Source organism: Hymenobacter rigui (assembly GCF_003944715.1).
GTDB classification, from domain to species: Bacteria; Bacteroidota; Bacteroidia; order Cytophagales; family Hymenobacteraceae; genus Hymenobacter; species Hymenobacter rigui.
In genome coordinates this window covers 114,565-229,386 of the sequence record NZ_RWIT01000005.1, presented here as the reverse complement: position 1 = coordinate 229,386, position 114,822 = coordinate 114,565, and the positions used below count along the sequence as shown (strand labels likewise).

The window sequence follows — 114,822 nt, the reverse complement described above, 5'->3', positions numbered from 1 at the left end:
CAAAATCGAGCAGGGTACTGCCGGCGGGCTGGTCGGTACGGATGAGTTGGTTGTTGAGGTAAAACTGAGACATGGCAGGGCAGAAATTCTGGGAGCGGAAGGGAAAGTTACAGGATTTTCGGCTCTCGGCGTAACAATTCGGTAATGTGAGGTCAAGGGGGTGTTTAGGGAGGTGGTTGGGCCTGCACGCTGCTGGCCGTGCGGGGTGTTGCGCCGGATTCCCTACTTTCGGCCCGGTTTTGGCCCTGGTCGGCCGTCGCATTTTGCCTTCTATTTCTGTATATGAACAAGTTCTTCTCTCTGCGCCCGATGGCAAGCCTGCTGGTCGGGGCCGGCCTGTTGTTTTCGGCTTCCTGCACGGCCCCCCGCGCCATTGTGAGCACCGGTAAGGTTACGCCCCGCGGCGAGTTTAAAGTGGGCGGCAATATGGCCTTCAACGTACCCACTGAAACCCTGAGCAAAACCGGCTCGGCACTGCTGGATGCGGCTAAATCAGCGGCCAACAAGGACACGATTCGCTACAACCAGACCATTGAAAAGCTGCAGATTGGGGCCCTGGCCTACGTGCTGGACCCCGTGCGGCCTACTTCCGACCTGTACGTCCGCTACGGCGTCATCGACCGGCTTGATGTGGGCTATAAGTACGGCTTCGGCTCCCACGTATTCGATGCCATGTACCAGTTTCTGGGGCCAGTGGGCACGCCCGAAAACCCGGGCAGCCGGGCGGCGGGAGCTACGTACGGCAGCATTGGGCTGCAGTTTGCTACCCAGCGCAGCAAGTTGCCCAGCATTCCATTCCTGGAAGATGCCACTACTTTCCTGGGTTTTGAGGCCAGCCGCCACGACCTGATTATCCCATTGGTATTCAGCAAGTCGTTGGGGCTAGAGGAGGAAATCGGAGCTATTTCCTACGGCGTGGTGTATGCGCACAGCTTCTTCAAATACGGTTTTCAGCCCCGCAATATCTTTAACACGGCCGGTACGCTGGCATTGCCGGCTTTGCCCTCGGCTCACCGTAACTTCGGTTCCTACGGGGCTTTCTTCAATGCCAAGCTGGGCTACCGCTACGCCTACTTTATTCCGGCCCTGTCGGTGTATTACCAGGACTACGGCGAGTATCAGCTGCTGAACAACAAAACGGCCAAGCTCAGCGGCCTCACGTTCATCCCGAGCCTGGGTGTGCAGTTCCGAATTCCTACTACCCGCCGGTAATTCAGCCTGTAATGAACATACTATACGGAGTGCCCGGCGAGGGGCTGGGCCACGCCACGCGCAGCAAGGTGGTTATCGGCTATCTGCTCGACCAGGGGCATAACGTGTGCGTGGTGAGCAGCTCCCGCGCCTACCAGATGCTGGCGGCCAACTTTCCCGGGCGGGTGCACGAAATCCGGGGTTTTCACCTGGCATACAAGCACCTCACAGTATCCAAATCGCGCACGGCAGCACTTACGTTGCGCACGGCCCCGGAAAACCTGCTCATCAACTTCCGCAAGTACCGGGAACTGCTCTGCGACTTTGAGCCGGATGTCGTCATTTCTGATTTCGAGTCGTTTAGCTTTTTGTTTGCCAAGTGGAAAGGCCTGCCCGTTATCAGCATTGATAATATGCAGATTATCAGCCGGGCGGCGCTGGATATTGCGGTGCCGCACCAGGAGCGGGGCAACCTCACGCTAGCCCGGCAAATAGTGCGGGCCAAGCTGCCGGGCAGTCAGCAGTACCTGATTTCTACGTTCTTTCCGCTGCCTGTCATCAAGGAGCGCACCACGCTGGTGCCGCCCATTCTGCGGCCCGAGGTGCTGGCGCTGCGGCCTACTAAAGGCGCGCACGTGCTGGTGTATCAGTCGGCTACCACTCAGAAGGATTTGGTAGCGCAGCTCCAGCAGCTGCCGGGGCAGGAGTTCCGGGTGTACGGCTTCAACAAGGAAGAAACCCACGGCAACGTACAGCTGCGGGCTTTCAGCGAAGCCGGTTTCCTGGACGACCTGGCCAGCGCCCGGGCCGTGGTAACCAATGGTGGCTTCTCGCTCATCAGCGAGGCCGTGTACCTGCACAAGCCGGTGTGCGCCGTGCCCATTCCGGCGCAGTTTGAGCAGTTTCTGAACGCCGCCGAAATAGAGAAGCTGGGCTACGGCCGCCATTTCTCCACCATCACCCCCGATAACCTGAAAGCATTCCTCTACGACCTTTCTGGGTTTGAGCAGGCCCTGCAAACCTACAACCAGCAGGGAAATGAGGTGCTGTTTGCTGCGCTGGACAAGGCGTTGGCGGTGATTTAGTTACGAACCGGCGCGGCTGGTGCGCTAAAATTGCGCCAGCTGCTGGCGTACTTCCGCTAAGCGGGCTAGTTTCTGCGTTTCCCGGCGGGCCGTGGCAGTGGACGTCCAGTAGCGGTGGCTGCTCAGGAAATCAACCTGGAGCTGCAGCCAGGCGGTTTCGTCGGTCATCAGGCCGCGCAAGGTAAGCTCATCGTAGAGGGTCTGGCTGATGGGCCAGAAATCGGGCCGGCCGAGGTAGTCCAGGTCGGCGTCGCAGAGGATGCGGGCCAGGTGCCGGGTGCCCGGGTTCTGGGGCATGCGCGTGGCCAGAACCAACTCCGCAATCAGCTCAATCTGGGGCGGCGTGTAGCCAAAACGGGGCAGCACCTGCCGGGCCAGTTCGCAACCGGCTACCTCGTGACCCTGGTACGTGGTCAGGAAGCCGGCATCGTGGTACAGGGCCGCCGTGCGCAGCAGCGTCAGTTCCGCGGCATCGGTTATGCCCTCAGCTTCGGCCAGGGAAAGGGCCTGTTCTACCACATCGAGGGTGTGGTGCAGGCCGTGGTAAAACAGGGTAGAGGAAAGATGCTGGCGGAGCTGAGGCAGAATGTAAGCCTCGGCGCGGAGACAGTCCATGAGGTGGTAGGCAGAGCGTAGAGGGCGTAAATAGCGCAAAAATCCGTTACCAACCCGCCCGAAGGCTACTATCTTGCGGGGAGAATGAGGAGCTGGGAGCCGGGAGCCAGGAGTTGAAATTCCATTATCCTTTGACTGCCGGCACCTGTCTTCCGTCACTTTTTACCTGTTACCACTTACCTATTCATGACCTTACGCGCACGTTGGCAGCAGCTGTTGGGCATTCGCCCCGAGGAAGGCCGCACGGTAGGTCTGTTCTTTCTGCACAACTTCCTGCTGGGCATCGGCACTATTCTGGTGTACGTGGCGGCCAACGTCATTCTGCTCGAAAACCAGCCCGAGCGGAACCTGCCACTGGCCTACGGAGCCGCCGCGCTGGCCATGATAGTGGCCGGCCGGGTGTATAACCACTACGAGCACCACCTGGGCCTGCAGCGGGTAGCCGTGCGGGTGCTGCTGGCCGTGGTAATCCTGATGGCGGTGATTGGGGTGTTGGTGGCGGTGGGCCATTCGGTGTGGGCCGCCATTGCTATCATGACGGGCTACCGGGTCATCTACCTGCTCACTAACCTGGAGTTCTGGGGCGTATCGGCGGTGGTGTTTGATGTGCGGCAGGGGCGGCGGCTGTTCAGCGTTATCAGCTCCGGCGACATGCCCGCCAAAGCCCTCGGGGCAGTGCTGGCGTTGCTGATTCATCATCATACCGAGCTGCTGTGGCTGCTGCTGCTGGCTTTCGGGGCCTACGTGGGGGCGTTGCTGGTGCTGCAGGCCACTGGCCGGGAGCACGTGGTAGAGGCTCATTCCCGCGCCCGGGCCGAGCGTACCGAGGCCGTATCGGCTTCGCTGCAGCGGTGGTTTGGCAATAGCCGGCTGGTGCTCACCATGTGCCTGAGCATGCTGGCCATTGCGGCCGTGACTACCGGCATCGAGTACACGTTTTTCGTGAACGTGAAGCACCGCTTCCACGACCAATCAGTGGTGATGCGCTACGTGAGTACGGTGCTGGCCATTACCTATCTGGTGGCATTGGTGGTGAAGCTGGTGGTAACCGGCAAAGTGCTGGACCGGGCCGGGGTGCGGCCGGTGCTGCTGGCCCTGCCGGGGCTGGTGGTGGCCGGGCTGGGCATTTACGGCCTGCACGACACCTGGAGTTCCGGCGGGCTGATGCTGTATTTCTGTGCCTTGTTCCTGACGCTGGAAGTGCTGCGCCGCGCCTTCTTCGACCCCGTTTTTCTGGTCCTGTTTCAACCCCTGCCGGCCCACGAGCGGCTGCAGGCCCACACGCTGGCCAAGGGCCTCTATGAACCACTGGGTATGGGGCTGGCCGGACTGCTGCTGCTGTTGCCGCACGTGGCCCCCGGCATCGGTACCGGCTTCGCGTTTGGCTGGATGGGCCTGCTCATGACCGGGGCGCTGCTGCTGCTGTACCGCACCTACGGACAGTACCTGGGGGAGCTGCAGCACGCCGTAAGCCGCCGTTTTGCCGCGCCCGATGAGCTGCCGGCCGTTGCTGCCCCACGGGGGTGCGACACCGCTTCCAGCGAGGAAATAGCCAGTCTGGTGCAAAGCCTCACTGACAAAGCCACCCGCCCCGAAGCCACGACCCGGCTGCGGCAGCAAGGCCTGGCCGCCGTGCCTGCCTTTGCGGAAGCCGCCCTTGCAACTCCCGATGATGCCCAGCTGCGCCGTCTGGCTCAGTTGCTGGGTCATGTGGAGCACCCGCAAAGCCGCGCCGCGCTGGTGCAGCTGGCCCGGCGCCCCAATCTGCTCCACCGGGAAGCGGCGTTGCGTGCCCTGCGCAGTTTTGCGCCCGAGCCCGCCGATGCACCCGTATTCCAGAGCCTGGTGCAGCAGGAGCTACTGCTGGCCCGGCAGCTGCTGCACGGCAAGGCCGCTTCCGACGACCAGCCCCTGCGCGACGCCCTGGCCTACGAGCTGCACCGCCTGGAGCAGCGGCTGTTCGGCCTGCTGTTGCAGCTCTACCCACCCCAGGCCATTGCCGATGCCCAGCGCAGCGTGACGCACGCGGCCCGGGAGCGGCAGGCCAATGCCCTCGAAATCCTCGATAACCTCATTGCCCGCCCGGTGTACCAGGCCCTGCAAACCCTGCTGGAGCTGCGCCCCGCCGCTGAAAAGGCTCGGGTTTTCGACCGGCTGCTGCCCGCTGCTACCGGCCCAGTGCCCATCGGGTATTTTATTGCCGAGCAGGGCGAAACCTTGTTTTCTGACTGGACGATTAGCTTGGCGCTGCGGCAGGCGCAACCGGCCGTTGGCGGGTTTCAGGGGCTGTGGCCGCACGTGCAAAGCCCCAGCCAGCTGGTGCGCGAAAGTGCCTTTGCGGCCCTGGCCCGTTGGGCTGAAACGTACCCAGCGGCTTACCAACAAGCCCTTCTTCAACATCCTTCCCTGCCCGCGCTACTGATGAGCCATTCTGCTACCGCCTCGCACCTGTCCGCCGCCGACCGAGTAGCGGTGCTGCAGCAAACGGCATTGTTTGCCGCTACGCCCGCCAACGTACTCAGCAGCATTGTGCCCATCATGAAGGAAGTGTCCTTCGCGGCCCAGGAGCACATTTTCGCCAAAGGCGACCTGGGCGCTTCCCTGTTCATTGTGTATGAGGGCGAGGTGGGCATCTTCAACGGGGCGCAGCAGCTGGCCACCTTCCGGGAGGGCGACTTCTTTGGGGAGCTGGCCCTGCTGGATGCGGAGCCCCGCTCGGCTACGGCCATGGCCCAACAGCCCGTGCTGGCCTTCCGCCTCGATCAGGACGATTTCTACGACGTGATGGAAGAGCGCCCCGAGGTGCTGCGCAACATTCTGCGGGTACTGTGCCAGCGCCTGCGCAAGCAGAATGAAATGGTGAAATAAGCCCGTCATTGCGAGCCGGAGGCGCAGCAATCCTTCCTTATCAGAGCACAAAATCAGACAAACAGAAAGCCCCTGACGCCAGTGCGGACGTCAGGGGCTTTCTGTATTTCAGGGCTTGGTACTGCGAAAAGGAAAGATTGCTGCGCCTCCGGCTCGCAAGGATGGCCCCGTTGACGCGTTGTTACGCTACCACCTCATAAATCATGACCGGCTGCGACTTGTTCTTGAGCGTCACCTCGCGCAACGGCCGGCACTGGAACGACTCTTTCACGCGCTGGTAGGTAGCTTCGGTGATGATGATCTGGCCGGGCTGGGCCACGGATTGCAGGCGCTGGCTCACGTTCACATTGTCGCCGATGACGGTGTAATCCAGGCGCTTGAGCGAGGCCGAACCGATGTTGCCCGATACCATTTCGCCGGTATTGATACCGATGCTGACTTCCGGCTGGTAGGGGCGGCCATCGGGCAGCACGTCCTGGTTGGCCTGCACCACCTGGCGCACGGCCAGGGCGGCGTCCATGGCCCGGTCGAGGTGGTATTCACCCCGGAACACGGCCATGACGGCGTCGCCCATAAACTTATCAATGTAGCCGCCCTGCGCAATGATTTCCTGCACCATCTGGTCGAAGTAGCGGTTCAGCATGGTCACAATATCGGCCGGGGGCATCACCTCAGAAAGCGAGGTGAAGCCGCAGATATCAATGAATACCACCGTGGCTTCCACCGTTTCGGAGGCCATCAGGGTGTTTTTGAACTCCGGCCGGCCCACGAAATTCAGCACCGTTTCATCCACGTACATGCGCAGGATGTTGTTTTCCTGGATGGCCCGCAGCGTTTCGCGCAGCTGCTGCACGTGCTGCGCCGTTTTGTCCATGGTGGTTTCCAGATCCTGAAAATCCACGGGCTTGGTCACGAAGTCGAAGGCTCCGCGGTTCATGGCCGTGCGGATGTTCTGCATATCCCCGTAGGCCGACACCATCACCGTTTTCAGCACCGGATTGGCCTCCTGCAGCTTGCTGAGCAGCGTAAGCCCGTCCATCACCGGCATGTTGATGTCGGAGAGGATGATGTCGAGGTCGGGGTGCTGCTGCAGGGTGTTCAGGGCTTCCTGACCGTTGCTGGCAAACACAAACTCGTACACACTCTCCCGGATTTTGCGCCGGAATTTCTGTTTGATGAGCAGCTCCAGGTCGGCCTCATCATCGACTACCAGAATTTTAGTTTTCATGGGCAGTGAGGTGCAACAGTTTTTCCTTGAGAGCCGCAAAATCGACGGGCTTGGCCAGGAAGTCGTTGGCCCCCAGCTCCAGGGCCTGCTGGCGGCTGGCCTCGTCGCCGTAGGCCGTAATCATCATTACCTGGGGCGGGGTAGGTGGTGGGGAGTTGTACTGGTGTCGGATGTGGCGCAGCAGCTCCAGCCCGCTCATGCCGGGCATGTTAATGTCGGACAGGATGAGTACCACCTCCGAGCTGTGGTCGTGCAGATAATCCAAGGCTTCCTCCCCGGAGTAGGCAAATGAAAACGTGAAAGCGCCACTGCGGATTTCGCGCCGGAACCGCTGCTCGAACAGCGTCCGTACGTCTTGTTCGTCATCAACAACTAATATCTTCATCAACAGCAAAACTAAGAGAAAGCGCCAGCCGAACAGCCGTATCAGGCCGGTAAAGTAATAATGAACTCCGTGCCCTGCCCCTCTTCCGACTCCACCTCCAAGGTGCCGCCGTGCGCCTTCGTTACGATGTCGTAGCTGAGCGAAAGGCCCAGGCCGGTACCCTCGCCGGTGGGTTTGGTAGTGAAGAAGGGCTGGAATATTTTCTGACGTACGCTGGCCGGAATGCCGGTGCCGTTGTCGCGCACCCGCACTTCCACGCTGCCGTTGGGCAGCTGGCGGGTGGCCACGCTCACCGTGGGCGCGAAATCGGGGGGGCTGGCCTCCTTACGTTTCTGCACGGCGTAAAACGCGTTGGTAAACAGGTTCAGCAGCACCCGGCCCAGGTCCTGGGCCACGGCGTTAATCTTCACTAAGCTGGGGTCGAAGTGGGTGTTGAGGGTGGCGTTGAATGTTTTATCCTTGGCGCGCAGGCCGTGGTAAGCCAGGCGCAGGTACTCGTCGGCCAGCACGTTCAGGTCGGTGGGCTGCCGCTCACCGGTGCTGGCGCGGCTGTGCTCCAACATGCCCCGCACAATGCTGGCCGCCCGCTGGCCATGGTGGGTAATTTTCTGCAGGTTCTGGCGCAGGTCGGCCAGTAGCTCTGCTTCCAGTTCATGGTCCCGGTCAGGGCGCTGCTGTTCTTCTTCCAGCTCCTGCACCAGCTCGGCCGATACGTCGGAGAAGTTGGTGACGAAGTTGAGCGGGTTTTGAATTTCGTGGGCAATGCCGGCCGTCAGTTCCCCCAGGCTGGCCATTTTTTCGGCCTGAATCAGTTGGGCCTGGGTGGTTTTTAGTTCTTCTAAAGCGTGCTGCAGCTCCTCGGTTTGCTGAGTCAGGGAAGAAGTTCGTTCGGCCACCAACCGCTCCAGCTGGGCATTTTGGGCGGCTATTTCGCGCCGTTCTTTCTCCTCGGCTTCGCGCACTACCCGCTCGGCTTCCAGCTGCTTTTTCTGCTTGCGGGCAATGAGTACGAATGTCACCAGCCAGATGGTGGCAAACCCCTGGCTGTTGCTGAACAGGCTCCGGTATTCGTGCAGAAAACCGGTACTTAGCGCCCCGGAAAGCAGCTCAATAAGGGCGTAGAGTGCGTAGGGTACTACGGCCAGCAGCAGCGTCCGGGCCGGGCGGTAGTGCTGCACGCGCACCAGCACCCCTACCACCATGGCCAGCAGAAACAGCGTGTAGATTTCGTCCAGCCGGTCGGTTTTCCAGTGAATCAGCAGGGAAAACAGGTACAGTATCAGGCCGGGTACCCAGAAGTAGCCAAGCAGGCGGCTGAGGTGGGGCGTGCGGATGGGTAAGTCCAGAAACTTCCGCATGCTCCGGACCACTATTGCCGCCAGACCTACCGAAATCAGAATAGACGCGTTTACTTCCATGCAGTGGGAGAGAGGGGAGAAAAACGAAACAGGGCGCTACGGTTTGCGGGCTGAATCCGGCTTATCAGCCGAGCCGCTCAGGAAACGGGGTAGCGGCAGGGTCAGCGTTACCACCGGGTTGTCGGTTGATGTCTGATTTTTGTCTTTGCGGGGGCTGGGCAGCAGGCCGGCTACTTCGCCCAGCTTGCCCAGCACCGTGGGCAGCGTTACGCGTACCTGCACCACCTTCTGGGGGGGCGGGGTGGCTGGCTTGGTTTGCGCATAGCCGGGGCTGGCGCTCAGAAGCAGGAGCAGCAGTAACCAATAAAAAGAAGCGCGGAACATGGCAGGAAGGATGCTACCGTAAAGATGCACGGATAAATAAGTTTCCTGCTATTGAAAAGCCTAAACCGCAGGAATGGCTTTGCGTGGGTTTCTACTGAGTACAGATGGCTTTTCGAACCGAAGCGTTGCCTTCCCTCTCAGAGTATTTACCTTAGGGCATCCATGATGTACTCTACCCTGTACCGTTTTACAGCTGCCGCAGTGGCTGCCGGTGGTGCGTTACTCTCCGCCTGCGCGCCGCACCCGGCTACTTCCGTTTCTGCCAGCCCTGCTGCCAATCATTTCACCACCGACAGCACCCTGCGGCGTATTGCCACGCTGCAGGATGAGCGCCTGACGGCGGGCCTGCTGCCTTTCCTGAGCCACCCAACGGCGCGTTACCGCCAGGCTGCCGCCGAGGCCCTGGCTTCGGTGCAGGACAAAGCGGCTACGGCCCAGCTGTTGACTGCGCTGGAAGACGCGGAATGGACCGTGCGCCAACAGGCCGCCTATGCGCTGGGCCAAACGGCCGACTCTACCGCCGAAACCGAGTTGTGGCGGCAGGTAGCCGAGGAAAAACACCCCACGGTGCGCCGCTACGAGCTGGAGGCACTGGGCCGCTGTACGTCCCGTAAGTCGTTGGTGCTGCTGACCCGGCTGCCGGCCAACATTCCCGCCGATACAGCCACGCTGAGCGGGCAGGCCTGGGGCTTGTACCGTGCCGGACTGCGCGGGCTTACTTCCGAGGCCGCCGTGGCGCGCCTGGTGCAGCTGCTGGGCCGCAGCAACCCTACCAGTGCCCGGGTGGCGGCGGCCAATGCGTTGGCCCGTACCCGGGGGCTCAATCTGGTGCCGTACGCTGCGGCTATCAGCGCCGCCGCGCAGCAGGACGAATCCTACGCAGTGCGCAGCGGGGCGGCGGCGGCCCTGGGCAAAGCCGCTGCTGCGTCGGGAGTGCCGGCTACGCTGGCCGGTCTGGCCTGCCGGGATGCCGATTATCGGGTGCGGGTGAGTGCGCTGCGGGCCATGAATAAGGCAATGTATGCGCCCGTAAAGGAAGCCACCTGGGCCGCTCTTACCGACGCCAACGACCAGGTGGCCCTTACGGCCGCAGAATATTTCCTGGCCAACGCCGCCGATGAGCCCGGTACCCTGTTTCTGGAAAAAGCCAACCGCCTGCCGCAGTGGCGGGTACGCGCCACCTTGCTCGCCGCCGCTCTGCGCCAGCCTGGCCCGGAGCGCGCCGCCATTCGTCGGGCCATCGAGGAGCGGTACACGGCCGCTACGGATGTTTACGAGAAGGGCTACCTGCTGAAAGCGTTGAGCGAAGACCCCGCCGCGTTTGAGTTTGTGCGGCAGGCCACGTTTGCCCCCGGTCATCCGGTGGTAATTGGAACCTATGGTATGGAAGCCCTGGTAGCCCTGCGCCGCCAGGCCGATTTCCCTTCGGCCCGTTACCCCGAGGTGGCGCTGGCCCTGCGCCAGGGCGTGCTCAGCGGTGATGTGGCCATGATGGGGACGGCCGCTGAGGCCATTCGGGACCCCAAGCTGGATATGCGCCGGCTACTGCCCAACCCCGATTTCCTGGTGCAGGCCCGCGACAAACTCACGCTGCCCCGCGACCTGGAAGCCTGGCAATCTTTACAGCAAACCATCGATTATGTGCAGCAGCGGCCGGCTACGCCCACGCCCGTCGCGCAAGCTGCCACGCACCCCATCGACTGGGGACTGGTAACTACCATTCCGGCAGGTCAGCGGGCCGTGGTACACACCAGCAAGGGTGATGTGGTGATGCGGCTGCTGGTGGAGCAGGCGCCCGGCTCGGTAGCCAGCTTCGTAGCCCTCACCCGCCAGGGCTTCTACAATGGAAAGAACTTCCACCGGGTAGTGCCCAACTTTGTAGCCCAGGGCGGTTGCCCCCGCGGCGACGGCTGGGGCAGTTCCGACTACAACTTGCGCTCCGAGTTTGCCGACCTGCATTATGGCGAAGGAGCCGTAGGTCTGGCCTCGGCCGGCAAGGATACCGAAAGCTGCCAGTGGTTCATCACCCACGCTCCCACACCCCACCTCGACGGCCGCTACACCATCTTCGCGCAGGTTGTGCAGGGCATGGACGTGGTCAGTCGGTTGGAAATCGGGGACCGGATAGACAAAGTGGAGCTAATGAAATAAGTGGCTGATTTTCCGATTTCGGCTTGCCGGCGCGTTGCAGGTACAGATTAAGCGCCTCAGACGAATCGTGAAATACCAAGCCCCGGCAGCTTGCATACTCCCGTCAGGGAATAAGCAAGCTGCCGGGGCTTTCAACTGGAAATCAGGAACTGACGACCAGAAACCCGGTTACGCGTCGTCGCGGCCGTGTACCTGGGCGGGCGGCGTGGTGGCTTCTACCGCTGAAAAAGCTTCCAGTACTTTATAGGTATGTGAGGCTCCTTTCGGGACAACCCACGAATTACCGGGTTCCAGAACTACCACCTGGCCTTCCAGGTGCAGCTCGGCCCGGCCTTTCAGCACGTAGCCCACGGTTTCATAAGGTCTGGCAGAAGGTTCTTTGGCCTCGCCGGGCTGCTCATTCTCCCACATGCGCATGGAAATGTGCGTGCCGGAAGCCAGGTATTTCTCGCCATCGGGGCCGGTAGGAGAATGACGGGAATCAACTTTCGTGATGGTGGTATCAGCCATATTGCCGGTAAGTAAGAAGCGTAAAAATAAGGATGCGTTCCTGTGGCTAACGGCCCGGCCGCTGGGCAGGTTGCGCCCAAATGCCCGACAAACCTTCCTTACCGGCCGCGGTTAACCAAAGTCACGGCGGTATTATCTTCCGCCGTTCGGCTATCATGCCGCCTTCTTTGAGCATATGTCCGTTTACGAGTCCGATTTTCTGCACGCCCTGGCCCAGGCGCATCAACACACCGCTGCGCCGCTGCCCGCTGCCGCGTTCTGCCAGTTAGCCGATCAGCTCCTGGAGCTGCTGTTTCCGGAGCGCGCCGCCCGTCCCCTCCGCGACGCCGATGCCATTGCCGCCACGCTGCGCCTGCTGCAGGATGACCTGGCCGATCTGCTTCGGGCCGTGCCTGTCGCTCAACCGGCCCCGGAGTTAGCGGCGGCTCTTGTAGCGTCGTTACCTTTTCTGCGCGATACGCTGCTGCTGGATGCCGCCGCCATTGTGGCCGCCGACCCGGCTGCGCAGGGTATGGCCGAGGTAATCAGTACGTATCCGGGGTTTTATGCCATTGCCATGCACCGCTTCGCCCACGGCCTGCATCTGCGAGGCGTGCCCCGCGTGCCGCGCCTGCTCAGCGAGTATGCGCACCAGCGTACCGGCATCGATATTCACCCAGGGGCGCAAATCGGTCCGTCATTCTGCATCGACCACGGTACAGGGCTGGTTATCGGCGAAACCTGCGTAATTGGGGCCGGGGTCAAGATTTTTCAGGGCGTTACGCTGGGCGCACTGAGTGTGGCCAAGCAGCTGCAGGGCATCAAGCGCCACCCCACCATTGAGGACCATGTGGTGATTTACGCCGGGGCTACTATTTTGGGCGGCAGTACTACCGTGGGCAGCCACAGTATTATTGGGGGCAACGTGTGGCTCACGGAAAGTGTGCCCTCGCATTCCCGGGTGTATCATCAGGCGCACATTCACGTAACCCGCTCCCAGGACCCTACGGAAGACATTCTGTTTTCCATTTGAACAGGTGGATAGCTGCATGGCCGAACGGTGGAATAGCTGAAGCATACACGCTGCCCCCTGTTCAATTTGCCAGAATGCCCACACTCCATCCGGTAGTCCTCCCATTCGGTATTTCAACAATTTAACACTTCAACCATCCATCAGATGAAAGCTACTTCCATTCTGGATACAATCGGCAATACGCCGCTGCTGCGCCTCAACAAGCTGTTTGCCCACCGCCCCGATGTGGAGGTGTGGGTGAAGCTGGAACGGGCCAACCCCGGCGGCAGCATCAAAGACCGGATTGCCCTGAGCATGATTGAGCAGGCCGAACAGGACGGCACCCTCACGCCCGACAGCACCATCGTGGAGCCTACTTCCGGCAACACCGGCGTAGGCTTGGCTATGGTGGCCGCCGTGAAAGGCTATAAGCTCACGCTGGTGATGCCCGAGAGCATGAGCATTGAGCGCCGCCGCCTGATGGCTGCCTACGGGGCCAACCTGGAACTGACGCCTCGCGAAAAAGGCATGAAAGGTGCCATTGAAAAGGCCCACGAGCTGGTGCAGAACACGCCCGGTGCCTGGATGCCTATGCAGTTTGAAAACCCAGCTAATATTAAAGTACACCAAGAAACTACCGCGCAGGAGATTCTGCAGGATGTCCCGGAAGGCTTCGATTTCTATATTACCGGCGTGGGTACCGGCGGCCACCTGACCGGGGTTGCCGAAGTACTAAAGCCCAAATTTCCGAATATGAAGGTGTTTGCCGTTGAGCCGGAACTGTCGCCGGTTATCAGCGGCGGGGCTCCCGGCCCGCACCCCATCCAGGGCATTGGGGCCGGCTTTATTCCCGCCAACCTGCACCAGAATATCCTCGATGGTACCATTCAGATCAGCCAGCAGGAAGCCTTCGACATGGCTCGCCGCGCCGCGCGCGAGGAGGGTATCTTCATGGGCGTTTCCTCGGGTGCTTCTCTGGCGGCCGTTGCCAAAAAGCTGGACGAAGTGCCCCAAGGCGGCCGCGTCCTCACTTTCTGCTACGATACCGGTGAGCGGTACCTCTCGGTGGAAGGCCTGTTCGTGTAAGCAGAGCTGCAAAACGGACTGATCAGGCGTGTGTCGGCTACCTATTGCTGCCAACACGGTACGAAAACGAAAAGGCCTTCCAAGCGGAAGGCCTTTTTTGCTGGGAGCCGGATTCAACTGGGTAATCCGACCGAATCCGTGATAAAACAAAAAGCCCAACCGGTGAGGTTGGGCTTTTGCAACGGGAGTGGAGAATATCGGAGTCGAACCGATGACCTCTTGCATGCCATGCAAGCGCTCTAGCCAGCTGAGCTAATCCCCCGTTTGTTGTGTTTAGATCCTCACCGGTTTGGTTGTGAGTAGGAGTGGAGAATATCGGAGTCGAACCGATGACCTCTTGCATGCCATGCAAGCGCTCTAGCCAGCTGAGCTAATCCCCCGGGATGGTTGAACCCAAACCGCCGGTTGCGTTTTGGTTTGGCAAAAGTACGCCGCCTTTTCGATTCTGCAAGCAGTACGGTAAAAAAAAAGTGGGCTGACGATATCGTCAGCCCACTTTCAGGTAGCTAAGTGGTTGAGGCTTAGTTGAAGATGTAGCGCAGGCCCACCTGGCCCTGCCAACGCGAACCGATACCGCCGGTATCGTCGCGGAAAGTGCGCGACAGCGGAACACCAGGAGTTACGGTGGTTGTACCGTTCACCGTCGTCGAGGCGGGGTTGGTCAGGTAGGGGAAGGTGAATACAGGCTGACCTTGGGCGTTGTAACCGGCAAAGGTGAGCGGGTTCACCTTGTTGGCAGTCCGGAACGTACCCCAGTCGCTGTTGATCAGGTTACCTACGTTGAAGATGTCAATGCTCAGCTGCAGGGTGTTGCGGTTCTCACCGATGTTGGTGAAGATGTCCTGCAGAATGCGCAGATCGACGCGGTGCTGCCACGGACGGGCGGCGCCGTTACGCTCCGCGTATTCGCCGCGGTGCTTGCTCAGGTATTTGTCCTGGTTGATGAAGGCATCCAGGTCAGCCCACTGCTGAGTAGCCGAGTACGTACCACCACCCTGAGCAGCCGTCAGCGTGATGTCACGCAGGTTGATTTCGCTCTGGTTGCGGGGGATGTACATCAGGTCGTTCGAGGTCTGGTTGTCACCGTTCATGTCACCCGAGTATACGTACGAGTAGCGGCCGGCCGGCGCACCTTCGTAGAACATCGACAGGGTGGTACCCAGGTGGCCCAGGTACTCCTTGCGGTACGACAGCGAACCGATTACGCGGTGCTGCTGCAGGAACTGCGAGTAGCTCAGAGCTTCAGCGTTCGGGTCACCCGACACGGAACGGTCACGCCAGATGGACTGGGCAATCGAGCCACCGTCGTTTACCGAGCGGGAATCCGAGTAGGTGTAAGCAGCCATCAGGAACAGACCGTTGTTGAACGATTTCTGCAGCTGACCGGTAACAGCATAGGAATAACCCTTGCTGGTGTTTTTCATCAGGATGGCGTCGCTGATGTTGGGGTTGGTAGCCGTAGCTCCACCACGACCAGCATAGATCTGGTAGTTGCGGGTAGCGGTAACCAGACCGGCATTGTTGCCGGTTTGGGCAGCGCCAAAGGTGTAGAAGATCGGACGGTTGTCAGCACCATTGGCGCGGGCGAAGGGTGCTTCTTCCGAGCCGGGCAGGTTCACGTTCTGATGATACACGGCATTCAGGTCTCTGGTGTAGAAACCTTCGAGGGTACCAATGATACCACCGGGCAGCTGCTGGTCAACGGCCAGGTTGGTACGCCATACCTGCGGGAACTTGAAGTCCTTATCGGTAACGGCTAGGTTGTACGACGTGTTAGCTGTTGCGTTCTGTGGAACATAAGCGTCTACGTTGGGCGAGAAGGGGTAGATGGAGGCGTTGGGGTTCACCACACCATTGCTACCCGTAGTAGCTACTGAGCCCGAAGTGCTGAACGAGCCGAACTGTACGCCGTTGTTGCTGGCCTGGTTCGACAGCCATACGAACGGAACGCGGCCAGTGAAGATACCGGTACCACCACGTACCTGGGTTTTCTTGTCGTCGTTCACATCCCAGTTGAAGCCAACGCGGGGCGAGAACAGGACACGCTTCTTGGGCAGGTCGCCGGTGTTGATTTTCACCCCGTCGCGGAAGGTCAGGGCAGCGGCATTGGTGTTCTGCTGCAGGTCCGACGTTACGAAGGGCAGGTCAGCACGTACACCGTAGGTCACGCGCAGGTTGTTCTTGGCCGACCATTCATCCTGCACGTACAGGCCCAGCTGTGCTGCTTTGATATCGGCGTAGGGGAACTCACCACCCGGCAGAGCCGAGTATTGCAGGTTGTAGCGGGCCGGACCCGGACGCGTGCCAGTCAGAGCCGTAATGGTCGGGTTGGCGGGGTTGGTAGTACGGTCGTAGCTGAAGCCGGCGGAAGCGTAGAAGTCTTCCAGCGAGTTGAACGAGTAGTTACCGTAGTAGTTCGGCGCAAAGCCGTTACGGAACTTGTAGAATTCGTTGTAGGTACCAACCGTTACATTGTGCTTGCCGAGGTAAGCCGTGAAGTTGTCACCCACCTGAGCAACGTCCGTATTCAGGATGTTGAAAGCCGAGAAAGGCTCGTAACCAAACGAAGTAAGTGAGTTAGGTGCTACGATACCTGACAGCTGTGCTGTGGTAGTGCTACGGCCTGCCTGCGTACCAATGTCAACCAGCGGGAAGATACCGCCACTGCTCTCGCGGAAGTCGCGGAAAGCCGAATAACCGGCCGTCAGGTTGTTGGAGAAACGGCCACCACCGAAGCTGCTGTTCAATTCGGCAATGAACGAGTTCAGGTTGTTGTTGATGGTGTAGTACGACGACGAGAACGGCAAGCCGAACTGCGACTGGGAGCGTTGGCCGGCAATAGCGCCCGAAGTGCTTGGCGGAATATCGGCGTACGACTTTAGGTAGTTGTACTTGATATTGAAGCGGTGGTTCTGGCTGATGTTCCAGTCCAGTTTCACCGTTGCCTTGTCGCTGTTTTGGCGCAGCTGATAGCTCTCGTAGTCGCCGGCGTTAAAGCCGTACTGCGTCTGCAGGAAGTTTTTCAGGAAGTCGAGGTCGGCAGAGCGGGCCTGTGAGGTCTGAGCACCGGCTGGTACACCGTCGCGGGTAGCCGTGAAGTTGCCGTTTGGCGGATCGTTCCGACGCTCCCGCTCCCCGTTCACGAAGAAGAACAGCTTGTCCTTAATGATGGGGCCACCGAAGCGGAAACCTTCATTGTGCAGGTTGAATTTGGGGTAGTCCTGTTTGAAGTCACCCACCTTGCTGCCCACCAGATCCTGGTTACGCAGGAAACCGTATACCGAGCCCGAGAATTTGTTGGTGCCCGAGCGAGTTACTACGTTGATACCAGCACCCGTAAACGAGCCCTGACGAACGTCGAAGGGCGCAATGCTCACCTGAATCTGGTCAATAGCGTCCAGCGAAATGGGCTGGGCGCTGGCCTGACCGCCTACCGTCGAGTTCAGACCGAAGGCGTTGTTGAAAATGGCACCGTCAACGGTTACGTTGTTGAAGCCCCCGCTACGGCCGCCGAAGCTGTTGTTCGAGCCGGCCTGCGGCGTCAGACGCGTAAAGTCGCTCAAGGAGCGGCTGATGGTGGGCAGGCGCTCAATCTGCTCGCGCTGCACCGTGGTAGCAGCCCCCGTACGACCCGCGTTGATAACCGGATCCTGACGGCCGCTTACCACTACTTCGCCCAGCGTCTGCTCGGCTTCGCTCAGGTTGATGTCGAGGCGCAGGTTCTGGCCCAGCGTCAGGAAGATACCTTCCCGAACAGCCTCTTTGTAGCCTACAAACGAAATGCGGATGGTGTATGGACCACCTACGCGCATGTTCTGCAGGTTGAAGCGGCCTTCCGAGTTGGTTGGCGCAACATACTGCGTGTTAGTGGGGGTGTGTACGGCAATAACCGTGGCACCGGGCAAGCCCTCACCAGCCTTGTCGGTAATGATACCGTTCATCGCCGATGTGGTACTACCCTGCGCCCAGCTCAACTGCGCTGCGAGAACCGCTATGGGCACCAGCGCGACTGAAGCGTAATGGTTGCGTTTCATAAAAGAGGGGGGATTGGTGAAAAAAAGCGGGGCTTGTTAGGGGTGAAAAAGCGCCGCAAAAGTACTCGATGAATCTAGCTGCTGCGTTACCGCAGTGTTATGATTACAGCGAATCCTTGTGCGTAGTGGTGGAACAAATGTAAGAGGGAAATTCACAATCTAGGGCGTACAGCCTTTATGAATCTGCTCAGGTAGTAATCGGTTTCCAGAGCGTTTTCCACAACTCCTAATGAGCTGGAAGAGTGGATGAACTGAACGCTTTCCGGCGAGGCTTCTGTCACCATTCCCACGTGCGTGATGGTGCTGCTGCCGGGCGAGGCTCCAAAAAATACCAAATCACCTGGGCGTAAATCCTGTGGTTTTACCGGCTCACCCCAGGCAGCCTGCTCATTGCTGGAGCGCGGAATGGCCACGTTGATGGCCGCAAACGACTCGTGCAGCAGTCCGGAGCAGTCCATGCCCAGGCGCGTAGTACCACCGTATTTATAGGGAGTGCCCTGGTAAGAGCGGGCCGTTTCGATAACGGCCGCCAGCTGCACCGGCACATTGGCCGGCAAAGGGCGGCTGGGCCGCCGTACCACCGTTTTCGACTTGCCAACGGCCGCGCCGGACTTGGTTTTGGCCTTTACCGTAGAACCCGAGACGCCCCGGCGTCGCTCGGCCGCCTTCATGCGGGCCATATCCCGGGCGGAATAATAGCGGCCATTACGGTAGTTTACCCTGCCGGTGCTGCCGCATGCGGCCAGCCAGCCAGCCAGCAGCAGAATCAGGGCTGTGGAGAGTGGACGCTGCCACTGCGTTGAATGCCGTACCTTCGTAGCGTGTTCCCGCATCGGGGCAAAGATACGTGACGCCGTCATTTTACTCCTCATCTTTCTATGGACTTTCAACTCCTGACTCCCGCGCTGGTGGCCGAATTTGAGGCCATTGTGGGTACTGCCCACGTGCTCACGGCCCAGCACACCGAGGCCGACGTGTACGCCGACTATGGCCGCGACCATACCGAGGACCTGCAGTTTACTCCGGATGTGGTAGTGCGCCCCGGCAACGCTGAAGAAATCAGTCGTATTGTACGCCTATGTCATGAGCACCGAATTCCCATCACCGCCCGCGGTGCGGGTACGGGCCTGTCGGGTGGGGCGCTGCCGGTGCACCAGGGTGTAGTGCTCAGCACGGAGCGGCTCAACCGGATCCTGGAAATTGATGAGCGCAACCTGCAGGCTACCGTGGAGCCGGGCGTGGTAAACGAGGCGTTTCAGAATGCGGTGAAGGAAGTGGGCCTGTTCTATCCACCCGACCCCGCCAGCAAAGGTAGCTGCTCTCTGGGCGGCAACCTGGCGCACAGCAGCGGCGGCCCCAAAGCCGTGAAATACGGCACCACCAAGGATTATGTGCTGAACCTGCAGGTGGTACTGCCCACCGGTGAGCTTATCTGGACGGCGGCCAATACACTCAAAAACTCCACTGGCTACAACCTCACCCAGCTCATGATTGGCTCGGAGGGTACGCTGGGCATCATCACCAAAGTGGTATTCCGGCTGCTGCCCTACCCGAAGCAGAACATCCTGATGCTGGTGCCATTCCGGCAGGAGGCCCAGGCGGCGGAGGCCGTTTCGGCGGTATTCCGTGCCGGTATTATTCCATCCGGCATGGAGTTTATGGAGCGGGAGGCCATTGTCTGGTCTTCTGATTACCTGAAAATCCCACTCACCCTGCCCGAAGATATCCGCGCCCACCTGCTCATCGAACTGGATGGTCAGGACCTCGACCAGCTGTATAAGGAAGCCGAGGCCGTGTACGGGGTGCTGGAAGGTTACGACATCGGGGAGATTCTGCTGGCCGATACCGCTGCCCAGAAGGACGACCTGTGGAAGATCCGGCGCAACATCGGCAATTCGGTGCGCTATAACTCCGTCTATAAAGAAGAAGACACCGTGGTGCCCCGTGCTGAGCTACCCACCCTCTTGCGCGGCGTGAAGGAAATCGGGAGCCGCTATGGGTTTACCTCCGTCTGCTACGGTCACGCCGGCGACGGGAATCTGCACGTAAACATCATCCGGGGCGACCTGGACGATGAAATGTGGAATGTGGGCCTGCGTCAGCCGATTACCGAAATATTTGAGCTGTGCGTAAAGCTGGGTGGTACCATCTCGGGCGAACATGGCATTGGGCTGGTCCAGAAAGGCTACATCGGCATTGCCCTGCCCGATACGAACCTGGAGTTGATGCGAGGCATCAAACGGGTATTCGACCCCCACGGTATCATGAACCCCGGTAAGATTTTCTAATCCGACGGTGCATCCACGAGTAGATTAAAACAGCACTGGCCCCGGCTGAACGTATCAGTCGGGGCCAGTGCTGTTTTATGAACAGAAGTTACTGCGCGTTTTTAAGTGCGTCTTCACCGCCATAAGGGGTGCCGCCTTTTAGGTCGCCGCGCAGGCCTCCGAAACCGGATTCCCCGGCTTGTTGCTGGGCCTGGGCCACAGGGCTGGCTGTGCTGGTACCCGGTGCGCCTTCGCCATTCACTGCCGAGCCGGTAGCAGGGTGGCCGTTGCCCGTAATTACATTGGCTTTTTCTTCAACGGGGCCCGCCAGTTCGTTTACTTTCGCCACGTACTGACGGCGGGCATCATCCTGATCGAGGCCTTTGTACTTGCTCCAGGCATCCCACTGGGCCTGCGACAAGCCCTTAGGACCATTCGGATTGTCGGGGGTGTCGTCGCCCACTTCATCCCGTTTGGTGTCATGGTCGCCCTCAGTGGCTTGTTTGTACAGGCCGTACAAATCGGTCATGTGGGCGGCGGCCTGGTCGCCGGGCAATGCATCCACGCGCGACACGGCGGCTTCGAAATCTTGCTGTAGGCTCATTTTATCTTGCAGGTTCATGGGGTAGTGAAGGAGGTGGAAGGGAGAGCGTAGGGGTTGTACTAGGGTGGCACGGCTTTGGTTGCAGGCGCGCGCAGTAGTTTTTTTGAGAACCCAAGTCCTGATAGTTCGTACTTTTGCCCGCCTTATGTGTGGAATCTCCGGAGTATTCGCTTTTACCGACGCTGGCCGCAACTCGCTGGCTTCGCTGCACGCCTCAACCGATGCCATTGTCAGCCGCGGCCCTGATTCACAGGGACATTTCGTGTTCGACCGGTGCGGACTGGGGTTCCGTCGTCTTGCTATCCTGGATTTGTCCGCCGATGGCAACCAGCCCATGACAGATGAGTCGGGACGCTATACGATTGTGTTCAATGGCGAAATATTCAATTTCAAAGAGTTACGCCAGAAATTGGTCGCCAGAGGTCACCGTTTCCACTCCCAGACCGATACGGAGGTAGTATTACACCTGTACATAGCTGAGGGCCGGAGCTTCCTGAAAAAGCTAAACGGCTTCTTCGATTTCGCTATTTATGACAAAGAGGAAGATTCCATTTTCCTGGCGCGTGACCGGATGGGGGAGAAGCCCCTGCTGATTTACCGCGACGAGGATAAGTTGCTCTTCGCCTCCGAAATGAAATCGTTGCTGGCGCTGGGTATTCCGCGTAAGCTCGACTATGTGTCGCTGAGTCATTATCTGCAGCTGAACTACATTCCGGGGCCGGCTACCATTTTCAAAGGCGTTAAGAAATTGCTACCCGGCCATTACATGTATGTGAAGGGCAAAAAGGTAGTCCGGAAGCGTTGGTACAAAGTGCCTTATGACGCCAAAAAAGTCGAAAAGAACAAAACCAGCTACGAGCAGCAGCAAGCCAAGCTGGTAGAACTGCTGGATGAGGCCACGGCCCGCCGCCTAGTAGCCGATGTGCCCGTAGGCGCATTCCTGAGTGGGGGTATCGATTCGTCGGTGGTGGTGGCGTTGGCCTCCCGCCACACTCAGCACCTGAATACCTTCAGCATTGGCTTTGCCGACGAGCCATTCTTCGACGAAACCAAGTACGCCAAGCTGGTTGCCGACCGATACAAGACTAATCATACGGTCTTCTCGCTCAAAAATCAGGACCTGTACGACCATATCTTCGATGTGCTGAACTACATCGATGAGCCCTTCGCCGATTCTTCGGCCCTAGCCGTGTACATTCTTAGCAAGCGCACCCGCGAAAAAGCTACTGTGGCCCTGAGCGGCGACGGGGCCGACGAGCTGTTTGCCGGCTACAACAAGCACATGGGCGAGTTTCAGGTGCGGCAGGGCGGCTTCAAGGCCGAAGCCGTAACCGGTCTGAACCTGCTGTGGGACGTACTACCCAAGTCGCGCAACTCTTACTTTGGCAATAAAATCCGGCAGTTTCAGCGCTTCTCGCGCGGCATGCTCAGCGGCCCCAAAGACCGGTATTGGGACTGGGCGTCGTTTGCTTCGGAGAAGGATGCCCGCGGGCTGCTCAGCGCCGCATCCCGCCGCAAAGTGGGCAAAAAGCTGGCGGAGAAGCGCCGTCGCGACCTGCTGGAGGATCTGCACGCCGACGGCGACCTGAACGAGGTGCTGCTGACCGACACAAAGCTGGTGCTGCCCTACGATATGCTGACCAAGGTGGATATGATGAGCATGGCCAACTCCCTGGAAGTACGCCCGCCCTTCCTGGACCCCAACGTGGTGCGCTTTGCCTTTTCGTTGCCCGTGTCAAGTAAGATTGACGCGAAGATGAAGAAGAAAATAGTGCAGGATGCCTTCCGGCCCATGCTGCCCGAAGAGCTGTACAAGCGCCCCAAGCATGGCTTTGAGGTGCCGCTGCTCAAGTGGTTCCGCGGCGAGCTGCGCCCGTTGATTGAAGATGATCTGCTGTCCGACGGCTTTATTGAGGCCCAAGGCGTGTTTGATGTAGGCAGCATCCGCAGCCTGAAAAAACAGCTCTTCTCCAGCAGCCCCGGCGACGTGCACGCCCGCATCTGGGCCCTCATTGTATTCCAGTGGTGGTGGAAAAAGTGGATGATGGCTTAAAATCTGGATTTCCTCCGCAGTTTTACACCCTGATTTTAACCCTCTGCTTTTTCTCTCTGTATGTCGGCACCCGTTCCCCCACGTAAGCTTTCCATCATCATTCCGGCTTACAATGAAGGAGCAACCATTCACCTGATCCTAGACCAGGTAAAGGCTGTGGAGCTGATAGGCGGCTTTACAAAAGAAGTAATCATTGTGAATGACTGCTCCCGCGATAATACCGAGGAAGCTATTCAGCGGTACATAGCGGCTAATCCGGAGTTAGCTATTCAGTACCGGAAGCATGAGGTAAACCAGGGCAAGGGCGCAGCGCTGCACACCGGCATCCGCGAGGCTACCGGCGACTACCTAATCATTCAGGATGCCGACTTGGAATATGACCCCGAAGAATACAACGTGCTGCTCCGACCCATTGTGCGCGGAATGGCGGACGTGGTATACGGCTCCCGGTTTATGGGTGGGAAGCCGCACCGCATTCTGTTCTTCTGGCACAGCATCGGCAACAAGTGGCTCACCTCACTTTGCAATGCCTTTTCCAACCTGAACCTCACGGATATGGAAACCTGCTACAAGCTGTTCCGGCGCGATATTGTGCAGGGCCTGACGCTGGAGGAAAAGCGCTTCGGCTTTGAGCCGGAAGTGACGCTCAAAATGGCCCGTGTGCCCAACGTACGGATCTACGAAGTGGGCATCAGCTACTACGGCCGCACGTACGCGGAAGGCAAAAAAATCGGGTGGCGCGACGGATTCCGGGCCATCTATTGCATCATCAAGTACGGACTGTTCCGTTAAGCGCATCGTACCTCATTCATCTGACAATTACCAACTGACTTAAACATGAAAATTGCTGTAGTAGGCACAGGCTATGTAGGGCTCGTAACGGGTACCTGCTTCGCCGAAGTAGGTATTGACGTGACCTGCATCGACATTGATCAGCGCAAAATCGACAACCTGCACAAGGGCATCCTGCCGATTTATGAGCCAGGTCTGGAGGAAATGGTAACGCGCAATGTAACCGCTGGCCGGCTGCATTTCTCCACTAAGCTGGCGGAGGCCATCAAAGGCTGCGACGTAGCCTTTATTGCGGTGGGCACTCCTCCCGGCGAGGATGGCTCGGCCGATTTGAAATACGTACTGGGCGTAGCGCGTGAAATTGGCGAAAACATGACCAGCTACGGCGTTATCGTAACCAAAAGTACCGTGCCGGTAGGTACTGCCGCCAAGGTGCGTGCCGAAATAGAGCAGGCGCTGACCAAGCGGGGCGAAGCAATTGAGTTTGATGTGGCTTCCAACCCCGAATTCCTGAAGGAAGGTGCCGCCATCGACGACTTCCTGAAGCCCGACCGGATTGTGGTAGGGGTGGCCTCAGAGCGGGCCGAGGACGTTATGCGCCGCCTTTACAAGCCCTTCCTGCTCAACGGACATCCGATCATCTTCATGGATATTCCGTCGGCCGAAATGACGAAGTACGCCGCCAACTCTATGCTGGCTACCAAGATTTCGTTCATGAACGATATTGCCAACCTGTGCGAAATCATGGGGGCCGATGTGAACATGGTGCGCAAAGGCATTGGTTCGGATGCCCGTATCGGTACCAAATTTATTTACCCTGGCATCGGTTACGGCGGCTCCTGCTTCCCCAAGGACGTAAAGGCCCTCATCAAAACCGCCGAGGAAAATGGCTACAAGATGCAGGTGCTGCAGGCCGTGGAAAGCGTAAATGAGGCGCAGAAGGAAGTGCTCTATAACAAAGTAAAAAAGCACTTTGGCGGTGAGCTGAGCGGTAAGAAAATCGCCGTGTGGGGCCTGTCGTTCAAGCCCAAAACCGATGACATGCGTGAGGCACCTTCCTTGGTTATCATCGAGAAGCTGCTGGCGGAAGGCTGTACCGTAACTGCCTACGACCCCGTGGCCATGGAAGAAGCTAAGCACTCCCTGGGCGACACCATCACCTATGCCAAGGACCAGATGGAGGCGCTCATTGATGCCGATGCCCTACTGATTGTGACGGAATGGCCGGAATTCCGCGTGCCTAATTTCGAAGTAATGAGCCGTCTGCTCAAACAGAAGGTTATCTTCGATGGCCGCAACATCTACGATACGGCTGAACTGCATGCCGCTGGCTATGCATACCACTGCATCGGTATCAAAACCGCTCACCACGAGCCGGCTTAGGCAGCTATTAGCTGTTAGCTCATGGCTGATGGCTCTTTCACTTATCTATGAACAAGCTATCAGCTAACAGCTAATAGCTCCAGCTCAGAAATACAATGGCTGATAAAAAACGAGTTCTGATTACGGGTGGTGCGGGCTTCTTGGGTTCCCACCTCTGCGACCGGTTTCTGGCGGAAGGATACCATGTAATTGCCATGGATAACCTGATTACTGGCGACCTGAAAAACATCGAGCATCTGTTCGGTAACGAGGATTTTGAATTTCATCATGCTGATGTGTCGAAGTTCGTTTTCGTGCCCGGTAAGCTGGACTACATCCTGCACTTTGCCTCGCCCGCTTCGCCCATCGACTATCTGAAAATTCCGATTCAGACACTGAAGGTTGGTTCGCTGGGTACCCACAACCTGCTGGGACTAGCCCGTGTAAAAGGTGCCCGCATGCTGATTGCCAGCACCTCGGAGGTATACGGCGACCCGGAAATTCACCCGCAGGTAGAGGAGTATTTTGGCAACGTGAACCCCGTGGGCCCGCGCGGCTGCTACGACGAGGCCAAGCGCTTCCAGGAGGCTATTACCATGGCTTACCATACGCACCATGGTCTGGAAACGCGCATCGTCCGCATCTTCAATACCTACGGCCCACGTATGCGTCTCAACGACGGCCGCGTGCTGCCCGCATTCCTAAGCCAGGCTCTGCGCGGCGAGAACCTGACGGTATTCGGCGACGGTTCCCAAACCCGGGCGTTCTGCTACGTAGATGATCTGGTGGAAGGAATCTACCGCCTGCTGTTGTCTGACTATGCTCTGCCCGTGAACATCGGCAACCCCGATGAAATCACCATCAAGGAGTTTGGTGAAGAAATTGCCCGCCTCACCGGCGTAGAGTTCAAGCCCGATTACCGCCCCCTGCCCACCAACGACCCCATGAAGCGCCGGCCTGATATAAGCAAGGCCAAGGAAATTCTGGGCTGGGAGCCCAAGGTAGACCGCGCCGAAGGTCTGCGCCGCACGCTGGAATACTTCAAGGAGAACGTGCCGGGTGTAGTAAGCGGTGACGTTGACAATACGCCCCGCACGTTTTAATGCCAAGCCTTCCCCGACGTATATGCAAAAGCCGTATTTAATTGAGTTTCCAAAGCTGGGCGCCACGAATATCGGCTACATTTCCGTCGGGGAAGCTAACGGGCTAATTCCGTTTCCAATTGAGCGCATGTTCTGGACATACTTTACGCCGGAAAGTGTCGTGCGGGGGCGCCATGCTCACCACGCTACCGAACAGGTGCTGGTGGCTGTAGCTGGCCGCATCATCGTGACGACGGAAATGCCTGATGGCGAAGTGCAAACCTTCGTGCTGGAGTCGCCGCACGTGGGAGTGTATGTGCCCCCGAATGTCTGGCACACCATGCAGTACTCGCGTACGGCCGTACAATTGGTATTTGCCTCGACGCGCTACAGCGAACAGGACTATATTCGGCAGTACGAAAATTTCCGCCGCGTATGGGGGCAAGTAAACCCAAATATGGTAGCCGCCCGGACGGATAAACTGTTCTTTTATTCGCCCTAAAATTTTCTGCGCAAGCTTGATGTAGAAACGCAGCTGGTGCCGGCCGAGGCAAACTTACCCGTAGATTCCTTTTTAGCCATCAGCGACCTGCGGGCCCACGCCGCCGAGCTGGGCACTGGCTTTTCCCGCGTGGTGCTCACGGCTGTGGGCCCCGGCAACGGGGGCTGGCACCTGAAACTGGTGTCGGAAACGGTGCAGCGGGCCCGGTAGCAGGGCGTTGAATATGTATTAATGGCCACGCAGGCGACCAACCGGGCCGCGTTCCGGACCTGCGAGAAGCTAAGCTTTAAGCTCGGCGGCTCCAGCCACATATTGGCCTGGTCTGTTTGATATGGTGTAGATTCGCCATGTTGTATAACCCAAGTCCGGGTTCCTGCTGCCCTGAACGGTGTCCGGAAGGTGTTGGCGGGTCGCCGAAGCGTTGGTTGTCAGGCAGGCTGGGTTCCTCAAAACCGACCGGCTGGCTAAAGGGTTTGGTTCAATCTGAATGGTTGTCACGCACTGGTCCGGTATAAAAAAGTATTATCGTGCCCTGCTACCGACAGAAATAGTATTTCTGCCGCTTCATGTGCCTCTGCTAGGTATTTCTCTTCTATTGACCCCATTTGCATAGCATCTATGGCCTTTGATGATACTGTACCTTCGGTAAATGGAGTCGAAACAGATGAACAAGTGCAGCCTGGCCTGCGAAGCAGTTTGCGTGGCGTATGGCCTAAGGTGTGGCCACTACTGCTAGTAGGCCTGCTAATACGGCTTGTTTTTCTAGTAGTAGGAGCCACAATTTACTATGCGGGCCGACAGAGTGATATTTACACCAACGGCGACTCTTACTCCTACATTCTGAGTTTCCATAACCTGCTCCGCTACGGTAGCTACTCCTTCGATCTGACGGAGCCGGAGGCGTCTTTGGGACGTATGCCAGGTTATCCGTTCTTTTACGGCCTACATTACTTGGTGTTTGGTCGTTATGCGCTACTTGCCGTTGCCGTCACGCAGGCACTCCTCGACATGATAGGCATCTGGTTGCTGTACAGCATTACCGCGCGCTTAGCTCCCGCGGGTTCCCGGGCCCCGGCACTAGCCGCCCTGCTCCTGGCATTTTACCCGTTCAGCATTATCTGGATCACAATCATTGGCACCGAGTCGTTGGGTTTGTTCCTGGTGCTGCTCTGGTGGGCCACTTTCTTACTGGCCCGCCGCCATACTCTGAACTGGGTGCTGCTGGGAGCCTTGCTGGCCGTAATTCTATATGTGCGGGAGTTTCTGGGCGTCTGTTTGGCCGTAACCGGGCTGTATCTGGCCTTTTACGCGGCCCGACAACGGTTCAGCGGGGCCGGATTGCGGCCATTAACGCTGGTAACAGTCGGCTTCCTGGCACTATATATCTGGTGGCCCGTGCGGAATTACCTGACCGTGGGCCGCTTCGTGCCGCTCAAACCGGCCGCCGCCGGCTACGCCAACCTGCGGGAAGACATGCAGGAGGCTCTAGCCTGGGTGCTTACTTGGACCAATGACGTATCGATGGGCATCGAGGAAATCATGTTTGCCAAGCAGCCTGCTTTTCCGGCGCACGTTATCAGCACACCGGCGGAAAAGCAGCTTATCGACTCCTTAATTGTTCTGAGCCGAACCTGTGCCTCCAGCTTCCACATTGGCCTCGCGTTGCAGATCGACGATGCCGGTGTGCCCGATACGTCGGCTGACGGCATGGGGCAATACCGCAAGTCCCAGTACGCAAATACGCTACGTCACCGCAACTGTAATCAGCGGGTGGCGGCGGGGTTTCAACGGTTGCGGGCCAGCTACGAACATCGTCATCCACTTCGTGCCTGCGTAGAGGTACCGCTGCAAAACATGCAGAAGATACTGTTCAAAAATCAGTTTAAGACGAAAAACGGGTCAGCTTTTACCATGGCTCAGCGGATTTCTTCCCTGTTATTCACTTGGCGCACTATCTTGCTGGCTATTGGTCTGGTAGGGGCTTGGCGCTACCGCAAGCTGTCCGGCCTCGGACCGGCTCTGCTGTTCAGTACCATTATCTACGGTTACATGGCCATTGTTTTCCGCTCCGTGGAAATGCGGTATCTATTGCAGGCCGATGCGCTTATGTTGGTGCCAGCCGCGCTTCTGCTGGCTAGCTGGATACCCCGCCGCTGGTCATGGCCAGGCCAGACAGAGTAGGCCATTTAACCCGGAAGGTGAATAACCGTTTAAAACAACGCGCTCGTCTGCCGGCTTAACAGATGTCCTTTATTGTTGCCGTATGAAAGTTCCTTTTCTCTCCTTCACACCCCAAAATCAGGCTATTCGTTCGCAAGTGCTCGAGGCCATGAGCCGGGTATTCGATTCCCAGTGGTACGTATTGGGCGAGGCCGTTAAGCAGTTCGAAGCTGAGTATGCTCAATTCTCCACGACAACTGAGTGCATCGGTGTTGCTAACGGCTTGGACGCGCTGCACCTAGCCCTCAAGGCCCTCGATATTAAAGAAGGAGACGATGTAATTGTGCCTTCTAACACGTACATCGCCACTTGGCTGGCTATTTCTTTCGTAGGCGCGACGCCCGTGCCGGTCGAGCCCAACCCCGCAACATACAATATAGATCCGGCCCGACTCGAAGCCGCAATTACGCCCCGCACCCGCGCAATTATGCCGGTGCATCTTTACGGGCAGGCTTGTGAAATGCAGGCCATTATGGATGTAGCCAACCGCCACAATCTGTACGTGGTAGAAGACAATGCTCAGTCGCAGGGCGCTGCCTACCGCGGCCGCATCACCGGCAGCTTCGGCGATGTGAATGCCACAAGCTTCTATCCCGGCAAAAACCTAGGCGCCCTCGGCGACGCTGGGGCCGTGACAACCAACGACGCGGCGCTGGCCAAAAAGATTCGGACGCTGCGCAACTACGGTTCGCAGCAGAAATACTATAACGAAGTAATCGGTCATAACTCCCGACTCGACGAGCTGCAGGCCGCCGTGCTGAGTGCCAAGCTACCCATACTGATGGAGTGGACGAGCCAGCGCAGGGAAGTAGCTGCGCTCTACGATCAGCACCTAGCCGGCATTGCCGATCTGGTGTTGCCCGCTACGGCTGAAGGTGCTACCCACGTGTATCACTTGTACGTGGTGCGCACCAGCCGTCGCGACGAGTTGCAGAAGTACCTGGGCGAGCAGGGCATCGGCACGCTGATTCACTACCCTATTCCGCCCCACCTGCAGGAAGCCTACCGCTTCATGAACTTCGCAGCCGGCGACTTCTCCATTGCCGAGGTGCTGGCAACCAGCTGCCTGAGTTTGCCGATGTGGCCCGGCATGAGGGAAGCGGAAGTGGAAGCGGTCAGCAACGCGATTCGCACATTCTTCAAGTCGTAATTTCTGCCTTTATTTCCCCTCAATGCCCACGTTATCGGTTATTATTCCCTGTTACTTCAACGAAGGTAATATTCCGGTCACCACCCGGGAACTGATTGCCAATGAGGCCCTTTTTCCTTCTGAGCTGACTTTCGAGTACGTCTTGGTAAATGATGGCTCCCATGACGGAACGCTACGGGAACTGCTGAAATTTCAGGCTGCTTACCCAGATAAGGTGCGGGTAGTGGAGCTGGCCGGCAACGTGGGTTCCTATAACGCCATTGTCGCCGGCATCGAGCAGGCAACCGGCGACTGTATGGCCATTATCACGGCCGACATGCAGGACCCGCCCGAGTTGATGGTGCAGATGTATGACTATTGGAAAAAGGGGCTGAAACTGATTATTGGCAACCGCCAAGACCGAGAGGAAACGGGCTTGCAGCAGTTGTTTGCCAAAACATTTCATACCCTGATGAAGAAGATTGCCCTACCCAACATTCCTGATGGCGGCTTCGATTTCGTCTTTTTTGACCGGCAGGTGGGCGAGCATATCCTGAAGCTGAAGGAGCGCAACAGCAACCTGTTCTACCTGATGGTGTGGCTGGGCTACCCATACGTGAACATTCCGTACGTGCGGCGCAAGCGCGAAATTGGGAAGTCACACTGGACTATCCAGAAGAAGATCAAGCTGTTCATCGACTCCATTCTGTCCTTTTCCTTTTTCCCTATCCGGGCCATTTCGGTGCTGGGCGTATGCATGGGGTTGGTGGCCCTGCTCTACGGCCTCTACATTCTGGGCGTGAAAGTATTCAGCGGTATTGAAGTAGAAGGGTGGACCACTCTGATGCTGGTGCTCCTATTTGTCTCCGCTTTCCAGATGATTGCTATAGGTATCATCGGCGAATACGTGTGGCGGGGCCTAGATGCCGCCCGCAACCGGCCCCTCTACGTTGTCAAGAACCTTTACGGCAAGCAGGCCAGCGACGCTACCCTATAATGCTCCGGCTGTTGCAGACTGCCGGTAGTTCGTAGCAACTACATTTTCAACCAGCTTTTCGCGCGGCCTTCGATGTATTGTACCTGTACTAGTAGTGGCACTGCATGGTTCTTCTCGTCCGGGGTCTACTCACTTTTTCCGTGTAGTGGCCTTACGCGCCATCCATCCTCCTCAAACAAATAGTGGCTCAACGGGGGCAGAGTTTACCGTAACCATGTGCACTTCCCGGGGTAGACAGTTGCGGGAACAGTCTGGGGGATGTGAGCCATTGCCGGAGTGGTCTAGCTAGTTGGTTTGCGCCTTGGCTCAGGAGCTACCAGATGATATAGTAGGCGTGTTGATAGTTGCTACTCGCTGGTTTTGCAACCTCACTGCGCAACGGCCGTTTGCAGCACCAAGCAGCCATTTAGTGAACTCTGCCTGACGCTTCCGAATCATAAAATGGTGTAGTACCGCTAGGCACCCTACCCCCTTATGTGTAGGCAGCGAAGGTAGTATCTAACACAAAATACGTAACTTTGCCCCACCCTGAGACTTGAGAACTGCTGACTCTGCCTGGAGTACCTAGCCTCCTGCCTTTCAGTTTCTAAGCGGGCCCTTTCCTTATGAACACCGGAATCATCAGCTATTCACTTAATAGCATTCGTTGCTATTTGACGTCGACTCAGAAGTACAAAGCCATCTGGATGTTCTGTTTGGTGTTGTTTTCTTCCTTCCTCGATGTCTTCGGCTTGGCCGCTTTGGTACCGGTTATGATGGTGGCGGCAGAGCCCGGCGCTGTGCAGAAAAGCAAATATTTTTCTCCAATATACCAGCTTCTGGAATTTGAATCGGAAAAAATGTTTCTGCTTTTTCTGATGGGTGTCATCTTCTTGTTCTTCTTGTTCAAGAACTTGTTCACGACCTGGGTCAACTACCTGCAGACGCGCTTTACTGCGGATATCGGTTTGAAAATCATTGCTAGCCAGCTCTCCAAATACCTGAATCTTTCCTACTGGAAATTCAGTGACTCGGGCTCGGCCTCCCTGATGAATGCTGCGCTGCAGGTGCCAGGCGTCTACGTCAGCGGTATTTTGCGTCCCCTGTTTGTCTTCTTCTCGGAAGTAGCGGTCATTGCCGTCATTGTCGTCAGCATCATCCTCTACAAGCCGTTGCTGCTTGCTATTCTGGGCATCGTGTTGGTGCCTACCACCTGGCTTATGTACCGGCTGCTCAGAACCCGTACTCAGGAAATAGGCCACCGGGTAAATGCACTGCGGCCCGTGTCGTTTAGCATTCTGAATGATTTGTTTGTTGGCTTCGTCGAGCTTAAGCTGGCCAACAAACAGCATGATTTTCGCCGTAACTTGCTGGACAACCAGGAAGAGCTGCAAAAGCTGGACGCCGAGGGCTACCTCTACAGCCTGCTGCCAATCAAGATGATTGAAATGGTCGCCATCTTGGGTGTGCTGACCATTTTCATTTACGCGCTGTTTTTTTCGGAGAATGCTACTGATCTGATTGCGCTGGTTGGCTTGTTTGCCGCTGCTGCCTACCGACTGATGCCTTCCGTGAACCGGATGCTGCAGTCGCTATTTCAACTTAAGCAGGCGCAGTACACCATTGAGATTATCAACTCCGATGGCGAAGCGCAGTATCTCATGCCGCAGCACCCCGAGCAGCTGCCGCTCACCTTTACTCGTTCGCTCTCATTCGACGATATTTCCTACAGCTTTCCCGGTGCTACCCAACGCACGCTCAAGAACATTCGCCTCGATATCAAGAAAGGGGAGAAAATAGGATTTATCGGTAGTTCCGGCTCTGGCAAAACAACGCTGATGAACATCCTGCTCCGGTTTTATATCGAGCAGGAGGGGCGCATTCTCGTGGATGGCAAGCCCCTTACCCCTCAGCACTTGCTGGCCTGGTACAAGATTGTTGGCTACGTGAAGCAAGATACTTTCCTGATGGAGGCTTCTATTCAGGATAACATCACGCTTGGCGACCAGGAAGTGGATCAGGTACGGATGCAGTATGCTATTGAGCAGGCATCCCTCACGGATTTTGTCAAAAGCCTGCCCGACGGGCTGAACACGCAGATCGGGGAGCGGGGCTCGAAGCTGTCCGGGGGGCAGCGGCAGCGCATTGGCATTGCCCGGGCACTGTATAAGCGTACGGAAGTGCTGGTGCTCGACGAAGCCACCAGCGCCCTCGACAACGAAACTGAGCGGGAAGTAAACGAGGCTATCAACAAGCTTTCCCATACCGACATTACCATCCTCATCATTGCTCACCGCATCACGACGCTCCGCGAGTGTGACCGGATTTATGAGCTGAATCAGGGGGAAGTAGTTGCCACACACCAGTACCAGGATCTGGTACGCCAGATTGTACAGCACTAAGCAAGTTGTACATACCAGGTAAAAAGAATTCACTCGAGAACCCTATTTTTCGCTTTTATGAGCATTAATGTAACCAAGTCGTACCTGCCCCCGATGGAGGAATATGTGGGCTATCTGGCTGGCATCTGGGAACGGGTGTATCTGACCAATGCCGGCCCATTGGTAGTAGAGCTGGAAAAGAGCCTGAAAGACTACTTGGGCGTTAAGCACCTATTCTTCGTTAACAACGGTACTATTGCCCTGCAGATAGCTCTGAAGGCACTGGAGCTGAAAGGCGAAATTCTGACAACTCCTTTTTCGTACGTGGCCACTACCTCCAGTATCGTGTGGGAGGGTAGCACGCCGATATTTGTCGATATTGACCCGCAGACGCTGTGCCTCGACCCGACGCTGCTCGAAGCGGCCATTACGCCCCGAACGGTGGCTATTATGGCTACGCACGTGTACGGCAACCCTTGTAACGTGGAAGCCATTGAGGCCGTGGCCAAGCGCCACAATCTGCGCGTAATTTATGACGCGGCGCACGCCTTCGGCGTAACCTATAAGGATACGTCGGTGCTCAACTACGGCGACATATCGACTTTGAGCTTCCATGCTACCAAGCTGTTTCACACGGTGGAAGGCGGTGCCATCGTCACCAACGACGACGAACTGGCTCACCGCATCAGCTACATGCGCAATTTCGGGCACAACGGTCCGGAGGCCTTCTGGGGCGTGGGCGTGAACGGCAAAAGCTCGGAGTTTCACGCCGCCATGGGCCTGTGCGTGCTGCCCAAAGTCGATGAGCTGATTCGCCGCCGCCGCGAAATCAGCGAGCTGTACGACACGCTGCTGGCTGATACGCCCGTGCGCCGTCCGCTGCTGCAGGAACATACCACGCGCTACAACTATTCGTACTACCCCACTGTGATGCCCTCCGAAGAGGTGCTCCTGGCCGTACGCGACGCCCTGAATGCTGCCAACGTAACTCCCCGCCGCTACTTCTACCCCTCGCTCAACACCTTGGAATATACCGGGATGCAGTCGGCGCCGGTTTCTGAGGACATTTCTACCCGCGCCCTGTGCCTGCCGCTGTATTACGAGCTGACGGACGAAGAAGTGCGGGAAATCTGCCGCGTCATCAAGTCGGCCCTGTAAGCTTATTTAGCCGAGAAAAAGCCTGTTGCACCGGAAGCGGGTTGCTCCAGGCAGCCGTTTCTTAGTCTAATTTCTAACGTTTGACTGCATGCTGATAGTAGGAGCCCGTGGCCATGCAATAGAAATTCTGCAGTGCCTGCCGCACGTCGCCGAAGCTGATTCCCTGTATTTCTTCGACGACGTGACGCCGGATCTGGAGCCATTGGTGTTTGGAAAGTACCCCGTGCTGCGCAGCCTCGAGCAGGTCCCGGCGCTGTTCGAGCTGGACCCGGCGTTTGTGCTGGGTCTGGGCGGCGGGCACCTGCGGCAGCGGCTGGCCGACAAGTTTCGTGGGCTGGGTGGGCAGCTACAGTCAGTAGTGGCCTCTTCCGCCCAGATTGGCCAGCATGAGGTGGAACTGGGCGCGGGGCTCAACGTGATGCACCATACGTTTGTGGCCAACGCTACCCGCCTCGGGGAAGGCACGCTGTTGAACGCCGGCGCGGCCGTACACCACAATGTGGTGGTAGGCAAGTATTGCGAAATATCGCCGGGGGTGCGCCTGCTCGGCGGCTGCCAGCTCGACGACCTAGTGATGGTGGGGGCTAACGCCACGGTACTGCCCCGCCTGAAGATAGGGGCGGGGGCCAAAATAGGCGCCGGTGCTGTGGTCATTCAGGATGTGCCGGCGGGAGCTACGGTGGTTGGCGTGCCGGGCCGCATTGTGCGCCGACCGGTATCGGCCGACTAGCGGCCCCTTCGCATAAGCATTCAAGCTCCTCTTAACATTTTCTAGTATGCCCACCGTAAGCGTCTGCTGCATTACATATAACCACGAACGATTTCTGGCTCAGGCCATTGAGTCGGTGTTGATGCAGAAAACGGACTTCGACGTAGAGCTTATACTGGGCGAGGACTGCTCCACGGACAGCACCCGGCAGATTGCCCTCGACTACCAGCGGCGCTACCCCGACCGGATCCGGCTTCTGCTGCCCGAGAAGAACATCGGCGTAATGGCCAACTTTCTGGGGACGATGCAGGCCAGCACCGGCACTTACATTGCCTTGCTGGAGGGCGACGACTACTGGACCAGCCCCGACAAGCTGCAGCGGCAGGTGGATATTCTGGAGGCCCACCCCGGCTGCACCACCTGCATCCACGATGCGGAGGAGTTCATGGACGACAACTCGATACCGCCGCGCCTGTTCAGCGACAAGTTTTCGACGGTGCTGCCCAAGCACGAAAAGGAGTTCACCCAGGGCGACATTGCGCAGCACGGCTGGTTTATTCCTACCGCTTCGATGCTATTTCGCCGCTCGGCCCTGTTTCCGATTCCGGAGTGGGTGCACAGCGCCTTCAGCGGTGATTATTCCCTGCATCTGCTGCTGACGCGCACCGGCAATATCTATTACCTGCCCGAAGTAATGTCGCATTACCGGCTGCACCCCGGCGGTATTATGTCGGCCACGCAGAACGCGCGCATCATTGCCCGCAACAGCAAGCAGATTTTCGAAACCGGTTACTACAAGCAGATGGTCGACCCCCGGTACCACGGCCGCTTCAACGAGTTTCTGGAGGGCCTGCACTTCGACCAAAGCGCCCGGCTCCGGCAGGATGGCAACCGCCTCGCCAGCTATTACAACTACTGGAAGGCTATTTCGGTCGTTGGCCGGGGGCGCACCGTCAGCCATTTGAAGCAGCTGGCCTACTGGTGGTACCAACAGCTAACCGGAAAATAACCGGTTGCCTGCGCCCATTCGTTGCTTCCCGAATCCTGCTTCCAGCCTAGTTTTGCCATGAACCCTGTCCGACCTGAGCGCGGTATTACCGCCCTGATCTGTACGTATAACAGCGCCACCCGCATTCCGGAAACCTTGCAGGCTCTGGCCCGGCAGCAAGTGAATGCCGCCGAGTTTGCCGTGGAAGTAATTCTGGTGGATAATGCCTCAACCGACGCCACCTCGCAAGTGGCGGCCGACACGTTTGAGAAACTGCAGTTCCCCTTTCCCTACCAGATTCTCTACGAGGGCAAAAGTGGTAAGAGCAATGCGTTGGAACTGGGCTTCGCTACCGCCCGCTACGAGTACGTGTGCATCGTCGACGACGACAATTGGCTGCAGCCCGACTACCTGGCTTTGGCTTGGGAGGTGATGGAAAAAGATCCCAAAATCGGGGCGTTGGGCGGCATTGGGCGGCCTCAGTGTGAGATAACGCCGCCCTTCTGGTTTAAGGATTTTACCGCCATTTACGCGGCCGATACCCAGGCCCCGCACCAGGGCGACATTACCGCCGGCCCCAGCTACGTGTATGGCGCGGGCTGCGTGGTGCGTAAAGAGGCCTGGGAAAAAATCTATCGGGCGGGCTTTACATCCATGCTCACCGGCCGCCACGGCGACAAGCTGACCTCGGGCGAGGACAATGAAATGTGTTACGCTTTTGTACTGGCCGGCTACAAAATATGGTACGACGAGCGGCTGCGCTTCCAGCATTTTATTCCGGCCAAGCGCCTGACTTGGAACTACGTGGAGCGCATCTTCGAGGGCAACGCGGAGTCGGAAGCGGCGCTGCGGCCATACATCGACTACATTGCGGCCCTGCACCGGCCTACGGTGGCCCATAAGCCGCTGGTATGGCTGCGCAACGCTAAATACTCGCTGCAGTACACGGTTTCCTGTTTGGGCAAAACGCTTAAAAGCGGGGAGCGTTTCCGGGAAGGCGACATATCGTCGATTCGGGCGCGCTACTACTGGCAGCAGTTTAAAGTCCTGGTGAAAAAAGAGCTGAGCCAGGACAAAAGCTACGAGCAGGTGCAGGCTTTTATTGGCCGGCTGCAGGCGTTGCGTAACTAAAGGCCCGGCGTCCAACCGCCGTTTTTGGGCTTGCTCCGCTTGCCTGCTCCCTCATTTAATTCCTGAAAAAAGTGAACGGAATAACTGTTCTGATCTGCACGCACAACGGCGCCAATCGGCTGGCCGATACGCTGAAGTACGTAGCTGCTCAGCAGGTAAGCAGTGCCGTAGCCTGGGAGGTTTTGCTCATCAGCAATGCTTCCTCCGATAATACCGTGGAGGTTGCCAAAAGCCTGCAGCACACGCTGGGGTTTCAGGTGCCTTTTCGGGTGCTGGAAGAGCCCGTGGCCGGCAAGGAAAATGCCCTGATTCGGGGCTTCAACGACGCGGCCTACGAAAACATAGTCATCATTGATGACGACAACTGGATTGCGCCCAACTACCTCACGCTGGTCAACGAAATCATGAGTGCCCATCCCGAAATCGGGGTACTGGGCGGCCACGCCGAAGGCATGTTCGAAGTGCCGCCGCCAGCCTGGTTCAAAACGTTCCAGGCCGTGTACGCCGTCGGGCCCCAGAACGGGGGCAAGAGCGGTCCGCTGCCCGACCACGAGGGCTACCTCTACGGGGCCGGCTCGGTGGTGCGCAAGTCGGCGTGGCTGAAGCTGGTGGCGCACGGCTTCAAATTCACTACTTCCACCAAGCGCGGCAAAATCATCGTGAGCGGGGAAGACGTGGAGCTGGGCGACGCCCTGCAGCTGGCCGGCTACAAGCTCTGGTACGACGACCGGCTGCGCTTCAAGCACTTCATGTTCAAGGAGCGCCTCACCTGGAGCTACCTGCTACGCATCGGGCAGGGCACGGCTTCTTCCCAGCTCACCAGCATCGTCTACTACTTCATTTTCCGCCACCCGGACCTAACGGAAAGTAAGTTTCGGCATCTTTACAACAAGCGCCTGGTTTGGCTGGCTATGCAGATGGCCAAGCAGCCCGGCAACTTATGGAAGGCTGCGTTTCGCCAGCAGCAGGAAGGGATAATCAGCAATTTTGAAACGCTTCGGCTGTTCTATAACTTCCAGACTTCGGTGAAGCAGCGCGAAGAAGCAGTGCGCGTATTTCACCAGATCAGTGCGCTGCGCAACCGACTTGCCAACAAATAATCCGAGCCGTGTCAGGGAAAGCCGTAGTGAACCAGCCGTCGTCAAGCATACACGTAGCCATAGCTTTCGATGAAAACTACGTAACGCCGGTGTATGTGCTGCTTACATCGATATTCCGTAATAATACGAGTACCAATATTGTAATCCATGCCATTGAAACGGGCTTAACTGCTTTGCAGCGGGAAGAGCTACAACTCTATTGCGCGGGGTATGCCAGCAGTATCTGCTTCTATACTCTGGAAAACAGTTTCGCTAAGGACTTCGTGCTGCCGCCCACCCTGTGGTGGACTGCTTCCATTTATTATCGACTGATGTTTCCGGTATTGTTACCGGCCGAGGTAGAGAAGTTTATCTATCTCGACACCGATATCATCGTGCTGGGCCCGCTACAAACGCTGTTCAATACTCCGATGCAGGGCTTGCCGGTAGCAGCCGTGCGCGACTTTGTCGATAGCCGACCGGAGCTGGGCATTCATACGCCTGACTCCTATTTCAATTCGGGCGTGCTGCTGATCGAGCGGGTTGAGTGGCAGAAGCGGGAAATCACCGCGAAGGTGCTGGATTTTATTCGCACCAACGCCGATAAATTGGTTTATCCCGACCAGGACGCCCTGAACGCAGTATTGGTAGATAGTTGGGTGAAACTAGATACCCGATTCAATACTATGTTCCGCGACATTCCGCATGAGCAGTCGCGGAAGCAGCTGCAGCAGTTTCTGCAAAAAATAGTGATTCTGCATTTCACGACGCAGCATAAACCTTGGGCTATGCTCGGCGAGAACAAGCTACGGAACATCTATTTCGACTATCTCCGGAAAGTGCCCAAGAAATATCGCCGCCGGTACGATAATTTCGTCTGGAACAGGCACAAGATTCGGAAAATGATTGAAATAAGACTGAGTGAATGGGCAGTTGACTATCCCGCGCTGGCCATAGGATGGCGCAGGAAATAAGCTATTGAAAGCATCGTGACTATCGAATAACGCTTACGATAATAAACGTTATTCGAACTAAAGGCTTGTTATTGCTGATAGTGGAACAGAATAAATTAAGATAATTTATATATGGCTATTATTTTCAGGTAAAAAGGTGATGGAATACTTGTTGCGCAGTAGTGCTGGATGGAGTATATGTTTGCTGTGCTAAGCAGTCAGATCTGAACAGGAATTGCCACTAAGCCTGTCATATGTGTGCTAATGGCAGCGTTCTTGTAGTCTACGGCTTAATCAATCTACTTTATTTCTAGAGCTTTTCATAGCTTGATTAATTATTTCAATTCGTGGTGCCATCTGCGCCTCAGTGCTGTAGAGGCTTTCTATTTTATTCAGTCCTTCTTCAGCTAACTGCTCCAATTGATCGGGGTTGTGGTAGTAATATTCTACGTGGTCGTAGATATTATTCACCTCGTTTTCAATTATGACAATGTCTTTTTTATGCTCAAAGTACAAATTCTGGCCCAAGGAATCTGAGCAGAACAAGGCAACACCCATGATGCCGGCTTCAATACAGCCACCGGTAGGGAAACCATCAAAAGCGCCGTCAGCTAGTTTGAAGGGTACGTTGGGAGAAACGATTATATCCATTTCAGAATAGAATTGCGCGAAAAAGCTGGTTTCACGCGGGCCATAAAACGTGATGTTATTATACCCAGTGACGTCAATGTCGTTCTCGTCGAATGTGCCTACGACGTGAAAGTGTATGTCGCTATAGTTTAAGCTGATCTTTTTTGCTAGGGCAATAAATGTATCGTATCCTTTATCAATGCCCAATGGCATATATTTATTAGCAACAAAGCAGATATTTAGGTTTTTATTCTCACGGTTCGCTCTGTGTTTTTTTGTTTTGCCTAAGCTGAAATTATCATTAGGCATTACTACGCCATAAATGAGCTCTATAGCAGCAGGTGAGCAAAAATTATTTTCAACTAAATAGTCCAGGGTTATCTTCTGGGTGACAATAACCTTTCTGAAAAAAGGAGAGCTGAAAATATTTCGTAACTGATTTTCTACCTCCTTGTTGTTCATCATAAACCCCCCGCCAGGGTATAATGTGAAAACAAATGGAATAGAATTTGCTTCAATCGTAGGAAGGAAATGGTGGGTATTATGTAAAAATGTTAGGTAAATCAAGTCGGCATTAATTTTACGATATTCGCTAAACTCGAAAACTCTCACAGAGTGTTCAGGGTAGCCTTTGACGTGATTAGCTAAAACATTATCAACAGTATCAAATACTTTCAGATACTGAAAGGAAGAGCCCGTGGTATAAACAGCCGCTGTGGGATACGCGGACAAGTAATAGTTAAATTCGACAAACCTGAATGCGGATAAGGGCAGTGGATAAATGTCGTCTAGTATAACCAGGCTATGCTTGCGTTTGAAAATATAGTTAGAAGGGAAATGTTGCCAAAAGTTCTTTTGCTTAAAGAGAAGGCTCTTTACTTTTCTCTTGAATATTCCAGTCATAATGGCAAAAACTTTGAGTTTATTTCGCTGCAAGATAGCGAAACACAGCTGTTTCTTAAGAAATACAGCGGGTTAAGGGATGGTGTAGCTGCTGACCGGTTACGCTGAATGGTGGGCCAATAGTCTAACCAACCGGGCTATTGCTTTTGTTTACAGCAGCTCGGAGCGGCCGATATATCCCAACCAGAATGTAGTCCACGCCGGCTTGGCCGAAAGCTGGGCGAAGCTTAACAGGCGTTTCAACCAACTGTTTCGGGAGATTTCACGGGGGGCGCTATACAAAAAGGGCAAGAGCAATCTGGAAAAATCGTTGTCCTGCATCAGACCATCCATGACTCGCCTTGACTGATGCAGCATGGAATAAGCTGCAGGATCTGTATATTTGACATATGTAATATATTTTATTTTACATGTTTTAATTGTAAAATACACATAGCCAGATGGATGCTTGTAATTTGACTGGGTTGCGCTGGTAGATTTTCAAGCCGCAAGCATCCTTATGTTGAGCACTCGTTTCACTATCTAAGCCTCCTGCCCGATGTCGCTATTGAATAAAGTTGCCCACCGGATTGCCGGCAAACGACGCTTCGAAGCCAAGCGCCGCCAGCGCCGCCTAGTAACCAATACGGATTTCACGATTTTCTCCAATGACTGCTGGGGCGCCGAGGTGTACAAGTACCTGGACCGGCCTTTCAACACGCCCTTCATCGGGCTGTTTTTGATGGGGCCCTGCTTTATCGAGTTTCTGCGCGACCCGAAATTCTACGTGGCGCAGGAGCTGGTTTTTCAGGACGTCTCCCATTACGAGGCCATCAACCAGATCCGGGCGAAAACCCCGTACCCGCTGGCTACGCTGGGCGGCAAGGTCGAAATCAGCTTTCTGCACTACCATTCGCCGGAGGAAGCCCGCGAGAAATGGACCCGGCGCGTGGCCCGCATCAACTGGAACAACCTGCTGGTCAAGTTCGACGGTAGCAAGGACGGGGCCACGCCGGAGCTGGTGCGCGAGTTTGAGCAGATGCCCTACCGCCGCCTGCTGCTGGTGAAAGAGCCCGTGCCCGGCGCCGCCACGGCCGTAGTCGTGCCGCAGTACACCACCAACGGGGCGCACATGTTCCTCAGCTCCCTGCCCGATTACGATTTCGTGAACTGGGTGAACACCGGCAACCCCAAATTCACGCTGGCCAACTGGGTGATGCACAAACTGCTGGGCAGCGGCGGCTAAGGCGGATTTCGAGCGTGGGCCGGGCCGAAGCGGACTGACGCTGCCGGGCTGGCAACTTACGGGCGGGTAGGGGTTATTGCGATGGACGCCGTACCTTTGCGATATTATGCCTACCACAAAGCTGCCGCTCGTTTCCGTAATTATTCCCGTCTACAATGCCGGGGAATATTTGCGGCCCGCCATTGATAGTATCCTGCACCAGACCTTTCAGGACTTCGAGCTGATCATCGTCGACGACTATTCCCGGGATGAAAGCCTGGCGGTGGCCCGCAGCTACGAAACCGATCCGCGCGTGACGGTGCTGGCCAACGAGCAGAACCGGGGGCGCTCCTTTACCGACAACTATGGCGCCGAGTACGCCCGCGGCAAGTACATTGCCAAGATGGACGCCGACGACGTTGCCCTGCCGCACCGGCTGCAAACCCAGGTCGATTTTCTGGAGCAAAACCCCACGGTGGGCCTCACCAGCAGCTTCATGCAGTGCTTCGGCGAGTCGGACATCGTGTATGAGTACCCGCTGTCGGCCGACGCGGTGCGCAGCTTTATGCTGTTCAACATGCCGGTGGCCAACCCCACGGCCTTTTTCCGCCGCTCCCTGCTGCAAGAGCACGGCCTGCGCTACGACGACACGATTCAGGACACGTTTGGCGAAGACTACGAGTTTATTGCCCGCCTCACGCAGGTAACCGACATCGTGAATCAACCCGATATTCTGCTGCACTACCGCACCCTGCCCCAGACGCTGAAGGCCGACGTGCACGCCCGGCGCAACGCCAAATCCAACCAGATTCGGGAGCGGCAGCTGCGCGTGTTCGGCATTCCCTTCACGGAGCGGGAGCTGCACGTGCACAACACCATATCGTATTTTCCTTTCACCCTCGGCGACATTACCCTGGCTGAAGTACACGCCTGGCTCTGGAAGATTCACACCTTCAACCAGACGCGCCGCTACGCCGACCCCGCTGCCATGCTGCGCTGCGTGGCCGAGCGGTGGTTTCTGACCTGCTACCTCAACCCCGACAAGCGCGTCAACTCCCTGCGCGAATACCGGCGTCAGCCCCTGGCCCAGCACCACCGGGTGCCGGCCAAGCTTCAGGGTAAATTTCTGCTGAAAAGCTACGTGCTGCGGCATTTGTAAGACGCCAGAAGTATGACGAACTCTTCGACGCCCGCGCGTAAAAACATCCTGCTGCTCATTCCTCAGCTCACCTACGGCGGGGCCGAGCGGGTTTTTCATGACCACGGCCAGCAGCTGGCCCGCCACCACCACGTGGTTGAGTGCGTGTTCGACAGCAGCACGGAAGTCGCCTTTCCTACCTCCAATACCCTGGTGGCCCTGGATGTGCCCGCCGGCACGGGGCTGGTGGGCAAGCTGCGCAGCTTCGTGGGCCGTATTCGGCGGGTGAAGCAGCTCAAGCGCGAGCACCGCATCGACGTGTGCATCAGTCACCTGGAAGGTGCCGACTACCTGAATCTGCTCAGCAAAGGCCCCGAGCAGGTGCTGTTGTGCATTCATAACTCCAAGCGTCATGACCCCAACATCCGGGGCGCGCTGGGATGGGTGCGCCGCCGCCTGCTGATGCCCTTCCTTTACCGCTCCGCCGACCGCATCGTGCCCGTGAGCCGCGACCTGCGTCAGGAGTTGATTGATGTGTTTGGCCTAGCGCCGCAGAAAGTGCAGACAATCAACAACTTCTTCGACGTGGACGGTATCCGGCGCCGTAGTCAGGAGCCGCTGCTGCCCGTCGAGCAAAAGCTGTTTGATGCGCACCCCGTGCTGATTACGGCTGGCCGGCTGGCCCGCGAAAAAAATCAGACGGCCCTGCTAGAAGTGCTCAGCACCATGCGCGCCGGCGGGCAGCACACGGCCAAGCTGGTGCTGCTGGGCGACGGGCCGCTGCGCGCCGAGCTGCTGCAGCGCTGCCAGGATCTGGGGCTGCGCGCCTGGCAGGTGTGGAACGAGGCGCCCATGACGGCCGACTACGACGTGTATTTCCTGGGCTTTCAGAGCAACCCGTTCCAGTACATTGCCCGGGCGTCGGTGTCGCTGCTTTCGTCGTCTACCGAGGGATTCCCGATGGCGCTCTGCGAGGCCATGGCCTGCGGCGTGCCCGTCGCCTCGACCGACTGCCCCACGGGCCCGCGCGAGATTCTGGCGCCCCAAACCCCGGCCAGCGACTACGCCCGCGCGCCGGAGTGGGCCGAGTTTGGCCTGCTGCTGCCCCTGCTGGGCGCGGGGCCGGCCCTGGCCCACAGCGCGCCCGTGTGGGCCGCGACCCTGACGGGGCTGTTGGCCGATCCGCAGAAACGTACGTACTATGCCGCGCAAGCGCACCGCCGGGTGCAGGATTTTGCTCCCGGCAAGATTATGCAGCAGTGGGAAGCTCTGCTCAACCAACCAAGCACATAATGAAACTGCGCCACGTCATTATCTACGTCTACAATAGCTTTAACGACCCGCTGTTCAAGGGCAATCTGCTGTTGTTTCTGCAGCACGTCGGCCGGCAGCAACCCGACCTGCGGCTGCACCTTATCACCTACGAGCAGCAAGAGTACGCCCTGAGCGAAGAGCAGGCCGCCCGCGTGCGGGCCGATCTGGCGACCTACAATATTGAGTGGCATCCGCTTCAATGGCACTCGGGCAGTTTTAAGCTGCTCAAGAAAGCCTACGATCTGCTGGTGGGGTTCCTGCTGGTACTCAAGCTGCGAATCGGGGTAGGCGCGCGTAGCATCGGGGGGCTGGGTACGGTGGCAGGCTCGTTTGCCTTCATGATGGCCAAGGTGCTGGGGCTGCGCTACTACGGCTACCAGTACGAGCCCCACAGCGAGTTTATGCTCGACTGCAACGTATGGCCCGAATCGAGCCTGGCGTACCGGGGGTTGCACTACATGGAGCGCCTCAGCGGGATGCACGCCGACATTCTATCGACCGGCACGGTGCATATGGTGCGGCGGATGCAGGAATGGGGTACGCCGGCCAAGGTGTATAAGCTGCCCAGCTGCATCGATGAAAACAAGATTTTCTTCCGACCCGAAGGCCGAACCCGGATTCGGGCCAAGTACAGCATTCCGGCCAGCAAGCAGGTCATTCTGTACCTGGGCAAGTTTGGCGGCATTTACTACGACCGGGAAATAGCGGTGCTGTTCCGGGAGTTTTACCGGCAGAATCCAGACCTGTTTTTCCTGATTGTGTCGCCCGATACCCCGGCCCACATTGCCGGGCTGATGCAGGCTGAGGGCTTGCCCGAAACCAGCTACACCATCACGCGCAGCCCCTACGAGCAGGTGCAGGACTACATTTCCGCCGCCGACTTCGGAGTGGTGGCCGTCCCGTCGCAGCCGTCCCAGAAATTCCGCTCACCCATTAAAGTAGGGGAGTACCTGTGCTGCGGCCTGCCGTATCTGGTGTGCGCCGGCGTGTCGGAAGATGATCTGGTGGCTGAAAAGTACGGCGTGGGCGTGGTCGTGAGCGGCTTCACGCAGGCGGAGGCAGCCCGGGTATATCCGCAGGTAGAGCAGCTGCTGGCGGCCGACAAAGAGGCGCTGCACCAAAAATGCCGCCAGGCCGGCATCGAGTACCGGGGCCTGAGCCAGTACCTGCCCACCGTCGATACAATTTTCGCGCAGCTGTAACGGGCTTCTGCTTGCCAGCGGGCCGTTTTCCCGGTGCTCTACCGCGCAGGAGTTCCCAGGTAAAAGCGCTGTACCGCCGCAATAACCTGTTGCTGATCAGTTAGATTCAGCTCGTAATAGAGTGGTAACCGGATGAGGCGCTCGGCGTGGGCCGTGGCGTGGGGTAGAGGCCGACCATCGTGCCGCGCGCGGTAAAATGGGCTGGCATGCAGGGGCTGGTAGTGCGACACGGCCAGAATCCGGTGCTGGCCCAGGTGTCGAATCAACGCGTCCCGCTCCTCGAGGCTGGTGCAGAGCAGGTAGAAAATATGGGCGTTGTGGCGGGCGTAATCGGGTACGAAGGGCAGCGCGAAGCAGCCCTGGCGGGCCAGCGGCTGCAGGGCCTCGTAGTAACGCTGCCACTGCGTAGTGCGCCGCTCCTGAATAGCCCCCAATTGCTGCAACTGCCCCCAGAGGTAGGCCGCAGTCAGCTCCGAGGGTAAGAACGACGAGCCCACGTCCACCCATTGGTAGCGGGCCACTTCGCCCCGGAAAAACGCGGCCCGGTTGGTGCCCTTCTCCCAAATGATTTCTGCCCGCGCCGCAAACTCCGGGTCGTTGATGACCAGCATGCCGCCTTCGCCGCAGATGATGTTTTTGGTTTCGTGGAAGGAAAACGCGGCCAGATGCCCCACGGCCCCCAGTGGCTGCTCGTGGTAGCGGCTTTCAATGGCCTGAGCCGCGTCCTCTACGATAAACAGCTGATCGTGGGCACGGCTCAGGGCCAGCAGCGGGGCCATGTCGCAGGCCACGCCGGCGTAGTGCACCGGCACGATAGCGCGGGTGCGGGGCGTTATCAGGCCCGCTACCTGGTCGGTGTCCAGGTTGGGGTGGTGGGGCAGGCTGTCGGCAAAGACAATGGTGGCCCCGCGCAGTACAAAGGCGTTGGCCGTGGAGGTAAACGTGAACGAAGGCACAATCACCTCGTCGCCGGGCTGGATACCGAGCAGCAGGGCCGCCATTTCCAGGGCGGCTGTGCCGCTGGTGGTGAGCAGGGCGTGCGCCAGGCCGTAGCGAGCTTTGAGAAACTGCTGGCTGTGCTGGGTGAAGTAGCCGTTGCCCGACAGCTTGCCGTTGGCCAGGGCCTGCTGGATGTGCACCAGCTCCTGGCCGGCTGTGAAGGGTTTGTTAAACGGAATAAACGGCTGCTCCATAGCTTAGGTGGTAGCCTCCACGACGTAGAGCGGCCGGTGGCGGACACTCTCGAATATCTTGCCCACGTACAAGCCCACCGTGCCCAGTGCCAGCAGGATCAGGCCCGAGAAAAAGCTGATGGCCAGCAGCAGGCTGGTGTAGCCCGGCACCGTAATCTGCCCCACGGCGTAGCGAAGCAGCGTAATCAAGCCCAGCAGAAAAGCGCCGCCCGACAGCAGCAGCCCCAGGTAGGCCAGCAGCCGCAGGGGCTTGTCGGAAGAAGCCAAGATGACGTCGGTGGCCAGCTGCAGCCGGCGCCCGAAGCTGTAGGTGCCGGGCCGGCCTTCGAGCGCATGCTGCACGTTCAGGGTCGTTTGCTGGAAGCCCACCCAGCGGATCATGATCGGGAAGTAACGGATACTTTCCCGCAGCTGACTCACGGCGGCAATAGCACGATGGTGATAGAGGCCGAAATTTGCCACCTGCGCATCTTGGTAGGTGCCGGTAAGGTAGGAAAGCAGGGCGTAAAACGCCCCGGAAATTTTGGTTTTGAGCCAGCCATCCTGGCGCACGGTACGGCTGGCTAGGACCACATCGTAGCCCTGCTGGGCCCGCTGATATAAGGCCGGTATTTCCTCGGGACGGTCCTGCAAGTCGCAGTCCATCACCACCACCCACTCCCCCTGCACGGCATCGAGGCCAGCCGTAATGGCGTGGTGTTGCCCGAAGTTGCGGCTCAGCCGCAGGCCCCGAATACGCGCATCCTGCGCGGCCAGCTCCTGAATCTGACTCCAGCTGCCGTCCGGGCTGCTGTCGTCGACTAGGATAATTTCGTAGGACTCGGTGAGGGGAGCCAAGGCAGTATGCAGCCGTTGCACCAGTTCTGCCAATAGATGTTCAGCCCGGTACACGGGGCTGACAACTGAGAAAAAAGGCCGGACGGGGGCAGTGGACATACTGGGGTAGGAGGGAAGCAGGAAGAACAGGCAAAGAAAGCCGGGCGGCAGCCGAAAACAAGCCGCTACTTTGCCAAAGGTAATACGAGCCACTCTTTGCCCGGCGAATATACTCGGCCCGCTTCCGGCGGCTTCCCGCCGCCACCTCGCGCGCTGCTGTTTCCTACACCCGCAACGATTCATGACTGCCAGCAATTCTATCGTGCCCCTGGAGTGGGACAGTGCCTTTTTCGGTTTTCCTGTCGGCCGGCTGGTTGGTGCGGGTCTATCGGCTGAGGCCCTGCGGGAGCGGCTGGTTCAGGCCGGTGGCCAAGGCTGGCGGCTGCTGTACTGGTTTGTAAGCCCCGAGGATGTGGTTTCCAGGCAAGCGGCCCAGGCTCTGGGGGTGCAGCCCACCGACGATAAGTGCATCTACGTCCGCACCTTGCCGGCCCAACTCCCGCCGGTGCCCGAAGCCGTGCAGCTGGTGGCCCGGTCGCCCCACCCGACCTGACGGCCCTGGCGTTGCAAAGCGGCGCGTATTCGCGCTTTCGCACCGACTCCACCTTTGCGCCCGGCAAGTTAGAGCAGCTCTACACTCAGTGGCTGGCAAAGGCCCTGGCCGACGGGCAGGTGCTGGTGTATCAGCCGTCTGCCAGCCAGGTTGTGCAGGGGCTGCTTACCCTCGAGAAGCAAGGGGAAGAACTGACCATTGGCCTAGTGGCAGTAGATGCGCAATGGCGTCGGCAGGGCATTTGGCAGGCGCTGCTGGCCGGCGCGTACCGAGAGGCGCAGGCGGCAGGCTTTTGGGCATTGCGCGTTACTACGCAGGGGGCAAAACAAGCGGCCTGCCGGTTTTATGAGCAGGGTGCTTTGCCTTGGTAGAGCGGTAGCTGGGGTTTCACCTGTGGCTGCTGGCGCAGCAGTAGGCTCTTGCACGGAGTTAGCGTACTTTTGCAGCTCGCTTCTTATACGACTGCCTACGGGCTACTTCTCTGTTTATGCATATCTTGTTTTTGGTGCCGTATCCTCCCGGCAAAGCTCCGTCTCAGCGTTTCCGGTTCGAGCAGTACCTGCATTTCTTGGCCGGCGCGGGCCACACCTACCAGTTGGAGTCGTTTATTTCCGAGGACACCTGGGGTATTCTCTACAAGCCGGGCCACACGCTGCATAAGGCCCTGGGCATCATCGGCGGATTTTTGCGGCGCTTTCTGCTGCTGTTTTCCGTGCCCAAAGCCGATTTCGTCTTCATTCACCGCGAAGCCTCGCCCATTGGGCCGCCCATCTTCGAGTGGATTATTGCCAAGGTCTTCGGCAAGCGCATCGTATACGACTTCGACGACGCCATCTGGATACCGAATACGTCGGCGGCTAACAGCATCGTGGCCGGGGTGAAGTGGCACCACAAGGTAGGCAGCATCTGCCGCTGGGCATACAAAGTAAGTTGCGGTAACGCCTACTTGCGCGATTATGCAAGTCAATTTAGTGCCCGAGCCATTGTAAATCCTACCACTATTGACACTGAGCACTTGCATAACCGGGTGCGTAATCAGCAGCAGCAGGAAAAATTCGTAATTGGTTGGACAGGTACACATTCAACACTAAAGTACTTGGATCAGGTGGTACCGGTATTGTCTCGGTTAGAGCAGGAGTTTGACTTTGAATTCCGAGTTATTTCCAATCAGCCACCGTCCTTGCCACTGCGTAGCCTAGTATACCAGCCTTGGCATAAAGAAACGGAAATAGAAGACCTACTCAGCTTTCATGTAGGCCTCATGCCTTTGGAAGATGATATGTGGGCAAAGGGTAAATGCGCATTTAAGGCTTTGCAGTATATGGCTCTTGGCGAGCCGGCGTTAGTGTCGCCAGTGGGTATGAATACAGAAGTAGTACAAAATGATGTAAACGGGTATGTGTGTGTGTCGCCAACGGATTGGGAAACTAGCTTGCGAAAGCTACTGCTCGACCCTGAATTGCGACAGACATTGGGGGCAAAGGCTCGGCAAACTATTGTTGAGCGTTACTCAGTTGCTGCTAACTGGCCCAATTTCCTAGCCCTATTCAGTTGAGGAGTTCAGTTAGTCAATTTTCGTTTGGACGAATGTTGGCTGGCTTTTGCTTGAAGTACATATAGGCCAGCTAGATAAAACGGCATGAGCGGAATTTTATAGCGCACCAGCGTGCCAAAATTTCCGCTGTTAATTCCTACACCAATAGCAAATACAATTGAAAATAGAAAGCTGAATAGAATAATAGGTGTGCCAATAATAATGCCTAATCCTTTTCCAAGACCTGTTTTGTATAATAAGGAAATTGTTAACCAGATAAACAGAGTTGCCTCAAGCGCTGATAATAGCATAACCGGATTGCGAACCTCAAAAAGAAAAGGTCGAAAAATAGAAACAACGATGGCCTGAGGCGCTGTTTTTAATAGGGAACTTGCGCTACCATCAAACTCACCAATAGAATATGCTGAGCCGTTAGCAACATAATTGGTCAAATATTCCTGGTTGATCTTTGTTCGTTCGCCTATTTTTTCTACATCGTATTTTTCATCCCCTGCTGTTAGACCAGTAGCACCAAAATATCCGGCACCTAAACCGAGTAGCAAAAAAAGAGGTTTAAGAACCAAGCGTAATGCTGTAGACTTGATTCGTTGATTATTTTCGTTAAATATCCATAATAGCCCAGGTGGCATAAATGAGAGTAAAATGTATATTTTGATTGATATAAGCATGTATACACCCAAGCTACCAAGAATGGCAGCTTGTATAATATTCTTTTTGGCAATGAATACGTGATAAAACCCGTAAAATACCCATCCTAATGCTCCAATACATAAGGAGTCTTTCATCAAACCGGAGCCCCAAAAAAACACAGAAGGTAGAAAAAATACAGCCAAAGCAAGTTTCTTGTATGCTTGGGGGTAAATACGAAGGAATGTTACGTACATAGCCCACATACCAGCAAAACTTATACTGGCAAACCCAAGCGCAATAATAGTATATGTGTTAAAACAAAATAAAGAAATAATCGAGCCTATTCTAACCACAAAATACTCAGTGGGTGCTTGGTACCAGTACATCTGGCTAGTATAGCGTAACATATCGGCGTCAGGAATTTCAGGTGCTTCCAGCAGACGTATGCCTAAGCCAATGGAATCAGAAAACGCGTTGTGTAAGACTTTTATATGAAAGAAATAATTGAACGTGTCACCGCCACCGTAATAAAACTGATAAATCAGGCCCAGTGAAATAGCACCCAGAAATTTTACGGACAAAGCCGGAATAAAATACTTTCTGGTTAGGGGGTTGGTAAACCGCTTGCGCAGCGCAAAGGCCAGCCCGTAAAACAGGCCGAGATAAAGCGGGGTCAGGAAAAGGTCTTTGAGCTCCATGCGCGGCTGGGTGCAGAGTTACTTCTGCTTTTTCTTCAGGTACGCTTTGGCTTCCTGATACTGTTCGGATTTCTTGTCGGATTTATCTAGTACTACGGCGTAATACCGGCGTGCTGTCTGCGGGTCTTTTGCTTTGTCGGCAATCCGGGCCAACTCAAGGTTCGAAAACACATAGAAACCATAGTTGGTTTCCCCGTTCTGCTCGGCAAACACAATGCTGCGCTGATAATACTCTTTGGCCTTAGCGTTGTCTTTATAGCGGTTCTGCATCAGATACCCCATAAAGAAAGTTGCGTACCGGCCACTGTTGGCTTCGTACCCCGGCAGGCCCCGGTTCAGCTTATCTAGAATATCCCGGCTGACCCGTTCACATTCCCGAAGCTCGCCCTGCCGGAAGCAAATATTGGCGTAGATGCGTTGGAAATAGCCGTTATCGGGGTAGGTAGTGGCCAGATAGCGGGCCAGCGGCATTGCCTGCTCGGGCTTATCTTCCTCGTTGAGCAGAATCCGCATCAGAAATACCCGCGCCTCCGGACCTACGTAAAATCCGTTGTCAGCCACATTGCGCAATTGCTGCAGGCCCAACTGCTTGTTGCCTTTTGGGAAGAACAGCAGCACCGGTTTCAGCAGCGGGTAGTTGTCCGGAATCCAGACGGCGTAATAGTTGAACAACGCTTGCCCGAACAAAAACTCCGGGCTGAGGCCATTAGCTTCTTTGCTTTTATCGAGGTAATCCAGTGCCCGCTTGGCACTGACAGTAGCCTTGCGCCAGTCGTGCCGCTCGGCGTGCAGGCGGCCGTCGAAGCCGTAGCCGGCTGCCAGGAAAAAGCAGGCTTCGTAGTTTTTGTCATCGGCCTTGTACATGGCTTCCCCCTTGGTAATGGTGGTATCCATGTAGGCAAAAAACTGCTTATCGTACTGCTTGTTGGTGATGTTGCTGGGCATGATTTTCCACCACGTGCTCAGGCCCAGCAGGAAATAGGGCATGGGGTGGTTGGGGTAGCGGCGGCGCAGACTCCGAAACTGCCGCTCGGCCTTATCGTACTTGAAGTTGTACAAATTGTACACCGCCCCTTCCAGCTCGGTCTGAATATCCTTATCCAGCAGCAGCCAGCCTTTGGTGTCAATAGCGGCCGGAGCTACATCCACGTTTTCCAGCCGTACCTGCTTCACGGTGTCGGGTGAAGCCGCAGACTGCTGGGGAGTGTTCGGCTTCTGTGCCCGGCTGACCAGTGGCAGCAGAAGCAGCAGAAGCAGAACATAGTGAAATCGTGGGAGCATAAGTATACTTCAGTTGCGGTTTCACACACGAACAAGCTATGCCCTACACCGCCATTCCAAGCGGCTAAAGTAGAACATTTGTCCTAATTTTGGACAAATAAGATACGTCGTATGCAGCTTTTACAAGCCCTCTGTCAGATTCCTGCGCCTTCCGGTAACGAATCAGCTTTAACGGAATACCTGCTTCGCTACATACAGCACAACCAAGCGGCCTGGCACACTCAGCCAACCGTGCTGGCCGGGGCAGAGTTCCAGGATTGCATTATTCTAGTATTTGGAAGGCCTCGTACGGCCGTTTTTGCGCACTTGGACAGTATCGGGTTTACTGTGCGCTACGGCCGGCAGTTGGTGCGCATCGGTGGACCGGTTGTCGAAAACGGCTACCGACTGGTGGGAGAGGACTCGCTGGGAAAAATAGACTGCACTCTGGTAGTGCATGAAGAAACCGGTGCACTCAGCTACGATTATCACCGGGAAATTGAGCGGGGCACGGAATTGACCTTTTACTGCGACTTCCGGGAAACTGATACCACGGTGCAGAGCTGCTACCTGGATAACCGCCTGGGCGTCTGGAATGCCCTGCGCCTGTGTGAAACGCTGAAGGATGGCATCGTGGCCTTTAGCTGCTGGGAAGAGCACGGCGGCGGCTCGGTGGCCTACCTGGCCAAATATATCTACGAAACCTATGGCGTGCGGCAGGCGCTGATTTCCGACATCACCTGGGTAACGGAAGGCGTACAGCCGGGCCAGGGCGTTGCCATTTCTCTGCGCGACTCCCTGATTCCGCGCCGTAGCTACGTGGACCGCATCCGACGTATTGCAGAGGCTTCGGGTGTGCCGTTTCAATTGGAAGTGGAAGGCAGCGGCGGGTCTGATGCCAAAGAGCTGCAGCACGGCGCGCAGCCCTGGGACTGGTGCTTTATCGGTGCCCCCGAAGATAACGTACACACCCCCCACGAAATCGTGGATAAGCGCGACATCGACAGTATGCTGGCTTTGTATCAGGTATTGATGCGGGAGCTGTAAAACTGGCTGAATCGTAGTGCAATAACTGATATGGCGGCTGGTTCCGGAGACTTTTCTCCGGAACCAGCCGCTTTTCTATGGCGTCGAGGCTATAACGGCTGATTATTAGGGAATAACTTCTATTTTACCCGCCCATTCGTTCTTTCAGTTCTCTCCCAACCATAACTCCCTGTTCCCACCGTTTATGATGAATTTTCTTTACGTAGTGCCGGCCCTGGGTGTGCTGGCGTTGCTCTACACGTGGCTGCGCGCCGGCTGGGTGAGCCGGCAGGATGCGGGTGATGAGCGAATGCGCACCATTGCCGGCTACATTGCCGATGGGGCTATTGCCTTCCTGCGCGCCGAGTACAGAGTATTGGCCCTGTTTGGGCTGATTGCCGGGGTGTGTCTGTTCTACCTGGGCAGCACCGGCGAAAAGTCCAGCCCCGTCATTGTTATTGCCTTCCTGATTGGATCCGTATTCTCGGCGCTGGCGGGCTTCATTGGGATGAAGATTGCTACAAAAGCCAACGTGCGCACGGCCCAGGCCGCCCGCACTTCGCTGAGCAAAGCACTGAATGTGTCGTTTTCAGGCGGCTCGGTAATGGGAATGGGCGTAGCCGGTCTGGCGGTGCTGGGACTGGGCTCCCTGTTCTTGGTATTCTACCAGATGTTTGTGATCAGCAAGAACGGCTCGGCCAACGGCATTGAGATGGAAACGGCCCTGGAAGTGCTGACGGGCTTCTCACTGGGGGCCGAAAGCATTGCCTTGTTTGCCCGCGTGGGCGGCGGCATCTACACCAAAGCGGCCGACGTGGGCGCTGACCTGGTAGGTAAAGTGGAAGCCGGTATTCCCGAAGACGACCCCCGCAACCCCGCCACCATTGCCGACAACGTGGGCGACAACGTGGGCGACGTGGCCGGCATGGGCGCTGACCTGTTCGGTTCCTACGTAGCCACTATTCTGGCTACCATGGTGCTAGGCCGGGAGGTAGTCGCCCGCGGCGACCAGTTTCAGGGTTTGTCGCCTATTCTGCTGCCGATGGCTATTGCCGGCATGGGTATTGTTGCCTCGCTGATCGGGATTCTGTGCGTGCGGGTGAAGGAGGGCGGCAGCGTGCAGGCCGCGCTGAACCTGGGCAACTACGTGTCGGTACTGGTATCGGCCGTGGCTTCGTTCTTCATTATCCGCTGGATGCTGCCGGCGGAAGACCTGACCATTCGGGGTATCACCTTCAACTCCATGAACGTGTTTTATGCCGTGCTGGTGGGGTTGGTAGTAGGTACGCTCATGAGCATCATCACGGAATACTACACGGCTATGGGCAAGCGGCCGGTGCTCAGCATTGTGCGCCAGAGCAGTACGGGGCACGCTACCACCGTAATTGGTGGCTTGGCTGTGGGTATGGAAAGCACGGTGCTGCCCATTCTGGTGCTGGCGGCCGGCATTATCCTCAGTTACGAGTGCGCCGGCCTCTACGGCGTAGCCATTGCTGCCGCCGGCATGATGGCCACCACCGCCATGCAGCTGGCCATTGATGCCTTCGGGCCCATTGCCGATAACGCCGGCGGTATTGCCGAAATGAGCGAGCTACCCAAGGAAGTGCGCGAACGGACCGACATTCTGGACGCCGTGGGCAACACTACGGCCGCAACCGGCAAGGGCTTCGCTATTGCCTCGGCGGCCCTTACCTCACTGGCGCTGTTTGCTGCGTTTATGGGCACGGCCAACATCAACGCCATTGATATCAGCAACGCCCGGGTGCTGGCCGGGCTTTTTGTGGGGGCTATGATTCCGTTCATCTTCTCGGCGCTGGCAATTGCGGCCGTGGGGCGGGCGGCCATGGCCATGGTGCAGGAAGTACGCCGGCAGTTCCGCGAAATTCCGGGCATTATGGAAGGCACCGGCCGGCCCGAGTACGAAAAGTGCGTGGCCATATCTACCCAGGCGGCCATCCGAGAAATGATGCTGCCCGGTGCTATTGCCCTCATTGTGCCGGTACTGGTGGGTTTCACCTTCGGGCCCGAGGTGTTGGGCGGTACGTTGGCCGGCGTTACGGTGTCGGGGGTGTTGATGGCCATGTTCCAGAGCAACGCCGGCGGGGCCTGGGACAACGCCAAGAAGTCGTTTGAGAAAGGGGTGGTGATTGACGGAGAAACCCACTATAAAGGTTCCGAAGCCCATAAAGCCTCCGTCACCGGCGATACGGTAGGGGACCCCTTCAAGGATACCTCGGGCCCCAGCATGAACATTCTCATCAAGCTCATGAGCATCGTGTCCCTGGTAATTGCCCCGCACATTGCTGCTCCTGAGCGGGGTATGGCTCGGCAGCAGGAGCCGCAATGGCAGCGCAAAACCGAAGAGGCAGTGCGCCCCAAAGTGCAATACGCCGATGTGACAGACTGTGCCCTGGAGGCAGTACAAGTAATGCTGGGGAAATGAGTTCGTAGTTGTTCGTTGCTGGTTGTCAGTTGGTAGACGGAAACCAGTAGGAATTCAGAACAAATAACGAGCAACGGACAACGAGTAACGAACAACTGCCAATTAGCAACGAGCAACCGACAAAGCCGCCTCCTGCCAAGGGGGCGGCTTTTTCTGTTACCTTTGCCCGCCCGCTCACCCACGGCCCAACCCCAAACGGATGACACCGGACCATATTTCGCTGCACAACAAGCAGTTTGAACCCTATCTGTCGGCTGCGGAGTTGCAGGCGGCCATCAAACAGGTTGCTACCCAGCTCAACCAGGACTACGCCGGCCAGCCGGTGATGTTCGTGGTCGTCCTGAACGGCTCGTTCATGTTCGCCGCCGATTTGCTGAAGGAAGTAAGCCTGCCTTGTGAAGTCTGCTTTATTCGGGTGGCCTCTTACCAGGGCACCAACAGCACCGGTGAGGTGAAGGAAGTGCTGGGCCTCACCGAGGATCTGAAAGGCCGCCACGTCATCATTGTGGAGGATATTGTGGACACCGGCCACACCATGCGCATGCTGCTGGAAACCCTGGGTAAGCAGCAGCCGGCTTCTCTGGAAGTGGCCACGCTGTTTCTCAAGCCCGAGTGCCTGCAGCACGAGCTGGCCCTGCGCTACGTGGGCCTGAGCATTCCCAATGATTTTATTGTCGGCTACGGTCTTGATTTCGATGGTCTGGGCCGTAACTACCCCGATGTATACAAGGCGGTGTAGGGCCTGAGGCGGCGGCTGGTACAGCTAAAATTCGCCGGCGCACGTAGAGGCTTTCCCATTCCTTGTGTATCTTACCAAACCCCTCCCGTTTTCTCCTTCCCGCGTAAACCCCTAGCTACTCATGCTGAATCTCGTGCTCTTCGGCCCGCCCGGCGCCGGTAAAGGAACGCAAAGCCAGAAGCTTATTGCCCGCTATAATCTGGTGCATCTTTCCACCGGTGACCTCCTCCGTGCCCAAATCAGCCAGGGTACTGAACTGGGCCTGCGGGCCAAGAAACTCATGGACGAAGGTCTGCTGGTGCCCGATGAAGTGGTGATTGGCATGATTGACTCGGCCCTGAAAGACAACAAGCAGGCCTCGGGTTTTATCTTCGACGGTTTCCCGCGCACCGTACCGCAGGCCGAAAGCCTCGACCGGCTACTGGCCGAGCACGAAACCTCGGTATCGTGCATGGTGGCGTTGGAAGTAGCCGAGGAAGAGCTGGTGAAGCGCCTGTTGGAGCGCGGCAAAACCTCCGGCCGCCCCGATGACCAGGACGAAACCAAAATCCGTAAGCGCGTAACGGTGTACAACACCGAAACTGCCCAGGTAGCCGGCTACTACGCGAACCAGCAGAAATTCCACGCCCTGAACGGCATTGGTGCCATCGAAGACATCTTCGGGCAGATCTGCACCATCCTGGACGAGCACCAGCCGGCCGCTACGGAAGGCAGCCGCCAAGCAACCGATGAAGTAAAAGCGTAACTTTGCCGCTGCTACCCGCCTGGGTAGTGGCAGAATCATCTGTCATCCTGAGCGAAGCAAAGGATCTTATCCCATCTGAGCGAGTCGTCACAACGATTACAGTTCAACCGGCATAAGGTCCTTCGCTTCGCTCAGGATGACAGCTGTTTTTCAGACAACTCACTTTGCAGGCTGAACAATGGAGCACACCGGCTTCTGATTTCTGGCTTCTAAATTCTAACTTCTCAGAAGTGGCTTCCAACAACTTCATCGACTACGTCAAAATCAACTGCCGCTCGGGCAAGGGTGGGGCGGGTTCGCACCACTTTTTCCGGGCCAAGGGCCTGCCCAACGGCGGCCCCGACGGGGGCGACGGGGGCCGGGGCGGCCACATCATCTTGGAGGGTAGCTCCCAACTCTGGACGCTGCTGCACCTGCAGTACCAAAAGCACCTGATTGCCCAGGCCGGCGAAAACGGCGGTGAAAACCTGCGCTCCGGCAAGCAGGGGGAAGACATCATCATCCAGGTACCCCTCGGTACCGTGGCGCGTGATGCGGAAACCGGCGAGAAAAAGCTGGAAATTACCGAGGACGGGCAGCGCCTCATTCTCACGCCCGGCGGGCGCGGCGGCCTTGGCAACGACCACTTCAAATCGGCCACCAACCAGGCCCCGCAGTACGCCCAGCCCGGCGAGCCGGGTATTGATGAGTGGGTAGTACTGGAGCTGAAGCTGCTGGCCGATGTGGGCCTGGTGGGCTTCCCCAACGCTGGCAAAAGCACATTGCTGTCGGTGGTTTCGGCGGCTAAACCCAAAATTGCCGACTACGCCTTCACCACGCTCACGCCCAACCTGGGCGTAGTAGCCTACCGCGACTATAAGTCGTTTGTTATGGCCGATATTCCGGGTATCATTGAAGGCGCCGCCGAGGGTCGGGGGCTGGGGCACCGTTTCCTGCGCCACATTGAACGTAACTCTATCCTGCTGTTCATGATCAGCTGCGACTCGCCTGACATCAATGCCGAATACGAGGTATTGCTCAGCGAGTTGGAGCAGTTCAATCCCGAGTTATTGGATAAAAAGCGCCTGTTGGCCATTACCAAAGCGGATATGCTGGATGAGGAGCTGGAAGCGGAAATTCGTACGTCTTTGCCCACGGATCTGCCCACCATCTTCATCTCCAGCCTCACCAACAAGAACATTCAGCCGCTGAAGGACATGATCTGGCAGGCGCTGCATGAGGCGTAAGGTTAATAGATGAGTATGGTCAGGGTTTTGACAAGGACAACAGATGCAACGGCCAGCCACCGGTAGGGGCGGGTTCCTTGTTTGACTGCCAATGCAAAGGTGACAATCAGCGGAAGCAACCAGCATGCGCCATGCAGTGCCGAAGTGGCGTAGGTTTCCGCTGAAGCATAGTGTTCTCCTCCCTCTCCACGCATTGCCTCTGACCCAAACATATAGGCTTCAATCTTTTCTTGGTTGGCAATAACCCCGATTGTAAACCATTCTCATAAGAGGTAGAAAAAAGTAAAGACAGTGAGAAAGAGGCCGAGTTTGGTTAACCAGTCTGGGTAGGGGTTAGCAGTCATAGTCAGTTGTAGTGCTTTTGTGTTAGTCGTATCTGACCTGATTGTTCGGGCCAATGAAGAATAAACGCTTCAATGCGGGTACCCACTGCAGGATAGCCATCCGGATACGTCAGGCGCTGCAGCGGTTCCAACTCACGTTGTGGCATCTGGAATATCTCCAGCAGCACGTTATCCGCAGGAAACTCATCAAGCTCTACAAACACTCCAAAGCGTGCTACATGTACAACACGGCCGTGCACCTTACTCCCGATAGGAAATTGTTGCTGAAGTGTAGCCCACTGGTCAGGAGTAAATTGGTGCTGCATCCTATGAAAGGTACAGGATATGCAAGTAAGCTGTCATTGGTTTGCCACCTCGTCTGAACCAATCCCAGCAAACCAACGGTTTCTGTGTCAAACTGACAGTTGACGGCCTTTGGCGCGCTCCTTGTGTCCGGTTTCTACTCTATGTCCCCAAGCTTCAACCCATTCCGACGATTTAAAGCGAAAATGGCTGACGATACCAACCTGAACCCCGAAGAAACCCAAGAGCCTACAGCTGCTGACCACACAGCGGGCGAAATGACCGACGATACCACTGGCAACGGCGAAGTAGCCGGTGCCGAGGGTGCGCCCCACGCCACGGCTTCCAAAACCGATGCGGAGCTGGCTGATCTGAAAGATAAGTACCTGCGCCTGGCCGCCGAGTTTGAGAACTACAAGCGCCGCACCACTAAGGAGCGTGCCGACCTGTTCAAAACCGCCAACCAGGAGTTGATGGTGTCCCTGCTGCCGGTGCTTGATGATTTCGACCGGGCCCGCCACCACACCAAAGACACGGAAGACGCCAACGCCGTGCGCGAGAGTGTGGACATCATCTATAACAAGCTCAGCAAGACCCTCACGCAAAAGGGCCTCACCACCATGGAAACCAAAGGTGGTGCCTTCGACCCCGAACTGCACGAAGCCATTACCCAGATTCCGGCCCCTACGGAAGACCTGAAGGGCAAAATTGTGGATGAGGTAGAGAAAGGCTACTACCTCGGCGACAAGGTAATTCGCCACGCCAAAGTGGTACTGGGCCAGTAACGAGAAAGAACGTCATGCAGAGGCGCAGCCGAAGCATCTCGCGTGGCACATTGAATACATAGTAACACCTACTGTCTGCACGCGAGATGCTTCGGCTGCGCCTCTGCACGACGGATGAAGTACACTACCAACATGGCAACGAAGCGAGATTATTACGAGGTGTTGGGCGTAGCCAAATCAGCCTCCGGCGACGAGCTGAAATCGGCGTACCGGAAGCTGGCTATCAAGTATCACCCCGATAAAAACCCCGATGACCCCTCGGCCGAGGACAAGTTCAAAGAGGCGGCCGAGGCCTACGAGGCCTTGTCGGACCCCAACAAGCGTGCCCGCTACGACCAGTACGGGCACCAGGGTATGGGTGGCAACGGCGGTGGCCCCAGCATGGAGGACATCTTCAGCCACTTCGGCGACATCTTCGGTGGTGGCGGTGGAGGCGGCTTTGAGAGCTTCTTCGGGGGCGGGGGCCGCGGCCAGGGCCGGCGCGTGCGCAAGGGCTCCAACCTGCGCATCAAGCTGAAGCTGGACCTGGAAGAAGTGGCCAACGGCGTGGAGAAGAAAATCAAGGTGAAGCGCTACGTGGCCTGCAACACCTGCTCGGGCACCGGCGCTAAAAACGGTACCGACCTGAAAACCTGCGGCACCTGCAACGGCCAGGGCCAGGTGAAGCGCGTGGTGAACACCATGCTCGGCCAGATGGTAAGCGCCAGCACCTGCCCCACCTGCGACGGTGAAGGCAAGGTAGTAACCAGCAAGTGCGACGTCTGCCACGGCGACGGCCGCCAGCTGCACGAGGAAGTTATTCCCATCAACATTCCGGCCGGCGTGGCCGAGGGCATGCAGCTGAGCATGAACGGCAAGGGCAACTTCCCGGAGCGCGGCGGCGTGCCCGGCGACCTGCTCATTCAGATTGAGGAGGAGCCGCACGAGTCGCTGAAGCGGGAGGGCAACAACATCATGTTCGAGCAGTACCTCTCGTTCGTGGATGCTGCCCTGGGTGCCAGCATTGAGGTGCCCACCATTGAGGGCAAGGTGAAAATCAAGGTGGAGCCGGGCACCCAGCCGGGCAAAATCCTGCGCCTGCGCGGCAAGGGCATCAAGGACATCAATGGCTACGGCCGCGGCGACCAACTGATTCACCTGAGCGTCTGGACGCCCAAGAACGTGACCAGCGAGGAGCGCGAGCTGCTGGAGAAACTCCGCGACGCCCGTAACTTCACGCCCAACCCCGGCAAAAACGAGAAAGGCTTCTTCGAGAAAGTGAAGGAGTACTTCCAATAATCACGGATTTAGCCGGATCCATCGGATTTCACGGATGATTATAGCCCGCTTCCCTGCTCAGGGGAGCGGGCTTTTTTGTGGCACACGCTTCAGCTTGTGCCGGACGGGTACTACCGGGATGCAGTGGATTGCAAGACTGGTGGTTGGCTGATCAGATAAAAAAAAGTGTGACCTGGTTGTAATGCGGCGGTGGGGTTGCCGATATATCCGGCAAACTTCCCCACCGTATGCCCGCCGCCTCCCCGGATTTTCTGCGCCTGCTGAACGAGCACCAGCCCCTGCTGCGTCGGGTGGCACGCCTGTACTGCGCCGATGCCGATGACCGGCAGGACCTGTACCAGGAAATCGTGCTGCAGCTGTGGCGGGCGTGGCCGCAGTATCGGCCGGGAGCCGCCAAGCTCAGTACCTGGCTGTACCGGGTGGCGCTGAACGTGGCCATTACCGACCTGCGCCGCCGCACCCGCGCCCCCGCGCCGGCCCGCCTCGGCGGGGCCGCCCCGCCCGAGCTGCCCGTCCCGCCGCCCGATGGCCCCGATGCCGACGACCTGGCCCAGCTCTACCGCGCCATTGAGCGGCTCTCGGATGTAGAAAAAGCCTTCGTGCTGCTGTACCTGGAGGAGCGCACTTACGAGGAAATGGCCGACATCCTCGGCATCACCCAGAACCATGTACGCGTGAAAATGCACCGCGTGCAGGATAAACTCCGCCAACTTCTTCCCCTCGTTGCCTGATGGAACTCGATGATTTTCGCCGGAAATGGCAGCAGACACCTTCTCCCGTTTCTCCTGCCGATACTTTTTCCACTGAACAAACCCTACGTACCATGCTTGCCTCCTCTACCTCTACGAATCCGCTGCACCGGCTAAGAAAAAATGCCACGAAAGAGCTAAGCTGGGTTGTAATGGCCTTTATCCTGAGCGGATTCAATGCCTTGGTTTTTGGCCGGCATGAGGTAAACCTGCAGCGGTTTGTCGTGTGCGTTATGCTGATGTTGGCTGTAGTAGGCGTGATTGTATACCGGCGTCTGCAGGTACTCAGGGAAATGGAGCAGCAAAATGATAATCTGTACAGCTTTCTAAAGACCCGGATTGCCAGATTCCGCCGACTGATGCGTCTGCATGACTATGTAGGCGTCGTATCCCTGGTGATGCTGGTCGTTATTGTATTGGTTGTGCGGGCCGAATATGTACTGGATTACCTGAATCCGGCTCAGGCTGCCTGGAAGTGGCATGTGGCCACTGCATTAGGTACGGGGGTGGTAGTTGTAGCGGTTGTATACGCCGCCTATAGTATGGGCAGGAAAGAGCACCAGCGCCGCTACGGCCGCCACCTCGACCAGCTGGAAGCGGCTCTGCGCGAGCTGGAGGCCCCCGAATAACGCCCGTTCAGGTACCCTTTCCGACAGTTCAGGTCCCGAAAATGCCGGTTGGTTGGAATTCCGGTGGTGCCTTTATCGGGTTCCTGTAATATTACATCTGTAACCTTTGTGTCTCTCTGCGCTGTGAAAACACCTATCCTCGAAGTCCGCGACGTACGCAAGCAGTACGCCGCCCACACGGCCCTCGATGGCGTGAGCCTCGTGGTGCCCGAAGGCTCCATCTTTGGGCTGCTGGGCCCCAACGGGGCCGGCAAAACGTCCCTGATCCGCATCATCACCCAGATTACCGGGGCCGACTCGGGGCAGGTGCTGTTCAAGGGCGAGCCGTTGAACCCTTCCCACATCGGCCGTATCGGCTACCTGCCCGAAGAGCGGGGGCTCTACAAGAAGATGAAAGTGGGGGAGCAGCTGCTGTACCTGGCCCAACTCAAAGGCATTCCGAAGGAGGAAGCCCGCGTGAAAATCAAGAGCTGGCTGGAGCGGTTCGATATCAAAGGCTGGGCCGAGAAGAACATCGAGGACCTGAGCAAGGGCATGCAGCAGAAGATTCAGTTCATTGCCACCGTGGTGCACGACCCCGAGCTGGTGATTCTGGACGAGCCTTTCTCCGGCTTCGACCCCATCAACGCCAACCTGCTCAAGGACGAGATTCTGGCCATGCGCGACCGGGGCACCAGCATCATCTTCAGCACCCACCGCATGGAATCGGTGGAGGAAATGTGCGACCATATTGCCCTGATTAACCGCTCGCGCAAAGTGCTGGACGGCCCCGTACGTGAGGTGCGCGACGCCTACCGCACCCAGACCTACGAGGTGGAAGGTAAGGGCCGCCCCATGCTGGTACACCCCGATTTCGAGGTGGTTCGGCACCAGGAGCGCGAAAACGGCCACTTCTACGACATCGTGAAGCTGCACGCCGGTGCCACGCCCAACGACTTGCTGCGCTACCTCATCGGGCCGGCCGGGGTGGAGGTGCACGCCTTCCGCGAAATGGTGCCCAGCATCAATGACATCTTTATCCGGCGCGTGCGCGAAACCCACCCCGATTACGTGCCCACGGAGGAGGAAATGGCCGTGAAAGGGTAGAAGCCGGACATCGTTCCTGGGCTCTGCCGCCAACTTGTTTTTCTCCTCTTTTCCCGACTTCCTGCATTTAACTTCTCTACTCTCATGTCCAAGACCTGGCTGATTGCGCAGCGTGAATACCTCACGCGGGTGCGCAAAAAGAGCTTTATCATTATGTCGTTGCTGGGGCCGCTGATTACGGCCGCCATCTTCGCCGTGCCGGTGCTGATTGCCACCATGTCGGACAACAACAAGGTGGTAGCCGTGGCCGATGCCGGCGGGCTCTTTGTTGACAAGCTGCCCGATCCGAAGGAGGATATCAGCTTCACCCGCGTATCGCCGGACCTGCCGGCCGCCAAAGCCGAATTCAAGAAGGCCAAGTACGATGCCCTGCTGTACATCCCGAAACTGGACTTGGCCACGCCCAACGGCTTTCAGGTGTTCTCGCGCAAGGGACTGGGCCTGTCGTTGCAGCGGGATATTGAGCGGGCCGTAGAAAACGCCGTGGAGGCCCAGCGCCTCAAAAAAGCCGGCATCGACCAGGCAGTGCTCAACACCATGAAGGCCGATGTGGATCTGCAGACCATCAGCCTCAGCGACGATGGGGAGCGAAGCTCCAGCACCGGCGTAAGCACCGGCGTAGCCTACGTGTGCGGCTTCCTGATTTACATGTTCATCTTCATCTACGGCATCCAGATTATGCGCGGGGTGATGGAGGAAAAGACTAACCGCATTGTGGAAGTGGTTATTTCGTCAGTGAAGCCGTTTCAGCTGATGATGGGCAAGGTGCTGGGCATTGCCGGCGTAGGGTTCACGCAACTGGCGCTGTGGCTGGTATTGTCGTTCGGAATTATGTCGGCTGTTACCGGCTCCATCAGTCCGGAGAAAATTGCGCAGAAACGGGTGGAGCAGGTGAACACCGCCGCAGGCAATACGGCCGTTGTGGTGAAGGATAAGGAAACCAAGAAAGAAGGCAATGCCATTGTGCAGGCCCTGAAAACGGCCGACATCAACGTGGCCCTGATTGCCGGCTGCTTCCTGTTCTACTTCCTGGGTGGCTACCTGTTCTACGGGGCGCTGTTTGGGGCCATCGGCTCGGCCGTAGACAGTGAAACCGACACCCAGCAGTTTATGATGCCCGTGACCATGCCGCTGGTGCTCACCTTCGTGGTGGCCCAGGCCACGCTTACCACCAACCCCAACGGGCAGGTGGCCTTCTGGATGTCGATGATTCCGTTTACCTCGCCCATTGCCATGATGATGCGGCTGCCCTTCGGGGGCGTGCCCATGTGGCAGCTGGGGCTGTCGATGCTGTTGCTGATTGGCGGATTCCTGGGTACCATCTGGCTGGCTGGCCGCATCTACCGCGTGGGCATCCTGATGTACGGCAAGAAAGTGACCTACGGCGAGCTGTCGAAGTGGCTGTTCTACAAAGGCTAGATTTTCCCCTCAGAGTACGCCGCAGCTGCCCCGGTACCGCAAGGTGCCGGGGCAGTTTGGTGTTGCGTATTCCTGTATTATTGGATCGTTACCATCCTTAATTTACCCTGACTATGTTCGCAGCCTATGTCCTTGGGGCACTTTCTATCAGTATACATCCTTCAGCTGCGCCCGATAGTCTGGTGATTTTCCGGGCGGGGCGCACGTATGAGTATCGGGCCGTTTTTATCAATCCAGCCGGTGATACACTTAGCCGGGGCGGCGTCACGCTGGAAGCAACTGGGACTCCTTGGGCGGCACAGCGTAAAACCCAAAAAGCCATCCGTATCCATTATCACTACACGGCGCAGGATTCCATCACCTTTCTGGTATACCCAGACCCTACCACCAAGCGCCCGGACAAGCCTAAACGGTATAGTTGGGCGCGTACCCATGTTACAGGTGCCATCGAAAATAGACAGAAAGTCTGGTTTCATCCGTTCCGGGACAACCAATACATACATACAGAAATAGCACCGTTTCCTGAAGTATGGCTTGATTCTTTACGGTCAGGTGGTCAGTGGTTTAATCAAACAACTATTTCAGTAGGGTGGGGTAAATTCATTGGTTCGGTGCGCAGTACCTACCAAGTGGTGCGCCATGAAACCCGGCAATACGGAGCCCTGAGTTTACCTGGGTGCTGGCTGATTAAATCCGTTGCAACTCACGACAAACTAGGTGACAGCTACCTTGATTTCTACTTTCATCCACAATACGGATTCACTGAAATGCACTACCATTTTTTTGATGGTATGCGCATTTCCTTCGTGCTAACACAAGCAACGAGCAGAGCTAACCTGTGAGTGTAGCCGCCACAGCTGCCCCGGTACCGCAAGGTGTCGGGGTAGTTTGGTGTTGGCAGCCCGGCCATGCCGTGCGGTTGGTCGGGAGCCGGTATCTTCGTGGTATGCGCACATCGTTGTTTTTACTGGCCCTGCTATTCAGCCTGAGCCTGCATGCCCAGGACCGGCCGGCCTACCGCCTGTTTACGGCCGCCGGTAAACCCGCCGGCTACGACAAGATGCTCCGGGAGCTGGCCGCGGCTGACGTGGTGTTCTTCGGCGAGCAGCACAACGACCCCATCGGGCACTGGCTGGAGCTGCAGCTTACCAAAGACCTGCTGCGCCTGCGCCAGGGCCAGCTGGTGCTGGGGCTGGAAATGTTTGAGCGTGACGTGCAGCCGTTGGTAGACCAGTACACCACCGGCGAGCTGGACGACAAAGCTTTCGAAGCCGACAGCCGCCCCTGGCCCAACTACGCCACCGACTACCGCCCGCTGCTGCAGCTGGCCCGGCAGCAGAAGTTCCGGGTGGTGGGCACCAACGTGCCGCGCCGCTACGCCTCCCAGGTAGCCAAAGGCGGGCTCGAAACGCTGAACGCCCTGCCCGTCGCCGAAAAAGCCTGGCTGGCTCCGCTGCCGCTGACGGTTGATTTTGCGCTGCCCGGTTACCAGCAGATGGCCAAGATGTTCGGGGGCGACGCAGCCCACGCGGCCGGGGTGGAGAACATCATCCGGGCCCAGGCCCTCAAGGATGCCACCATGGCCTACTTCCTGAACCAGGCCCGCCCCGCCGACCACCTGCTGCTGCACCTCAACGGCAGCTTCCACTCCGACAACCACGACGGTATTCTGGCCTACCTACGCCAGCAGAATCCGAAGCTGAAGGTGCTCACCATCAGCACCGTTTTGCAGGCCAGCCTTGACAACCTAAACAAAGACAATCAGCAGAAAGCCGATTTTGTGCTAGTAGTACCAGAGGACATGACCAAAACGTATTGATATATGAATCAGAATGCCTTAAGTGTCTTAGCGGAGGCTATCAGTGACGTAGGTATCTGGAGTTGGTGAGTGGCTGAATGGCCTGATTTGGTGCAATTGGAGTTTCGTGGGGCCCAACTGCTATTCTCTAATCCAACTATTGAAAAAGCACCCTCTACTATGGTGGCGCTGCAGTTTCGCAATCCTACTTCCGTTAGTTTTCTATCAGATAAAAATATGCCGGTTGAAGAGGTGAATTTATGGCCTCAAAAACTGCAGCGAGATGAAACGGACGGTTTTACATGCAGCTATGGCTTCTTTACTTTCATCGATGATGTACTGATACAAGAAATCGTGAGGGAGCTGAGTACTGTTCAAACAGTATTTGGGGAGAAACCTTTTTCACCGGATTTCAATAAAAGCCCTGTTAGAATGTGTTTTCGAGCGGGTGGCGTAGGGATGTTGATAGGTGCCGAATCACTGAGGATTTTATCCCACGAAGGAGAAGTATTGTTATCAGAGGTAGAAGAAAAGAATCGACAGTGGTGGAGCTATTGGAAACAGTATTGGCAAGTAAAAGATACTGCTGATGCATATCCTGTAGACTATGCCTGTGAAGTAACCATTCCGTTGCAGGAATAAAATCAAATTGAAGATCCCGCACTCCATGATTTCAACCCTCGACCCCTCCCAACTGCCTGACGCGGCCACGCTGCAACGCCTTTGCCAGTCGTTGGCCGCGTTGGACGCCATCAACTCACCCGAGCCGGAGTACCGCTACTACACCTACAACCCGGAGTGGGACGCACAGGAGGCCCTGTTTGAGATGAGCGACGGGGAAGGTGACCAGATGCTGGTGTTGTTCCGTCCCGAAGGCTGCTGCATCAACGGCTTCCTGGCCGACTACGACCAGTCCGAAAAGGCGCAGGTAACCCGCGGCCTGCCGGAGGCCTTCGAAGAATTTATCTTCGGGGAGCCGGTGAATTCCATCGGTACCACCTTCTGCCTGTGGTACACGTCCGCCCACGGCTGGCAAACCGGCGTGGTGGAAAACGAGGACGATGGCTCGGAGGAGCTGCTTTACATCTTCGACCAGGACCCCGCCACCTACGCCGGCTGGGCCAACGAGTACTACCTCGACGAAACCGAGCGGGAGCCGCTGGAACCCGAAGCCGTAGCCGCCATCTATCAGCACGAACCCCTGACCAAGGCTGCCGCCCTGAACCTGAACAACGAGCTGGAAGACTGGCAGCAGCTGGAGGAGGATTTGCGGGGCGTCGGCTACCCGGTGGCGTTTAGCTAATTCGGGGCAAATACTGCCGCGCTACCTGCTCAAACTCCGCCACCTGCCGCTGCTGCCAATTAGCATCAAACCCCAGTTCCTGCGCCAGCAACGCAGCTACGGTGGGGGCTACACGCCGGGCCGCCCGGGCATCTAGAAACAGCAGCCGCACGCGGCGGGCCAGCACGTCCTCCACGGTGCGGGCCATTTCGTAGCGGGCGGCCCACACTACTTCGGCGCGGGTAAACTCCAATTGTGGGTCCAGCTTCTCGCCCAGCGCCGGTTGCTGCCGGATAAGCGTCAGCAGCGCCGGCTGGTCGGAGCCGTACACGTAGAGGTGGCTGCGGTAGTCGGTGGTGGGCTGAGCGCCGTGGATGGGTAGCGTGGCCGTGCGGCTGGGGGCGGCGGGGAGTTTGCCCAGGGCAATGAGGCGGTCTACCACATCCTGACCCATGGGGCGGTAGGTAGTCCACTTGCCGCCGGTAATGGTGAGCAGGCCGGTATCGGAAACCAGAATTTTGTGGCTGCGGGAAATTTCTTTGGTCTGGGCCGAGCCGTGTTGCGGGGCGGCCAACGGGCGCAGACCGGCAAACAGGCTCAGCACATCTTCGCGCCGGGGTGGGCGGGCCAGGTAGCGGCCGGCGGTGCGCAGCACAAAGTCGATTTCCGCTTCCAGGGCCCGAGGTTCCTCGCGGGTTTCGGATAGCGGGGTATCGGTGGTGCCCACCACTACGCGGCCGTGCCAGGGCACGGCAAACAGCACCCGTCCGTCGTCGGTTTTCGGAATCATCAGCGCATCCGGGCCCGGCAGAAACGACTTATCCAGCACCAGATGAATGCCCTGGCTGGGCCGTACCAGCGGGGCCGTGCCGGGCGCATCGAGCTGCCGGATGGCGTCCACGAACACGCCGGTGGCATTCACCACGGTGCGGGCGCGCACTTCGTAGGCCTGACCGGTTTCCTGGTTCATGGCCCGCACACCAGCTATTTGACCGTTGTTATCTTTCAGCAGACCGGTTACGGCCACGTGGTTGAGCAGGGTGCCGCCCAGCTCAATACCCGTCTGGGCCAGGTTCACGGCCAGGCGGGCATCGTCGAACTGCCCGTCGTGGTAGACCACGCCGCCGCGCAGGCCGGTGGGCCGCAGGTTGCCCAGGCGGCGCAGGGTTTCGGTCGGGCCGATGCGGGTGGTGGGGCCCAGGCTAAGCCGGCCGGCCAGCAGATCGTACAGCTTCAGCCCCAGAGTATAGAACGGGCCGCCCCACCATGTGTAGCTCGGGATGATGAACGACTGGTTGTGGCAGAGGTGGGGGGCGTTGCGCAGCAGCAAACCCCGCTCGTGCAGTGCCTCACGCACCAGCCCGATGTCGCCCTGGGCCAAGTACCGCACGCCGCCGTGCACCAGCTTGGTGCTGCGGCTGCTGGTGCCCTTGGCAAAATCGTAGCGCTCCAGCAACAGCGTTTTGTAGCCCCGGCTCAGGCCGTCGAGAGCCACGCCCAGCCCCGTGGCCCCGCCGCCTATGACAATGAGGTCCCAAAGCTGCGGCGGATCAAGTTGCCGGAGCAGAGTTTCGCGCTGGAAGGGCAGGGTAGGCGGGAGCATAGCCATAAGGTAGGATGGATTCCTCGGAACGGATTGCGCCGGAAATGGATAATTTTCGGCGCACGTTTCTGAAACCCTATGTTGTACCGACCTGCCCAACCCGCGGATATTCCGGCCCTGATGGAAGTGCGCTTGGCCGTGCGCGAAAACGTGCTGCGCAACCGCGCCCTAGTGACGGAAGCCGACTGCCTGCACTACCTGACCGAGCGGGGCCGAGGCTGGGTGGCCGAAGAGGCGGGCCGGGTGGTGGGCTTCGCCATTGCTGATGCGCAGGAACACAGCGTGTGGGCCCTGTTCGTGCACCCCGACTTCGACCGGAAGGGCCTCGGCAAAACCCTGCTCCACCAGCTGCTGCACTGGTATTTCGCGCAAACTGACCATCCCATCTGGCTCAGCACCGCCCCCGGCACCCGCGCTGAGGAATTCTACCGCCGCCAGGGCTGGCAGGACACCGGCCGTACCGCCAGCGGCGAAGTGCGGTTTGAGCTGACGAAGGAAGGGTGGAAAAAGAATAACATGTAATTATATGAAGCCTATCGTAGCCTTATCATCCATCGGAATCTGTTTGCTTCTCAATATCTATGGAATAGGAGCCGTATTATACCGATTCATATCACCACCCAATGGGATGCCATTTGTAGTTTACTTGATGTTGAGTGTAGTATTGGGCCTGCCTTTATTCGGTATTATGCGTTGGTGGGCACCGGCTGGAATATGGCGAATTGAATCTGGTAAAAGAACACCTTTCGAAAAACGCTTTATCCGATGGTATGACCTCAACATGTTGCTTGTCGCACTGATATGGGCTATCATAATCGTCGGCGTGATTTTAAGTAAGAGATAAAAGACATTCAGATAGCACTATGAAAAAGCAGCAGCAGTTTTATGGCGTGCAAACAACCGTGGCCGTTCAGATCGAAGGCGAAACTCAGGGACTGCAGTTATGTGAGCAGCGGTGGCTCCTGATAAAAGCAGCCTCGTGCGAGGAAGCCTGTGAGAAAGTTCGAAATGCCAGCCGGGCTTACGCAGAACTGTATCTGAATTCGGATGGGAAGCTGGTCCGGTGGCAGCTGGAAAGCGTGGATGACTGTTACGAAACCGGCCTCATGAAGCTGAGTGAGCTGGATAATCCGGACGGGGCAGAAGTCTTTTCCATTCTGAAGCGCCGTCGGCTGACACCTGACCGCACGTGGGACGGTAAATCAGAATAGATGATGATAAAAACATGGTGTGTAGGGCTTGGTATGGCCCTGGCAGGAATCCAAAATGCCACGGCTCAATCGGTCTTCACGGTGGTGCCGCTGGGGGTAAAGGGCGGGGTGGATGAAAGCAACCTTTCGGCCTACCTGGTGGCCCCGGCCGGCTCGGCGGAGTACGTTTGCCTAGATGCCGGCACCGTGTACAACGGCGTGGTACGGGCCGTGGCCCGCAAGGCGCTGCCCGGCCCGGCTGCCGAAACCATCCGCACCCGCATTAAGGGCTACCTGGTGTCGCATGCCCACCTCGACCACGTGGCGGGGCTGCTACTGGGTGCCCCCGATGATGCCCCGAAACCCATCTACGGGCTGCCCGAGTGCCTGGCCACGCTCCAGAACGACTACTTCAACTGGCGGGCCTGGCCCAACTTCGGGCCGGCCGGCAACCCGCCCGCGCTGGGTAAATACCAGCTCCGTGAGCTGACGCCCGGTCCCGAGCAGGCCCTGACCAACACCGCCATGAGCGTGCGGACGTTCCGCCTCAGTCACGGCCGGCCCTTCCAGAGTGCCGCGTTTCTGGTGCGCAGCGGCAGCAGCTACCTGCTCTACCTCGGCGACACCGGCGCTGATACTGTGGAGCAGACCGATAATCTCCGCCAACTCTGGCAGGTAGTGGCCCCGTTGGTGCAGGCCCGGCAACTCAAGGCCATCTTCATCGAAACCTCCTACGCCAACGCGCAACCCGCCAAGCAGTTGTTCGGCCACCTCACCCCGGTGCTACTGCTGCAGGAGCTGGCGGTGCTGGGCCAGCTGGCCGGTGGTCCGGGCGCGCTGCAGGGCCTGCCCATCGTCATCACGCACCGCAAACCCAGCAACGAGTCCGCCATTCAGCAGGAGTTGCGGCAGGCCAACACGCTGGGCGTACGGCTGGTGTTTCCGGAGCAGGGGCGGCGGTTAAGGTTCTGAACAGGAACGGCTGCACAGTGTAGAGACGCAATATTTTGCGTCTCACAGTTGAACGGTTTGGTAACTGATGGACCAAACGATGAAACTGTTTAAAAAGTCTGGCACGGTCATGCTGAGCTTGTCGAAGCATCTCTACCACTTCGTCAGGTAACATGCAACGAAGTGGTAGAGATGCTTCGACAAGCTCAGCATGACGTTCTGAATAACAGCCTATATCTTCCTAAACAGCTTCAACATCAGCAACGACGAGACGCAAGATGTTGCGTCTCTACACTACACCGCTCTTACTGCCCCGGCGAATAGGTGCGCTCCACGTGCTGTTGGATGTCTTCGGGGTAAAACCACACGTCTTTAAAGTTCTCTTCGGCGTAGAGGGCGGCCTGGTCGCGGAAGTGGGGGGAGGTGGGCCGGTTGCTGTTGCCGCCGGCCAGCACCGAGCGGGCTTTCACGCGGGGTCCAAACTCCACCACGGCAATAAAGCTGTTGCCCACGTCGCCGTAGCGTTTTTTGGTGCCGGGCCGGGCCTTGGAGCCGAACGCCGCCAATGAGCCCCAGGCCGAGGAGGTGAAGGCCACGGGCAGGCTGGGCTGGTCGTCGCGGTAGGTTTCCTGCACGTTGCCGGTCAGGCGCTGAAATCGGTTTACGTCGCCCCAGGTGGTGCGCCAGGTGCCAAAGTCGCTGGTCAGCTCGTCCAGGGTTTCCTGCAAAGCCGCCACCTTCTCGGGGGCAGTGGTGTGGCTGATGGTGTATTGGGTGAGGCTGATGTAGTCGAGGGGTTGGTTGGCGGGCACGCGGCTGCGGCCCAGGCGCAGCAGCCGCTCGGCCCAGTAGGTAGCCACCGTTTGGGGCACCGAGGTGCGGGCGTAGCGCCGGTCCCAGCTTTGTAGCAGGCGGGCCGCCTCCAGCACTTCGGCGGTGGGCGGGTTGGGGCCGTCCTGCACCGTTTGTACGTCCTTCGTGAGGGCCGGAATCAGCTCCTCAAACCCGGCCAGATACGGGTCTTTGGCGGCGGCAATCAGCGTATCAAGGGTGAACACCGACTTGCGGCCCAGCACCCGTACGGCGTTGATGCCGCGGTAATTCTCGGCGTCGGGGGCCATGTATGCGGGGTACTGGCTGCGGGCGGGGCTGCTGGGGCCGGATACCGTGTAGGGCGTGGCGTTGCAGTTCTGAATCCAGCCGCTGGCCGGGTTGCGCACCTGCACCAGCTCCTCTACTTTATGCAGGCCCTGCCACTCAGTAGCGGGGTTGCTGCCGTCCACGGGCTGGCTCCAGTCGAACTGCGGGTTGCGGCGGGGCATGAAGTTGCCGTGCCAGTAGGCAATGGTGCCCTTGCTGTCGGCAAACACGGTGTTGTTGCTGGCGTTGCCGTTCAGCTTCATCACCTCCCGGAAGCTGGTGTAGTCGGTGGCCTTGGTGCGCAGGAACGACTGCTCCAGTGCGGCCAGCGGGGTATCCATCATGCGCACCGTCAGCCATTGGGTGTCGCTCAGCTGGCCCACCACCGGGCCGTGGTGGGTGCGGTAGGTGATGAACTGCCGGCGGCCGATGGTGCCATCGGGCTGGCGGTAGGGTAGGGTGAGGGTAACTACCTGCACCGGGCGCAGCTTGCGGCCGTAGCGGGAATAATACTTGCCGTTTTTCTGCTCAATGGTTTCCAGGTACTCGTCCATCGAGTCGGCCTGGCTGGAGGTGTGCATCCAGCCGCAGTGCTCGTTGAAGCCCTGGTACACGAAAAACTGCCCCCACGTCACGGCCCCGTAGGCGTTGAGGCCGGCCCGGCTGGTTACCTGCACCTCGGGCCGGAAATAGAACGACGTGTGCGGGTTGATAAGTAGAAGGGCGTGGCCGCTGGCGCTTTTGGCGGGCGCAATGGCAAACCCGTTGGAGCCCACCGGCTCCCGCTCCAGCAGCCCCGCATCGGGCCGCACCCAGGAGGTAGATTTGCGCTGGCTGCCGTAGAAATTCTTGAGCCGCTCCAGCGGTACCACGCTGATGTTGCCGCCGATGCTGCCCTCACTGAACATCAGGGGCATCCAGGGCTGGAAGCGGCGCAGTAGCCGGGGCTTCACCGCGGGGTGAGTGTAGAGGTAGTAGTTGGTACCATCGGCAAAGGCGTTGAGCAATTGCTGCATCCAGGCCGGGCTTTTCTGGTAGAGTTGGATGGCCTGGGTGGTGTCCATGAACAGGCGGGCCCGCAAATCGTGGTACAGGGCCGCTTCGCCCTCCACTTCGGCCAGGCGGCCGATGGCGTCGAGGTAGTTGGTTTCAACGCGCGGAAAATCGTCCTCACACTGCGCGTACAGCAGCCCGAACACGGCGTCGGCGTCGGTCTGGCCCTGCACGTGGGGTACGCCCCAGGTGTCGCGGGTGATGGTGACCTGCCGGGCCTGCTGCTGCCAGCGGGCAATTTCGGTAGGCGTGAAGGCTTGAGCATGAAGGCCTCCGGCTGCCGCCAGCAACAGGCCCACAGAAAGAAAATACCGCATCAGGATACGCGCAAAAAGCAGGAAGGAAGGGTTGGTGAAGCTCCCTTGGGGTTGCCGGACGGCCCGCCGTGGAAGCTATGGTCAGAATGCTAACTTACAGCCAATATTCTCCATTCCAGTACGCTAGCCCCCCTCAACATGGTAGAAGTAATTAAAGAAGGCGACATCGTTACGTTCAACGTCAAGGGCCTACACAAGCTGTGGGCCTTCAAAAGCCAGCTGCAGATTCCGGCCAGCCATATCCGCAGCGTGCGGCAGGACCCACAGATCCTGAAGGGCTGGTGGAAAGGCATCCGGGCCCCCGGCACCCACGTGCCCGGCCTGCTGGCCGCCGGCACGTTCTACCAGGACGAAAAGCGCGTTTTCTGGGACGTGCATAACGCCGAAAACGCCCTCATCATCGGACTGGAGCATGATGAATTTGACGAACTGATTGTAGAGGTAGAAGACCCCGCTGCTGTGATGCAGCTGCTGTCCTCAGCCAACCAACCTGCTTAGATACACCCACCGTCATGCTTCGCTGCGCTCTGCATGACGGTGGGTGTTTTTTTCTAAAACGCAACGAGCCCCGACTGCTGCCGGGGCTCGTTGCGTTTTTGGAAGAGAGGCTGACTACGCCGAGAACGACGAGCCGCAGCCGCAGGTGCTCTTGGCCTGGGGGTTATTGAACACAAAGCCGCGGGCGTTGAGGCCGTCCTGGAAGTCAACCTCCATGCCCAGCACATACATGGCGTGTTTCTTATCCATGATGAGCAGCACGCCATCGAGGTCGAAGGTTTCGTCCTGTTCTTTGGGTTTGTCGAAGCCCAGCAGATAGCTCATGCCCGAGCAGCCGCCGCCCTGCACGCCCACGCGCAGGCCGTATTCGCCGGGTACGTTTTTCTCAACCAGAATATTCCGGACTTCCTCCAGCGCGCGGGGAGTGAGGCTGATGGGAGCAAGTTTCGTGGAGACGGCCGTTGCCATAGTGAGTTCTTGTTTAGGAAAGTAAGGCGACAAAGATACGAAGCAAGTAGTAGTTCCGAATGCTGCTTGGCATCGGGGCTGCCACACTACGTCGGTCGTTTGGTGCGTTTGGCCGTATAACAACAGCTTGAGCCCTCCGGTTCACGAAGTATCTTTGCCGGCCCAGGCGGCTGCCGTGGGGCTTTTTCCGCTACTCCCTCTCGCATGGATTCCACCGCGTACATTTTCGATCTGCTCAAAATCATTCTGCCGGCGCTCATCGTGGCCGGGGCTATTTACTACCTGTTTCAGCAGTTTCTGGAGCGGGAGCAGCAGCGCCGTCTCATCGAAATGCGCCTGGAAGCCAGCAAAACCACCCTGCCGCTGCGCCTGCAGGCCCTGGAGCGCGTGACGCTACTGCTGGAGCGCATCAGCCCCAACAACCTGCTGGTGCGCGTGAGCAGCGCCGGCCTGCCCGCCGCCGACTATCACCGCCTGCTGCTGCAGGAAATCCGGGCCGAGGTGGAGCACAACCTCAGCCAGCAGCTCTACATGCAGCCCGAAACCTGGGCCGCCGTAAAGCAGGCCCAGGAAGCCGTCGTAAACCTCATCAGCACCCAGTTCCGCAGCCTGCCCAACCCCCAGGAAGCCCGCGGCCCCGAGCTGGCCCGTCGCGTGCTGGAAACCCTGATGCAGGACAACCAGCCCGACCCCGTAGAAGCCGCCCTACTGGCCGTAAAGCGCGAGGCCGTGGCTATGTTCTAAATAAAAAGGACCGTCATTGCGAGGCCGGAGGCCGAAGCAATCCTTCCTGCGCGAAGCTCTCAGCCCTGACCTAAGCAAAAGCCCCTGACGCCAGCACGGACGTCAGGGGCTTTTTGCTTATTCAGGCTTTGTGCCCTGAAAAGGAAGGATTGCTTCGCTTCGCTCGCAATGACAGGCTTCTTCTTTTTGCCCCCTACGCTGTTACCAAAGCGGCGGCAATGGCACGCTGGTAGCAGGCTTCGTAGCGGGGCACGATGATTTCTACGGCGAAGGTTTCGGCATGGGCGCGGGCGGCGGCTTTGAAGCGGGGCAGGTTCTCGTCTTCCAACACGTAGAGGGCGTTCTGCACCATATCGGGCACGTCGCCGATTTCGCTGGTCATGCCGGTGAGGCCATGCTCGTTCAGCTCGGGAATGCCGCCGGCGTTGGTGCTGATGACGGGTACTTCGCAGGCCATGGCTTCCAGGGCGGCCAGGCCGAAGCTTTCCTTCTCGGAAGGCATTAGGAACAGGTCGGCAATACTGAGGACTTCCTCCACGGCTTCGAGCTTGCCCAGGAAGCGGATATCGTCGCAGTAGCCGATTTCGCGGCAGAGCTTCTCGATGCGGGGCCGGTCGGGGCCGTCGCCGACCAGCAGGAGCTTGGCCGGAATCTGCTTGCGCACGCCCGCAAAAATCTGCACCACGTCTTCCACCCGTTTCACCGAGCGGAAGTTACTGGTGTGCACCAGCAGCTTTTCGCCGTTGGGGGCAATGGCCGCCTTGAAGTGGCCCTTGTCCTGCTTCTGGAAACGCACCAGGTTGATGAAGTTCGGAATTACCTCAATCTCCTTTTCAATGGCGAAGTACTCGTAGGTTTCCTTGCGCAGATCAGCCGATACGGCCGTTACCCCGTCGCTCTGGTTGATGCTAAACGTAACCACCGGCTCGTAGCTGGCATCCTTGCCCACTAGGGTAATATCGGTGCCGTGCAAAGTGGTGACCACCGGAATGCGGATGCCGCGGGTGAGCAGAATCTGCTTGGCCATGTAGGCCGCCGAGGCGTGCGGAATGGCGTAGTGCACGTGCAGCACGTCCAGCTTCTCGTTTTGCACAATGTCCACCATCTTCGAGGCCAGCGCCAGCTCGTAGGGCGGGAACTGGAACAGCGGGTAGGGCGGAATATAGACCTCGTGGTAGAACAGGTTCTCGTTGAAGAAATCGAGGCGGACCGGCTGGCTGTAGGTGATGAAGTGCACCCGGTGGCCGCGCTGGGCCAGGGCTTTGCCCAACTCGGTGGCCACCACGCCGGAGCCGCCGAAAGTAGGGTAACAGACAATGCCGATGTTCATGAGAGCAGTAGCTTGAGCTTGCGCCGTTGCAGGGAACGGCTGAAGTGGAGAGAGGGGAGAGCCTGCTAGCGGGTCATACGACAGAATCCGGGGTTCGACGGTAGCGTCGGCTTCAGATGCTGCGCGGAACCCGCAACGGCAGGGCAAGGACAAAAAAATCGGCGGCAGGTCGCTCCGAGGAACGTACTGCCGCCGATTGCGGAATCAAAGGAACGGAAAAGCTGGACAACACATCATGTCTTCTGCAGCGACTTGTAGATTACGTCGTGGATGCGGGTGCGGATGTTGTACTGGCGCAGCTTGTTATTGCCGGCGTCGGGGTACACGCGGTTAGAAAGAAAGATGTAGAGGATTTTGTTTTCGGGGTCCATCCACACGCAGGTGCCCGTGAAGCCGGTGTGGCCGAAGGTGCTAGCCGGGGAGAGGTTGCTGGTGGGGCCCTCGGGCTTGGTCGGGTCGCCCCGGTCCCAGCCCAGGCCGCGGCGGTTGCCGGCCTCGCTGCTGCGGGCAAACTCGGTAACCACGGGCGTCTGGAAGTAGCGCTGCCCGCCGTAGCGGCCGTTCTGCAGGTTCATCTGCATCAGAATGGCCAGGTCGTTGGCATTCGAGAACAGGCCCGCGTGGCCGCCCACGCCCCCAATCATGGCCGCCGTCTGATCGTGCACGGTACCCTGCAGCTGCGTGCGGCGGAAGTACGTGTCGTTTTCGGTGGGGGCAATGCAGGATTTGGGGAATTTGCTGAGCGGGTTGTAGGTCATGTTGCCCAGGCCCAGCGGCTGGAAGAAGTTCTTCTGCAGAAACTCGTCGATGGGCTGCTGCAGCACCTTCTCGGCCACCCGCTTCAGAATGATGAAGCTGAGGTCGGAATACTCCACCGGGTACTTGCCCTTGGTTTTGGGCAGCAGGCCGGAGCGCTGCACCCACGTCCACACCGAGTCCTCGGAGGTACGCAGGCTAAACAAATCGGGTGTTACCTCGCGCGAGAATTCGGCCGATTCGGTGCTAGCGTAGAAGGTGGGCTTGGGGCCGGCTTTGGTGATGGTTTTTTCCCAGGTAGGAATACCAGGTTTGAGGCCAGCCTGGTGCATGAGCACCTCGCGCACCGTCATGTCCTTTTTATTGGTGCCTTTCAGCTCGGGCAGGTAGGCGGCCACCTTCTCGTCGAGGTTGAGCTTGCCCTGGTCTTTGAGGTACATGATGGCCTGCAGGGTGCCGGCTACTTTCGTTACCGAGGCCAGGTCGTAGAGGGTGGTGCTGTTGACGGGCTGCTGCTTATCGTAAGTGGCGTAGCCGTAGCTTTTATCGAACACCACCATGCCGTCCTTGGCTACCAGCACCTGGCAGCCGGGGGCGGCGGCGTAGGCCACGGCCTCCAGGGCCACATTGTCAATCTGGGTGAGCACCTTCGAGTCGAGGCCCACTTCCTCGGGCGTGCCGTAGCGCAGGCGCTTGAAGTCGGGGGTGGGCAGGCCGGTACCCACTTTCAGGTTTTCGGACACCGTAACGGGCAGGCGGCCCTTGGCCGGCAGCGCCCCAAACAGCACCTGCGGCACCACCAGGTGCGAGGCGTAGTTATCCTCGTAGGCGCACACCAGGTTGCGGTTTTCCTCCAGGTACTTCAGCGAGTAGGCGTTGCCGAAGGCCACCACTACCGTCTTAATCTTGGGGTTGGCCCGCAGGTCTTTCAGGAATTTCAACGCCCCTTCCCCGATGCCGTAGCTGTGGGTGGGCGTGTTGTTCATGTTGTGCAGACTCACCACCACCACGTTGTAGGGCGAGAGGCGGCTGCTGATGCGGGCAAATGTGCTGTCCAGCGCGTACCGGTTGGGCACGGCGTACACCGGGCCGTTCTGATACTTGCCCATGATTTCCTTGTAGGTGGGCGCGTCGGAGCCGATGGTAACGGCGGCAATACGCAGGGTATCCAGCCGGTGGAAGGGCAGAATATCGTCCTGGTTTTTCACCACCGTGGTGGCGTGCTCGTAAATCTGCTGCTGCACCATGCGGCTCAGGGGCCGGTTCAGGTTCTGCATCAGGTTGGGCACATCGATGGGTTGATATTTATTCAGGCCCGCCCAGAACTTGGCCCGCAGAATCTTACGCACCCGCTGATCCACGTCGGCCTGGTCGATTTTACCGGCGGCAATGGCTTCTTTTATTTTCGTGAGGGCCATCGGCACATCCTCCGAAAACAGCAGCACGTCGTTGCCGGCGGCCAGGGCCAAAGCGTCCAGCTCGCCGGGCTTATACAGGCTCGACACGCTCTTCATGTTCAGGGCATCAGTAAACACTAGGCCCCGGTAGTTCATCTTCTCCTTCAGCAGTCCGGTCACCAGGTTTTTGGAAACCGTGGCCGAGAGAGTACGCACCGTATCAAACAGCGGCATGTACAGGTGGCCCACCATCACGCCCATCACGCCCTGCTCAAAGGACTTTTGGAAGGGGTAGAGGTCCACGTTGGTAAGGCGGCCCAAATCGGAGTTAATAACGGGCAAAGCCACATGGGAGTCCACGTCGGTATCGCCGTGACCGGGGAAGTGCTTCACAACGGCAATAACGCCGTGGTCCTGCAGGCCCCGGATGTACTGAATGCCCCGGCTGGCTACCTGCTCCTTGTTTTCACCGAACGAGCGGTTGCCGATAACCGGGTTATCGGGATTGGAATTGACATCGAGCACCGGCGAAAAGCTGATGTGCACGCCCAGCGTCTTCATCTTGAGGGCAATTTCGCGGCCCATCTGGTACACGTACTGCTCGTCGTCCATGGCGCCCAGCGTCATGCCTTTGGCGAAGTGCATGCTGGAATCCAGCCGCATATCCAGGCCCCACTCGGCATCCATGGCAATGAGCAGGGGCACTTTGGCGGCGACCTGGTAGCGGTTGGTGAGCAACGCCTGGCGGCGGGGGCCGCCCTGCAGGAACATCAGCCCGCCCACGCCCTGGTTGCGCACCAGGCCTTCAATGGCCTGAGCGTGGCGCTTGTCCTTGTTGGAGTAGGCGGCCACCATAAACAGCTGGCCCAGGCGCTGGTCGGGGGTGAGGGAGGTGAACACACTGTCCACCCAGTTCTGCTCGGCCACCGACATGGGACGGGCCCCGTTGTCGCGCGGCACGGACGAAGAAACAGCCCAGCCCAGGCAGGCCAGTACTAGCAGGAAAAGTCCAATCCGAAAGTCTTTGAGCATCGGCTCCGGTGGTTCGTGCTGAAGGGTAAGAGAACTGGTAGACGAGCCGAAAAGCCCTACTTTTGCCCCTCCAAAAAGGGTGCCGGGTAGTGCTGCCGGCCGGGGTAGGGGCCGCTGTAGTTGGCCTTTGAATCCCTGCCTGCCTCACTTCCCAACGCAGGAACCAACGAATTAATCTCCGGTGGTACGCACAAAAGTTGGCCGCAAACTTACGCATAAATTCCCGAGGCCCGTTGTACTCAAGCGGATAGCTGCCGTAAGCCCACTCCTGGTACCCGCCTTTTTTCTTTTGATTCCAGCTCCATTATGGCCGATATCATCCAACTTCTGCCCGAATATTTAGCTAACCAGATTGCCGCCGGCGAGGTGGTGCAGCGCCCGGCTTCGGCCGTAAAAGAGCTGCTGGAAAACGCTGTGGATGCCGGCGCTACTCAGGTGCAGCTGATCATCAAGGATGCCGGCAAGCAGCTGGTGCAGGTGGTGGACAACGGCCAGGGCATGAGCCCCACCGACGCCCGCATGAGCCTGGAGCGCCACGCCACCAGTAAAATCCGCACTACCGACGACCTGTTCCGCATCCGTACCTTGGGGTTCCGGGGCGAGGCGCTGGCCTCCATTGCGGCCGTGGCCCAGGTGGAGCTGCGCACCAAGCAGCGCGACCAGGACACGGGCACCCTGCTGCTGGTGGAAGGCTCCCAGATTACCAGCCAGCAACCCGTAGCCTGCCCCGATGGTACCAGCATCAGCGTGAAAAACCTGTTTTTCAACGTGCCGGCCCGCCGCAACTTCCTCAAAAGCAACGCGGTGGAGATGCGCCACATTCTGGACGAGTTCCAGCACGTGGCGCTGGCTAACCCGCAAATCAGCTTCTCGCTGTTCCAGAACGATTTGGAGGTGTTCAACCTACCGGCCGGCAAGCTCAGCCAGCGCATTGTGGCGTTGCTGGGCAACGGCTATAAGGAGCAGCTGGCGCAGGTGGAGGAGGTGACGCCCTTCCTGACGGTGAAAGGCTACATCGGAAAGCCGGAATCGGCTAAGAAAAGCCGGGGCGACCAGTTTTTCTTTGTCAATAACCGCTTTATCCGCTCGGCCTACCTCAACCACGCGGTGCTGACGGCCTACGAGGGGCTGCTGCCTAAGGACACCCACCCATTCTACGTGCTGTTCCTGGACCTCGACCCCAAGTCCATCGACATCAACGTGCACCCCACCAAAACCGAAATCAAGTTCGAGGACGAGAAGACGGTGTACGCCATTGTGCGGGCCGCCGCCAAGCAGAGCCTGGGCCTGCACAACATGGCCCCGTCGCTGGATTTCGACGGCAACGTGAACTTCGCGCCTATTCAGCCTCTGCGGCTCTCAGGGCAGGAGAAGAACCCGTTTGATGACAGCTACCAGCCCGATGCGCTGGCCTCGGCGGCCCGGGCGGCGGCCAAAAGCCCCGGCCGACCCGCCTCCGCCGATGCCTACGAGCGGCAGCTGCCGCCCCGCCCCACCGAGCAGGCCAAGCGCGAGCTGGAGGAGTTTTACAAAAGTCTGAGCCAATTGAGCGTGCCCGACGTGGAGCACGAAGCCACCGCCGTGGGCGTGCCCGTGCCCACCATAACGCCCCTGGCCCCGGACGAAGACCTACCGGCCGAGGATGCCCCCCTGACCGGCGCACTACCGCTGCAGGCGGGCTTCACGGCCATGCCCACGGCGGCTGGCTGGCAGCCAACCGAAACCGAGCCCGTGTCACCACCCACGCCGCTGGTTATGCCCAGTGCGGCCGCGGCTCCGGCCTCGCCCGAGCTGCCCCTGCGCGAGTCGAGCACGGGGCCGGGCAACAAGGTGCTGCAGCTTCACCAGCAGTATCTGCTGGTGCCCGTGAAATCGGGGATGATGCTGATTGACCAGGTGGCGGCCCGGGAGCGGATTCTGTACGAGCAATACACCCAGAGTCTGGAGCGGGAGGTAAGCGCCTCGCAAACCCTGCTGTTCCCGCGCACCATCACCTTCACGCCTCAGGATTTCGCCATTCTGCGCGAAGTAGAAGACTCCCTGAAAGCCCTGGGCTTCCGGTTCACCGATTTCGGCAAGAATACCATTGCCGTGGAAGGCATTCCGGCCGACGTGCCGGCCCGCGACGAGAAGGAGCTGCTGGAAGGCCTCATTGAGCAGTTCCGGACCACAGCCGGCCCCATGAAGCTGGACCGGCGCGAGCAGATGGCCCGGGCCCTTGCCCGGCGCGTAGCCGCCAGCGCCGGCGGGGCCCGCCTCTCGGAGCGGGAAATGACGGCCATTGTGGACCGGCTGTTCGCCTGCTCCGTGCCCAACTACACCCCCGACGGCCGCCGCACCATTGTGATGCTGGAGCTGGGGCAGCTGCAGGAGCTGTTCCGGAAGTAGGCTTAGCCAATCAGCGGAGCCCGGCACTTCAGCTCCGCACTGCGTATCTGTGTAGCTTCACCTGCTGCAATCACTTCTGCCTGTATTAGTTCGCTATGTTCCAGTTTACCCCCATGGTCCGCAACCTGCTCATCGCCAACGTGGTGGTGTTTATTGCGGCCGAAAAACTACTCAACCTCAATCTGCTGGCCCTGTATCCCATTGGGTCGCCAATGTTCTGGCCGTGGCAGTTTCTGACGTACATGTTTATGCACGCCAACACGGGCCACATTTTCTCCAACATGATTGGCCTGATTTCCCTGGGTCCACTGCTAGAGCAGCGTTGGGGCGCCAAGCGGTTTCTCACGTTCTGGCTGATTTGCGGGGTAGGGGCCGGGGTGCTGTACGATGGGCTGCGCACTTACGAGGTACACCGCATGGGCCAGCAGCTGGGGGCCTTCCGCAATGAGCCAACCGATTTGAACCTGATGGCCTTTGCGGAAACCAACCTGCCCGAACTGGCGGATACGTTTAAGCCGGCGGCGTATGAGCTGCACAAAAATCCCGGTAACGCGGCCGTCATCCAGGATAATCTGGAGCAGTTGGAAGCCTTGTATGAACGGAGCCTGAACGGCCCGATGGTGGGGGCTTCGGGGGCCTTATTCGGCATTATCCTCGCCTTTGGCATGCTGTTCCCGAACACGGCGCTGATGGTGTTTCCGCTGCCGATTCCCATCAAGGCCAAGTATTTTGTAATTCTGTACGGGCTGTACGAGTTTGCCTTTGGCGTGTACCGCGTACCGGGCGACAATGTGGCGCACTTTGCCCACCTAGGCGGAATGCTGGTAGGCTTTATCGTGTTGCAGATCTGGCAGCGAAACCGCACCCGGCTGTACTAGCCTGTCAGGCTGCCGCCGTATGGAGCAGCTTGCACGAAAATTGTGGACATTTCCTGCCACCCTGCTGCCCGCCCGGCCGTATTTCCACCATCCGCCCCACCACTCATGAGCATCGTCAACGATATCCGAACTGCCTTTAGCCGCCGCGACAACGCGCTGAATCAGCTGCTGCTGATTAATGTGCTGGTGTTTGTGTTTCTGGTACTGACCAAGGCAGTCATGCATCTGTCGGGTACGGTGGCCTATTATCCCAATGTGCTGCGGCAGTTTGAGTTGCCCTCCGATATGCCTTCCCTGCTGCGCCACCCCTGGACGCTGCTAACGTATGCCTTCACCCACGAAGGTCCGTTTCACATCCTGTTTAACCTGCTGAATCTTTACTGGTTTGGGGCCCTGATCCGGGAATACCTGGGCGACCGGCGCTTGGTTAGTCTGTACATTCTGGGGGCACTGGCCGGGGCAACATTGTTTCTGCTGGCTTTCAACCTGATTCCTACCCTGCGCCCGTATGCGGCAGCGGGCGTGCCGTTGCTGGGGGCCTCGGCTGCGGTAACGGCTATTATTATGGCGGCGGCCACGCTGCTACCCGATTATACCTTCATGCTGTTTCTGCTGGGGGCCGTACGCATTAAGTACATTGCGGCCGTAGTAATTCTGCTGTCGGTGCTGGCTATTAACCAGGGAAATCCCGGCGGTGGCATTGCCCACATCGGCGGAGCACTTGTCGGGTTTCTGTTTGTGAAGCAGCTGCAGGCCGGCCGCGACTTGGGCCGCCCCGTGCAGGCCGTGGGCGACTTCTTTGTGCGGCTGGTGACGGGCCGACCCAATCTGCGCGTCACGCACCGGAGCGCCAGTGCCGCGCCGGCTGCTCCCGTGGTAAAAAAAGGAGCTCCCACACTACCCGGCCAGGATGAAATCGACCTGATTCTGGATAAGATTTCCCACTCCGGCTACGAGAGTCTGAGCAAGGAGGAAAAGCAGAAGCTGTTCCGAGCTAGTCAGAAATAGTGGTAGGAGCCATATCAATTAGCCTATCACATTAAGTGCCAATGAGGCGGCTTGTAAACCAGGTGGCAACGCTGGTTCTATTATTATTTGCTAACCCAGTGGCTGCGTGCCTCAACAACCATGCAGCGACCAAACTGGACGGGTCATGGCAAAGCTCAGATGATGTGAATTATAGTGTGCCTAAACCCCCTGTGGGTCGGGATTTAGCTGCAGAGGCCCCTATTAACCGCCAGTATCTTCAGCAACTCAACAGCCGATGGAATGCCCATCACCGATTAGCAGATTATGCTGGCTATGGCTTGGTGCTGGTCTACTTGGGACGCTACGCTGAAGCGCGTAAGGTATTTGAACAACTGGATATCTGGCAGCCCAACCAGTATGAAACGGCAGCTAACCTGGGTACTGTGTATGAGCTATTGGGATTAAATAAGTTGGCACTGAAGTGGATACGAAGGTCGGTTCAGCTCAATCCCCAATCTCATAAAGGCACGGAGTGGTTACATATCAATATTTTGCGGGCCAAGTTGCGCGGGACAGAAGCCATCAACGCTGAATATCTGTTGGGAGTGGATTTCGGCCAGGGATTGGCTCCAGTGTCGAATATGCGTGGTGGCAGATTGCTCGATTCCGTTCAATATGCGCTTTACTATCAGTTGTCAGAACGCCTGAGCTTTGTGCATTCGCCTGACCCCATTATGGCGGAATTATTGTTCGATCTGGGTAACGCCTATGCTATAACCAGCAATGTGGAATCTGCTTTGCCTGTATATGACCAGGCCGAGCACTTTGGCTTTCATAGACGTGTATTGCTGAAGCGGCGCGTGTATTTCTGGTGGTTACGCAGTGGTCAGGGTAACTTAGTCACAATAGGGTTGCTAGGGTTGGCTGGTTTGCTGGGATTTGGCCTATGGCAGTTGGGCAAAGCCGATTTGCGCCGTCTTGCTTAGCTGGATTTTATTTGCGCATGTGCCAGGCGCGCCGCTCGGTGGGCAGCCTCTCAGTGGCATAGCGGAGTGTGGTGCGCGGTAGCTGGCCGTGATGGTCAGTCAGGAATTCTTCCAGAGCCGCTTCGTTCCGCTTGCCTACTTCGCGCAGCATCCAGCCCACGGCTTTCTGAATCAGGTCGTGGCGGTGGGTGAGCAGCAATTCGGCAATAGCAAACGTATCCTGAAACTGCCCTTTGCGGATAAATGCCAGCGTGGAAACGATACTTATCCGTTGGCTCCAGAGGTGGTTTTCGGCCGCTAGTTTGTACAGCGGCTCCCGGTTTTTATCCTGCAAATAGCCACCCACGATGGTAGGGCAGGAAATATCCACTAAATCCCAGTTGTTCACGAAGCGGCGGTTGTTCAGGTACCGCTCATAAATGGCCTGCCGCCCGGCCGGGCCTGCTTTAGCGAATTGCAGCGTCCAGATAACCAGTGCTACGGCGCGGCTCTCGTGCCAGGGGCTGCCCAGCAGGTGCTCTGCCTCGGGCAGCGGTAGTTCCCGAAACTCCCGGGCCAATGCCCGCTGCTGCGGCATCGTCAATCCCAGAAACTTGTCTCCCGCGCCATACTCGCCGGGGCCGGTTTTGAAAAAACGGGCTACTCCCACCGCCCGGATAGGGTCGGCCAGAGCGTGGAGGCGGGTGAGAAGGTGCCGGGCAGTGAGCATGTGCGGGCTACGGAATATCGTACTTGATATCGGACTCGTTGTGGGTGTAGAAGTAAGCGTAGTTGCCGCACATTTCCTCCCAGTCGGCTATAGTAGCGTGTTTCTGCTGCATTACATCTTCCCAGGCAATGCGCATCTGGCGGGCACACACCAGCGGCCTTACCTGCCCAACGCCGGTACCTAAGCCCGGTACGGCTACTGTCTGCACCACTTCTTTCACCGGTCGGCCATCGGGCAGGCAGGCGTGTTGCAGCAGAAGCAAGATGGCCCGCATGCTGTGGTATACATTCGGCCCGCGCGTAATGGTCATGGGCGTGCGCATGGTGGGCGCCGCAATCAGGTACGGGAACTGCGCGTGGCCGGTAGGCAGAATTTCGGCCTGACCCACCAGTAGTTCCCCGTAATATTTCTGGCGGATAACCTGCTGAAGGTCCTTCTCCAGATGCCAGCCCAGGGTTTTGGAAATGGCAAAATCAATGCCGCCGTTCATGTAGCCGAAACTGTTAGCGGGGCTTACCAGCGCATCGGCGGGCACGTCGAAAATGGAGCCGTGGCGAATTGTGACCTGAGGTACATCGGCGAAAACATGGTGCCAGGCGTCGGTAATTTCGGGGTTAGTGTCAGTGAAGTAGAAGTGCATAGATGGGTTTACCCCGGCAACATACGAATTTCAGCTTCCTGCAAACGCAAAAAAGCGGCTGCTCCATAAGGAACAGCCGCTTTTTTGCTGATGGTGATAGAGCAGAACTAGGCCGAAGCCTTGCTCATATTGTCCAGTGCATCCATTACTTCTTTCACGTGGCCGCGCGAGGTTTCCAGCAGCGCCTTTTCCTCGTCGTTGAGTTGCAGCTCGATTACCTTTTCGATACCGTTTTTGCCCAGGATAACCGGAGCACCCAGGTACACGCCGTTGATGCCGTACTCACCCTGCAACTCAATGCACACGGGGAACACGCGGCGCTGGTCGCGCACAATGGCTTCTACCATCTGGGCAGCGGCGGCACCGGGGGCATACCAGGCCGAAGTACCCATCAGCTTCACCAGCTCACCGCCACCAACGGCGGTGCGCTGCACAATGGCGTCTAATTCTGCTTTGCCAATCAGCTCGGTCACGGGAATGCCGCCTACGGTGGTGTAGCGGGGCAGGGGTACCATGGTGTCGCCGTGGCCACCCATCAGTACGGCCTGAATGTCTTTGGGGCTCACGTTGAGGGCCTCGGCCAGGAAGGCGCGGTAGCGGGCCGTGTCCAGGATGCCGGCCATGCCAAACACCTTCTCGCGGGGCAGGCCCGAGGTGAGGTGCGCCTGGTAGGTCATCACGTCGAGCGGGTTCGACACCACGATGATGATGGCGTTGGGCGAGTATTTCACCACCTGCTCGGTTACCGACTTCACGATGCCGGCGTTGGTGGCAATCAGGTCGTCGCGGCTCATGCCGGGCTTGCGGGGCAGGCCCGAGGTAATCACCACCACGTCCGAATCAGCGGTGCGGCTGTAGTCGTTGGTTACGCCCACGGTGCGGGAGTCGTAGCCGATGATGGGGGCTTTCTGCCAGATATCCAGGGCTTTGCCTTCGGCAATGCCTTCCTTGATGTCAACGAGGACGATTTCGTTGGCAATTTCGCGGGTGGCCAGTACATCGGCGCAGGTTGCGCCTACGTTGCCGGCTCCAACTACGGTAACTTTCATCAGTGGATGGAATTGGGTGTGAACTATGGGATGCGCGTAAAGCTACTTTATAGAAGTTAGATATGAGAAGCAAGAAGTGAGACTTTTATGCTAGCGACGTTCCGCGTGATACAAAGCATACCTTCTACATCCGCTTCACCACCAGCACCCGCTCGGTATTCTCCGTTACTTTAAACCGCTCATCGGGGCGGAAGCCGATAACCCAGGCAATTTTGCCGTCGGCGGATACCAGCACCCACACGTTGTCCTTAAGGTTGAGGGGTACTTTCTGGTCGATGAGGAAATCGGAGAGCTTCTTCTTGCCCTTCATGCCGATGGGCATAAACCAGTCGCCTTCCTGCCAGGGGCGCACCGTGAGCGGAAATTTGAGCACGTCGGCATCCAGAGCGGCCAAAGCTTTGCCTTTGGGCACGTCGTAGCCTTCGGTTACTTCCGTCAGCTCGGTGCGCAGGTGTAGACCGTCGATTTTCAGGGCTTCCTGCCCGGCCTGCAGCTGGTGGGTGCCGAAGTGCTGGAGCTTGCGCGGGGTAATCACCAGCTGCTCCCGATCCTTCACCAGCTGGTGCGTCGGCGACTCGAAGCGGCGGCCCGGCTCGGCTGTGAAGCTCTGCACAATGTCCTTGGTCACGAGGTAGCTGAAGCCGAAAGGCCGCAGTAGCTCATGCAGCACCAGGGCTGTGGCGGCGGTTTTCTGCAGCGTCCGGATGTCGAGGTAAGTTACTTCGGCTTCCTGGCGCTGGGCCTGGGCAGCAGTTTCCTCCACATAGCGGCGCACGATTTCCTCGGCCGCGCCCACGCGCTCCGCCGTTACGCTCATGGTGTGGTCCAGGCTAGGGTTGATGTCGCGCAGCACGGGCAGCACCTCCAGGCGCAGGCGGTTGCGCTGGTACACCGGCGAGTCGTTGCTGGCATCCTCGCGCCAGATCAGGCGGTTTTCCACCACGTAGTCGTACAGGTCGGGCTTGCTCACGGCCAGCAACGGGCGCACCAGATGGCCGGTTTTGGGCCGGATGCCGTGCAAACCCGCCAGGCCGGTGCCGTGCACTAGGTTCAGCAGCATGGTTTCGGCCGTGTCGCGCTGGTGGTGGGCGGTGGCTACAGCGGCGTAGCCCTGCTGCGCCCGGATGCGCTCAAACCACTCGTAGCGCAAAGCCCGGGCGGCCATCTGCGTCGAAATGCCTTCCTGCTCGGCAAACTTCTTGGTCTGGAAAAACTCCACGAAGTAGGGGGCCTCGTACTTATCAGCCAGTTTGCGTACAAACTGCTCGTCGGCGTCGGCCTCCTCGCCCCGCAGCCCGAAGTGGCAGTGTGCCACCCCGAACTTCACACCCAGCCGGTGCAGTACCTCGGCCAGCACCACCGAGTCGAGGCCGCCGCTGACGGCTACCAGCAATGTGTCGGTAGGGGAGAAGAGGGCATGTTCCTGAATGAAGGCTTGAATCCGGTCGAGCATGAAATGGTGCTTAGTTGGTAGTGCTTAGTGCCTAGTGCTTGGTCCGTGGGGTGAAGTGGGTAGCTTAGAACAGACTAAGCACTACGCACCAAGCACTAGGCACTACAATACTATTCCACAAAGAAAACCGTTAGCAACCGCCCTTCTGTACCTTTGCGCCGAAATGTCGTTCCCGAAGCCTCTTTTTCTTCTGTTGCTGCTGCTCCTGCCGGTCCTGGCGTGGGCCCAGCAGCGCCCGGCCGCGCGGCCGGGCACTCAGCCTGTCCCCCAGAAAGGCCAGCAAATTGAGCTGCTGCCCGGTGCCGGCCAGCTGGTGGGCGGCACCTTCAACGGGGTGGAAATCCGGAAGGTGCTGGGCAACGTGCAGTTCCGCCAGGGTACCACGCTGTTGTTTTGCGACTCGGCCTACCAATATACCGAGCGTAACTCGCTGGAGGCGTTCAGCAACGTGCGCATCGTGCAGAACGACACCATCACCATTACCGGCGACCGGGGCACCTACGACGGCGACACCCGCAAGGCCCGCATGACCGGCAACGTAACCATGCGCGACCCGCGCATGACGCTCACCACCCAGCTGCTCGACTACGACCTGAACAATAACTTGGCCTATTACAGCACCGGTGGCCACCTCCAGGACCCCGAAAACACGCTCGACAGCCAGTTCGGCTACTACAACACGCAGAGCAAGGTGTTCAGCTTCAAGCGAAACGTGAAGCTGGTGACCAAGGACAATACCATCGACACCGATACGCTACAGTACAACACTGTCAGCAAGATTGCCTACTTCTTCGGGCCCACCCGCATTAAAGGCAAGCAGGGCAACCTCTACGCCGAAAACGGTACCTACAACACCGTTACCAAGATTTCCAACTTCGCCCGGAACGCCAAAATCGAAACGCCCAACTACCTGCTGGGTGGCGACAAGCTCTACTACGACGAAGCCCGGCAGTACGGCGTAGCCACCGGCCGCGTATCGATGACCTCGAAGAAGGACAACCTCGTGATTCGGGGCGACGTGGGGCGGTACTGGCGGGCCCAGGGCCGGGCCAAGGTGTACGGCAGCCAGCCGGTGATGCGCAACATCAACGCCAAGGATACCCTGTATCTGTCGGCCGATACGCTGGTGAGCGTGGAGGGCCGCCCGCCCCAGAACAAGGCCGGCGTAATCTACGCCTACCGTAAGGTGCGCATCTTCCGCTCCGACCTGCAGGGCCGCTGCGACTCGCTGACCTACGACCGGCAGGATTCCGTCATCTACCTCAGCCACGACCCGGTGCTCTGGAACAAGGGCAACCAGCTCACCTCCGACTCGATGGAGATTCAGCAGCGCAAAGGGCAGATTGACCAGATGCGCCTGTTCGGGCACGCGTTCAGCATCGGGCAGGACACGCTGCTCAACTTCAACCAGGTGAAGGGCCGCAACATGGTGGCCTACTTCCGCGACAAGTCCATCAAAAAAATTGATGTGCTTGGCAACGCCGAGAGCCTGTACTATGCTCTTGAGGGCGACACGGCCGTGTCGGGCGTCAACAAAAGCCTCTCTGCCACTATGGCGCTGCGGTTTCAGGACGGCAAACTCAATACCATCAGCTTCCTTACTAACCCCGAGGCTCAGTTTATTCCGCCCAACGAGCTGAAGCCGGAGGACGCCAAACTCAAGGATTTCCGCTGGCGCGCCAAGGAACGCCCCACCCGTCGCCAGACGTTGGGTAAGCACTTTGCGCTACCCGTTAAACCGAAAAAGAAGACGGCCCCCGTCAAAACGAAATCAGCAACCACCAAAAAAGCTGCTCCGGCCCGAAAAAAGCCGGCGGTTGTAAAACCAAAACCAACTCCCAAACCGGTGAAGAAATAGAGTTGCAGGCAACGTTTCCGGCTAACAACCAACAACTAGTAACCGGCAACGAAGTTGCCTCACCGATTCTTCTTACCTTTGCGCCCTTATGCTGTCTTTCCGTCCTGCTTTTTTTGTTCTGTTATTGAGCACCTTGCTGCTCGGCTCCTGCACCGGCTACCAAAAGCTGCTCAAGAGCACTGATGTGAACAAGAAATATGAAGCCGCCATCCAGTATTACGAAAAGGGTGACTACTTCAAAGCCGGTACTCTGCTGGAAGAGTTAATTCCGCTGCTGAAAGGCCGCCCCGAATCGGAAAAGGCCCAGTTCTATTTTGCCAATACCAACTTTCAGCAGCGCAACTACACGCTGAGTGCTTACTACTTCAAGACGTTCTACGAAACGTATCCTAACTCCACTTACGCCGAAGAGTCGGCCTTTATGCAGGCCAAATCCCTGTTCCGCGACTCGCCGGACTACCAGTTGGACCAGACGAATACGTTTACTGCTCTGGAGGTAATTCAGGATTTTCTGAACCGCTTCCCCGAAAGCAAGTTCCGCCCCGAAACCGAGGGTATGTCGCAAGAGCTGCAGAAGAAGCTGGAAAATAAAGCTTTCCGCTCCGCCCGGCTGTATTATGACCTGCGCTATTACCAGTCGGCCGTAACGGCATTTACGGGTTTTCAGCAGCAGTATCCGGCATCTGCCTACGGCGAGCAGGCGGCTTTTCTGAAGCTCAGTGCCCAGTTTGATCTGGCTACGGAAAGTGTGGAGGAAAAGCAGCGGGAGCGGTATCTGGAAGCCATTGCCTTCTACCAGAACTTCATTGACGCTTTCCCGCAAAGCAAAAACCTGAAGGACGCCGAACGGATGTACGACCAGTCCCGCGACGCAGTAGCCAAGCTTAAGCCCGAAACTACCGCCGCGAAATAATGTGTTGATGCGTACTTTGCTGCTGTGAGGCTATCCTGGCTGAAACACAGTAGCTTATCAATACATTAGAAATCAACTCATCAAAAATCAGCACATCAACCTCATATGAAGACTCCGAACAACGTTCCTGCTTCCATTGTAACCCGTAACATGTCGGATTTCACCGCTGAAACCGGTAACGTGTACGAAAGCATTGCCATCATTTCGAAGCGTGCTAACCAGATTTCCGTGAAGCTGAAAGAAGAGCTGAACGGCAAGCTGGCTGAGTTTGCTACCACCGTCGACAACCTGGAGGAAGTGTTTGAAAACCGGGAGCAAATCGAAATTTCCAAGCACTACGAGCGTCTGCCCAAGCCTACTAACTTGGCGGTAGAAGAGTTCCTGGAAGGTAAAGTACACTTCCGTACTCCTGCTGAAGACGAGCTGAAAGGCTAGTTTTCTGATCTGGTATGACCCCGTAAGAACGTCATGCTGAGCCCCGCGACCTGTTTCGCATGGCCCGGTATGGCGTTTTTGCCGTTACGCCCGCGCCGTTTCATTTTGCTGCTTTTCCTCTGACTGATGCTCCAGGGTCGAAAAATTCTTGTGGGTGTGTGCGGCAGTATTGCCGCTTATAAATCGGTGTTTCTGGTACGCCTGCTGGTGCAGGCCGGCGCTGAGGTGCAGGTAATTCTGACGCCTGCCGCCACGGGTTTCGTTACGCCGCTCACGCTGGGCACGCTTTCCAAACAGCCGGTTTTGCAGGGCTTCCTGAAGGACGAGCGGGCGGGTGAATGGCACAACCACGTACACCTGGGCCTATGGGCTGATGCCCTAGTAGTAGCGCCGGCGTCGGCCAACACGCTGGCCCATTTTGCCAATGGCCTCTGCGACACGCTGCTGGATGCCGTGTACCTTTCGGCCCGCTGCCCGGTATTTGTGGCCCCGGCCATGGATCTGGATATGTATCAGCATCCGGCCACGCAGGGTAACCTGCAGCGCCTGCGCCAGTACGGCAACACGGTGTGGAACTCACCGGCCGGCGAGCTGGCCAGTGGCCTCAACGGCCCTGGCCGCATGCTGGAACCCGAGGATATTGTGCAGGAGCTGAAAGGGTTTTTTCAATTAAAAATTGAGAATTAAAAATTAAAAATGTGACGAGAAGTTGCCTGATACCGCCACAGGCCAGAGAAAGTCAAGAGCGGACTACGGAGTTGACTTTTAATTTTTAATTCATAATTCTTAATTCAAAAAATGCGCGTCCTCATCACGGCCGGTCCTACCTACGAACCCCTGGACCCGGTGCGGTTCATTGGCAACCACAGCACCGGCAAAATGGGCTACGCGCTGGCCGAAACCTTTGCCGCCAACGGGGCAGAGGTAACGCTCATCAGTGGCCCAACTGCCCTGCCGGACCCCGGCCACGCGCACATCCGAACGGTGCGTGTGCAAACCGCCGACGAAATGTACCAGGCAGCTGCCGCCGCAGCTGCCACGGCCGATGTATGGGTGTTTGCGGCCGCCGTAGCCGATTACAAGCCCGCGCACGTAGCCGAAAACAAAATCAAAAAAGCCGGTGATACGCTCACGCTGGAGCTGGTGAAGAACGTGGATATTGCGGCGGAGCTCGGGAAAACCAAGCGGCCCGAACAATTTTCCGTGGGTTTTGCGTTGGAAACAGAAAACGAGCAGGTGCATGCCCTTGACAAACTCCGGCGTAAAAACTTTGATATCGTGGTACTGAACTCCCTGCGCGACGCGGGGGCCGGTTTCCGCCACGATACCAACAAAGTGACCCTGCTGGAAGCTGATGGGCGAATAACTACCTTCGACCTGAAAGCCAAGGTCGAAGTGGCTCGTGATATTGTACACGCCGTTCTGGCCCGCTTGCCTCATCCACATGCGTAAACTCTTTTCGTTGCTGCTTTCATCCGCGGCTGTACTGGTTACCAGCCAGGTAAGGGCTCAGGAACTACAGGCGGAAGTAACCGTGTCCACCGAAAACGTGACCATTTCGGACCGGCAGCTGGTGCAGGATATGCGCAATGCTATGCAGACGTTTCTGAACACGCGCGCTTTCACTAACCAGACCTACCGGCCGGAAGAGAGAATCCGCTGCAAGGTGTTTGTAGGCATCACCGAAATACCGCAGAACGGCACCTACAAAGCCACGGTGCGTATCCTGAGTACGCGCCCGGTGTACGGTACCAGCTACGAAACTAATCTGCTGAGCTTCGCCGACCGGGGCTGGATATTCAACTATTCCCCCCAGAACCCGATTGACTACTCCGAAACCACGTTTGTGGGTAATCTGTCGTCGTTGCTCACGTTTTATGCCTACATCATCATTGGCATGGACCAGGACAGCTTTTCGCCTTTGAGTGGTTCGCCATATTACGACAAGGCCCGGACTGTACTGGTAAATGCGGCGTCTCAGAACATCACCAACGAGGCCGACGAAGGCTGGAAAGATACCAACAACGGCAACCGGTACTGGCTGCTCAATAACCTGCAGGACCCGCAGCTGGAAGCTTTCCGGAGTGCCATCTATGCCTATTATCGGCAGGGAATGGACATCTTCATTACCAAGCCGGAGGAAGCCCGTACCAGCATAGCCACCGCGCTGCAGGGAGTACAGCAGGCCGTGCAGCGCCGGCCCGGCACGTTGCTGGCCCGGGCCTTTTTTACCACTAAGGCCGGCGAAATTTCGGATGTATTCCGCACCAGCCCCGATCAGCAGCAGAAAACCCAGGTAGCTACGTTGCTGACGGAGGTAGACCCCACCAACTCCGCCAAATACCAAACTATTCTGCGGCAGCCCTGATGTGAGTCGGCCGAAAGAATTTGCAGGCAAATTTTATTGGCATTTAACTAAATGAACTAGTAGCTTTGCTAAAGCTACTAGACTCGGTTGTGACCAGCCGGCCCGTAGCAGGTTTTTTTGACAGCTACGGTCGGCGCTCCGGCCTTCATTTGGTACACCATGCTGGTTGATCTGCGAATTCAGAATTACGCTCTGATTGAAAAATTGGAGCTGCGTCCCTCGGCGCTACTCAACATCATTACCGGCGAAACCGGGGCCGGTAAGTCGATTATGCTGGGGGCCATTGGCCTGCTGCTGGGTAACCGAGCCGACTCCCGTATGCTGTTCGACACGGACAAGAAATGCGTGATTGAGGGGCATTTCGATATCCGGAGCTATCAGCTGCAGGATATTTTTCAGGTCGAGGATCTGGACTACGACCAGCAGTGCATCCTGCGCCGGGAAATCAGTCCCGCCGGAAAAAGCCGGGCCTTCATCAACGATACGCCCGTGACGCTGGAAACCCTGCGCCACATCGGGGCCAACCTGATGGACATTCACTCCCAGCACGATACCCTGCTACTCGGCGACACGGTGTTTCAGCTGAATCTGCTGGACCTGTACGCCGGCCTGATTCCGATGCGGGGGCAGTACAGCAATGCCTACCGCCAGTACCGGAAGCAGGAAGCCGACCTCAAGGCTCTGGAAGACCAGGTAGCCCAGGCCAATAAGGAGTTGGATTACCACAGCTTTCTACTGAACGAGCTGGAAGACGCCGCCCTCGATAACGAGCGGCAGGATGAGTTGGAGCAGGAAGTAAAAGAGCTGGAGCACGCCGAGGAAATCAAGTTCAAGCTCACCCACGCTTTGCAGGGCCTCTCCGAGGGTGAATACTGCGCCACCGGGGCGCTGAAGGATGCGGCCGTGCTGCTGGGCCAGATTTCATCTTACTCGGAGCCGGTGCGGGAGCTGAAGCAGCGCCTAGATAGTTGCCTGATTGAGCTGCACGATATTGCCGACGAGCTGGAAGCCGTGGAACGCCGCACCGAAGGCGACCCGGCCCGCATCGACGAACTGCAGGGCCGCCTGAACGTGCTCTACAGCCTGCAGCGCAAGCACCAGGTGCGCGACGTGGTGGCCCTGCTGGCCGTGCGCGCCGACCTGCGCGATAAAGTGGGCTCGGTACTGAACCTGGATAAGCAGATTAACCGCCTGCGCCGGGAAGTGGAGGCCAGCCTCGCCACCATCACCAGGCAGGCCGCCCGCCTCTCGGAAGCCCGCCGCAAGGTGTTTCCGAAGTTTGAAAAGGAACTGGCGGCACTGCTCGTTGATTTGGGCATGCCGCACTCCCGCATTGTGGTGCAGCACCAGGAAAGCGCCCCCGCCGCCAGCGGCATTGATGTGGTGAGCATCCTGTTCACGGCCAACAAAGGAGCCCAGCTCCAGACCCTGAGTAAGTCGGCCTCGGGCGGGGAATTCTCGCGGCTGATGCTCTGCATTAAGTACATGCTGGCCGATAAGACGGCGTTGCCGACGATAGTATTTGATGAAATTGACACCGGCATCAGCGGCGAAATTGCGGTGAAAGTGGGCCGCATGATGCAGCAGATGGCCAAAAAGCACCAGCTCATTGCCATCAGCCACCTGCCCCAGATGGCCGCCGCCGGCGACGCGCACTACTTCGTGTACAAGGAAGACCGCGCCGACCGCACCGTGAGCCGCATCCGGGAACTGAACCAGGAGGAGCGCATCCGCGAAATTGCCCAGATGATTTCCGGCGCCAACCCCAGCCAGCACGCCACTCAGAGCGCCCGGGAGCTACTGGCCCTGCGCGGCGTGGAAATGGCGGGGTAGGGGCAGTGAAATTGAGAGGGTGTGAAATTGTGAGGTTGTGAATACTTAACTTGGCGGCACTAAATCCTACAACCCACGCGTGAAGTCCTTGCAGAGTCCTCATTAATTGACGCCTGCATTCCACAACTTCACAACTTCACAACTTCACCATATGGCAAACCTGCTCGCGGGCAAAGTCGGTATCATTTCCGGCGCGCTGAACGAAGAATCTATTGCTTGGAAAGTAGCCCTGAAAGCTCACGCCGAAGGGGCCCGCTTTGTGCTCACCAATGCCCCGCTGGCCATGCGCATGGGCGAAATCAACAAGCTCTCGGAGCAGTGTAATGCGCCCATCATCCCGGCCGATGCTACGTCGATGGAGGACCTGGAGAAGCTGTTCTCGGGCGCGCAGGAGCACCTCGGCGGTAAGCTGGATTTTGTGCTGCACAGCATTGGCATGAGCGCCAACATCCGCAAGGGCAAGCATTACGGCGAGTTGAACTACGAGTGGTACCAGAAAACCCTCGACGTGTCGGCCCTGTCGTTCCACAAAATGCTGGCCGTGGCTGAGAAGCAGGACGCCTTCAACGAGTGGGGTTCGGCCGTAGCCCTGAGCTACATTGCCGCCCAGCGCGCCTTCCTCGACTACACCGACATGTCGCAGGCCAAGGCTATGCTCGAAAGCATTGCCCGCAGCTACGGCCAGCGCCTCGGCAAGCTCAAGAAAGTGCGCGTGAACACCATCAGCCAGTCGCCCACCAAAACCACGGCCGGCACCGGCATCAGCGGCTTCGATGCGTTCTACGAGTACGCCGACCGCCTTTCGCCCCTGGGCAACGCTCCGGCCGAAGCCTGCGCCGACTACTGCATCAGCCTGTTCTCGGACCTGACCCGTTACGTGACCATGCAGAACCTGATGCACGACGGCGGCTTCAGCACCACCGGCATCTCGGAGGAAATCGTGGAATTGATTTCCAAAGCGAATTCGTAAGTATTTTGACTTTCCGGCTACAATAACGCCCGGCCAACTTGGTCGGGCGTTATTGTTTACATTTTTGTTATACAGAGCATGCAAATGTGGCATCCATTTGCTCTCGGTCATAATCCAGCAGCAAATGCTGATGCGACTGATAGATTGGTTGAAGCGCCTTGGTGCTTGGCCCGATGACGTCTAGCCCTCGGTCGTCATACATGTGCAGAACTAGTCCGGAGCGTATATTAACGAAGAATACATCATCGTGCAGTCGAGGAGTTCGGGGTGGAAAATCCTGGTGACTGATGGCTGGCAATAGTTGCCGGTAAGGAATGTCAGCAGCTTGGCGCTCCAGAGTGAAACGAATGAGCTGCGCAGTATTGGCGAAACGGGTTCGGTTAGCAAGCCGGGAGAATTGGACTTCCTGTTTGCACGCATGAAGCAGCCGCAAGACTAGGTTGCTGGCCCGAAACCGCCACCTTCTGTACCAACGAGTATAACGGGACCGCTGTACAACGATGAGTACCAGATCAGTTGGGAGAAAGACGGCCTCAAATACCGTAACCGCTCGTTGAGTTACGCCTGTAAAATAAGCATCATCTGACGTGGTGCCCGCTGCCTGTAAATCGAACCGCAAGCCGATGGGCCAGCAGTAAAACAGCCCGGGGCCAAGTGCTAAGCCTGGATAATGATGATGCAGAAACTCTGATATTGAAGCAGTCATTTACCGGGTGCTCAATCTTTCACTCCTGCGCTCTGAGCCAGTCCTGCGCGTTTTCCAGGCTGTCGAACATATGCATGTGCAGTTGATTGCCGATGCGGAGCTGCAGGTTCTCGATGGACAGCTGGCCGAAGATATCGGGGGAGAGAACTTGGGCAAAGTAGCGTAGGCCGGCGCCGATGATAAGGGGCGTCCATACCTGCTCAATCCAGTCGTTGGCTTCCGTAAAGGCTCCCTGCAGGTTGCGGTGGTCGTTGAGCAGCTTGTCGCAGGGTTCCTGCCGCAGCATATCCACATAGGTGAGGCCGCCATCCATGATGGAGCCTATTGTCTGGTGCCCATACCAATTAGCATGAATCCAGCCGGCGGTGCGGTTGCGCTCCACCGTCAGGTACACGCTTCCATCGCCACGTTTCAGGGATAGTGTCGTCATTCTGATTTCAAGTAGTACATCTGGAAGCAAGGTTCCAGCAGGTGTTGCGCCAAATAAGACAAACAGTGAGGCAACAGGTGGAACTGCTGCACTCAGGCTACACTACTCATTTCAGCCAAACCTGTTGCCTGAACTTGCCAAAAACCGGCTTGCTCTGGTTACGGAATCAGCCGGTCGGCGCGGAGCTGCTCAAACAGGTCAGAAAAGGAGTCTTCGGTAGATTGATATTCCAGGAACCCTCTTTTCCGGCTGTTGGTCATATCGGTCATTACCTCAATGGGGCGGCCCAGGTCCAGGTCGGTGTGCCAGGGGGAGGCTAGGCGGTTGAGGTTGGGTTCAGCAAGCTGATGACGCTCGGCAATTTCGCGCCACACGGCGGCATCCTGGCTCAACTCCGCTTCCAGCGGGTGAATGGTGCCATCATAGCCCACGGCTTCCACCCCAAACCAGGCTGCCAGACGGGGCCACAGCCAGCTCCACCGGAACACGTCCCCGTTCACGATGTTGAAGGCCTGGTTTTGGGCGGCCTCGGTGGTAGCGGCCCAGCGTAGCTGTTTGGCAATGATGCGGGCGTCGGTGACGTCGGAGAGGCCATTCCACTGGGCCTCGGAGCCGGGCCAGCGGAAGGGGCGGCCGGTTTCCTTACAGATGCTGGCGTACACAGCCAGGGTGGTACCCAGGTTCATGAGGTTGCCCACCGCCTTGCCAATGATGGTGTGCGGGCGGTGGATGCTCCAAGTGAACCCGTCGCGGGCGGCGGCGGCGTACACCTCGTCTTCTTGGGCGTAGTAAAAGTTGTCGAGGGGCAGGCGGGGCAGCTCCTCACGCAAGGGGGTGGGCGGCGGGGTGCCCCCGCTCACGTACGCCTCAAACGGCCCTAGGTAGTGCTTGAGACCCGTTACCAGCGCCACATGCTGCACCGATTTCTTGGGAGCCAGCGCATTGAGCAAGTTGCGCACCATCAGGCTGTTTACCCGGATATTTTCGGCTTCGGTATCCTGGCGCATCCAGCTGGTGATGAACACATGCGTGGGTGCTACATCGGCCAAAGCGGCCTGCAGGCTGTCGGGGCTGAGTAAATCGGCGGCTACGGGGTGCAGGCCGGCAATATCCGTGCGGGGAGAGCGGGCCAGCCCATAGGTAGGCCAGCCATGGGCTAACAGTTCCTTGGCCAGGTTGCTGCCGATGATGCCACTGGCACCAACAATGAGAGCGGTATTCTGCATAAAACGGGGAAAGGAAAAGTCGATAGTAAAGGCCCCGGACGTCGGCGGCTTCTGCTACAACAAGTCAACTCTTCAAATAGTCTACCCCGCAGATAACCTGCCCGGTAGGCAGGATGGTAGCCGGCTGCTGCTTAGTGGCTTGCCTTTGCGGGAAACTTTGCCCGAAAGAACTCCTCCACTTTGCGGTTGAACTCGTCGGCGTGCTCGTGCAGGGTGGCGTGGCCGCTGTTGGGCACAATCCAGAGCCAGGCCCGGGGCAGATTCTGGTAAATAGCCACCGTGTGTTCCGGCCGGATTACGTCCCGGTCGCCGGCAATGATGAAGGCGGGGGCCTTAATGCCTGCCAGTGTCGGCAACGGCACGTGCGGGTGGCGCCAGTCGAGCAGAAATACCTTCCAGTCGTTGCGGCGCTTGGCATCGGTGAAGTGCTGGGTGCGACCTTCCTGATAGCCGCGCTTCATCTGCTGCCACAGCTCAGGCATCAGGGCCGTTGAGTCGGGCCAGAGGTTAGCGCCAGTGGCGGCCAGGCGCTTCACCTTGCCGGGGTGGCGCTGGGCCAGCAATAGCGCCGTAATGCCCCCGTCGCTCCAGCCCAGCACATAGGCTGAGTCGAGGCGCAGGTGCGTGAGCAGAGCCGCGCAGTCGTCGGCCAGCAGCTCAAAGCTCAGGGAGTCGCCGGCATCTGCCGACTGGCCGTGGGCCCGGCTGTCGAGGGCAATGACGCGGTATTTTTTGGCGAAGTACGGAATGGTTTGGGCGAAATCCTGGCTGCTGCCGCCGTTGCCGTGCAGCAGCAGCAGCGGAGCCCCGGCACCGTACGTCTCGTAGTACAGCTTCACGCCGCGCACCGCAGCAAACTTGCCCGCGGCCGGATTGTGTCCGTACGGCACCGTCTTTTGGCCCAGCATTAAACGGCTGAATAGCAGAAGTGGCAGAAGCAGAAGGCAGGCGCGGAGCATCAGGAAATGGGTAAAGTATGTTGAGGCAATCAGGAACGTCATTCCGAGCGGAGGAATCTCGCTCTATGCGCTCTGCATGATGTTCTATCCGTTAGCATGATGTGCTACTGGACTCCTGCAAACGCGCTTACTTTTTCTGAAGATACAGCAATGTGGACTGGCCCGACGGGCCGTACTTGTCATTGATGAGGAAGTAGCCGCCCCAGTAAGCGGCCAGGCCTTCCCAGTTATAGGTCATGTACTCCCGGGGCAGCTCGAACAGCGGCTTCCACGTAATTTTATCACGCCTGTACCGCATACTGATGAGGCGGCAGTAGTTCTGGTAGCCGCTGCCGCTGCGAATGAAGCGGGCGTTTGGGTCGGCAGCCGGAGCCCGGTACACGCTGTCCTCGTCGCCGCTGAAAAAGTAGTTGATGGCCGTGAAGCGGTTTTTGCCCTCGTACACCAGGTCGGTGATGCGGAAGGGCAGGCGCTGCACCGGCACATATTGCGGAACATCGTTCCGGACGGCGGCGGTGGGGAGCCGGAAGGCGATGTTGTCGTGAGTGAAGTAGTTGTACTCGAAGAGGAACAGCAGACTCTGGTTGTACCCAGTGGCCGCTTCAAACCCGGCGTTGTGAATGTGCGTGCCATCGGTAAGGGCCGGTTTTGCCAACGGCACCAGATAGCGGGCATCCATGGTGATGGTGGCGTTTTCTTCGCTCAATGAGCCCTTCACCACGTAGCAGTACGCCGATTCAGTAGCCGTTTCGATGGTGAAATAGGCGTCGTTGCCAATCATGGTGAGGCCTTCCAGCCCCTCATACAGCTGGCAGGCGCTATCAATCCGGGCCCTGATTCGATCAAGCCCCCGGATGCGGTATTTCTTATAATGTACGTCCTTCGAGTTGCCGGCCAGCTGCGCCTCCAGGCTGCTCAGGCTGATGCCGTACACTTTTGCCTCGGCCTGGTCCTGCAAACGGCTTTCAGAGAGCAGCAGCAGTTCCATGCCGCGCAGATACAGCCCGGAAAACTGGTTGTTCTTATCCGCAATTTCTGGGGGCAGTGGAATAGTGCGAATGGCAAACGGCGCTTTCTGGCCACAGACCGGAAGACCGGCTAGCAGCAGCGCAAGGAGCAGAATATGTTTCATCGGGCAACGGGCAAACCAGGCCGCCTAAAGGTAATTCTTCGGTTACGCTTATACTCGTGCCGCAGCGCATGATTTTCCCGGCAGCTACCCCAATACAATGCGTTTGGGAGCCATTTCCACTTCGTAATCCTGTATCACCTGCCGCAGAATCTGCATGTCGCGGGGGCAGCAGCGGGCAAACTCCTCCCAGTTCGTGAGCGTCAGCACAGGCGGCATTTCCACAATGGCAATGATGGAATCCCAGAAAGCGTCCCAGCTCGGGCCGTACCAGTCCTCAAAGCCCAACTGCTCCTTGAACAGCTGGTGAATGGCAGCTTTGCTGGTGATGCCGGTAAGGTCGAGGGTCATTATTGTGTCTGTTGTTGAGTGACCAGCGCCTCTCGTGTTGCTTTGGGAATGGATAGGAACTGTTGCTGAACGTAGCCATCTAAAGGCGGGAGGCCCGCTTCCGGGAGTGATACTCGGCACCAACCATCTGCCTGTATACTGTCCAAATTCACGGTATTACCTGCAGTAAGTGTTCCAACGACGTGAGAGTCGCGTGCGGTATCAGTAGCCATTGAATAGATAGTGACTTGCGCGCCAGTTACCAACACCGGATGCTTAGCCATTCTTATCATGTGACCAAGCCAAGCCATAACACTCAAGTTGAAAATACAAACCCAGATAACTAGCGGAATCCAATTTATGCGCCACTGGCCGTCACGAATTTCTAGCGGAGTAATTTTAAATCCCATTTGTAGTTAAAAACTATGTGAGATTCAAAGATAGGCAGGATACAAGCCAGCCGTGCCTCACCCCGCCGTGTCGCCTACCTCGTCTTCCTCATCCACCATCACGCGGGCCAGCTTTTCGATGTTGAGGCTGCGGGCGGAGGCGTCGAAGATTTCGCGGTAGGTGCCGCGCAGGTCGTAGAGGTGCTCGTGGGTGCCGCTTTCCACCATGCGGCCCTGCTTCATCACGTAGATGCAGTCGGAATCGACAATCTGGGCGAGGCTGTGGGAAATGATTACCACCGTGCGGCCCTTTTTGATGGCGTCGAGGGAGTTTTTGATCTGCTCGGTGGCAATAGCGTCGAGGGAGGCGGTGGGCTCGTCGAGGAAAATGATGGGCGGGTTTTTCAGGAACAGCCGCGCAATGGCAATGCGCTGCTGCTGCCCGCCCGAAAGCTGCTGAGCGTCGCTCTGGTAGCCTTTGGGTAGCTCCATAATCTGCTCGTGCAGGTAGGCTTGTTTGGCGGCGGCCTTAATCTGGTCGAGAGTGGCGTCCATCACACCGTAGCGGATGTTCTCCTCAATGGTGCCCTTGAAAATGTGGTTTTTCTGGAGCACCAGCCCTATTTGCTGGCGCAGGGCGTGGGTGTTGTAATCGGCCAGTGGCTTGCCATCGAGCAGCATGCGGCCGTGGTCGGGGGCGTAGAACTTGCAGAGCAGGTTGATGATGGTGCTTTTGCCGGCCCCGCTCAGGCCCACCAGCGCGGTAGTTTTGCCGGCCTCAATGGTCAGGCATACGTCGTGCAGGGCCTGGGTGCCGCTGGGGTAGGTGAAGTCCACGTTACAGATGTCGAAGGTGCCCTGCAAATGGTCGGGGAGAAGCGGGCCGGTGGGCTCCACGGCGTCGTGGGCGTCGAGAATATCGAAGAAGCCCTCGGAGTAGGTGAGGGCGTCGTTCATCTCATCATAAATGCGGTGCAGCTGCCGGATGGGGGCCGACACGTTGTTGAACAGCAGAATATGGAACATGATGGCCCCGATGCTGATCTGCTGGTCCAGCACCAGGTAGGCCGTCAGGATAATGATGAGCACGACGCCAATCTGCTCGGTGAAGGTCTTGAGGCCGTCGTAGAGGAAGTTGGTTTTTCGGGTTTGCAGCTGAGCTTCCTGGAGGTTCTGCTGCACTTGGGCCTGCTTCTGCTCCTCGTAGTCCTCGCGCACGAAGCTTTTGATGACCACCGCCGAATCAATCAGATTCACGAGGCCCTGGCTTTTGGCCTCGCGCAACCCGCGCAGCGCCCGGCGAGTGCCGTTGAGCTTATCGGCCTGGCGGTAGCTCAGCCAGAAGTACACTGGCAGTACCGCCACGGCCACCAGTCCCACGTACACGTTGGCCGTGAACATGACCACCAGCGCCACAATGGCATTGGCAAACAGCGGCAGAATGTCGATAAAGAAGTTCTGCACCAGCTTCATCAGGCTTTCCACGCCCCTATCGATGCGGGTCTGGAGCTTGCCGGTCTGGTTGCCGCTGTCGGAATAAAAACCCAACTGGTAGCTCAGCACCTTGTGCACCGCATCCTGCGAAAGGGTGCTGGATACGTTGATGCGGATTTTCTCGCCGTAAAACTTCTGCCCGAACTGGATGAGCGTGTTGATGATTTCCTTGCCCAGCAGCAGCCCGCTCACCAGCAGCAATAGGTTGGCCCCGTGCACAAGGCCCTGGTTGCGGTCAAGCATGCCCTGCACGGTATCCACGGTGTAGCGCAGCACAAACGGATTCACCTGCGCCGCCAACGAGCCGACCAACGTGAGCAGCAACGTGGCCATGACGAGCCCCCGATACGGCCGCACATACGGCAGCAGGCGCTTAATAATTTCCCAGAGACTCATCGGCTAGGCGAAAGGTAGTAGCCTGTTTAGACGAGCGGGGCGGGGCGGGGGTTGTTATGTATGGGTAGCCATGAACGTCATGCAGAGGCGGAGCCGAAGCATCTCGCGTGCTGAGGTTGCATTACTACTCAACCGTAAGCGCATAGATGTTCACCGCCATCAAATACAGCATCAGCCGGTCCACGTCTGCAAATTAATAGGTTACCAGTCTGAATTTGTTGTTGCTATCAGTGCTTTCTTTTTAGCTCGACTCCATCCCTTTATTTCTTTCTCGCGCGCAATAGCCTGCACAGCGTCGGCACATACTTCAAAGTAAACCAACAGATTACATTGATAACGTCCGGTAAATCTGCTGGCGTTGCCTAGGTTTTGAGCGTGTTCGTACAGGCGCCGCTCCAAATCATTGGTTATGCCAGTGTAAAGGACAGTATGCGCCGGATTCTTAAGCAGATAGATGTACATGAATCAATATCTGGCAGAAGTTACTATGGCAGCGTTAGCACGCGAGATGCTTCGGCTCCGCCTCTGCATGACGTTCATGGCTGACGCACGAAACGCTTCGGCTACTCACCTTTTGCGAAGTTCTTTTACTCCACCACCATATAGTGGTTCATCTCCTGAATACTGGCGTAAAACGGCTTCACCAGCTGAAAAAATACCCCGAACTCTGCGCTTTTGCGGAAGCCCTGCAAGTGCCGCTCCACTGAGGTCCACTCAATGCGCCAGATGAACAGCTCGGCATCTTCCTCGCAGTGCGCCAGCTGGTAGCGCAGGCAGTCGGGCGCGGCAGCCAGCAACTTGTTGGTATACCGGATGGCTTCGATAAACGCCGGCTGCTGGTCGGCGGCAATGCGGTAGCGGATGTACTCGACGGTCATGGCAGGAAGTGGAACGTGAGGAACTGAAGCTACCCTTTCCGCTCCGTTTTGCGCAGGAACTTGATTAGTGCCGGGAAGTAATGCTCGGGGTCGTCCCACATGGCGAAGTGCGAGCCGTCGGGGCAGACGTAGGCCTGGCAGTTCGGAATGTGCTTTTTCATGTAAGCAATATCGGCCGGCGGCACAAAGTCGTGCTGCGCGCCGATAACCAGCGTGGGCGGCTTGATGGTGGCCAACCGGCCGGAGAAGTCCCAGGCCAGCATGAACGGCATGAAGCTAACTGCGTAGGTGCGGGTAATGTGGGCCTGGCTGCGCGTGTAGATGGGCGGCTCGGGCACCCGGCGCATCATGTGCAGGCTGCGAAACTCCTTGGTAACGGCCGGCGTGATGTGAGGCGTAAGGCTCATCAGCCCCATTGTATCGAGGCCGGCAATGACCTTGCCCTGTTGCGCGGCCTGCCGCCGAATAATATCCGCGTACTGGCTGAAGCGGTTCTTGTTGAATACTGTGGCCTTGTAGCCGATGTTGGACATAATGAGCCCTTTTATATGCTCGGGGTATTTGGCGGCGTATTCCAGGGCCAGCATGCCGCCCCAGGAGTGGCCCAGCAGGTAAAACTGGTCCAGCCCCAACCCCTTACGTACCTGCTCTACCTCCTCTACAAAGCGCGGAATGGTCCACACGCTTTTATCATCGGTTTTATCGGAGTGGAAGGAGTTGAGCTGGTCGTAGTAATAGATTTCTACGCCTTCTTTGGCCAGGTACTGCGGGAAATTCTCAAAATACTCATGCGTGTTGCCCGGGCCGCCGTGCAGCACCAGCAGCTTGATGTTGCCTGTGCCCACCTTCTGGGTCCACACCTTGTACTTGCCGTCAATGGGAATCATTTTCACACCCGGCGCTTTCAGCTTGGCAGCGTAGCTACTATCGGGAGTGGGGGTCTGGGCGCTGGCGAGAAATGGCAGCAGGCACAGAAATGTGAGTAACAGAAAACGAAACGGCACGGAAGGATAGAGGTAAAATGAGAACTGGACGGGCTGAATATCCGCAAAGATTTCGTTTTACCTCAGGTATAACACCCCACCTCACGCCGCCATATAAGTCTCTAGGGCACTCAGCGTTTCGGTGGGGGCACTTACGTGCGGGCAATGCCCGGCCACGGGCAGCGTAATGAGGCGGGCGTGGGGCAGGTAGGCCTGTAGATAGTCGCCTACTTCCAGTGGAGCAATTACATCTTCGGCGCACTGTACCAGCAGGCAAGGCGTTTGGCACTGCGTTACGTCGGCGCGGTTGTCGCCCAGAAACGTAACGCGTGCAAACTTCCGGGCAATAACCGGGTCGTTCTGGCAGAAGCTGTGCGCCAGCTCCGCCGTAAGGGAAGGCTGGTCGGGGTTACCCATGATGAATGGGGTGATATAATCGGCCCAGCCTACAAAATCCTTGTCCATAAAGGCCAGCATCTCCTCCAGATCCCGGCGCTCAAACCCGCCGTGGTAGCTGCCTTCGTTGAGGTAGCAGGGCGAAGGGCACAGCAGAAGCAGCTGCTGAAAGTAGTGCGGCTCCCGAATAGCGGCCAGCATCCCAATCATGGCACCTACTGAGTGCCCAATAAGCGTTACTTCCCGCAGATTCAGTTGTTGGCAAATATCAAGCAAATCGAGGGCGTACCCATCCAGGGAGGCATAGCGGGCCGGCTCGTAAGCAGTTCTATCCGACAGCCCGGACCCCACATGGTCGTAAAGCACCAGCCGGAACTGCTCGGAAAACGCCGGAGTGATGTAGCGCCAGATGGTTTGGTCGCACCCGAAGCCATTCACGAACAGCAGCGTCTGGTTTCCGTGTCCCAGTATCCGGACGTTGTTGCGCTTGAGCACATCCATGGCGCGTAAGGCGGGTGGGAGGGTATAAATGGCACAGGAGATACGAAAATGCGCGAGCCGGCAACGGATTACCAGAATAGGAATAGCCGCCTGCCCGGAGGAGCCGAAAGCAGCCCGGATGTATTGAATATAGTAAAAATTATATAAATAATGAGATGCTGCAGCTACACGGGCAGAAGTGCAGTACGCGGGGGGAGGAAGGTGTGGCGTTTCGCGCCCGTTGGTTGCCACACCACATGCCCGGATAGAGGTACGGAGTTGAAGCTGGCAGGTCGTACGCAACGCCACGTTTTTTTCTGGTTCTTTAGGGGGAGAAACCTCCACTCTACAACCGACCCGCATGAACAAACTTCAACTCCTCGCCTTAGCCAGCGGCTTGGCCTTCACCGCCCCTGCCTTGGCTCAACAAGGTACCAAAGCCGACCCGGCCATGCTGGCCAAAATCAAAGACGAGGGTATGAACCGCTCCAAAGTGATGGAAACGGCCTTTTACCTGACCGATGTATGCGGCCCCCGCTTGGCCAACTCGGCTGGCCTGGCCCGCGCCAACGAGTGGACGCAGAAGCAGTTCACCACCTGGGGCCTCGCTAAATCTACCATCGAGCCCTGGGGTACCTTCGGGCGGGGCTGGGACATTGAGAAGTCGTACGTGGCCATGACGGCCCCCTATTACCACACCCTCATCGGGGCTCCCAAGGCCTGGACGCCCAGCACCAACGGCCCGCTCAAAAAGCAGGTGGTTGTGGTAAAAGCCACCACGGAAGCCGAGCTGGATAAGTATAAAGGCCAGCTGCGCGACAAGATTGTATTGCTGGATGTGGCTAACCCGCCTAAACCCAGCTTCGAGCCCGACGCCAAACGCTACACCGCCGAGGAGCTGCAGAAAATGGCTGACTTCAAGCCCGAGCCCCCCGCGGCCAAACCCGACGACGCGGAAATGGAGAAGCGCACGGCCCAGCGCCGCACCATGATGGCCCTGCGCACCAAGATGTCGGATATGATTCTGAGCGAAGGCGCGGCGGCCATCCTGAGCACCCGCGGTGGCTCCGATGGTACCTTCTTCACCTCGAACGGTGCGCCCTATGCCGCCGATGCCAAGCCCGTGCTGCCCGAACTGGAAATGGCCCCCGAAGACCAGCTGCGCCTCATTCGCCTCGCCGAAGCCGGTATTCCGGTAGAAATTGAGCTGGAAACCCGCACCCGCTTTCAGAATCAGGACCTGAAAGGCTACAACGTGGTAGCTGAAATTCCGGGCACCGATAAAAAGCTGAAAAGCGAAGTGGTGATGCTGGGTGCCCACATCGACTCCTGGCACGCCGCCACCGGCGCTACCGACAACGCCGCTGGCTGCGCCGTGATGATGGAGGCCATGCGCATTCTGAAAGCGGCCGGGGTGCAGCCTCGCCGTACCATTCGGGTGGCGTTGTGGGGTGAGGAGGAGCAGGGCCTGTTCGGCTCGCGCAACTACGTGAAAAACCACTTCGCCGACCCCGCCACCATGAAGCTGCTGCCCGACCACGAGAAGCTGGCCGCCTACTTCAACCTCGACAACGGTGCTGGCAAAATCCGGGGGATTTACGCCCAAGGCAACGAGGCCGTAGTGCCGGTGTTTACCGATTGGCTGAAACCCTTCGCCGAGTTGGGCGCTACCACCGTTACGCTGCGCAACACCGGCGGCACCGACCACCTCTCGTTTGATGCCGTGGGCCTGCCCGGTTTCCAGTTCATTCAGGACCCCCTGGACTACGGCACCCGCACCCACCACACCAACATGGATACCTATGAGCGCCTGCCCGCCGACGATATGAAGCAGGCCTCGGTGGTAGTGGCATCCTTCGTGTACCAGGCCGCCATGCGCGACGCCAAGCTGCCCCGCAAGCCCCTGCCCGCCGCCAAGCCCGAGCAGCGTATGTAAGCTGGTAGAGAGCTTGTCATTGCGAGCGGAGCGAAGCAATCTGTCCTTTTCAAGGTGATAAGCAATAAAGAAGAAAAAGCCCCTGACGTCCGTACTGGCGTCAGGGGCTTTCTGCTTTTTCAGGGTTCAGTGCTTTGTGAAGGAAGGATTGCTTCGTTCGCAATGACTAAGCCTACCTATTGCACCAGCAGCTGCTTCGTGATTTTGCCGGTGGCGTTTGTGGCCTGAATCAGGTACACGCCGCTGGGCAGAGTACGGTCCACTTTCACGGCGTTACCGAAGGCCGTGTGCTGCCACACCTGCTTGCCGCTTGCATCCAGCACCTGCACGGTAGTCGGCTGGGTGAGGTCGGCGTTTTGCAGCTCAATGGTGAGGGCGGAGCCGGCCGTCTGGGGGTTGGGGTACACGGCTACGTCGAAGCTGCCCGTTTTGGCCGGGGTAGTGGCGGTAACGGTGGCGGTTCGGGCGCTGCCGGCCTGAGAAATCCGAATCCAGTTCAGGTTCCAGCCGGCGGTTTGGGCAAATACGCCGAAGTTGTACGTACCGGCGTTGATATACACGGTTTTGGAAACGGTAGTCCATTTCTGCCAGCCACCCGTAGCCGGAATGGCCGTGTTGCCCAGCTGAATGGCGCCGGCGTTCAAATCCGACGACAGGGTGCCGCCCGAGGGGCTGGCCACGCGGTATTCCAGCAAGTAGTTACCGGAGGTTGGGAAGTTGACATTGTTGTAGGCCATCCAGTCGCCGGCGTCGATGTAGGCCACGTTCTGGCCCCCGCCCGTGTCGGTAGTGGCTTCTACCTGCACCCCGTTCATGGCGCTGTAGCTTTCGGCCTGCAGGGTAATGGCCGTAGAGGCCGTGGTTTTCTGGTACACCCGCACGTAATCCACCGACATGGTAGCAGGGAGCTTGCTCTCATCCACCGTCTGGCCGGGCCAGTTGCCGGCTACGGCCAGGTTCAGCAGCAGGAAGAAGGGCCGCTGAAATTCCTCAGTGCCGCCCGTGCCGTTGGTAATGTTGATTTCGTGGTACTTAGTGCCATCCACAAACCAGCGGATGTAGGTCGGCTCCCATTCGATGGAATAGACGTGGTAGGCATCGGGGGAGGTAATGATGTTGCCGCCGTATTCGGCGTGGCCGTTGCTGTCCCAATGCACGGTGCCGTACACCTTGTTTTCGGTGTTGATGTGCTCCATCACGTCAATTTCGCCGCAGGCCGGCCAGCTCACCGTGTTGATGTTGGCACCCAGCATCCAGAAGGCTGGCCATAAGCCCTGGCCCAGCGGCATCCTGATGCGGGCCTCCACCTTGCCGTACTTGAACTCTTTCAGCCCCTGCGTTTTCATGCGGGCCGAGGTGTAGGGCATGCCGCCCACGCTCTGCTTGCGGGCCGTAATCTGCAGCTCAGTGCTGGTGACGGTAGCGTTGGCGCGCTGGTAGTACTGCTTCTCGTTGTTGCCCCAGCCGCCGCCGCCGGTTTCAAATACCCAGCTGGAGCTGATGCTGCCGTTGAACTCATCGGCCCATACCTGCTGGTAGGTTTGGGCGTGGGCGGTGAAGGAGCCGAGCAGGCACAGTGCCGCAGCTCCCAGGAGGGAGGTAAACTGGTGTTTCATTGGTTGTGTGGGAATTGGTGGAAAGAAGAGCAGCAGGGGAAAGCCGGGTGTTATTCGGCTAGTTTCGGGACTTGGGAACCCTCGAAAACGCCCAAGTATGGCGGGCTTTTTCGGTAAATCCAAGCTGCTCAATATCGCCAAATCCTATCCTCCAGATAGGGTTATACGCCTACTGCACAACGTCAAATATGAGCCTGTACCTGCTGTGGATGGCTTAATACTTACAGCGCAACGGCTACACCACACGAAAAAAACTGCTGCCAGCAAAAAAATATTTTGACCGGCAGCGGTTTTCATCGGGCATACAGATTCCAATCAGGATACTAGCTGTCGTAATGCGGCTACCATGCTCACTAGTGCGGTATTATCAGTTGCCGAGGTTAAGCCGGAATAGTCAATCTGCCGGCAATCATAGCGCCGCAGAAACCCCCGAATTTCCTGTTGGCTCAGGTACTGCAACGAAGTAACGCTGGTTTGCCAGCCTCGCTGATTTTTCCACCAGCAAAAGTCAGTCTGCGCTGTTTCCTCTATGGCCTCTGCTGCATCAATGGGGAAAGCAGGTTGTTGATGCAGATGATGAATGATGGTATCCGGGAGTCGCACTGCATGCTGTTTCAAGTAGTGCAGCAGACTTTCGGGCCAGTAATAGGTACCATCCGTACAACCTGTGATATGCAGATGCTCGCCGCAGCCCAATAGGCAGCGTTCCATGCCCATCCAGTAGTGTAACGGCCGGCCACGGCTGAGATACTGCAAAGCCGTTTGGCGTTCCGCTTCCGACCAGCTGTCATCTACAAAGCAAGCCACATCCGGATACTGAGGTTCCAGCAGATTCCGCCAATAACCCATACCAATCAACCCGGCTGCCATTACCCTAATTGCTCCTTAAACAGCTTCAGCGTACGGCTCCAAGCCAGCTGAGCGGCCTCGGCATTGTAGCGGGCGGGGGAGGAGTCGTTGTTGAAGGCATGATTTACCCCCTCGTACACATACTGTTCGTACTTCACACCGGCCGCTTTCAGGGCGGCTTCCCAGGCGTCCTTCCCGGCGTTTACCCGCTCATCTAGGCCGGCATAGTGCAGCAGCAGGTGGGCTTTGATGTTGGCGGCTTCGGCAGCGGGCGGCTGGGTGCCGTAGTAGGCCACGGCGGCGTTCAGCTGGGCATCGTGGGTGGCGAGGCTGTTGGCCAGGGCCCCGCCCCAGCAGAAGCCTACGCAGCCGGTTTTGCCGTTGCAATCGGGCCGCTGGCGCAGGTAGCGCAGGGCGGCTAGGTAGTTTTCCATGTTCTGCGGCTTATCCAGCTTGCCGATGAGCGTGCGGCCCTCGTCCTCATTGGCCGGCGTGCCGCCGAATACCGACAGCGCATCCACCCCCAGGGCCAGGTAGCCGGCCTGGGCCACGCGCCGGGTTACGTCCTTGATGTGGGGGGTGAGGCCCCGGTTTTCGTGAATTACCACCACGGCCCCGCGCTTCTTCCGGCCCTGCGGATGCACCAGGTAGCCCTTCATTTCGGTGCCGGCCGCACCGGACCAGCTCACGGTTTCCTCCGTCAGCTTGTCGTCGGCCGCCGATACGGTGGCGGCGCGGGCGTAGCCGGGTTCCAGCACGGCCAGCGCGGCAGTGGCCAGGGCCGTGCTGCCGGCCAGCTGCAGCAGCCGGTCGAGAAACTCCTTGCGGGTGAGCGGGGCGTGGGTGTACTCGTCGAAGAGGTTGATGATGCGCTGGTCCATAGGGGGGCGGTGAAGGAGGTGGTGACGGAGAAAGATAGGCAAACCGGCCCGAAGCTGCCCCGGCCCGCTCGGGCCCCGGTTTCCGGCACTCGCACGATTTTTCCGGCACTCGCGCGAAATCCCGGGCATTCGGGCCGGTCAGGCAGCAGTTTTGGCCCATCAATCACCCCATAACCCCCACTACTGCTATGGACGCCAACCAACTTGCCCGCGACGTGAAATTTCTGAAAGCCTACGCCCTGGGCGCCACCGTGGTGCCGCTGGTGGCCCTGCTCTGCGCCTTCGGCAAGCCCGATAAGCCGGTGCATTTCAAGGAACTATCAGTAGAGCGCCTGAACCTGGTGGAGCGCGACGGTACCGTGAAGATGATCATGAGCAATAAGGAGCGTTTTCCGCAGGGCGTAACCATTGATGGTAAGCACATCGACTACAAGCGCGACCATCCCGGCATGCTGTTCTACAACGACAAGGGCGAGGAGTGTGGCGGCCTGATTTTCGGGGGCGAGAAGGGCCCCGACGGCAAGCCCAGCGCCGGCGGCCATTTCTCCCTCGACCGGTTTGGCCAGGACCAGGTAATTGCCCTGAACTACCAGGAGCAGGGCGGCGGCTACAAGGCCGGCCTCACCTTCAACGACGCCCCCGACGAATCGATGACGGCCCTGGAGGAGAAGTATAAAAACGCCACGGCTGAGGAAAAGCAGAAAGCCGTGCAGGAGGGCAAGCTGGGGCTGATGCGCCGCATGTACGTGGGCACCACCGCCGGCCGCTCCTCGGCCATGATAATGGCCGACCAGCGCGGGGCCACCCGCGTGATGCTGGTCGCCAACACCGACCAGTCAACCCTCGACTTCAAAGACAGTCAGGGCCGCACCCGCCTCACTATCGGCGTCGATAAAAACAACCAGCCCGTGCTGCGCTTCCTCGATGAAAACGGCAAAGAAGTGAAAATGACCGGCCAGTTGTAGGTAAGTAATGACGCTGTTCAGGAAGTAGGTCTTGCATTTATGTCTGTCATCCTGAGCGGAGCGAAGGACCTTATTACGAAGCTGTTTAGGAAGTCTGGTTTGGCTACTTATCTGTCATCCTGAGCGCAGCGAAGGACCTTCTCACGTCAGAACAACGGCTGTCCAGACGTGAGAAGGTCCTTCGCTGCGCTCAGGATAACAACGGGTTTGATTTCCTAAACAGCTTCTACGCCTGAACGACTACCGTGTAGATGACTAGTTCAGACGTGATAAGGTCTTTCGCTCTGCTCAGGATGACAGATAGCGTCAAGTGGCGAATAGTTTCCTGTCACGGCCGAGTTGTCTAGCTTGCTGCTCAAACCTGTACTGCATGCGCAAAAAGCCCTGGTTTTACCTGTTCCTGTTCGGGTTGGCGTTGCTGCTGGCGCTGTACACCCGCCTGACGATGGCTCCAACGGCGGAGGACTTCTACCTGTTCCCGGATGCACCGTTCTGGCTGTTTCTGCAGGCCCTGCTGATTGTGGGGCTGCTGGACCGGCTGCACGCCCGGGCCGTGCGCCGGGGGCAGGCCTCGGGGCAGGCTGGGTACTTT

The 114,822-nt window shown here is 57.9% G+C and carries 104 protein-coding genes and 2 tRNA genes (2 of these 106 cut by a window edge); 65 read left to right on the top strand and 41 right to left on the bottom strand.

Translation table 11 applies throughout. From position 1 onward, the window contains the following. Positions 1 to 73, bottom strand: the beginning of a protein-coding gene (locus tag EI291_RS11935; RefSeq protein ID WP_125420135.1) for an FAD binding domain-containing protein. It extends 1,400 nt beyond the left edge of the window; 73 of the gene's 1,473 nt are visible here — the first part of the coding sequence; its start codon is at positions 71 to 73; its stop codon lies off the left edge, out of view. A 209-nt stretch (positions 74 to 282) separates the two neighbouring features. Here EI291_RS11935 and EI291_RS11930 point away from each other — a divergent pair, with 209 nt between their 5' ends. Then, positions 283 to 1,212, top strand: coding sequence for a hypothetical protein (locus tag EI291_RS11930; RefSeq protein WP_125420133.1), 930 nt, complete (start codon positions 283 to 285; stop codon positions 1,210 to 1,212). Positions 1,213 to 1,223: 11 nt separating this feature from the next. Next, complete coding sequence (locus tag EI291_RS11925) at positions 1,224 to 2,276, top strand: MJ1255/VC2487 family glycosyltransferase (protein ID WP_125420131.1); 1,053 nt, start codon at positions 1,224 to 1,226, stop codon at positions 2,274 to 2,276. 24 nt (positions 2,277 to 2,300) lie between these two features. Here EI291_RS11925 and EI291_RS11920 read toward each other — a convergent pair whose 3' ends face one another. Next, a complete protein-coding gene (locus EI291_RS11920; protein WP_125420129.1) occupies positions 2,301 to 2,891 on the bottom strand; it encodes an HD domain-containing protein in 591 nt (196 codons plus the stop codon). Between the two features lie 186 nt (positions 2,892 to 3,077). Between EI291_RS11920 and EI291_RS11915 the strand changes: the two genes are divergently transcribed. Next, positions 3,078 to 5,759 (top strand): cyclic nucleotide-binding domain-containing protein, encoded by a 2,682-nt coding sequence (locus tag EI291_RS11915; protein ID WP_125420127.1) that lies wholly within the window; start codon positions 3,078 to 3,080, stop codon positions 5,757 to 5,759. 181 nt (positions 5,760 to 5,940) lie between these two features. Here the strand turns inward: EI291_RS11915 and EI291_RS11910 are convergent, their stop codons facing one another. The 4 genes from EI291_RS11910 to EI291_RS11895 are packed head-to-tail and all read right to left on the bottom strand — an operon-like array spanning position 5,941 to position 9,114. Then, complete coding sequence (locus EI291_RS11910; RefSeq protein WP_125420125.1) at positions 5,941 to 6,987, bottom strand: adenylate/guanylate cyclase domain-containing protein; 1,047 nt, start codon at positions 6,985 to 6,987, stop codon at positions 5,941 to 5,943. Next, positions 6,977 to 7,372 carry a response regulator gene (locus tag EI291_RS11905; RefSeq protein ID WP_205701595.1) on the bottom strand — a complete coding sequence of 132 codons (396 nt, stop codon included), beginning with the start codon at positions 7,370 to 7,372 and terminating at the stop codon, positions 6,977 to 6,979. The genes EI291_RS11910 and EI291_RS11905 overlap by 11 nt, the downstream gene beginning before the upstream one ends. A gap of 41 nt (positions 7,373 to 7,413) precedes the next feature. Further along, positions 7,414 to 8,790: an ATP-binding protein gene (locus tag EI291_RS11900; RefSeq protein WP_125420121.1), complete on the bottom strand. Its 1,377-nt coding sequence runs from the start codon at positions 8,788 to 8,790 to the stop codon at positions 7,414 to 7,416. 36 nt (positions 8,791 to 8,826) lie between these two features. Continuing rightward, positions 8,827 to 9,114: a hypothetical protein gene (locus EI291_RS11895; protein ID WP_125420119.1), complete on the bottom strand. Its 288-nt coding sequence runs from the start codon at positions 9,112 to 9,114 to the stop codon at positions 8,827 to 8,829. Between the two features lie 162 nt (positions 9,115 to 9,276). On the opposite strand from EI291_RS11895, the gene EI291_RS11890 reads away from it, so the two are divergent. Then, positions 9,277 to 11,265 (top strand): peptidylprolyl isomerase, encoded by a 1,989-nt coding sequence (locus EI291_RS11890; protein ID WP_125420117.1) that lies wholly within the window; start codon positions 9,277 to 9,279, stop codon positions 11,263 to 11,265. 168 nt (positions 11,266 to 11,433) lie between these two features. Here the strand turns inward: EI291_RS11890 and EI291_RS11885 are convergent, their stop codons facing one another. After that, positions 11,434 to 11,775 carry a cupin domain-containing protein gene (locus tag EI291_RS11885; protein WP_125420115.1) on the bottom strand — a complete coding sequence of 114 codons (342 nt, stop codon included), beginning with the start codon at positions 11,773 to 11,775 and terminating at the stop codon, positions 11,434 to 11,436. A gap of 175 nt (positions 11,776 to 11,950) precedes the next feature. Here EI291_RS11885 and EI291_RS11880 point away from each other — a divergent pair, with 175 nt between their 5' ends. Then, complete coding sequence (locus tag EI291_RS11880) at positions 11,951 to 12,787, top strand: serine O-acetyltransferase (RefSeq protein WP_125420113.1); 837 nt, start codon at positions 11,951 to 11,953, stop codon at positions 12,785 to 12,787. Positions 12,788 to 12,931: 144 nt separating this feature from the next. Beyond that, on the top strand, positions 12,932 to 13,852 hold the full coding sequence (gene cysK / locus EI291_RS11875) for a cysteine synthase A (protein WP_125420111.1): 921 nt from the start codon (positions 12,932 to 12,934) through the stop codon (positions 13,850 to 13,852). 188 nt (positions 13,853 to 14,040) lie between these two features. Here cysK and EI291_RS11870 read toward each other — a convergent pair. The 4 genes from EI291_RS11870 to EI291_RS11855 form a co-directional block, all read right to left on the bottom strand. Next, positions 14,041 to 14,114 (bottom strand) — tRNA-Ala (locus EI291_RS11870). Positions 14,115 to 14,158: 44 nt separating this feature from the next. Then, positions 14,159 to 14,232: transfer RNA gene (locus EI291_RS11865), tRNA-Ala, on the bottom strand. 141 nt (positions 14,233 to 14,373) lie between these two features. Further along, positions 14,374 to 17,886: a TonB-dependent receptor gene (locus EI291_RS11860; RefSeq protein WP_125420109.1), complete on the bottom strand. Its 3,513-nt coding sequence runs from the start codon at positions 17,884 to 17,886 to the stop codon at positions 14,374 to 14,376. Between the two features lie 152 nt (positions 17,887 to 18,038). Further along, positions 18,039 to 18,719, bottom strand: a complete 681-nt coding sequence (locus EI291_RS11855) for a C40 family peptidase (RefSeq protein WP_240635523.1) — start codon at positions 18,717 to 18,719, stop codon at positions 18,039 to 18,041. A gap of 45 nt (positions 18,720 to 18,764) precedes the next feature. On the opposite strand from EI291_RS11855, the gene EI291_RS11850 reads away from it, so the two are divergent. Beyond that, the gene (locus EI291_RS11850; protein WP_125420107.1) at positions 18,765 to 20,174 is read left to right on the top strand and encodes an FAD-binding oxidoreductase; all 1,410 of its coding nucleotides are present in this window, start codon (positions 18,765 to 18,767) and stop codon (positions 20,172 to 20,174) included. Between the two features lie 88 nt (positions 20,175 to 20,262). Here the strand turns inward: EI291_RS11850 and EI291_RS11845 are convergent, their stop codons facing one another. Continuing rightward, entirely contained in the window at positions 20,263 to 20,775 is a 513-nt protein-coding gene (locus tag EI291_RS11845) for an acyl-CoA-binding protein (protein WP_170172613.1), read from the bottom strand. A gap of 127 nt (positions 20,776 to 20,902) precedes the next feature. On the opposite strand from EI291_RS11845, the gene asnB reads away from it, so the two are divergent. The 16 genes from asnB (at position 20,903) to EI291_RS11770 (ending at position 39,293) form a co-directional block, all read left to right on the top strand. Further along, on the top strand, positions 20,903 to 22,810 hold the full coding sequence (gene asnB, locus EI291_RS11840; RefSeq protein WP_125420104.1) for an asparagine synthase (glutamine-hydrolyzing): 1,908 nt from the start codon (positions 20,903 to 20,905) through the stop codon (positions 22,808 to 22,810). A gap of 60 nt (positions 22,811 to 22,870) precedes the next feature. Then, positions 22,871 to 23,602: a glycosyltransferase family 2 protein gene (locus EI291_RS11835; RefSeq protein WP_125420102.1), complete on the top strand. Its 732-nt coding sequence runs from the start codon at positions 22,871 to 22,873 to the stop codon at positions 23,600 to 23,602. Between the two features lie 45 nt (positions 23,603 to 23,647). Next, positions 23,648 to 24,985: a UDP-glucose dehydrogenase family protein gene (locus EI291_RS11830; RefSeq protein WP_125420100.1), complete on the top strand. Its 1,338-nt coding sequence runs from the start codon at positions 23,648 to 23,650 to the stop codon at positions 24,983 to 24,985. Positions 24,986 to 25,080: 95 nt separating this feature from the next. Continuing rightward, positions 25,081 to 26,067: a UDP-glucuronic acid decarboxylase family protein gene (locus EI291_RS11825; protein ID WP_125420098.1), complete on the top strand. Its 987-nt coding sequence runs from the start codon at positions 25,081 to 25,083 to the stop codon at positions 26,065 to 26,067. Between the two features lie 22 nt (positions 26,068 to 26,089). Beyond that, on the top strand, positions 26,090 to 26,548 hold the full coding sequence (locus tag EI291_RS11820; protein ID WP_125420096.1) for a sugar 3,4-ketoisomerase: 459 nt from the start codon (positions 26,090 to 26,092) through the stop codon (positions 26,546 to 26,548). A gap of 36 nt (positions 26,549 to 26,584) precedes the next feature. After that, on the top strand, positions 26,585 to 26,758 hold the full coding sequence (locus tag EI291_RS22870) for a hypothetical protein (protein ID WP_170172612.1): 174 nt from the start codon (positions 26,585 to 26,587) through the stop codon (positions 26,756 to 26,758). Positions 26,759 to 27,166: 408 nt separating this feature from the next. Further along, positions 27,167 to 28,729 (top strand): glycosyltransferase family 39 protein, encoded by a 1,563-nt coding sequence (locus EI291_RS11815; protein ID WP_125420094.1) that lies wholly within the window; start codon positions 27,167 to 27,169, stop codon positions 28,727 to 28,729. Positions 28,730 to 28,811: 82 nt separating this feature from the next. After that, positions 28,812 to 29,918, top strand: a complete 1,107-nt coding sequence (locus tag EI291_RS11810) for a DegT/DnrJ/EryC1/StrS family aminotransferase (protein ID WP_125420092.1) — start codon at positions 28,812 to 28,814, stop codon at positions 29,916 to 29,918. Positions 29,919 to 29,940: 22 nt separating this feature from the next. Continuing rightward, the gene (locus EI291_RS11805) at positions 29,941 to 30,894 is read left to right on the top strand and encodes a glycosyltransferase family 2 protein (RefSeq protein WP_125420090.1); all 954 of its coding nucleotides are present in this window, start codon (positions 29,941 to 29,943) and stop codon (positions 30,892 to 30,894) included. A gap of 947 nt (positions 30,895 to 31,841) precedes the next feature. Then, positions 31,842 to 33,275, top strand: a complete 1,434-nt coding sequence (locus EI291_RS11800) for an ABC transporter ATP-binding protein (protein ID WP_170172610.1) — start codon at positions 31,842 to 31,844, stop codon at positions 33,273 to 33,275. Between the two features lie 57 nt (positions 33,276 to 33,332). After that, positions 33,333 to 34,412 (top strand): DegT/DnrJ/EryC1/StrS family aminotransferase, encoded by a 1,080-nt coding sequence (locus EI291_RS11795; RefSeq protein ID WP_125420086.1) that lies wholly within the window; start codon positions 33,333 to 33,335, stop codon positions 34,410 to 34,412. An 88-nt stretch (positions 34,413 to 34,500) separates the two neighbouring features. Next, complete coding sequence (locus EI291_RS11790) at positions 34,501 to 35,142, top strand: NeuD/PglB/VioB family sugar acetyltransferase (RefSeq protein WP_125420084.1); 642 nt, start codon at positions 34,501 to 34,503, stop codon at positions 35,140 to 35,142. 46 nt (positions 35,143 to 35,188) lie between these two features. Beyond that, a complete protein-coding gene (locus EI291_RS11785) occupies positions 35,189 to 36,130 on the top strand; it encodes a glycosyltransferase (RefSeq protein WP_125420082.1) in 942 nt (313 codons plus the stop codon). A 57-nt stretch (positions 36,131 to 36,187) separates the two neighbouring features. Beyond that, positions 36,188 to 37,240: a glycosyltransferase gene (locus EI291_RS11780; RefSeq protein WP_125420080.1), complete on the top strand. Its 1,053-nt coding sequence runs from the start codon at positions 36,188 to 36,190 to the stop codon at positions 37,238 to 37,240. A gap of 71 nt (positions 37,241 to 37,311) precedes the next feature. Next, positions 37,312 to 38,340: a glycosyltransferase gene (locus EI291_RS11775; protein ID WP_170172609.1), complete on the top strand. Its 1,029-nt coding sequence runs from the start codon at positions 37,312 to 37,314 to the stop codon at positions 38,338 to 38,340. An 8-nt stretch (positions 38,341 to 38,348) separates the two neighbouring features. Beyond that, positions 38,349 to 39,293 (top strand): glycosyltransferase family 8 protein, encoded by a 945-nt coding sequence (locus EI291_RS11770; protein ID WP_170172608.1) that lies wholly within the window; start codon positions 38,349 to 38,351, stop codon positions 39,291 to 39,293. A gap of 273 nt (positions 39,294 to 39,566) precedes the next feature. On the opposite strand, the gene EI291_RS11765 is transcribed toward EI291_RS11770, so the two are convergent. Beyond that, on the bottom strand, positions 39,567 to 40,805 hold the full coding sequence (locus tag EI291_RS11765; protein ID WP_125420074.1) for a glycosyltransferase family 4 protein: 1,239 nt from the start codon (positions 40,803 to 40,805) through the stop codon (positions 39,567 to 39,569). 538 nt (positions 40,806 to 41,343) lie between these two features. Here EI291_RS11765 and EI291_RS11760 point away from each other — a divergent pair. The 4 genes from EI291_RS11760 (at position 41,344) to EI291_RS11745 (ending at position 45,663) form a co-directional block, all read left to right on the top strand. After that, complete coding sequence (locus EI291_RS11760) at positions 41,344 to 42,030, top strand: DUF1919 domain-containing protein (RefSeq protein ID WP_125420072.1); 687 nt, start codon at positions 41,344 to 41,346, stop codon at positions 42,028 to 42,030. Between the two features lie 106 nt (positions 42,031 to 42,136). Beyond that, positions 42,137 to 43,168, top strand: a complete 1,032-nt coding sequence (locus tag EI291_RS11755) for a glycosyltransferase family 2 protein (RefSeq protein ID WP_125420070.1) — start codon at positions 42,137 to 42,139, stop codon at positions 43,166 to 43,168. Between the two features lie 12 nt (positions 43,169 to 43,180). Further along, a complete protein-coding gene (locus EI291_RS11750) occupies positions 43,181 to 44,440 on the top strand; it encodes a glycosyltransferase (protein ID WP_125420068.1) in 1,260 nt (419 codons plus the stop codon). Then, positions 44,440 to 45,663 (top strand): glycosyltransferase family protein, encoded by a 1,224-nt coding sequence (locus EI291_RS11745; RefSeq protein ID WP_125420066.1) that lies wholly within the window; start codon positions 44,440 to 44,442, stop codon positions 45,661 to 45,663. Before EI291_RS11750 ends, EI291_RS11745 begins: the two co-directional genes overlap by 1 nt. 38 nt (positions 45,664 to 45,701) lie before the next feature. On the opposite strand, the gene rffA is transcribed toward EI291_RS11745, so the two are convergent. Both rffA and EI291_RS11735 read right to left on the bottom strand, forming a co-directional pair. Next, the gene (gene rffA, locus EI291_RS11740; RefSeq protein ID WP_125420064.1) at positions 45,702 to 46,856 is read right to left on the bottom strand and encodes a dTDP-4-amino-4,6-dideoxygalactose transaminase; all 1,155 of its coding nucleotides are present in this window, start codon (positions 46,854 to 46,856) and stop codon (positions 45,702 to 45,704) included. A gap of 3 nt (positions 46,857 to 46,859) precedes the next feature. Beyond that, positions 46,860 to 47,792, bottom strand: a complete 933-nt coding sequence (locus EI291_RS11735; protein ID WP_125420062.1) for a glycosyltransferase family 2 protein — start codon at positions 47,790 to 47,792, stop codon at positions 46,860 to 46,862. Positions 47,793 to 47,973: 181 nt separating this feature from the next. Between EI291_RS11735 and EI291_RS11730 the strand changes: the two genes are divergently transcribed. From EI291_RS11730 to EI291_RS11720, 3 genes are all read left to right on the top strand, one after another. Next, on the top strand, positions 47,974 to 48,285 hold the full coding sequence (locus EI291_RS11730) for a hypothetical protein (protein WP_125420060.1): 312 nt from the start codon (positions 47,974 to 47,976) through the stop codon (positions 48,283 to 48,285). Next, positions 48,198 to 48,656: a GNAT family N-acetyltransferase gene (locus EI291_RS11725; RefSeq protein WP_125420058.1), complete on the top strand. Its 459-nt coding sequence runs from the start codon at positions 48,198 to 48,200 to the stop codon at positions 48,654 to 48,656. Before EI291_RS11730 ends, EI291_RS11725 begins: the two co-directional genes overlap by 88 nt. A 116-nt stretch (positions 48,657 to 48,772) precedes the next feature. Continuing rightward, positions 48,773 to 49,840: a glycosyltransferase gene (locus EI291_RS11720; RefSeq protein ID WP_125420056.1), complete on the top strand. Its 1,068-nt coding sequence runs from the start codon at positions 48,773 to 48,775 to the stop codon at positions 49,838 to 49,840. Positions 49,841 to 49,845: 5 nt separating this feature from the next. Here EI291_RS11720 and EI291_RS11715 read toward each other — a convergent pair whose 3' ends face one another. Together EI291_RS11715 and EI291_RS11710 are read right to left on the bottom strand one after the other, a co-directional pair. Beyond that, a complete protein-coding gene (locus tag EI291_RS11715) occupies positions 49,846 to 51,168 on the bottom strand; it encodes a hypothetical protein (RefSeq protein ID WP_125420054.1) in 1,323 nt (440 codons plus the stop codon). Between the two features lie 18 nt (positions 51,169 to 51,186). Further along, positions 51,187 to 52,449 (bottom strand): tetratricopeptide repeat protein, encoded by a 1,263-nt coding sequence (locus EI291_RS11710; RefSeq protein WP_125420052.1) that lies wholly within the window; start codon positions 52,447 to 52,449, stop codon positions 51,187 to 51,189. 306 nt (positions 52,450 to 52,755) lie between these two features. Between EI291_RS11710 and EI291_RS11705 the strand changes: the two genes are divergently transcribed. The 5 genes from EI291_RS11705 to obgE all read left to right on the top strand — a co-directional run bounded on the left by EI291_RS11705 (position 52,756) and on the right by obgE (position 58,607). Beyond that, positions 52,756 to 53,475 (top strand): M20/M25/M40 family metallo-hydrolase, encoded by a 720-nt coding sequence (locus tag EI291_RS11705; protein ID WP_317127649.1) that lies wholly within the window; start codon positions 52,756 to 52,758, stop codon positions 53,473 to 53,475. A gap of 184 nt (positions 53,476 to 53,659) precedes the next feature. Further along, positions 53,660 to 55,897 (top strand): sodium-translocating pyrophosphatase, encoded by a 2,238-nt coding sequence (locus EI291_RS11700; RefSeq protein WP_240635521.1) that lies wholly within the window; start codon positions 53,660 to 53,662, stop codon positions 55,895 to 55,897. 199 nt (positions 55,898 to 56,096) lie between these two features. After that, entirely contained in the window at positions 56,097 to 56,636 is a 540-nt protein-coding gene (gene hpt / locus EI291_RS11695; protein WP_125420048.1) for a hypoxanthine phosphoribosyltransferase, read from the top strand. Between the two features lie 121 nt (positions 56,637 to 56,757). Then, positions 56,758 to 57,381, top strand: coding sequence for an adenylate kinase (locus tag EI291_RS11690; protein WP_125420046.1), 624 nt, complete (start codon positions 56,758 to 56,760; stop codon positions 57,379 to 57,381). Positions 57,382 to 57,611: 230 nt separating this feature from the next. Beyond that, positions 57,612 to 58,607, top strand: coding sequence for a GTPase ObgE (gene obgE / locus EI291_RS11685; RefSeq protein WP_125420044.1), 996 nt, complete (start codon positions 57,612 to 57,614; stop codon positions 58,605 to 58,607). A gap of 346 nt (positions 58,608 to 58,953) precedes the next feature. On the opposite strand, the gene EI291_RS11680 is transcribed toward obgE, so the two are convergent. Continuing rightward, positions 58,954 to 59,256, bottom strand: a complete 303-nt coding sequence (locus EI291_RS11680) for a hypothetical protein (protein WP_125420042.1) — start codon at positions 59,254 to 59,256, stop codon at positions 58,954 to 58,956. Between the two features lie 183 nt (positions 59,257 to 59,439). On the opposite strand from EI291_RS11680, the gene EI291_RS11675 reads away from it, so the two are divergent. The 10 genes from EI291_RS11675 (at position 59,440) to EI291_RS11630 (ending at position 68,280) form a co-directional block, all read left to right on the top strand. Then, positions 59,440 to 60,018: a nucleotide exchange factor GrpE gene (locus EI291_RS11675; protein ID WP_125420040.1), complete on the top strand. Its 579-nt coding sequence runs from the start codon at positions 59,440 to 59,442 to the stop codon at positions 60,016 to 60,018. Positions 60,019 to 60,150: 132 nt separating this feature from the next. Further along, positions 60,151 to 61,296, top strand: a complete 1,146-nt coding sequence (dnaJ, locus tag EI291_RS11670) for a molecular chaperone DnaJ (protein ID WP_125420038.1) — start codon at positions 60,151 to 60,153, stop codon at positions 61,294 to 61,296. A 227-nt stretch (positions 61,297 to 61,523) separates the two neighbouring features. Continuing rightward, positions 61,524 to 62,027, top strand: a complete 504-nt coding sequence (locus EI291_RS11665) for an RNA polymerase sigma factor (RefSeq protein ID WP_125420036.1) — start codon at positions 61,524 to 61,526, stop codon at positions 62,025 to 62,027. Positions 62,028 to 62,119: 92 nt separating this feature from the next. After that, a complete protein-coding gene (locus tag EI291_RS11660; RefSeq protein ID WP_125420034.1) occupies positions 62,120 to 62,674 on the top strand; it encodes a hypothetical protein in 555 nt (184 codons plus the stop codon). A 123-nt stretch (positions 62,675 to 62,797) separates the two neighbouring features. After that, entirely contained in the window at positions 62,798 to 63,760 is a 963-nt protein-coding gene (locus EI291_RS11655) for an ABC transporter ATP-binding protein (protein ID WP_125420032.1), read from the top strand. A gap of 84 nt (positions 63,761 to 63,844) precedes the next feature. Next, positions 63,845 to 65,179, top strand: a complete 1,335-nt coding sequence (locus EI291_RS11650; protein ID WP_125420030.1) for an ABC transporter permease — start codon at positions 63,845 to 63,847, stop codon at positions 65,177 to 65,179. 113 nt (positions 65,180 to 65,292) lie between these two features. Next, positions 65,293 to 66,021, top strand: a complete 729-nt coding sequence (locus tag EI291_RS11645) for a hypothetical protein (RefSeq protein ID WP_125420028.1) — start codon at positions 65,293 to 65,295, stop codon at positions 66,019 to 66,021. A gap of 104 nt (positions 66,022 to 66,125) precedes the next feature. Beyond that, on the top strand, positions 66,126 to 66,998 hold the full coding sequence (locus tag EI291_RS11640) for a ChaN family lipoprotein (protein WP_125420026.1): 873 nt from the start codon (positions 66,126 to 66,128) through the stop codon (positions 66,996 to 66,998). Between the two features lie 69 nt (positions 66,999 to 67,067). Next, entirely contained in the window at positions 67,068 to 67,619 is a 552-nt protein-coding gene (locus EI291_RS11635) for a hypothetical protein (protein ID WP_125420024.1), read from the top strand. A gap of 25 nt (positions 67,620 to 67,644) precedes the next feature. Continuing rightward, the gene (locus tag EI291_RS11630; RefSeq protein ID WP_125420022.1) at positions 67,645 to 68,280 is read left to right on the top strand and encodes a hypothetical protein; all 636 of its coding nucleotides are present in this window, start codon (positions 67,645 to 67,647) and stop codon (positions 68,278 to 68,280) included. On the opposite strand, the gene EI291_RS11625 is transcribed toward EI291_RS11630, so the two are convergent. Further along, positions 68,273 to 69,862: a glycerol-3-phosphate dehydrogenase/oxidase gene (locus EI291_RS11625; protein WP_125420020.1), complete on the bottom strand. Its 1,590-nt coding sequence runs from the start codon at positions 69,860 to 69,862 to the stop codon at positions 68,273 to 68,275. The genes EI291_RS11630 and EI291_RS11625 overlap by 8 nt on opposite strands. A gap of 78 nt (positions 69,863 to 69,940) precedes the next feature. Between EI291_RS11625 and EI291_RS11620 the strand changes: the two genes are divergently transcribed. From EI291_RS11620 to EI291_RS11610, 3 genes are all read left to right on the top strand, one after another. Beyond that, positions 69,941 to 70,384, top strand: coding sequence for a GNAT family N-acetyltransferase (locus EI291_RS11620; RefSeq protein ID WP_125420018.1), 444 nt, complete (start codon positions 69,941 to 69,943; stop codon positions 70,382 to 70,384). Positions 70,385 to 70,725: 341 nt separating this feature from the next. Continuing rightward, complete coding sequence (locus EI291_RS11615; protein ID WP_125420016.1) at positions 70,726 to 71,073, top strand: DUF4288 domain-containing protein; 348 nt, start codon at positions 70,726 to 70,728, stop codon at positions 71,071 to 71,073. Positions 71,074 to 71,106: 33 nt separating this feature from the next. Beyond that, positions 71,107 to 72,024, top strand: coding sequence for an MBL fold metallo-hydrolase (locus tag EI291_RS11610; RefSeq protein WP_240635520.1), 918 nt, complete (start codon positions 71,107 to 71,109; stop codon positions 72,022 to 72,024). A gap of 284 nt (positions 72,025 to 72,308) precedes the next feature. Here EI291_RS11610 and EI291_RS11605 read toward each other — a convergent pair whose 3' ends face one another. Beyond that, on the bottom strand, positions 72,309 to 74,513 hold the full coding sequence (locus tag EI291_RS11605; RefSeq protein WP_125420014.1) for a penicillin acylase family protein: 2,205 nt from the start codon (positions 74,511 to 74,513) through the stop codon (positions 72,309 to 72,311). A gap of 138 nt (positions 74,514 to 74,651) precedes the next feature. Between EI291_RS11605 and EI291_RS11600 the strand changes: the two genes are divergently transcribed. Continuing rightward, on the top strand, positions 74,652 to 75,011 hold the full coding sequence (locus EI291_RS11600) for a hypothetical protein (protein ID WP_125420012.1): 360 nt from the start codon (positions 74,652 to 74,654) through the stop codon (positions 75,009 to 75,011). A gap of 114 nt (positions 75,012 to 75,125) precedes the next feature. On the opposite strand, the gene EI291_RS11595 is transcribed toward EI291_RS11600, so the two are convergent. Next, positions 75,126 to 75,479, bottom strand: coding sequence for a HesB/IscA family protein (locus EI291_RS11595; protein WP_125420010.1), 354 nt, complete (start codon positions 75,477 to 75,479; stop codon positions 75,126 to 75,128). A 204-nt stretch (positions 75,480 to 75,683) separates the two neighbouring features. On the opposite strand from EI291_RS11595, the gene EI291_RS11590 reads away from it, so the two are divergent. Continuing rightward, positions 75,684 to 76,223, top strand: coding sequence for a DUF7935 family protein (locus tag EI291_RS11590; protein ID WP_125420008.1), 540 nt, complete (start codon positions 75,684 to 75,686; stop codon positions 76,221 to 76,223). A gap of 193 nt (positions 76,224 to 76,416) precedes the next feature. On the opposite strand, the gene bshA is transcribed toward EI291_RS11590, so the two are convergent. Together bshA and EI291_RS11580 are read right to left on the bottom strand one after the other, a co-directional pair. Further along, the gene (gene bshA / locus EI291_RS11585; RefSeq protein ID WP_125420006.1) at positions 76,417 to 77,553 is read right to left on the bottom strand and encodes an N-acetyl-alpha-D-glucosaminyl L-malate synthase BshA; all 1,137 of its coding nucleotides are present in this window, start codon (positions 77,551 to 77,553) and stop codon (positions 76,417 to 76,419) included. Positions 77,554 to 77,786: 233 nt separating this feature from the next. Beyond that, positions 77,787 to 80,738 carry a glycoside hydrolase family 3 N-terminal domain-containing protein gene (locus tag EI291_RS11580; protein ID WP_125420004.1) on the bottom strand — a complete coding sequence of 984 codons (2,952 nt, stop codon included), beginning with the start codon at positions 80,736 to 80,738 and terminating at the stop codon, positions 77,787 to 77,789. Positions 80,739 to 81,044: 306 nt separating this feature from the next. Here EI291_RS11580 and mutL point away from each other — a divergent pair, with 306 nt between their 5' ends. The 4 genes from mutL to EI291_RS11560 all read left to right on the top strand — a co-directional run bounded on the left by mutL (position 81,045) and on the right by EI291_RS11560 (position 85,959). Then, complete coding sequence (gene mutL / locus EI291_RS11575) at positions 81,045 to 83,126, top strand: DNA mismatch repair endonuclease MutL (protein WP_125420002.1); 2,082 nt, start codon at positions 81,045 to 81,047, stop codon at positions 83,124 to 83,126. Between the two features lie 95 nt (positions 83,127 to 83,221). Further along, positions 83,222 to 84,004 (top strand): rhomboid family intramembrane serine protease, encoded by a 783-nt coding sequence (locus tag EI291_RS11570; protein ID WP_125420000.1) that lies wholly within the window; start codon positions 83,222 to 83,224, stop codon positions 84,002 to 84,004. Positions 84,005 to 84,109: 105 nt separating this feature from the next. Next, positions 84,110 to 85,012, top strand: coding sequence for a rhomboid family intramembrane serine protease (locus tag EI291_RS11565; protein ID WP_125419998.1), 903 nt, complete (start codon positions 84,110 to 84,112; stop codon positions 85,010 to 85,012). Between the two features lie 62 nt (positions 85,013 to 85,074). After that, positions 85,075 to 85,959, top strand: coding sequence for a tetratricopeptide repeat protein (locus EI291_RS11560; RefSeq protein WP_125419996.1), 885 nt, complete (start codon positions 85,075 to 85,077; stop codon positions 85,957 to 85,959). Between the two features lie 7 nt (positions 85,960 to 85,966). On the opposite strand, the gene EI291_RS11555 is transcribed toward EI291_RS11560, so the two are convergent. The 4 genes from EI291_RS11555 to tilS all read right to left on the bottom strand — a co-directional run bounded on the left by EI291_RS11555 (position 85,967) and on the right by tilS (position 89,810). Next, a complete protein-coding gene (locus EI291_RS11555; RefSeq protein ID WP_125419994.1) occupies positions 85,967 to 86,668 on the bottom strand; it encodes a DNA alkylation repair protein in 702 nt (233 codons plus the stop codon). 7 nt (positions 86,669 to 86,675) lie between these two features. Continuing rightward, a complete protein-coding gene (locus EI291_RS11550; RefSeq protein WP_125419992.1) occupies positions 86,676 to 87,308 on the bottom strand; it encodes a macro domain-containing protein in 633 nt (210 codons plus the stop codon). Positions 87,309 to 87,415: 107 nt separating this feature from the next. Next, positions 87,416 to 88,357 carry a malate dehydrogenase gene (mdh, locus tag EI291_RS11545; RefSeq protein WP_125419990.1) on the bottom strand — a complete coding sequence of 314 codons (942 nt, stop codon included), beginning with the start codon at positions 88,355 to 88,357 and terminating at the stop codon, positions 87,416 to 87,418. Between the two features lie 124 nt (positions 88,358 to 88,481). After that, a complete protein-coding gene (gene tilS, locus EI291_RS11540; RefSeq protein ID WP_125419988.1) occupies positions 88,482 to 89,810 on the bottom strand; it encodes a tRNA lysidine(34) synthetase TilS in 1,329 nt (442 codons plus the stop codon). Positions 89,811 to 90,003: 193 nt separating this feature from the next. On the opposite strand from tilS, the gene EI291_RS11535 reads away from it, so the two are divergent. The 8 genes from EI291_RS11535 to EI291_RS11500 all read left to right on the top strand — a co-directional run bounded on the left by EI291_RS11535 (position 90,004) and on the right by EI291_RS11500 (position 98,187). After that, positions 90,004 to 91,668, top strand: coding sequence for an OstA-like protein (locus EI291_RS11535; protein WP_170172607.1), 1,665 nt, complete (start codon positions 90,004 to 90,006; stop codon positions 91,666 to 91,668). Positions 91,669 to 91,756: 88 nt separating this feature from the next. After that, on the top strand, positions 91,757 to 92,581 hold the full coding sequence (locus EI291_RS11530; RefSeq protein ID WP_125419984.1) for an outer membrane protein assembly factor BamD: 825 nt from the start codon (positions 91,757 to 91,759) through the stop codon (positions 92,579 to 92,581). A gap of 105 nt (positions 92,582 to 92,686) precedes the next feature. Continuing rightward, complete coding sequence (locus EI291_RS11525) at positions 92,687 to 93,016, top strand: DNA-directed RNA polymerase subunit omega (protein ID WP_125419982.1); 330 nt, start codon at positions 92,687 to 92,689, stop codon at positions 93,014 to 93,016. 126 nt (positions 93,017 to 93,142) lie between these two features. Next, a complete protein-coding gene (locus tag EI291_RS23520) occupies positions 93,143 to 93,703 on the top strand; it encodes a flavoprotein (protein WP_125419980.1) in 561 nt (186 codons plus the stop codon). Between the two features lie 111 nt (positions 93,704 to 93,814). Continuing rightward, entirely contained in the window at positions 93,815 to 94,468 is a 654-nt protein-coding gene (locus EI291_RS23515; protein ID WP_125419978.1) for a phosphopantothenoylcysteine decarboxylase domain-containing protein, read from the top strand. After that, positions 94,461 to 95,384, top strand: coding sequence for a type IX secretion system protein PorD (gene porD / locus EI291_RS11510; protein ID WP_125419976.1), 924 nt, complete (start codon positions 94,461 to 94,463; stop codon positions 95,382 to 95,384). Before EI291_RS23515 ends, porD begins: the two co-directional genes overlap by 8 nt. Before the next feature lie 159 nt (positions 95,385 to 95,543). Continuing rightward, positions 95,544 to 97,217 carry a DNA repair protein RecN gene (recN, locus tag EI291_RS11505; protein ID WP_125419974.1) on the top strand — a complete coding sequence of 558 codons (1,674 nt, stop codon included), beginning with the start codon at positions 95,544 to 95,546 and terminating at the stop codon, positions 97,215 to 97,217. 151 nt (positions 97,218 to 97,368) lie between these two features. After that, on the top strand, positions 97,369 to 98,187 hold the full coding sequence (locus tag EI291_RS11500; RefSeq protein ID WP_125419972.1) for an enoyl-ACP reductase FabI: 819 nt from the start codon (positions 97,369 to 97,371) through the stop codon (positions 98,185 to 98,187). A gap of 67 nt (positions 98,188 to 98,254) precedes the next feature. On the opposite strand, the gene EI291_RS23595 is transcribed toward EI291_RS11500, so the two are convergent. The 11 genes from EI291_RS23595 to EI291_RS11445 all read right to left on the bottom strand — a co-directional run bounded on the left by EI291_RS23595 (position 98,255) and on the right by EI291_RS11445 (position 108,004). Then, the gene (locus EI291_RS23595; protein WP_125419970.1) at positions 98,255 to 98,893 is read right to left on the bottom strand and encodes a DUF3885 domain-containing protein; all 639 of its coding nucleotides are present in this window, start codon (positions 98,891 to 98,893) and stop codon (positions 98,255 to 98,257) included. Between the two features lie 19 nt (positions 98,894 to 98,912). Continuing rightward, entirely contained in the window at positions 98,913 to 99,323 is a 411-nt protein-coding gene (locus tag EI291_RS11490; protein ID WP_125419968.1) for a hypothetical protein, read from the bottom strand. A gap of 158 nt (positions 99,324 to 99,481) precedes the next feature. Next, on the bottom strand, positions 99,482 to 100,549 hold the full coding sequence (locus EI291_RS11485) for an SDR family oxidoreductase (protein ID WP_125419966.1): 1,068 nt from the start codon (positions 100,547 to 100,549) through the stop codon (positions 99,482 to 99,484). Between the two features lie 131 nt (positions 100,550 to 100,680). Further along, a complete protein-coding gene (locus EI291_RS11480; RefSeq protein ID WP_240635519.1) occupies positions 100,681 to 101,439 on the bottom strand; it encodes an alpha/beta fold hydrolase in 759 nt (252 codons plus the stop codon). Positions 101,440 to 101,635: 196 nt separating this feature from the next. Then, positions 101,636 to 102,640 (bottom strand): hypothetical protein, encoded by a 1,005-nt coding sequence (locus tag EI291_RS11475; RefSeq protein WP_125419964.1) that lies wholly within the window; start codon positions 102,638 to 102,640, stop codon positions 101,636 to 101,638. Positions 102,641 to 102,724: 84 nt separating this feature from the next. Continuing rightward, on the bottom strand, positions 102,725 to 102,988 hold the full coding sequence (locus EI291_RS11470) for a barstar family protein (protein WP_125419963.1): 264 nt from the start codon (positions 102,986 to 102,988) through the stop codon (positions 102,725 to 102,727). A gap of 446 nt (positions 102,989 to 103,434) precedes the next feature. Continuing rightward, a complete protein-coding gene (locus EI291_RS11465) occupies positions 103,435 to 105,246 on the bottom strand; it encodes an ABC transporter ATP-binding protein (RefSeq protein WP_125419962.1) in 1,812 nt (603 codons plus the stop codon). Positions 105,247 to 105,447: 201 nt separating this feature from the next. Beyond that, positions 105,448 to 105,708 (bottom strand): GIY-YIG nuclease family protein, encoded by a 261-nt coding sequence (locus EI291_RS11460; RefSeq protein ID WP_125419961.1) that lies wholly within the window; start codon positions 105,706 to 105,708, stop codon positions 105,448 to 105,450. A gap of 125 nt (positions 105,709 to 105,833) precedes the next feature. After that, positions 105,834 to 106,124, bottom strand: coding sequence for a putative quinol monooxygenase (locus EI291_RS11455; protein ID WP_125419960.1), 291 nt, complete (start codon positions 106,122 to 106,124; stop codon positions 105,834 to 105,836). Positions 106,125 to 106,153: 29 nt separating this feature from the next. Next, positions 106,154 to 107,128 carry a proline iminopeptidase-family hydrolase gene (locus EI291_RS11450; RefSeq protein ID WP_125419959.1) on the bottom strand — a complete coding sequence of 325 codons (975 nt, stop codon included), beginning with the start codon at positions 107,126 to 107,128 and terminating at the stop codon, positions 106,154 to 106,156. 81 nt (positions 107,129 to 107,209) lie between these two features. Further along, positions 107,210 to 108,004, bottom strand: a complete 795-nt coding sequence (locus EI291_RS11445; protein WP_125419958.1) for an alpha/beta fold hydrolase — start codon at positions 108,002 to 108,004, stop codon at positions 107,210 to 107,212. A gap of 340 nt (positions 108,005 to 108,344) precedes the next feature. Here EI291_RS11445 and EI291_RS11440 point away from each other — a divergent pair, with 340 nt between their 5' ends. Beyond that, a complete protein-coding gene (locus EI291_RS11440; RefSeq protein WP_125419957.1) occupies positions 108,345 to 109,919 on the top strand; it encodes a M28 family metallopeptidase in 1,575 nt (524 codons plus the stop codon). A gap of 176 nt (positions 109,920 to 110,095) precedes the next feature. Here EI291_RS11440 and EI291_RS11435 read toward each other — a convergent pair whose 3' ends face one another. The 3 genes from EI291_RS11435 to EI291_RS11425 all read right to left on the bottom strand — a co-directional run bounded on the left by EI291_RS11435 (position 110,096) and on the right by EI291_RS11425 (position 113,265). After that, the gene (locus EI291_RS11435) at positions 110,096 to 111,535 is read right to left on the bottom strand and encodes a carbohydrate-binding protein (RefSeq protein WP_170172606.1); all 1,440 of its coding nucleotides are present in this window, start codon (positions 111,533 to 111,535) and stop codon (positions 110,096 to 110,098) included. A gap of 315 nt (positions 111,536 to 111,850) precedes the next feature. After that, positions 111,851 to 112,405 carry a hypothetical protein gene (locus EI291_RS11430; protein WP_125419956.1) on the bottom strand — a complete coding sequence of 185 codons (555 nt, stop codon included), beginning with the start codon at positions 112,403 to 112,405 and terminating at the stop codon, positions 111,851 to 111,853. After that, entirely contained in the window at positions 112,405 to 113,265 is an 861-nt protein-coding gene (locus tag EI291_RS11425) for a dienelactone hydrolase family protein (protein WP_125419955.1), read from the bottom strand. The genes EI291_RS11430 and EI291_RS11425 overlap by 1 nt, the downstream gene beginning before the upstream one ends. Positions 113,266 to 113,453: 188 nt before the next feature. On the opposite strand from EI291_RS11425, the gene EI291_RS11420 reads away from it, so the two are divergent. Together EI291_RS11420 and EI291_RS11415 are read left to right on the top strand one after the other, a co-directional pair. Continuing rightward, positions 113,454 to 114,230, top strand: a complete 777-nt coding sequence (locus tag EI291_RS11420; protein ID WP_125419954.1) for a hypothetical protein — start codon at positions 113,454 to 113,456, stop codon at positions 114,228 to 114,230. A 370-nt stretch (positions 114,231 to 114,600) separates the two neighbouring features. Further along, positions 114,601 to 114,822, top strand: partial view of a sensor histidine kinase gene (locus EI291_RS11415; RefSeq protein ID WP_125419953.1) — the beginning only. The gene runs 819 nt beyond the window's last position; only the first 222 of its 1,041 coding nucleotides appear in the window; it begins with the start codon at positions 114,601 to 114,603; its stop codon lies off the right edge, out of view.

Bases quoted from the DNA above. Each gene is read 5' to 3' on its own strand.
- EI291_RS11930 (WP_125420133.1), top strand. From the start codon at position 283: ATGAACAAGTTCTTCTCTCTGCGCCCGATGGCAAGCCTGCTGGTCGGG.
- EI291_RS11925 (WP_125420131.1), top strand. From the start codon at position 1,224: ATGAACATACTATACGGAGTGCCCGGCGAGGGGCTGGGCCACGCCACG.
- EI291_RS11920 (WP_125420129.1), bottom strand. From the start codon at position 2,891: ATGGACTGTCTCCGCGCCGAGGCTTACATTCTGCCTCAGCTCCGCCAG.
- EI291_RS11915 (WP_125420127.1), top strand. From the start codon at position 3,078: ATGACCTTACGCGCACGTTGGCAGCAGCTGTTGGGCATTCGCCCCGAG.
- EI291_RS11910 (WP_125420125.1), bottom strand. From the start codon at position 6,987: ATGAAAACTAAAATTCTGGTAGTCGATGATGAGGCCGACCTGGAGCTG.
- EI291_RS11905 (WP_205701595.1), bottom strand. From the start codon at position 7,372: ATGAAGATATTAGTTGTTGATGACGAACAAGACGTACGGACGCTGTTC.
- EI291_RS11900 (WP_125420121.1), bottom strand. From the start codon at position 8,790: ATGGAAGTAAACGCGTCTATTCTGATTTCGGTAGGTCTGGCGGCAATA.
- EI291_RS11895 (WP_125420119.1), bottom strand. From the start codon at position 9,114: ATGTTCCGCGCTTCTTTTTATTGGTTACTGCTGCTCCTGCTTCTGAGC.
- EI291_RS11890 (WP_125420117.1), top strand. From the start codon at position 9,277: ATGATGTACTCTACCCTGTACCGTTTTACAGCTGCCGCAGTGGCTGCC.
- EI291_RS11885 (WP_125420115.1), bottom strand. From the start codon at position 11,775: ATGGCTGATACCACCATCACGAAAGTTGATTCCCGTCATTCTCCTACC.
- EI291_RS11880 (WP_125420113.1), top strand. From the start codon at position 11,951: ATGTCCGTTTACGAGTCCGATTTTCTGCACGCCCTGGCCCAGGCGCAT.
- cysK (WP_125420111.1), top strand. From the start codon at position 12,932: ATGAAAGCTACTTCCATTCTGGATACAATCGGCAATACGCCGCTGCTG.
- EI291_RS11860 (WP_125420109.1), bottom strand. From the start codon at position 17,886: ATGAAACGCAACCATTACGCTTCAGTCGCGCTGGTGCCCATAGCGGTT.
- EI291_RS11855 (WP_240635523.1), bottom strand. From the start codon at position 18,719: ATGCGGGAACACGCTACGAAGGTACGGCATTCAACGCAGTGGCAGCGT.
- EI291_RS11850 (WP_125420107.1), top strand. From the start codon at position 18,765: ATGGACTTTCAACTCCTGACTCCCGCGCTGGTGGCCGAATTTGAGGCC.
- EI291_RS11845 (WP_170172613.1), bottom strand. From the start codon at position 20,775: ATGAACCTGCAAGATAAAATGAGCCTACAGCAAGATTTCGAAGCCGCC.
- asnB (WP_125420104.1), top strand. From the start codon at position 20,903: ATGTGTGGAATCTCCGGAGTATTCGCTTTTACCGACGCTGGCCGCAAC.
- EI291_RS11835 (WP_125420102.1), top strand. From the start codon at position 22,871: ATGTCGGCACCCGTTCCCCCACGTAAGCTTTCCATCATCATTCCGGCT.
- EI291_RS11830 (WP_125420100.1), top strand. From the start codon at position 23,648: ATGAAAATTGCTGTAGTAGGCACAGGCTATGTAGGGCTCGTAACGGGT.
- EI291_RS11825 (WP_125420098.1), top strand. From the start codon at position 25,081: ATGGCTGATAAAAAACGAGTTCTGATTACGGGTGGTGCGGGCTTCTTG.
- EI291_RS11820 (WP_125420096.1), top strand. From the start codon at position 26,090: ATGCAAAAGCCGTATTTAATTGAGTTTCCAAAGCTGGGCGCCACGAAT.
- EI291_RS11815 (WP_125420094.1), top strand. From the start codon at position 27,167: ATGGCCTTTGATGATACTGTACCTTCGGTAAATGGAGTCGAAACAGAT.
- EI291_RS11810 (WP_125420092.1), top strand. From the start codon at position 28,812: ATGAAAGTTCCTTTTCTCTCCTTCACACCCCAAAATCAGGCTATTCGT.
- EI291_RS11805 (WP_125420090.1), top strand. From the start codon at position 29,941: ATGCCCACGTTATCGGTTATTATTCCCTGTTACTTCAACGAAGGTAAT.
- EI291_RS11795 (WP_125420086.1), top strand. From the start codon at position 33,333: ATGAGCATTAATGTAACCAAGTCGTACCTGCCCCCGATGGAGGAATAT.
- EI291_RS11790 (WP_125420084.1), top strand. From the start codon at position 34,501: ATGCTGATAGTAGGAGCCCGTGGCCATGCAATAGAAATTCTGCAGTGC.
- EI291_RS11785 (WP_125420082.1), top strand. From the start codon at position 35,189: ATGCCCACCGTAAGCGTCTGCTGCATTACATATAACCACGAACGATTT.
- EI291_RS11780 (WP_125420080.1), top strand. From the start codon at position 36,188: ATGAACCCTGTCCGACCTGAGCGCGGTATTACCGCCCTGATCTGTACG.
- EI291_RS11765 (WP_125420074.1), bottom strand. From the start codon at position 40,805: ATGACTGGAATATTCAAGAGAAAAGTAAAGAGCCTTCTCTTTAAGCAA.
- EI291_RS11760 (WP_125420072.1), top strand. From the start codon at position 41,344: ATGTCGCTATTGAATAAAGTTGCCCACCGGATTGCCGGCAAACGACGC.
- EI291_RS11755 (WP_125420070.1), top strand. From the start codon at position 42,137: ATGCCTACCACAAAGCTGCCGCTCGTTTCCGTAATTATTCCCGTCTAC.
- EI291_RS11750 (WP_125420068.1), top strand. From the start codon at position 43,181: ATGACGAACTCTTCGACGCCCGCGCGTAAAAACATCCTGCTGCTCATT.
- EI291_RS11745 (WP_125420066.1), top strand. From the start codon at position 44,440: ATGAAACTGCGCCACGTCATTATCTACGTCTACAATAGCTTTAACGAC.
- rffA (WP_125420064.1), bottom strand. From the start codon at position 46,856: ATGGAGCAGCCGTTTATTCCGTTTAACAAACCCTTCACAGCCGGCCAG.
- EI291_RS11735 (WP_125420062.1), bottom strand. From the start codon at position 47,792: ATGTCCACTGCCCCCGTCCGGCCTTTTTTCTCAGTTGTCAGCCCCGTG.
- EI291_RS11730 (WP_125420060.1), top strand. From the start codon at position 47,974: ATGACTGCCAGCAATTCTATCGTGCCCCTGGAGTGGGACAGTGCCTTT.
- EI291_RS11720 (WP_125420056.1), top strand. From the start codon at position 48,773: ATGCATATCTTGTTTTTGGTGCCGTATCCTCCCGGCAAAGCTCCGTCT.
- EI291_RS11715 (WP_125420054.1), bottom strand. From the start codon at position 51,168: ATGGAGCTCAAAGACCTTTTCCTGACCCCGCTTTATCTCGGCCTGTTT.
- EI291_RS11710 (WP_125420052.1), bottom strand. From the start codon at position 52,449: ATGCTCCCACGATTTCACTATGTTCTGCTTCTGCTGCTTCTGCTGCCA.
- EI291_RS11700 (WP_240635521.1), top strand. From the start codon at position 53,660: ATGATGAATTTTCTTTACGTAGTGCCGGCCCTGGGTGTGCTGGCGTTG.
- hpt (WP_125420048.1), top strand. From the start codon at position 56,097: ATGACACCGGACCATATTTCGCTGCACAACAAGCAGTTTGAACCCTAT.
- EI291_RS11690 (WP_125420046.1), top strand. From the start codon at position 56,758: ATGCTGAATCTCGTGCTCTTCGGCCCGCCCGGCGCCGGTAAAGGAACG.
- EI291_RS11680 (WP_125420042.1), bottom strand. From the start codon at position 59,256: ATGCAGCACCAATTTACTCCTGACCAGTGGGCTACACTTCAGCAACAA.
- EI291_RS11675 (WP_125420040.1), top strand. From the start codon at position 59,440: ATGGCTGACGATACCAACCTGAACCCCGAAGAAACCCAAGAGCCTACA.
- dnaJ (WP_125420038.1), top strand. From the start codon at position 60,151: ATGGCAACGAAGCGAGATTATTACGAGGTGTTGGGCGTAGCCAAATCA.
- EI291_RS11665 (WP_125420036.1), top strand. From the start codon at position 61,524: ATGCCCGCCGCCTCCCCGGATTTTCTGCGCCTGCTGAACGAGCACCAG.
- EI291_RS11660 (WP_125420034.1), top strand. From the start codon at position 62,120: ATGCTTGCCTCCTCTACCTCTACGAATCCGCTGCACCGGCTAAGAAAA.
- EI291_RS11650 (WP_125420030.1), top strand. From the start codon at position 63,845: ATGTCCAAGACCTGGCTGATTGCGCAGCGTGAATACCTCACGCGGGTG.
- EI291_RS11645 (WP_125420028.1), top strand. From the start codon at position 65,293: ATGTTCGCAGCCTATGTCCTTGGGGCACTTTCTATCAGTATACATCCT.
- EI291_RS11640 (WP_125420026.1), top strand. From the start codon at position 66,126: ATGCGCACATCGTTGTTTTTACTGGCCCTGCTATTCAGCCTGAGCCTG.
- EI291_RS11630 (WP_125420022.1), top strand. From the start codon at position 67,645: ATGATTTCAACCCTCGACCCCTCCCAACTGCCTGACGCGGCCACGCTG.
- EI291_RS11625 (WP_125420020.1), bottom strand. From the start codon at position 69,862: ATGCTCCCGCCTACCCTGCCCTTCCAGCGCGAAACTCTGCTCCGGCAA.
- EI291_RS11620 (WP_125420018.1), top strand. From the start codon at position 69,941: ATGTTGTACCGACCTGCCCAACCCGCGGATATTCCGGCCCTGATGGAA.
- EI291_RS11615 (WP_125420016.1), top strand. From the start codon at position 70,726: ATGAAAAAGCAGCAGCAGTTTTATGGCGTGCAAACAACCGTGGCCGTT.
- EI291_RS11610 (WP_240635520.1), top strand. From the start codon at position 71,107: ATGGCCCTGGCAGGAATCCAAAATGCCACGGCTCAATCGGTCTTCACG.
- EI291_RS11605 (WP_125420014.1), bottom strand. From the start codon at position 74,513: ATGCGGTATTTTCTTTCTGTGGGCCTGTTGCTGGCGGCAGCCGGAGGC.
- EI291_RS11600 (WP_125420012.1), top strand. From the start codon at position 74,652: ATGGTAGAAGTAATTAAAGAAGGCGACATCGTTACGTTCAACGTCAAG.
- EI291_RS11595 (WP_125420010.1), bottom strand. From the start codon at position 75,479: ATGGCAACGGCCGTCTCCACGAAACTTGCTCCCATCAGCCTCACTCCC.
- EI291_RS11590 (WP_125420008.1), top strand. From the start codon at position 75,684: ATGGATTCCACCGCGTACATTTTCGATCTGCTCAAAATCATTCTGCCG.
- bshA (WP_125420006.1), bottom strand. From the start codon at position 77,553: ATGAACATCGGCATTGTCTGTTACCCTACTTTCGGCGGCTCCGGCGTG.
- EI291_RS11580 (WP_125420004.1), bottom strand. From the start codon at position 80,738: ATGCTCAAAGACTTTCGGATTGGACTTTTCCTGCTAGTACTGGCCTGC.
- mutL (WP_125420002.1), top strand. From the start codon at position 81,045: ATGGCCGATATCATCCAACTTCTGCCCGAATATTTAGCTAACCAGATT.
- EI291_RS11570 (WP_125420000.1), top strand. From the start codon at position 83,222: ATGTTCCAGTTTACCCCCATGGTCCGCAACCTGCTCATCGCCAACGTG.
- EI291_RS11565 (WP_125419998.1), top strand. From the start codon at position 84,110: ATGAGCATCGTCAACGATATCCGAACTGCCTTTAGCCGCCGCGACAAC.
- EI291_RS11555 (WP_125419994.1), bottom strand. From the start codon at position 86,668: ATGCTCACTGCCCGGCACCTTCTCACCCGCCTCCACGCTCTGGCCGAC.
- EI291_RS11550 (WP_125419992.1), bottom strand. From the start codon at position 87,308: ATGCACTTCTACTTCACTGACACTAACCCCGAAATTACCGACGCCTGG.
- mdh (WP_125419990.1), bottom strand. From the start codon at position 88,357: ATGAAAGTTACCGTAGTTGGAGCCGGCAACGTAGGCGCAACCTGCGCC.
- tilS (WP_125419988.1), bottom strand. From the start codon at position 89,810: ATGCTCGACCGGATTCAAGCCTTCATTCAGGAACATGCCCTCTTCTCC.
- EI291_RS11530 (WP_125419984.1), top strand. From the start codon at position 91,757: ATGCTGTCTTTCCGTCCTGCTTTTTTTGTTCTGTTATTGAGCACCTTG.
- EI291_RS11525 (WP_125419982.1), top strand. From the start codon at position 92,687: ATGAAGACTCCGAACAACGTTCCTGCTTCCATTGTAACCCGTAACATG.
- EI291_RS23520 (WP_125419980.1), top strand. From the start codon at position 93,143: ATGCTCCAGGGTCGAAAAATTCTTGTGGGTGTGTGCGGCAGTATTGCC.
- EI291_RS23515 (WP_125419978.1), top strand. From the start codon at position 93,815: ATGCGCGTCCTCATCACGGCCGGTCCTACCTACGAACCCCTGGACCCG.
- porD (WP_125419976.1), top strand. From the start codon at position 94,461: ATGCGTAAACTCTTTTCGTTGCTGCTTTCATCCGCGGCTGTACTGGTT.
- recN (WP_125419974.1), top strand. From the start codon at position 95,544: ATGCTGGTTGATCTGCGAATTCAGAATTACGCTCTGATTGAAAAATTG.
- EI291_RS11500 (WP_125419972.1), top strand. From the start codon at position 97,369: ATGGCAAACCTGCTCGCGGGCAAAGTCGGTATCATTTCCGGCGCGCTG.
- EI291_RS23595 (WP_125419970.1), bottom strand. From the start codon at position 98,893: ATGACTGCTTCAATATCAGAGTTTCTGCATCATCATTATCCAGGCTTA.
- EI291_RS11490 (WP_125419968.1), bottom strand. From the start codon at position 99,323: ATGACGACACTATCCCTGAAACGTGGCGATGGAAGCGTGTACCTGACG.
- EI291_RS11485 (WP_125419966.1), bottom strand. From the start codon at position 100,549: ATGCAGAATACCGCTCTCATTGTTGGTGCCAGTGGCATCATCGGCAGC.
- EI291_RS11475 (WP_125419964.1), bottom strand. From the start codon at position 102,640: ATGAAACATATTCTGCTCCTTGCGCTGCTGCTAGCCGGTCTTCCGGTC.
- EI291_RS11470 (WP_125419963.1), bottom strand. From the start codon at position 102,988: ATGACCCTCGACCTTACCGGCATCACCAGCAAAGCTGCCATTCACCAG.
- EI291_RS11465 (WP_125419962.1), bottom strand. From the start codon at position 105,246: ATGAGTCTCTGGGAAATTATTAAGCGCCTGCTGCCGTATGTGCGGCCG.
- EI291_RS11460 (WP_125419961.1), bottom strand. From the start codon at position 105,708: ATGTACATCTATCTGCTTAAGAATCCGGCGCATACTGTCCTTTACACT.
- EI291_RS11455 (WP_125419960.1), bottom strand. From the start codon at position 106,124: ATGACCGTCGAGTACATCCGCTACCGCATTGCCGCCGACCAGCAGCCG.
- EI291_RS11445 (WP_125419958.1), bottom strand. From the start codon at position 108,004: ATGGATGTGCTCAAGCGCAACAACGTCCGGATACTGGGACACGGAAAC.
- EI291_RS11440 (WP_125419957.1), top strand. From the start codon at position 108,345: ATGAACAAACTTCAACTCCTCGCCTTAGCCAGCGGCTTGGCCTTCACC.
- EI291_RS11435 (WP_170172606.1), bottom strand. From the start codon at position 111,535: ATGAAACACCAGTTTACCTCCCTCCTGGGAGCTGCGGCACTGTGCCTG.
- EI291_RS11430 (WP_125419956.1), bottom strand. From the start codon at position 112,405: ATGGCAGCCGGGTTGATTGGTATGGGTTATTGGCGGAATCTGCTGGAA.
- EI291_RS11425 (WP_125419955.1), bottom strand. From the start codon at position 113,265: ATGGACCAGCGCATCATCAACCTCTTCGACGAGTACACCCACGCCCCG.
- EI291_RS11420 (WP_125419954.1), top strand. From the start codon at position 113,454: ATGGACGCCAACCAACTTGCCCGCGACGTGAAATTTCTGAAAGCCTAC.